The sequence below is a fragment of the Desulfoluna spongiiphila genome, assembly GCF_900101345.1.
Taxonomy (GTDB): Bacteria; Desulfobacterota; Desulfobacteria; order Desulfobacterales; family Desulfolunaceae; genus Desulfoluna; species Desulfoluna spongiiphila.
In genome coordinates, this window is the sequence record NZ_FMUX01000020.1 from 1 (window position 1) to 115,343 (window position 115,343).

Annotated in this window: 83 protein-coding genes and 7 tRNA genes (1 of these 90 running past the window's edge); 55 read left to right on the forward strand and 35 right to left on the reverse strand. The window is 57.9% G+C overall.

Translation table 11 applies throughout. The annotated features are described in order from the left end of the window. Positions 1-107 precede the first annotated feature (107 nt). The 13 genes from BLQ12_RS21025 to BLQ12_RS21090 all read left to right on the forward strand — a co-directional run bounded on the left by BLQ12_RS21025 (position 108) and on the right by BLQ12_RS21090 (position 9,108). A complete protein-coding gene (locus BLQ12_RS21025; RefSeq protein WP_092213823.1) occupies positions 108-392 on the forward strand; it encodes a GIY-YIG nuclease family protein in 285 nt (94 codons plus the stop codon). Positions 393-1,070: 678 nt separating this feature from the next. After that, on the forward strand, positions 1,071-2,285 hold the full coding sequence (locus BLQ12_RS21035) for an argininosuccinate synthase (RefSeq protein ID WP_367888796.1): 1,215 nt from the start codon (positions 1,071-1,073) through the stop codon (positions 2,283-2,285). A 5-nt stretch (positions 2,286-2,290) separates the two neighbouring features. Further along, entirely contained in the window at positions 2,291-3,679 is a 1,389-nt protein-coding gene (argH, locus tag BLQ12_RS21040) for an argininosuccinate lyase (RefSeq protein WP_092213827.1), read from the forward strand. 2 nt (positions 3,680-3,681) lie between these two features. Continuing rightward, positions 3,682-4,137, forward strand: coding sequence for a fibronectin type III domain-containing protein (locus tag BLQ12_RS21045; protein WP_092213829.1), 456 nt, complete (start codon positions 3,682-3,684; stop codon positions 4,135-4,137). Between the two features lie 101 nt (positions 4,138-4,238). Next, the gene (folK, locus tag BLQ12_RS21050) at positions 4,239-4,739 is read left to right on the forward strand and encodes a 2-amino-4-hydroxy-6-hydroxymethyldihydropteridine diphosphokinase (RefSeq protein ID WP_152004017.1); all 501 of its coding nucleotides are present in this window, start codon (positions 4,239-4,241) and stop codon (positions 4,737-4,739) included. A 3-nt stretch (positions 4,740-4,742) separates the two neighbouring features. After that, a complete protein-coding gene (locus BLQ12_RS21055; RefSeq protein WP_092213833.1) occupies positions 4,743-5,000 on the forward strand; it encodes a hypothetical protein in 258 nt (85 codons plus the stop codon). A gap of 43 nt (positions 5,001-5,043) precedes the next feature. After that, on the forward strand, positions 5,044-5,691 hold the full coding sequence (gene fsa / locus BLQ12_RS21060; protein WP_092213835.1) for a fructose-6-phosphate aldolase: 648 nt from the start codon (positions 5,044-5,046) through the stop codon (positions 5,689-5,691). Positions 5,692-5,905: 214 nt separating this feature from the next. Beyond that, a complete protein-coding gene (pgsA, locus tag BLQ12_RS21065; protein WP_092213837.1) occupies positions 5,906-6,457 on the forward strand; it encodes a CDP-diacylglycerol--glycerol-3-phosphate 3-phosphatidyltransferase in 552 nt (183 codons plus the stop codon). Between the two features lie 59 nt (positions 6,458-6,516). Next, positions 6,517-6,591: transfer RNA gene (locus BLQ12_RS21070), tRNA-Gly, on the forward strand. Between the two features lie 7 nt (positions 6,592-6,598). Continuing rightward, positions 6,599-6,673: transfer RNA gene (locus tag BLQ12_RS21075), tRNA-Cys, on the forward strand. 1,345 nt (positions 6,674-8,018) lie between these two features. Beyond that, on the forward strand, positions 8,019-8,681 hold the full coding sequence (locus tag BLQ12_RS21080; RefSeq protein WP_092213838.1) for a flavodoxin family protein: 663 nt from the start codon (positions 8,019-8,021) through the stop codon (positions 8,679-8,681). Between the two features lie 269 nt (positions 8,682-8,950). Further along, positions 8,951-9,025 (forward strand) — tRNA-Gly (locus tag BLQ12_RS21085). Between the two features lie 8 nt (positions 9,026-9,033). Further along, positions 9,034-9,108: transfer RNA gene (locus BLQ12_RS21090), tRNA-Cys, on the forward strand. A gap of 622 nt (positions 9,109-9,730) precedes the next feature. Here the strand turns inward: BLQ12_RS21090 and BLQ12_RS21095 are convergent. After that, positions 9,731-10,876, reverse strand: coding sequence for a TetR family transcriptional regulator (locus BLQ12_RS21095; protein WP_092213840.1), 1,146 nt, complete (start codon positions 10,874-10,876; stop codon positions 9,731-9,733). 428 nt (positions 10,877-11,304) lie between these two features. On the opposite strand from BLQ12_RS21095, the gene BLQ12_RS21100 reads away from it, so the two are divergent. Then, positions 11,305-13,005, forward strand: a complete 1,701-nt coding sequence (locus tag BLQ12_RS21100) for an acyl-CoA dehydrogenase family protein (RefSeq protein ID WP_092213842.1) — start codon at positions 11,305-11,307, stop codon at positions 13,003-13,005. A 427-nt stretch (positions 13,006-13,432) separates the two neighbouring features. Here BLQ12_RS21100 and BLQ12_RS21105 read toward each other — a convergent pair whose 3' ends face one another. Genes BLQ12_RS21105 through BLQ12_RS21115 form a run of 3 tightly spaced genes read right to left on the reverse strand, consistent with a single transcriptional unit; the run spans position 13,433 to position 16,066 of the window. After that, positions 13,433-14,380 carry a glycosyltransferase family 2 protein gene (locus tag BLQ12_RS21105; RefSeq protein WP_092213844.1) on the reverse strand — a complete coding sequence of 316 codons (948 nt, stop codon included), beginning with the start codon at positions 14,378-14,380 and terminating at the stop codon, positions 13,433-13,435. After that, entirely contained in the window at positions 14,377-14,730 is a 354-nt protein-coding gene (locus BLQ12_RS21110; protein ID WP_092213845.1) for a DMT family transporter, read from the reverse strand. The genes BLQ12_RS21105 and BLQ12_RS21110 overlap by 4 nt, the downstream gene beginning before the upstream one ends. Next, the gene (locus BLQ12_RS21115) at positions 14,708-16,066 is read right to left on the reverse strand and encodes an ArnT family glycosyltransferase (protein ID WP_092213846.1); all 1,359 of its coding nucleotides are present in this window, start codon (positions 16,064-16,066) and stop codon (positions 14,708-14,710) included. Before BLQ12_RS21115 ends, BLQ12_RS21110 begins: the two co-directional genes overlap by 23 nt. A 626-nt stretch (positions 16,067-16,692) precedes the next feature. Between BLQ12_RS21115 and BLQ12_RS21120 the strand changes: the two genes are divergently transcribed. Continuing rightward, the gene (locus BLQ12_RS21120) at positions 16,693-17,259 is read left to right on the forward strand and encodes a cysteine hydrolase family protein (RefSeq protein WP_092213847.1); all 567 of its coding nucleotides are present in this window, start codon (positions 16,693-16,695) and stop codon (positions 17,257-17,259) included. On the opposite strand, the gene BLQ12_RS21125 is transcribed toward BLQ12_RS21120, so the two are convergent. Next, positions 17,256-18,023 carry an HDIG domain-containing metalloprotein gene (locus BLQ12_RS21125; protein ID WP_092213848.1) on the reverse strand — a complete coding sequence of 256 codons (768 nt, stop codon included), beginning with the start codon at positions 18,021-18,023 and terminating at the stop codon, positions 17,256-17,258. The genes BLQ12_RS21120 and BLQ12_RS21125 overlap by 4 nt on opposite strands. Before the next feature lie 165 nt (positions 18,024-18,188). Between BLQ12_RS21125 and BLQ12_RS21130 the strand changes: the two genes are divergently transcribed. From BLQ12_RS21130 to ychF, 5 genes are all read left to right on the forward strand, one after another. Continuing rightward, a complete protein-coding gene (locus BLQ12_RS21130; RefSeq protein ID WP_175469984.1) occupies positions 18,189-18,437 on the forward strand; it encodes a rhodanese-like domain-containing protein in 249 nt (82 codons plus the stop codon). A gap of 154 nt (positions 18,438-18,591) precedes the next feature. Continuing rightward, a tRNA-Met gene (locus tag BLQ12_RS21135) sits at positions 18,592-18,668 on the forward strand. Between the two features lie 367 nt (positions 18,669-19,035). Further along, positions 19,036-19,112: transfer RNA gene (locus BLQ12_RS21140), tRNA-Met, on the forward strand. Positions 19,113-19,450: 338 nt separating this feature from the next. Then, positions 19,451-20,350, forward strand: coding sequence for a glutamate--tRNA ligase family protein (locus BLQ12_RS21145; RefSeq protein WP_302846797.1), 900 nt, complete (start codon positions 19,451-19,453; stop codon positions 20,348-20,350). A gap of 214 nt (positions 20,351-20,564) precedes the next feature. Then, positions 20,565-21,674, forward strand: a complete 1,110-nt coding sequence (gene ychF / locus BLQ12_RS21150; protein WP_092213851.1) for a redox-regulated ATPase YchF — start codon at positions 20,565-20,567, stop codon at positions 21,672-21,674. Here ychF and BLQ12_RS21155 read toward each other — a convergent pair. After that, entirely contained in the window at positions 21,664-22,158 is a 495-nt protein-coding gene (locus tag BLQ12_RS21155) for a hypothetical protein (protein WP_092213853.1), read from the reverse strand. The genes ychF and BLQ12_RS21155 overlap by 11 nt on opposite strands. 396 nt (positions 22,159-22,554) lie before the next feature. Between BLQ12_RS21155 and BLQ12_RS21160 the strand changes: the two genes are divergently transcribed. The 4 genes from BLQ12_RS21160 (at position 22,555) to BLQ12_RS21180 (ending at position 30,637) form a co-directional block, all read left to right on the forward strand. Continuing rightward, the gene (locus BLQ12_RS21160) at positions 22,555-24,084 is read left to right on the forward strand and encodes a hypothetical protein (RefSeq protein WP_092213854.1); all 1,530 of its coding nucleotides are present in this window, start codon (positions 22,555-22,557) and stop codon (positions 24,082-24,084) included. A gap of 312 nt (positions 24,085-24,396) precedes the next feature. Further along, positions 24,397-25,182, forward strand: a complete 786-nt coding sequence (locus tag BLQ12_RS21165) for a hypothetical protein (protein ID WP_139164062.1) — start codon at positions 24,397-24,399, stop codon at positions 25,180-25,182. Between the two features lies 1 nt (position 25,183). After that, on the forward strand, positions 25,184-29,557 hold the full coding sequence (locus BLQ12_RS21170; protein ID WP_092213858.1) for a coiled-coil domain-containing protein: 4,374 nt from the start codon (positions 25,184-25,186) through the stop codon (positions 29,555-29,557). An 831-nt stretch (positions 29,558-30,388) separates the two neighbouring features. Beyond that, complete coding sequence (locus tag BLQ12_RS21180) at positions 30,389-30,637, forward strand: hypothetical protein (RefSeq protein WP_092213862.1); 249 nt, start codon at positions 30,389-30,391, stop codon at positions 30,635-30,637. Positions 30,638-30,753: 116 nt separating this feature from the next. On the opposite strand, the gene BLQ12_RS21185 is transcribed toward BLQ12_RS21180, so the two are convergent. The 7 genes from BLQ12_RS21185 to BLQ12_RS21215 all read right to left on the reverse strand — a co-directional run bounded on the left by BLQ12_RS21185 (position 30,754) and on the right by BLQ12_RS21215 (position 37,046). Next, a complete protein-coding gene (locus tag BLQ12_RS21185) occupies positions 30,754-31,653 on the reverse strand; it encodes a hotdog family protein (RefSeq protein ID WP_092213864.1) in 900 nt (299 codons plus the stop codon). Positions 31,654-31,874: 221 nt separating this feature from the next. Further along, positions 31,875-32,309 (reverse strand): MarR family winged helix-turn-helix transcriptional regulator, encoded by a 435-nt coding sequence (locus tag BLQ12_RS21190; RefSeq protein ID WP_092213866.1) that lies wholly within the window; start codon positions 32,307-32,309, stop codon positions 31,875-31,877. A gap of 83 nt (positions 32,310-32,392) precedes the next feature. After that, positions 32,393-34,228: a DNA helicase RecQ gene (gene recQ / locus BLQ12_RS21195; protein WP_092213868.1), complete on the reverse strand. Its 1,836-nt coding sequence runs from the start codon at positions 34,226-34,228 to the stop codon at positions 32,393-32,395. Between the two features lie 329 nt (positions 34,229-34,557). After that, positions 34,558-34,634 (reverse strand) — tRNA-Met (locus BLQ12_RS21200). Between the two features lie 66 nt (positions 34,635-34,700). Further along, positions 34,701-35,015, reverse strand: coding sequence for a DUF167 domain-containing protein (locus BLQ12_RS21205; protein ID WP_092213870.1), 315 nt, complete (start codon positions 35,013-35,015; stop codon positions 34,701-34,703). Between the two features lie 2 nt (positions 35,016-35,017). Beyond that, positions 35,018-35,638, reverse strand: a complete 621-nt coding sequence (thrH, locus tag BLQ12_RS21210) for a bifunctional phosphoserine phosphatase/homoserine phosphotransferase ThrH (RefSeq protein ID WP_437438242.1) — start codon at positions 35,636-35,638, stop codon at positions 35,018-35,020. A gap of 103 nt (positions 35,639-35,741) precedes the next feature. After that, on the reverse strand, positions 35,742-37,046 hold the full coding sequence (locus BLQ12_RS21215) for a homoserine dehydrogenase (RefSeq protein WP_092213872.1): 1,305 nt from the start codon (positions 37,044-37,046) through the stop codon (positions 35,742-35,744). Positions 37,047-37,588: 542 nt separating this feature from the next. Here BLQ12_RS21215 and purM point away from each other — a divergent pair. The 3 genes from purM (at position 37,589) to BLQ12_RS21230 (ending at position 41,727) form a co-directional block, all read left to right on the forward strand. Continuing rightward, complete coding sequence (gene purM, locus BLQ12_RS21220) at positions 37,589-38,632, forward strand: phosphoribosylformylglycinamidine cyclo-ligase (RefSeq protein ID WP_092213874.1); 1,044 nt, start codon at positions 37,589-37,591, stop codon at positions 38,630-38,632. A gap of 140 nt (positions 38,633-38,772) precedes the next feature. Then, positions 38,773-39,792: a tRNA (adenosine(37)-N6)-threonylcarbamoyltransferase complex transferase subunit TsaD gene (gene tsaD / locus BLQ12_RS21225; protein ID WP_092213876.1), complete on the forward strand. Its 1,020-nt coding sequence runs from the start codon at positions 38,773-38,775 to the stop codon at positions 39,790-39,792. Positions 39,793-40,392: 600 nt separating this feature from the next. Next, positions 40,393-41,727 carry a sodium-dependent transporter gene (locus BLQ12_RS21230; protein WP_092213878.1) on the forward strand — a complete coding sequence of 445 codons (1,335 nt, stop codon included), beginning with the start codon at positions 40,393-40,395 and terminating at the stop codon, positions 41,725-41,727. A gap of 158 nt (positions 41,728-41,885) precedes the next feature. Here the strand turns inward: BLQ12_RS21230 and BLQ12_RS21235 are convergent, their stop codons facing one another. After that, a complete protein-coding gene (locus BLQ12_RS21235; protein ID WP_092213880.1) occupies positions 41,886-42,827 on the reverse strand; it encodes an AraC family transcriptional regulator in 942 nt (313 codons plus the stop codon). After that, positions 42,828-43,526: a TetR/AcrR family transcriptional regulator gene (locus BLQ12_RS21240; protein ID WP_092213882.1), complete on the reverse strand. Its 699-nt coding sequence runs from the start codon at positions 43,524-43,526 to the stop codon at positions 42,828-42,830. Between the two features lie 275 nt (positions 43,527-43,801). On the opposite strand from BLQ12_RS21240, the gene BLQ12_RS21245 reads away from it, so the two are divergent. The 5 genes from BLQ12_RS21245 to BLQ12_RS21265 all read left to right on the forward strand — a co-directional run bounded on the left by BLQ12_RS21245 (position 43,802) and on the right by BLQ12_RS21265 (position 49,020). Further along, positions 43,802-44,563 (forward strand): hypothetical protein, encoded by a 762-nt coding sequence (locus BLQ12_RS21245; RefSeq protein WP_092213884.1) that lies wholly within the window; start codon positions 43,802-43,804, stop codon positions 44,561-44,563. Between the two features lie 263 nt (positions 44,564-44,826). Next, positions 44,827-46,086: an aminotransferase class III-fold pyridoxal phosphate-dependent enzyme gene (locus BLQ12_RS21250; protein ID WP_092213886.1), complete on the forward strand. Its 1,260-nt coding sequence runs from the start codon at positions 44,827-44,829 to the stop codon at positions 46,084-46,086. A 285-nt stretch (positions 46,087-46,371) separates the two neighbouring features. Continuing rightward, positions 46,372-47,214 (forward strand): transketolase, encoded by an 843-nt coding sequence (locus tag BLQ12_RS21255; RefSeq protein WP_092213888.1) that lies wholly within the window; start codon positions 46,372-46,374, stop codon positions 47,212-47,214. Between the two features lie 11 nt (positions 47,215-47,225). Beyond that, a complete protein-coding gene (locus BLQ12_RS21260) occupies positions 47,226-48,242 on the forward strand; it encodes a transketolase family protein (RefSeq protein ID WP_092213890.1) in 1,017 nt (338 codons plus the stop codon). A 1-nt stretch (position 48,243) separates the two neighbouring features. Beyond that, on the forward strand, positions 48,244-49,020 hold the full coding sequence (locus BLQ12_RS21265; RefSeq protein ID WP_092213892.1) for a hypothetical protein: 777 nt from the start codon (positions 48,244-48,246) through the stop codon (positions 49,018-49,020). 874 nt (positions 49,021-49,894) lie between these two features. Here BLQ12_RS21265 and BLQ12_RS21275 read toward each other — a convergent pair. Beyond that, the gene (locus tag BLQ12_RS21275; RefSeq protein ID WP_092213896.1) at positions 49,895-50,929 is read right to left on the reverse strand and encodes a YeiH family protein; all 1,035 of its coding nucleotides are present in this window, start codon (positions 50,927-50,929) and stop codon (positions 49,895-49,897) included. Between the two features lie 526 nt (positions 50,930-51,455). Between BLQ12_RS21275 and BLQ12_RS21285 the strand changes: the two genes are divergently transcribed. The 12 genes from BLQ12_RS21285 (at position 51,456) to BLQ12_RS21340 (ending at position 67,023) form a co-directional block, all read left to right on the forward strand. Next, complete coding sequence (locus BLQ12_RS21285; protein WP_226859958.1) at positions 51,456-52,352, forward strand: LysR family transcriptional regulator; 897 nt, start codon at positions 51,456-51,458, stop codon at positions 52,350-52,352. A gap of 259 nt (positions 52,353-52,611) precedes the next feature. Beyond that, positions 52,612-54,276, forward strand: coding sequence for an acetolactate synthase large subunit (locus BLQ12_RS21290; protein ID WP_092213900.1), 1,665 nt, complete (start codon positions 52,612-52,614; stop codon positions 54,274-54,276). Positions 54,277-54,511: 235 nt separating this feature from the next. Then, complete coding sequence (locus tag BLQ12_RS21295) at positions 54,512-55,894, forward strand: aldehyde dehydrogenase family protein (RefSeq protein WP_092213902.1); 1,383 nt, start codon at positions 54,512-54,514, stop codon at positions 55,892-55,894. A 632-nt stretch (positions 55,895-56,526) separates the two neighbouring features. Then, the gene (locus tag BLQ12_RS21300) at positions 56,527-57,156 is read left to right on the forward strand and encodes a hypothetical protein (RefSeq protein WP_254782093.1); all 630 of its coding nucleotides are present in this window, start codon (positions 56,527-56,529) and stop codon (positions 57,154-57,156) included. Between the two features lie 618 nt (positions 57,157-57,774). After that, positions 57,775-58,272 carry a cytochrome P460 family protein gene (locus tag BLQ12_RS21305; protein WP_175469985.1) on the forward strand — a complete coding sequence of 166 codons (498 nt, stop codon included), beginning with the start codon at positions 57,775-57,777 and terminating at the stop codon, positions 58,270-58,272. Between the two features lie 466 nt (positions 58,273-58,738). Beyond that, positions 58,739-59,713 carry an AAA family ATPase gene (locus tag BLQ12_RS21310; RefSeq protein WP_092213908.1) on the forward strand — a complete coding sequence of 325 codons (975 nt, stop codon included), beginning with the start codon at positions 58,739-58,741 and terminating at the stop codon, positions 59,711-59,713. 1 nt (position 59,714) lies between these two features. Continuing rightward, positions 59,715-60,593 (forward strand): DUF58 domain-containing protein, encoded by an 879-nt coding sequence (locus tag BLQ12_RS21315; protein WP_092213910.1) that lies wholly within the window; start codon positions 59,715-59,717, stop codon positions 60,591-60,593. Next, a complete protein-coding gene (locus BLQ12_RS21320; protein WP_092213911.1) occupies positions 60,590-61,252 on the forward strand; it encodes a hypothetical protein in 663 nt (220 codons plus the stop codon). The genes BLQ12_RS21315 and BLQ12_RS21320 overlap by 4 nt, the downstream gene beginning before the upstream one ends. 460 nt (positions 61,253-61,712) lie before the next feature. Continuing rightward, on the forward strand, positions 61,713-62,708 hold the full coding sequence (locus BLQ12_RS21325; RefSeq protein ID WP_092213913.1) for a vWA domain-containing protein: 996 nt from the start codon (positions 61,713-61,715) through the stop codon (positions 62,706-62,708). Continuing rightward, entirely contained in the window at positions 62,705-64,549 is a 1,845-nt protein-coding gene (locus tag BLQ12_RS27550; protein ID WP_175469986.1) for a VWA domain-containing protein, read from the forward strand. The genes BLQ12_RS21325 and BLQ12_RS27550 overlap by 4 nt, the downstream gene beginning before the upstream one ends. Further along, positions 64,550-66,289 carry a BatD family protein gene (locus BLQ12_RS21335; protein WP_092213915.1) on the forward strand — a complete coding sequence of 580 codons (1,740 nt, stop codon included), beginning with the start codon at positions 64,550-64,552 and terminating at the stop codon, positions 66,287-66,289. It abuts the gene before it with no gap. Beyond that, the gene (locus BLQ12_RS21340; protein WP_092213917.1) at positions 66,286-67,023 is read left to right on the forward strand and encodes an SH3 domain-containing protein; all 738 of its coding nucleotides are present in this window, start codon (positions 66,286-66,288) and stop codon (positions 67,021-67,023) included. The genes BLQ12_RS21335 and BLQ12_RS21340 overlap by 4 nt, the downstream gene beginning before the upstream one ends. Positions 67,024-67,252: 229 nt before the next feature. On the opposite strand, the gene BLQ12_RS21345 is transcribed toward BLQ12_RS21340, so the two are convergent. The 7 genes from BLQ12_RS21345 to BLQ12_RS27130 all read right to left on the reverse strand — a co-directional run bounded on the left by BLQ12_RS21345 (position 67,253) and on the right by BLQ12_RS27130 (position 76,849). Then, entirely contained in the window at positions 67,253-68,092 is an 840-nt protein-coding gene (locus BLQ12_RS21345) for an MBL fold metallo-hydrolase (RefSeq protein ID WP_092213919.1), read from the reverse strand. Positions 68,093-68,709: 617 nt separating this feature from the next. Beyond that, on the reverse strand, positions 68,710-71,160 hold the full coding sequence (locus BLQ12_RS21350) for an ATP-binding protein (protein WP_092213921.1): 2,451 nt from the start codon (positions 71,158-71,160) through the stop codon (positions 68,710-68,712). 166 nt (positions 71,161-71,326) lie between these two features. Next, positions 71,327-72,751 carry an MFS transporter gene (locus BLQ12_RS21355; RefSeq protein WP_092213923.1) on the reverse strand — a complete coding sequence of 475 codons (1,425 nt, stop codon included), beginning with the start codon at positions 72,749-72,751 and terminating at the stop codon, positions 71,327-71,329. A 35-nt stretch (positions 72,752-72,786) separates the two neighbouring features. After that, positions 72,787-73,287 (reverse strand): MarR family winged helix-turn-helix transcriptional regulator, encoded by a 501-nt coding sequence (locus BLQ12_RS21360; RefSeq protein WP_092213925.1) that lies wholly within the window; start codon positions 73,285-73,287, stop codon positions 72,787-72,789. A gap of 151 nt (positions 73,288-73,438) precedes the next feature. After that, a complete protein-coding gene (locus BLQ12_RS21365) occupies positions 73,439-74,773 on the reverse strand; it encodes a diguanylate cyclase domain-containing protein (RefSeq protein ID WP_092213927.1) in 1,335 nt (444 codons plus the stop codon). A 443-nt stretch (positions 74,774-75,216) separates the two neighbouring features. After that, positions 75,217-76,209 (reverse strand): hypothetical protein, encoded by a 993-nt coding sequence (locus BLQ12_RS21370; protein ID WP_092213929.1) that lies wholly within the window; start codon positions 76,207-76,209, stop codon positions 75,217-75,219. Between the two features lie 373 nt (positions 76,210-76,582). After that, entirely contained in the window at positions 76,583-76,849 is a 267-nt protein-coding gene (locus BLQ12_RS27130; protein WP_175469987.1) for a hypothetical protein, read from the reverse strand. Between the two features lie 347 nt (positions 76,850-77,196). Here BLQ12_RS27130 and BLQ12_RS21380 point away from each other — a divergent pair, with 347 nt between their 5' ends. The 4 genes from BLQ12_RS21380 (at position 77,197) to BLQ12_RS21395 (ending at position 81,700) form a co-directional block, all read left to right on the forward strand. Then, positions 77,197-77,409 carry a hypothetical protein gene (locus BLQ12_RS21380; RefSeq protein WP_092213933.1) on the forward strand — a complete coding sequence of 71 codons (213 nt, stop codon included), beginning with the start codon at positions 77,197-77,199 and terminating at the stop codon, positions 77,407-77,409. A gap of 69 nt (positions 77,410-77,478) precedes the next feature. Next, complete coding sequence (locus BLQ12_RS21385; RefSeq protein WP_092213935.1) at positions 77,479-78,111, forward strand: DUF4405 domain-containing protein; 633 nt, start codon at positions 77,479-77,481, stop codon at positions 78,109-78,111. Positions 78,112-78,575: 464 nt separating this feature from the next. Beyond that, positions 78,576-78,848, forward strand: coding sequence for a metal-sensitive transcriptional regulator (locus BLQ12_RS21390; protein ID WP_092213937.1), 273 nt, complete (start codon positions 78,576-78,578; stop codon positions 78,846-78,848). Positions 78,849-78,979: 131 nt separating this feature from the next. After that, entirely contained in the window at positions 78,980-81,700 is a 2,721-nt protein-coding gene (locus tag BLQ12_RS21395) for a heavy metal translocating P-type ATPase (RefSeq protein WP_139164065.1), read from the forward strand. A gap of 46 nt (positions 81,701-81,746) precedes the next feature. Here the strand turns inward: BLQ12_RS21395 and BLQ12_RS21400 are convergent, their stop codons facing one another. From BLQ12_RS21400 to BLQ12_RS21415, 4 genes are all read right to left on the reverse strand, one after another. Then, positions 81,747-81,956 carry a dodecin family protein gene (locus BLQ12_RS21400; RefSeq protein ID WP_092213939.1) on the reverse strand — a complete coding sequence of 70 codons (210 nt, stop codon included), beginning with the start codon at positions 81,954-81,956 and terminating at the stop codon, positions 81,747-81,749. A gap of 267 nt (positions 81,957-82,223) precedes the next feature. Further along, entirely contained in the window at positions 82,224-83,444 is a 1,221-nt protein-coding gene (gene nhaA / locus BLQ12_RS21405) for a Na+/H+ antiporter NhaA (RefSeq protein WP_092213941.1), read from the reverse strand. A gap of 150 nt (positions 83,445-83,594) precedes the next feature. Beyond that, positions 83,595-85,583: a CHAT domain-containing protein gene (locus BLQ12_RS21410; protein ID WP_092213943.1), complete on the reverse strand. Its 1,989-nt coding sequence runs from the start codon at positions 85,581-85,583 to the stop codon at positions 83,595-83,597. Positions 85,584-85,915: 332 nt separating this feature from the next. Then, a complete protein-coding gene (locus BLQ12_RS21415) occupies positions 85,916-87,430 on the reverse strand; it encodes a metallophosphoesterase (RefSeq protein ID WP_175469988.1) in 1,515 nt (504 codons plus the stop codon). A gap of 595 nt (positions 87,431-88,025) precedes the next feature. Between BLQ12_RS21415 and BLQ12_RS21420 the strand changes: the two genes are divergently transcribed. The 3 genes from BLQ12_RS21420 (at position 88,026) to BLQ12_RS21430 (ending at position 90,950) form a co-directional block, all read left to right on the forward strand. Then, positions 88,026-88,781, forward strand: a complete 756-nt coding sequence (locus BLQ12_RS21420) for an ABC transporter ATP-binding protein (RefSeq protein WP_092213947.1) — start codon at positions 88,026-88,028, stop codon at positions 88,779-88,781. Next, on the forward strand, positions 88,778-89,980 hold the full coding sequence (locus BLQ12_RS21425; RefSeq protein WP_175469989.1) for an ABC transporter substrate-binding protein: 1,203 nt from the start codon (positions 88,778-88,780) through the stop codon (positions 89,978-89,980). Before BLQ12_RS21420 ends, BLQ12_RS21425 begins: the two co-directional genes overlap by 4 nt. Positions 89,981-90,140: 160 nt before the next feature. Continuing rightward, positions 90,141-90,950: an ABC transporter permease gene (locus BLQ12_RS21430; protein ID WP_226859960.1), complete on the forward strand. Its 810-nt coding sequence runs from the start codon at positions 90,141-90,143 to the stop codon at positions 90,948-90,950. Positions 90,951-91,335: 385 nt separating this feature from the next. Here BLQ12_RS21430 and BLQ12_RS21435 read toward each other — a convergent pair whose 3' ends face one another. From BLQ12_RS21435 to BLQ12_RS21460, 6 genes are all read right to left on the reverse strand, one after another. Next, positions 91,336-92,616: a TolC family protein gene (locus BLQ12_RS21435; RefSeq protein ID WP_092213953.1), complete on the reverse strand. Its 1,281-nt coding sequence runs from the start codon at positions 92,614-92,616 to the stop codon at positions 91,336-91,338. Positions 92,617-92,675: 59 nt separating this feature from the next. After that, positions 92,676-95,819: an efflux RND transporter permease subunit gene (locus tag BLQ12_RS21440; protein WP_092213955.1), complete on the reverse strand. Its 3,144-nt coding sequence runs from the start codon at positions 95,817-95,819 to the stop codon at positions 92,676-92,678. Between the two features lie 130 nt (positions 95,820-95,949). Beyond that, positions 95,950-97,014, reverse strand: coding sequence for an efflux RND transporter periplasmic adaptor subunit (locus tag BLQ12_RS21445; protein WP_092213957.1), 1,065 nt, complete (start codon positions 97,012-97,014; stop codon positions 95,950-95,952). Positions 97,015-97,294: 280 nt separating this feature from the next. Continuing rightward, positions 97,295-97,921 carry a TetR/AcrR family transcriptional regulator gene (locus tag BLQ12_RS21450; protein WP_092213959.1) on the reverse strand — a complete coding sequence of 209 codons (627 nt, stop codon included), beginning with the start codon at positions 97,919-97,921 and terminating at the stop codon, positions 97,295-97,297. Positions 97,922-98,087: 166 nt separating this feature from the next. Further along, complete coding sequence (bamA, locus tag BLQ12_RS21455; protein ID WP_092213961.1) at positions 98,088-100,961, reverse strand: outer membrane protein assembly factor BamA; 2,874 nt, start codon at positions 100,959-100,961, stop codon at positions 98,088-98,090. A gap of 2 nt (positions 100,962-100,963) precedes the next feature. Next, complete coding sequence (locus BLQ12_RS21460) at positions 100,964-105,220, reverse strand: translocation/assembly module TamB domain-containing protein (protein WP_175469990.1); 4,257 nt, start codon at positions 105,218-105,220, stop codon at positions 100,964-100,966. Between the two features lie 426 nt (positions 105,221-105,646). Here BLQ12_RS21460 and BLQ12_RS21470 point away from each other — a divergent pair, with 426 nt between their 5' ends. Then, positions 105,647-107,416 carry a sigma 54-interacting transcriptional regulator gene (locus BLQ12_RS21470; RefSeq protein ID WP_092213967.1) on the forward strand — a complete coding sequence of 590 codons (1,770 nt, stop codon included), beginning with the start codon at positions 105,647-105,649 and terminating at the stop codon, positions 107,414-107,416. 241 nt (positions 107,417-107,657) lie between these two features. Next, a complete protein-coding gene (locus BLQ12_RS21475; RefSeq protein ID WP_092213969.1) occupies positions 107,658-109,025 on the forward strand; it encodes an acetyl-CoA hydrolase/transferase family protein in 1,368 nt (455 codons plus the stop codon). A gap of 286 nt (positions 109,026-109,311) precedes the next feature. Here BLQ12_RS21475 and BLQ12_RS21480 read toward each other — a convergent pair whose 3' ends face one another. Beyond that, on the reverse strand, positions 109,312-111,558 hold the full coding sequence (locus BLQ12_RS21480) for a peptidase U32 family protein (RefSeq protein ID WP_092213971.1): 2,247 nt from the start codon (positions 111,556-111,558) through the stop codon (positions 109,312-109,314). A 492-nt stretch (positions 111,559-112,050) separates the two neighbouring features. On the opposite strand from BLQ12_RS21480, the gene BLQ12_RS21485 reads away from it, so the two are divergent. After that, complete coding sequence (locus BLQ12_RS21485) at positions 112,051-113,259, forward strand: AI-2E family transporter (RefSeq protein ID WP_092213973.1); 1,209 nt, start codon at positions 112,051-112,053, stop codon at positions 113,257-113,259. 35 nt (positions 113,260-113,294) lie between these two features. Continuing rightward, complete coding sequence (gene chrA / locus BLQ12_RS21490; protein ID WP_092213975.1) at positions 113,295-114,491, forward strand: chromate efflux transporter; 1,197 nt, start codon at positions 113,295-113,297, stop codon at positions 114,489-114,491. A 239-nt stretch (positions 114,492-114,730) separates the two neighbouring features. On the opposite strand, the gene BLQ12_RS21495 is transcribed toward chrA, so the two are convergent. Next, positions 114,731-115,343 carry the 3' portion of a hypothetical protein gene (locus tag BLQ12_RS21495; protein ID WP_092213977.1) on the reverse strand. It continues 56 nt past the right edge of the window, so only the last 613 of its 669 coding nucleotides appear in the window; its start codon lies off the right edge, out of view; it ends in the stop codon at positions 114,731-114,733.

Below are 115,343 nucleotides of genomic sequence, written 5' to 3' on the forward strand. Positions count from 1 at the left end.
GTCTTCCCCGCGAAGGCGGGGACCCATGTTGGTAGGGCGACAGTTGAAGCGTTTTGAACTGCTCTGTGATGTGACCCCGAGCATGGCGATGGGGTAGGGGGCTCGGCATGACGCCGTGTGTGTACATCCTTGCAAGTGGGAAGAATGGGACCCTGTACATTGGGGTAACCTCCGATCTGGTTCAGAGAATCTGGCAGCACAAAGAGGATTTTGTGGATGGTTTTACGTCCAGGCACAAAATTCATGCTCTTGTATGGTATGAAGTGCATGAAACCATGGAGAGTGCCATCACACGGGAAAAGAGGTTAAAGAAGTGGAATCGGGCGTGGAAAATTTCTCTTATTGAGGCGATGAATCCTCAGTGGCTTGATTTGTATGGAAGTATTCTTTGACGGTGTCGGTTGCTTTGCGACGCCCTTATCTTTTGTGTTTCCCACGCATGTTGGGACCATTGTTTGGGCGAGATTCGATTTGTATAGCGACGTGTTGGTGGAGTGATCCGATTATGGATCCCAGGTCATTTGGCTCTCTTTGCTTTGGAGCGGAACGTATGCCAGGGGGTTTCGGATTGTAAAACAGGCCGAAGAACCGGGGATGACGACTTGGAGGGCCAAAAAGGCCTTGTCTTCCGTCTTCCCCGCGCATGCGGGGATCCATGGTGGGGGGGCACAGTCTTTGGGCTGTGCTTCGCTACTTCTGGGGTCCAGTGGTTTTACCCCGGCAATCGCTTCACTATCCCTGGATTTGCCTGTTGCATCCTTTTATTGCGTGGTGTTAATAAGGGGCGGGGCTCTGTGGCAGGATGCGAGTTGTCACATCCGGGCGATTGCCGTTAACGTGATGGCCATTTTGTACAATGAGTTGAGTCCTTCTGTCTTGTTTCAGGGGAACTCTTTATACGTTATAGTTTAATAAATGTAAGTTGCGTTCGTAAGACCCGAAGATCAGACATGACCGTTCTTCCCTCTGCGCCATTGGGAGATGCGGGGACGTCGTGCACCGTTTGAACGTAGTAGACATCGGTGCCTGGATCTTTGTACGAAGCCAACAAAAATGCCCAGGGGGTTATTGTGTCTGATATCAAAAAAGTGGTCCTTGCCTACTCCGGCGGACTCGATACATCTGTTATTCTGAAGTGGCTCATCGAGACCTATGACTGTGAAGTGGTGACCTTCTCCGCTGACCTGGGTCAGGAAGAGGAGCTGGACGGCCTCGATGAAAAAGCAAAAAAAACCGGTGCCGTGAAAGCCTACATCGACGACCTTCGTGAAGAGTTCGTCCGTGATTACATTTTTCCCGCCTTCCGCGCCAACGCCATTTACGAAGGCCAGTACCTCCTCGGCACCTCCATCGCGCGGCCCCTCATCGCCAAGCGCCAGATGGAGATCGCCCGCATGGAAGGGGCCGACGCCGTCAGCCACGGTGCCACCGGCAAGGGCAACGACCAGGTGCGCTTTGAGCTGAGCTACCTTGCCATCGATCCCGGCATCAAGATCATCGCCCCCTGGCGCGACTGGGACCTGAACTCCCGCACCGTGCTCATGGAGTTTGCCAAAAAGCACGGCATCGAAGTGCCCCAGACGCCTAAAAAACCCTACAGCACCGACCGCAACATGCTGCACATCAGCTATGAAGGCGGCGTTCTGGAAGATCCCTGGGCTTCTGCCACCGATGAGATGTACACCATGAGTGTGCGTCCCGAAGACGCCCCGGACACCCCGGAAGAGATCGAGATCACCTTTCGCAAGGGCAACCCCGTGGCCATCAACGGGGTGGAGATGAGCCCTGCGGTTCTGTTCAAGGAGCTCAACACCCTGGGCGGGCGCCACGGCATCGGCCGCATCGACCTGGTTGAGAACCGTTTCGTGGGCATGAAATCCCGCGGTGTGTACGAGACCCCGGGAGGAACCCTCCTGCGTCATGCCCACATGACCATGGAGTCCATCACCCTGGACCGCGAGGTTGCTCACCTGCGCGACTCTCTCATCCCCAAATATGCCGAGCTGATCTACAACGGCTTCTGGTTCTCCCCTGAGATGCGCATGCTCCAGAACACCATCGACCAGAGCCAGGAGTTCGTCAACGGCGTGGTTCGCCTGAAGCTCTACAAGGGCAACTCTTACGTGCTGGGTCGCAAGTCCGACGACACCCTATACAGTGAGGCCTTTGCCACCTTCGAAGGGGACGAGGTCTACACCCAGAAGGACGCCGAAGGCTTTATCCGACTGAACGCCCTGAGGCTTCGTATTCAGAAAATGGCGGGCCGAAAGCTGGGGGGAGAATAAAACCGATGAGCGCAAAACTCTGGGCAGGCCGTTTCTCCATGGGGACCGACAAAGCGGTGGAGGCCTTTACCTCCTCCATCCTCGTGGACAAGCGCCTCTACGCCCATGACATTCAGGGGAGCATCGCCCACTCCAAGATGATGGCCAAGCAGGGCATCATCGAAGAGGAAGAGGCAGAGCTCATGGAAAAAGGGCTCCTTGAAGTGAAGGCGGATATTGAAAACGGCAGCTTCGTGTACGACGATGCCCTGGAAGATATCCACATGCACATCGAGTCCGCCTTAACCGAAAAGATCGGGGACACCGCCAGAAAGCTCCACACAGGCCGAAGCCGAAACGATCAGGTGGCGCTGGACACCCGGCTCTACCTTCGGGACGAGACCCGGGTGGTCATCGACGGCCTCAAGACCCTTCGGGGCGTCATCGTGGCCCTGGCGGAAAAGCAGTTCGGGGTGGTGATGCCGGGGTACACCCATCTCCAGCGCGCCCAGCCCGTTCTTTTTTCCCATCACATGATGGCCTACTACGAGATGTTTTCCCGGGATCAGGAGCGCTTCGAAGACGCCCTGACCCGCATCAACGTGATGCCTCTGGGGGCGGCGGCCCTGGCCGGGACCACTTATCCCATTGATCGCCACTATGTTGCCGAACTCCTTGATTTTCCCAAGGTCTCCGCCAACAGCATGGACACCGTGGCCGACCGCGACTTCATCATGGAGTTTCTCTCGGCGGCCTCCATTGCCATGGTGCATTTTTCAAGGTTCTCCGAAGAGCTGATCCTCTGGTCCGCCTCCGAGTACCATTTCATAGAAATCTCCGATGCCTTCACCACGGGCAGCAGCATCATGCCCCAGAAGAAGAACCCGGATATCCCCGAGCTGGTGCGCGGCAAGGCCGGGCGGGTCATCGGCAGCCTCATGGCCATCATCACCCAGGTGAAGGGGCTTCCCATGGCCTACAACAGGGACCTGCAGGAAGACAAGCCGCCCCTCTTCGACGGGGTGGACACCCTCAAGGCCGTCATTGACATCTATGTCCGCATGCTGCCCAACATCAAGGTGATGGCCGATGTCACCCGTCTTTCCACGGAAACGGGTTTCTTGAACGCCACCGACCTGGCCGATTACCTTGCCACCAAGGGCATGCCCTTCCGGGAAGCCCACAGCGTGGCCGGCAAGGCCGTGGCTTTCGCTCTGGACAAGGGCGTAGAGCTCGGAGACCTGTCGGCTGACGAGATGAAGGGGTTCTCTGAGCTCATCGAACCGGATATTTTTGACTTTCTCACCACCGATGCCATGGTGGAGAGGCGCACCTCCTTCGGCGGCACCGCGCCGTCGCGGGTGCGCAAAGCCATGGACCAGGCCATTGCCGATCTCGGCGGAAGGATTTCATAGCCATGATGCGGGGAGACAGGTGGACAGGTGGATGGGTGCGCAGGGTGTGTCTGCTGTGCGCGTTGATTCTGGTATGCGCGGCCTGCGGCCGCAAGGCCCCTCCGGTGCCTCCCCGGTTTGACGGGTTGACGCCTCCTGCGGGCGTCACCGCCCGGGTTCAGGGAGAGGCGATTATCGTGACCTGGTCCGATCCGCCCCTTTCCGAGGGGCGCCTGGTAACCGGGTACCGCATTTATTCCTCCACCCTGAACGAAGGGGAAGGGGTGTGCGAGGGCTGCCCCGTCCGGTTTGAAAAGATCGGGGATGCAGGTTCCGGAGAGCGTCGTTTCAGGCTGGATGTGTCGCCGGGCACGCGCTATCTCATTGAGGTGAGGGCCACGGCCGAAGGCGGCTACGTCAGTGAACCCTCCAGACGTGTTGAAGTGGATCTGAGAGGGGCGCTCTCGCCAACGAGCTGAATGCCCCGGTTTATCCAAGCATATGACCTCAGGTGGTGCCGCCTATGCGTACAGGCAAAGGCGGCGCTGCCGTTTGGTCACTTCAAACAGGAAATGGCGCGATGATGCACGACGTGTTTCTTTGTCTCGGGTCCAACATGGGGGATCGCAAGGCGTATTTTGACAGGGCGCTTCATGAAATCGAGTCGCGCGGCATTGCCCGCCTTGTCACGGTCTCTCCCCTGTACCGAACCTCTCCGGTGGACTACACGGATCAGGCGTGGTTCTTAAACGGCGCCGCCCGTGTGGAGACCTCCCTTTCACCCCGGGAGCTCCTTGCACAGCTCAAGCAGGTGGAGTCGGATCTGGGGCGTGATGCCGGGGGCGTACGCTTCGGGCCAAGGCCCATAGACATCGATATCCTGTTGTATGACGACCTTGTCACCAGCGACGATGTGTTGACCATTCCCCATCCGCGCATGGATAAAAGGGCTTTTGTCCTTACTCCCCTTTGTGATATAGATTCTGAGATTATTCACCCGGATACAAACAAAAAAATGCAAACACTCCTCTCTGAGATCGACGATGCATCCCAGGAGGTGATTCCATACTCAAAGGAGTAGCCCGTGTTAAAGGTTCTGATTATCCTGGCTATCATCTATTTCGGTTACCGGCACTTGAAGAACAAGATGCTCGGAGACATGGGAGCAGGTGGCGGTCAAAACGGGACGCGGCAGGGTCATGCCGACGATGTGATGGTCCAGGACCCGGAGTGCGGGGTCTATTTTCCTTTGCGTGAAGGGGTGCCCGGGATGGTGAACGGGGAAACCTTAAATTTCTGTTCGACAACGTGCCGTGACGCGTATCTGAAAAAGCACAGCTGATTTTCCACTTCTCACGTCCCATTGGGATTCGAAAGGAGGCAGCATGAAGTTCTTCATCGATACAGCGAATGTGGACGAAATTCGAGATGCAGTCAGTATGGGGATGGCAGACGGGGTGACCACCAACCCCTCCCTCATGGCCCGGGAAGGGGGAGAGCCCGTGGCTCTTCTCAAGGACATTACCTCCATTGTGGCAGGTCCCGTCAGTGCGGAGGTGATCAGTCTTGATGTCGACGGCATGGTTCAGGAGGCCAGGAGCCTTGCTGTGATTGCCGAGAACATCGTGGTGAAGATCCCCATGACCGTGGACGGCTTAAAGGCGGTTCGTACCCTGTCGGCGGAGGGCATCCGCACCAATGTCACCCTTGTTTTTTCCCCTCTTCAGGCGCTCATGGCTGCTAAGGCCGGGGCCAATTACGTGAGCCCATTTGTGGGTCGTCTTGATGATCTGGCCCAGGAGGGCATGCCCCTGGTGGAGCAGATCGGGCAGATATTTATCAATTACGAGTTTCCCGTCGAGATTATTGTGGCAAGTATCCGCAACCCCATGCATGTTCTGGATGCGGCCCTGGTGGGGGCACATATTGCCACGATTCCCCATGCCGTTCTTGCCAAGCTGGCGTCCCATCCATTGACGGACAAAGGCATTGAGATGTTTATGGCGGACTGGCAGCGGGTGCATGGAAATTGACCGGGGATGTCACACGCACCGTAATACAAGATCACTGTTTTTTTTGAATTGTTGTACTATTTGGGGGGAAGAGGGGAGCCATCGCTTCAGGCGATGGGTTCCCGGAAGATGAAAAGAGAAGCGCGGTGTTGCAAGCAGCAGGCCGCAGGATGAATGAACCGACAGGTGATCGCCTTACGCGCGACCTGTAGATTGGGATTTGGGCAGTATATTTATGAGAAACACAATCAAGCACCCCAACAACCTGACACTCCTACGCATGGCTTCCGTGCCGTTGATCGTTGTCCTTCTGTTGTTTTCCGGAAGCCGCATGGCGACAATTCTGGCGGCCCTGATATTTTCCGCCGCATCCATTACGGATTACCTGGATGGGTTTCTTGCCCGAAAGTGGGGCCTTGAGTCCACCTTCGGCAAGGTGATGGATCCTCTGGCCGATAAGCTCCTTGTGGGGTGCTCCCTGATCATGATGAGTTCCATCGGGTGGATTCCCGGGTGGGTGGTGTGCGTCATCATCGGTCGTGAGCTTGCCATTACCGGGCTTCGCAGCATTATCGTGGAGGGGGGCGAAGACGTCTCCGCCTCCAAACTGGGCAAGTACAAAACCGGATTTCAGATTGCCGCCATTATTCCGCTCCTGATCCATTTCAGCTACTTCGGAATCGATTTTCATGCCATCGGGATGTTTTTTCTCTGGTGCGCACTTCTCCTTACCGTCTGGTCCGGCGCGGACTACTTTTTCCGCTTTAGAAAACTTCTGACCATGTAAAGTTTTTCGTTGACACCAAGCGGCTCAACGGTTAAAACACACAGGTCTTCGGGCACTGAGCGGGAATAACTCAGTGGTAGAGTGCAACCTTGCCAAGGTTGACGTCGCGAGTTCAAATCTCGTTTCCCGCTCCACAATTTCGGCGGCTTGGCCAAGTGGTAAGGCGACGGCCTGCAAAGCCGTTATTCTCCGGTTCGAATCCGGAAGCCGCCTCCAAAAAGAAAAAAAGCGATTGGCCCACCGGGTTAATCGCTTTTTTGCTTTTTGGGCCGGACGAAGTCCGGCGCGGCTTGCGCAGCAAGATGCCAGCCGGCAGCCCCGGAGGGGCAACCCGCCCCCGATTAGCCGAATCCACACTATTCTAATTCCACTGGGTCATTGCTTTTTGGGCAAGGCTTGCCCCCACAAGCCTTCAGGCGGCACCAGGCGCAGCCCGGACCCCGCCTCCGCCTCCGCCTCCGCCTCCGCCTCCGCCTCCGCCTCCGCGTCACGGATCCCTATCTCTCTTGATTTTTCCAGCCGGTCCAAGGCTTTTTCCTCTTGGGCATGGTACAGTCATGCAAGGCTTACCCCGCAAGCCTTCAGGCGGCACCGGCGCAGCCGGAACCCGCTTTCGGGTTACCGAGGCTTTCTCTTCTTGACGTCACGCTGCTCCTAACCTCGTTGAGCGAATCAAGCGCAGCCTGCAACCGGAACCCGCCTCCGCGTCACGGCTCCCCATCTATCTTGATTTTTTCAGCCGGTCCAAGGCCTTTTGTTTTTGGGTATGCCGCACGAACCTGCCTCCAAATTGCCAACGCTTTCTCACCTTGACGTTACGCAGATCCTATCTCGTTGGGTGAATCAGGCCCGCAGCCGCAGCCACAGTCCGTTTTGAGATTACCGATACCCAATCATGAGCCTCCCTCTCGTCAATTTTAAGCGTTTTTTCCGTGCGCAAGCGCACCCCCTCCCCCGTTTAATCCCGTCACGCCCGCAGCCACGCATCACCCCCCCCCCCCCCGTGAGCTTGCGCACCATTGCCCTTGTAAAAACGGCCTTGATTATCATTTGGGCCACCAGTTTTTTTACACCATCGTCTGAACCTCCGTAATCGGACAGGAATTGATAACACCTTACAAAAGGCCGACAGCCCGTAGGGTGAACTCTGTGCACCGTTTTTATGCCATTCAACGCGACAACTATCCTGGCACAGGGGGAACGTTTTGATTTTACCGAAGCCTTCGGGGGATGACAGGCTTTCGTTTTGGTGCACAGAGTGCACCCTACGATCTGGGCCTTCACGGGGTGTGGGGTTGTCCTGCTGGGTCGTCACGCGGGCAATACGGGCTGGAATCGATGACACCGTAACAAAAGGCCGGATGTGAGGTCGGGTGTGCTTGCGCCCCGCCACATGCCGTGGGTCACGCGTGAGCCCGTAGGGTTCGCCGGGGAATCCGAACAGCTCTTGGTGTGCAAGGTCGATAATTCTTTACAGGGAGATAGAAACCCGTGTAACCAAAAGGGGAACGATTTTTGTCTGTTCGTGTGGCGCACGTCATCCCAACGAAGGAGGTTTTTCATGAAAGTGCTTGGTGTCTCCGGTTCTCCCATTAAAAACAGCAACACCGACCGCGCTGTGCATGCCTTGCTGGCGGCCACCGGTCTTGATACAGAGTTTGTAAAGCTTTCGGATTACACGGTCGAGCCGTGCCGGGCGTGTCTGGGCTGTGTGAAGACCAATGTCTGTGTGGTCAAGGACGACGGCGTGGCTCTGGCCCAGAAGGCCAGGGAATGCGATGCCATTGTCATTGCGGGATTCACCCCTTACAGCACCCTTGATTCAAGGACCAAGGCCTTTATTGAGCGCATGTACCCGCTCCGACACCGCAACAATCTCATGGCGGGGAAACTGGGCGCTGTGGTGATGACGTCTGCCGTGCCGCACGATGCTCCCGGGGCGCCCCCTGTGTGCGACATGGGCATTCAGGCCGTCACCAACTACATGCAGGAAGAGGGCATAGAGTTTGTGGGGGCCGTAAAGATCACGGGCAATGTGCCCTGCGTGCGCTGCGGGTTCGGCGATGAGTGCCGGAAATCCGGGATCACCATGATCTACGGGCCGGAGGCAACGGTGGACTCCGTGGGGATCAAGAGTTTCGAAAAACAGCCCCTCTCCTTTGAATCGGCCGAAGACCTGGGCAGGGAAATTGCCAGGCGGTTGACAAAAGGCGTTGAGTCTTAGGGCGGGCTGCCCTTTACTTTGCGCCTTTTCCGGCAATTCGTCCGGGGGTGAGTTCCTGGCCCTGGATTGCGCAGGACGGCCTTTCGGCAGGGCCTGCGCATATTTTATTTGAAATGCCCGAAACGAGTCGCTGGCGTCAACATGTCGTGCTCGTTACCCATTTTGACGCGGGCCTTTTATATATGGGGTGAGGCTTTCATATGGCTCCATCTTATCTGTTGACATCGGGCCTCTCTCCGGTTAAATACTTCCTCGCCTTCGGGCATTGAGCGGGAATAACTCAGTGGTAGAGTGCAACCTTGCCAAGGTTGACGTCGCGAGTTCAAATCTCGTTTCCCGCTCCACCGATTTCGGCGGCTTGGCCAAGTGGTAAGGCGACGGCCTGCAAAGCCGTTATTCTCCAGTTCGAATCTGGAAGCCGCCTCCAAAACACAAAAAAGCCATTGACCCACAGGGTCAATGGCTTTTTTGTGTTTTGGGCCGGACGAAGTCCGGCAAGGCTTGCCCCGCAAGCCTTCAGGCGGCACCGGCGCAGCCGGACCCCGCCTCCAGGCTACCGAATATTCCAACTCTAAGGTGCCCCGTATCCCCAGTCTCATGGGTTTGCCCAGGCCTCAGCCCGGAACCCGCCTCCAGGTTACCGACTTCTCCAATTCCAAAGTGCCGCGCGGCCCCCATGGCGTGGCTCACAGGTCCCAGGCTATAACCCGCACCCGCCCCACACAGTTGCCGAGGCCACCTCTCCTCAATCTATCCACAGGGTCAATGGTTTTTCGCATTGTGGGCCGAACAAAGTCCGGCAAGGCTTACGTAGCAAGTCTTCAGGCGGCACCGCCGCAGCCGGAACCCGCCTCCAGATTACCCGATTCTCCAATTCTACAGTGCCCCATTCGTAAGGGGTCCGTTTGCCTCGTACCCCGGTATCCCCGCATCCGTTATTGCATCCATACACATACCGCATACGCCCGATGGCCTGAAGGACGCTTCGTGGTGCCGTTCTCCCCCTTGGGCGTTTTGTTTGCCTGACCCCTGATTCTTTGAATAAGGTTTTACGCTTTTTTTATGCTGCGAACGTTCCTTATTTGAACGGTGTACGCCCCCAATTCGGTGGCTCCTGAGAGTTCATGGTCGGGATCCACGGAGAGGTTTCCGGTTTTTCCGGCATCCGTTCGGATATGGGCTGTGGTGCACTGTTTGTCGTGGGTGAGGGTGAGGGTGGAGAGGCTCTCAAAGGCCACTTCAAGGGTCCCTGCGCCGACGGAGCCCGTGAGGTGGGGCGCTCCGTTGCAAGAGAGGGATCGGATCACCATGGTTTCGCCGGAGCAAAGGGTCAGGGCAAACGGTTTCTGCTGAAGGGTGGGGGCCGATGACGATGCCAGGGCGTGCCGGAGGAACTCTTCGATGAAGTCAAAACCCTCTTCGATGGTGTAGCGATCATCCATGAGGAGGCGATGGCCGAAGATTTCGTTGATGCCAAGGAGAAGGTAGGCGGCAAGGTCCGTGTCCAGAGGGCGGACCTGGCCCTTGGCGATGGCCTGGTCCAGGTCTTTACGTAAGGGGGTGGCCACAGACTTCAGGCATTCCGACGCCTTTTCGGCAAGGTGGCTGTCGTCTCCGCCCAGGACCAGTTTGGTGTGATTCAGCATGCCGATGTAGCTGTGAAAGGAGCCGAGCATGGCGTTGCCCCGTTTCCTGAGCCGGGTGATGTAGTCGGTTTCCCGTTTCACTTCATTCCAGGTTTCCCGTGTGACCATGATCTTCGGGAGGCGTTCCAGGCAGTGGAGAAAGAGCTCCTCCTTGGAGGTGAAGTAGCGGTAAAAGGTGCCGTTTCCCATGTGCAGGGCGTCGGTGATGTCGCTGATTTTGGTTTTGTCGTAGTGCTTTCGGGAGAAGAGGGCAAGGGCCGTGTCGATGATCTGGTTTCGAATGCTGGACCCGTCTTCTTCGGTGCTGTCGGCTTCGCTGCGGAGTCTTGTTTTGATGTCTGCAAGGGAAAGCTTTTCTTTTTCCCGCAGGCCACGGATGGTTTTAAGGCGCGCAAGGTGGCTTTCATTGAAGATGGCCTTGGTGGGGCCTCTGCGAACCGGGGGATGAAGGATTCCGCTTCTCAGGTACTCGTAGAGGGTGGAGATGCTGAGTCCGCTTTGCTTGGCGAGCTGGGGAAGTTTCATTCCGGTTTGGGTGGCATCATTCATGAACGGCTCCGACCTGGGTCAGGTATGGGGGTCTCCTTGCAGCGGGCAGACCTTAGGGGGTGCTGCAAGACAATCTGTCTGCGAGGCGTTGTCTTGTGGCCTATGGCCTGTGCCTCCAAAGTTGTGACGGCATGAAAAACATGTGTCCCGATTTTGGCGACTATAGCACAGGATGGTGACGGGTCAAAACAATCCGTAGGAACTGATTGGGGAGTCCATTATTGTTGGTAGTAGCTAATGATATCCTTGAATGTGTATAAAGTTATCGGAGCTTGACATTGTTTAGTAGCGCAGGTATGAAATCATAATATATGATTCATGGTTCAGAAATTATGGAGAGAAGGGGCTGTTTCGGCAGGCATCTGACGGGCAGTTCCATAACCTGGTGTTTTTGCAGGCTTGGGTCTGTGATGTAAGGAGGAGAGACAATGTTGCTTCTGAATCCCCAGAAATTCGATCGGAAATACGCAGACGAGAAGACCCGGAATATGATGGCAAAGACCATCGAGTTCCTTGAAAACAAGGGCTTGAAGTCCTTGAAAAAAGATTGGCATGAAAAAGCCTGGAACTACGAGTTCGTCAAGTTTATGAAAGAAGAGAAGGTGCTGGCCACCCTCATGACCCCCACCGGATACGGGGCAGACGATTCCCGCTGGGATACCTTTCGAAACTCTGAATTCGCCGAAATTTCCGGTTTTTACGGTATTACCTACTGGTACACCTTTCAGGTGAGCATGCTCGGTCTGGGGCCCATTTTTCTTGGCGCCAATGAAGAGATAAAGCACAAGACGGCCAAGCTCCTGGAAGAGGGCGGTGTCTTTGCCTTCGGCCTTTCTGAAAAAGAGCATGGCGCAGATATCTACTCCTCCGACATGATGCTCACCCCCAACGGTGACGGAACGTATAAGGCCAACGGTGATAAGTACTACATCGGAAACGGCAACGAAGCTTCCATCGTCTCTACCTTTGCCAAGATGAGCGATACCGGTGAGTATGTCTGGTTTGGTGTGGACTCCAAGCACAAGAATTACGAACTGATAAAAAACACGGTCAACGAGCAGAATTACGTCTCTGAGTACGCCCTCCACGACTACCCCATCACCGAAGGGGATATCATGGAGAAGGGTGCCAAGGCCTGGGACAACATGCTCAATACCATCAATATCTGTAAGTTCAACCTTGGCTGGGGCTCCATCGGCATGTGTACCCATGCGATGTATGAGGCCATCGACCACGCAGCCAACCGGTATGTCTACGGTAAATACGTCACCGATTTTCCCCACGTCAAGCGCCTGTTCACCGACGCCTACGCCCGTCTCGTAGCCATGAAGCTCTTCGCCGAGCGTGCCCGGGATTACATGCGCAGTGCCTCCGAAACCGATCGTCGCTACCTGCTCTTCAACCCCATGGTGAAGATGAAGGTTACCTGCCAGGGTGAGGAGGTGACCAACCTCCTTTGGGATGTCATCGCCGCCAAAGGGTTTGAAAAAGAACCCTTCTTTGAAGTCGTCGCCCACGAAATCCGCATGCTTCCCAAGCTGGAAGGAACCGTTCACGTGAACATGGCCCTTATCGTCAAGTTCATGCAGAACTACTTCTTCAACCCCGGGGAGTTCCCCGAGGTGCCCATGCGGACCGACGCGGCAAACGATGACTTCCTCTTTGACCAGGGCCCCACCAAAGGCCTCGGCAAGGTTCAGTTCCACGACTATTCCATCGCCTACGACAGCGTGGATCTTCCCAACGTCAACGTTTTCAAGGAGCAGATCGCCACCTTCAAGGAATTCCTCATGAAGGCGACGCCGGACAAGGATCAGGCCCGCGACATTGACTATCTCCTTGCGGTGGGCGATATTTTCACCCTTGTTGCCTACGGCCAGCTCATCCTTGAAGCCAGCCCGTTCTTCGACGACGTGGAGGATGATCTCATTGAGGAGATTTTTGACTTCATGGTCCGTGACTTTGCCAAGTATGCCGTGACCCTTCACGGCAAGCCCAGCAACAGCGACGCCCAGAAGGACTACTGCCTGAAGATGGTGAAGAGCCCTGTTGCCAACCCCGAGAGATTCAACAAGGTCTGGACCGAGCAGGTGTATGCCATGAAGGATCAGTACAAGATGAACGACTAATGTTCGTTTCATCCGGCTTGTCCGGCTGACGATCAGAAATATAGAGAGCGGGCTGCGCACGAAGGTGGGCAGCCCGTTTTTTTGTTTGCCCGGCAAAACCGCATACCACCGCGCCCGGCCCAGCCACCCAGTCTATTTGAGAGAAAGCAGTGACACCCCATCCGAGAAAAACTTGGTCCGGATCGTAAGGCGTTTCAGCACAGGAGGGGCTGAAGAAAGCCATAGGAAGTAAACGGGGAATACCGAAATGGAAAACGAATCTGGTACAGTCGGGCAGCCCTGAATTTTGCCGTAAAGACGGGTATGAATGCCATAGGGCCCAAATATCTTAAAATAGCGAACTGAAAGACATGGCTGTAATAGCCAGGATACGGGTGGGCTTAGGGGCCATCCCGATGACACAGTAGAAAAATTCTGCCAAGTGACATCAGATCAATTTATGCAAAGGAATCTTTGGCTCGAAGTTGATATCCTGTTGCAAAGCCGCCAATAATAACTGAAAGCCGAGCAAAACAGGAAGAGCAGCAAGCATTACGGTTCCGCTGCTTGCATACATCCCTTGGCTCGATAAATACGCCCAATTGAATCCGCCATAAATAATTCCAAACCAGAAAAAGATCATTCCGATAATCATTTGGAGGCTAGCAACATTAAAATTTCGTACAAAGTAGTTGTAGACAACCCGTTTTATAGTGTTCCGTATATGTTTGAAAAAAAACTCCAAAATACTGTTAAGTGGGCTCAGGTTACTTGTTTCCCCTTCATAAACAGCATACATGGGAATATCGACACCCACTGCTCGAATCGTGTTCAACCGGAAAAGCAGGTCGGATTCGAAAAAATAACGAGATTCCAGTTTATCTAAGTCAAGTTTTTGAGCAACCGCAGCATGGATGGCAAAAAATCCGTTATTGGGGTCCATCAGACTCCAATAGCCCGTGGAGACCTTGCTGATAAACGAAAGGCCTGCATTGCCTATCAAGCGGGTCACCGGCATGCCCGCCAACGTTTCTGGGCTCCAGAAACGATTCCCCTTCGCAAAATCAGCCACCCCACAATTCAATGGGCTGAGAAACCGAGGGATCAATGCGGGGTCCATCTGCCCATCACTGTCGATTCGAACAATGCAATCCGCATCAAGCTCTATCGCCCTTCGAAAGCCACTGACAACAGCAGCTCCAACTCCCTTGTTTTTGTTGTGTTTGACAAGTATGAGGCGTGAATCGGATATGTGTGAGATAGCGTATTCCCCTGTCCCTTCGGGGCACGCATCGTCGACAAGGATTATCCAGTTAACTTCAGGCCCTACCTTCGCCAGAAGGTCCAAAATGTGAGCTCTCGTTTTATAGCACGGCAAAACAAGACATGTAATCATTGCACCCCCGACAGAGTAACCCCGAGAATAATCAATACAAACCCTGCAATCTGATTTAGCCCAATGGGTTCATCAAAAATAATAAAAGCCATCAGGGGGACTAGGCCAAAGGCCAAGGCCATCCAAGGATACGCAAAACTTAAAGCCGTGGTTCGCAATACGTGAACCCACAACAAGGTTGTGGCAGCATAAAGACCAAAGGCCAGCCACAGATAAGGCTGCAAAACAGCATCTATAAACGCTTGGAATCCGTTTCCCTTAATCCTGAGGGCTCCCGCTCTGAAAAGCAGCTGACCGCTGCTGATACCCACCACGCATAATATGCAATTAAGAATCTGCGATTTGCTCATCGCCCTGTCCTTTATGTTTTTTTCCCTTTTGCAGCCAAAAAATCCCTATCATTTGAGCTATCATTAAGGCCTGAATATACATAATGGGCCGCAAGGGCACCCCGTAGCGCGGGAATGGTGCTCCAACCACGTGCAGGGCGATAAAATAGAGCATGATAAGAGATAAAAGCCTGCATACAAATGCCTCGGTTTTCCCCCGGGCTAATGGCGCATGTGGTACCCACGCCACAACGGTAGCCAAAAGGGATAGGGTCAAAATTACTCCATGCAACGCTTTCATTACCCGATGGGTTCCCCGTATCCACCCAGGAGCAAGGTAAGGAGACTTGATGACCGGATAAACAAATACATCGCCCATACCGGCCAGTATATCCCAAGACAGGAGAGTGAGAGGCTTTTTTATCAAATACCAATACGCATGCCGATATGGCTCATTGGCAAATCGACGTTTAATCTCATTGATCACACTATCCATATCCTTTGCGATATTGTTGATATCGGGATCAAATCGATAGGGGAAGCCTTTTGTTTTTGGGTCATTATTATACGTAAAATCAGGGTAGATTCCGTGGTGCAGGGTCGACACCATCAAGCGGCTGTCGGACAGTTGTCCTGTGACTTGGTAATTTCGAACAAACCAGGGAGCCATGGTGGAGACAAAGAAAAGAAACACTATAAAAAAATGTTTCAGGGGAACCGATCGCCTTTTATTTACAAACGCCAGTGGGATAAGTGCAAAAATAAAATATTGCAGCGTAGGGCGAGTTAGAGACGCCAAGCCCAAAGTAATCCCGGCAAGGCACAGCAGCCAGTTTTTGTGGTGCTGGATGCCTTGCATAAAAATCCAAAGGAATAAAACCATCAAAAATGTAAAAAGCGTCTCGGTAAGAATATAAGTTGTACACGACACCAAGTGGGGCGAGATACCGGTGAGAAATGCGGCAAGCAATGCCATCCAACGCCCTATACAAGGCTGTGCAATTAAATAGGCGAGGATAACCGTTGCACATCCTAATAGGACCTGCATGCGCTGGATGTCCCACACCATTTTTATTGAGGGGGGAAAGGTCACAAAAGGCAATATGGACATCGGGAAGCCAGGAGAGCACAAGGCATCGGGTATTGGCTTTTTAGAGCTAAACTCTTGACGCGAATAAACGCCATATTGCTTAACGTTCATCGCGTAAAAATAATAGCCCTTTGCATCTGCACGAATTGGACGATTGATTACCGTTTCGTTGATAACTTTTATTCTTAAGTAAAAAGAGGTGAAAAGAACAAAAATTGCAAAGAGAATAAAAAAAAATTCGATTCGTTTACGAATCATATTAAGCATCACACCACCTGGATTTTACGGAAAATTAGCTTCCCCCAATAATTCCAAAAGTACCTTTAGGTCCTAATTTAAAACATACACACTGGCACTTGTACACCCTAAAGCCATAAAAAAAAGGTAGCTGGGGGTAACCAAGGAAGCTCTTTTATATCTGAAAAATTTATTTAGTCCCTTCGGGAACATAGGGGACATAATTGATCGAAAACACTTTTTTATTCATGTTTATATCTACTTTTGGGTTGTGTTGCTGGGGGAACAATGGTTTTTACTAAAAAATATCTTATTTTTAATCGTTAAGACCTGTTTTTCAAACCCAGCTTATAAAAATTGGGGGAAAAGATTTGGTGCCCGATTGTCCCGGCAACAAAAAGAGGGTCGCCGGAGGTTTTTATTCTGAAATAATCCACATGAGAGGGCAACCATATCGTCCAGACTATAACGGATCGGGATCATCGGAAGATGAAGGGAATCATGAAATGTGTTTCCTTGCAGGGGGAGGCGTTTTGTTGTTTGATATTAAAGTGCTTCAGATAGGCCATGAGTGGGCGAATCCCCTTTAGGAAGAACGAGGACCAGAAACGAAGTACGGATTTTGACTTTTTAAAGTCACCCGGGAAGGAATTAGTGTGTTAAAAAATGCAGCCTTGCTTGTCATCGACATGCAGAACGATTTTGTGCTCCCCGGGGCTCCGGTATGTGTGGAGGGGGCCCTTGAAACAGTGCCGAAGATCAGGAGGCTTTTGGATTGGTTCCGGCAGGCCAGGGCACCGGTGTTCCATGTGGTGCGGGAGTACCGGTCAGACGGCAGCGATGTGGAAGCCAATCGGCGGGGGTACTTTTTACAGGTGGGCGGGTTTGTGGTGCCCGGTACCAGGGGCTGTGAGATTGTTGAGGGGCTGGGGCCCGTTGACGGAGAGTACCGGTTGGTGAAGAACCGCTACAGCGGGTTCATGCAGACCGAGCTGGACATGATGCTGCGCCGGCTGGGTGTCACCAGGCTGGTGGTGTGCGGTACCCAGTACCCCAATTGCGTCAGGGCCACCATATTTGATGCCGTGGCCCTGGGCTACGGGGTGACCCTGGTCACCGACGCTGCCTCTGCCAGGACACCCGAGATTGCCGAGGCCAATATTCTCGACATCGGAAATATCGGGGTGGTGTGTGTGGATACGGAGACGTTTCTCCGTCCTTAGCCAATTTTTTCGCGAATATACCGGCTGATGTTGTCGTAGATCTCATCGATACGGGGGTCGTCAGGCAGGGCCCCTTTGATCATCTGCAGGTACCCCATGGCGTCCAGTCGCTGGATGGCAGGGGCAAAATTGAGGTCGAACACCCAGCCCACCTGCAGGAGTTTGAAGTCATTTAAATTCTGCATGTGCTCTTTCAGTACCACCGTGCGGTTCATGAGGCTTTCATGGATCTTGTCTGAGATGCCGGGGATGTCGGGCAGGCCGAGTTCTATGGTCGTGTTCCGTTTGTGCTTCATCTCCGCATAATACGAGGTCACCACAAACCAGATATCCAGTTTGTCGGCATCGCGCAGGAGGCGGGTCAGAAAAAGGCATTCCCCGGATTCGTTGTCCGGCAGGAAGGCCCGGTTGTGATAGAGGACCACCCGCTTGATGAGAGCCGCATCGTCCGGGGGCAGATTCTGGAGGCATTCTTGTTCGTTTAAGATGTCGTGGCCGAGCCGGGCATGGTCCGTGGAGTGATCGTCCGCAAAGGTGTGGAAGCGCCGGTACTGCTCAAAGCGACCGATGTCGTGGAAAAGGGCTGCGATGTCGGCAAGGCGTGCCAGCCGGCTGTCCAGCCCCAGTTCGTCTGCAAGGAAACGGCTTTCGGTGCGGACCCTCTGGGTATGGTCCCGTTTGAGGGTGATGTTTCGGTCGTTTTTCTCAACACCGGTGAGAAAGGTTGCGGTGTAGTCGTCAAACCACTGCGTGAGATGATTCATTGGTCTGTATGGGTCCTGTGATGATAAGTGTATTCCTTCCCGACAGGCATACCAGTATTGACGATGGAATGAAAGGGGCAGGGGATGAAAGGGTATCTTCAGATGAGGTGGTTGCGCTTTTTTTCAAAGGTGGCGTCCATTGGGCCGGAAAGGGCCAGGGCAATCATGGAAAGCAGCCAGGGGTGGATCCTTCTGGACGTGAGGCAGAAGGCTGAATACGACGGGGGCCACCTTGATGGCTCCATCCATATCCCGCTTTCCCAGATCATGAACCGGGCCGGAGAGCTGGACCGGGAGAAACGTCTCCTGGTGTATTGCCGGTGCGGAAACCGGAGCAGGCTGGCGTCTCGCATCCTTGCGGCCAAGGGGTTTGCTGAGGTTTGGAATGTCGAAGGGGGTATTTTGGCATGGTAAATCAAGCGTATAGGGCCATGGCTCCATAGGGGCTCCATACGCGTGGAGCCGGGGTATGTGTTCGGAGACCGTATCGGCTTTTGTCGTTGTGGCATCTTTTTTGCTAATATGCCTTGACATCCCTCGGGCTGCCATGTAGTGTGCGCTTCGTTGATGCGGGATGGAGCAGTCTGGTAGCTCGTCGGGCTCATAACCCGAAGGTCAGTGGTTCAAATCCGCTTCCCGCTACCAATAAAAAATACAAAGGCCCGGAAGACACGTCTTCCGGGCCTTTTTTGCGTTTGGGGAAAAATGGGCTCAGGAGCGTGTCGGTACAACTTGTCTTGGCCTGATCATGACCGCCGGGAGCCCCCAACTTGGTACCAGCCCTGGATGCTGACGGTGGCGTCTTGTTTGCCCTGTTTGAGGGAGGGGCTCTGTTGGCTCCATGGGTGTGTTTTTCCTTCGGGGCCTTTTGGGGGACGCTTTTGATTTGCGCCGGCTGAATTTTTAGATACATGAAATCCAGGGGTTGACACTGGCCTTCACGGATCTGGATATCTTTTTGCCAATATGCCTTGACATCCCCCGGCCCGGGAGGTAATGTGCCCCTCGTTGATGCGGGATGGAGCAGTCTGGTAGCTCGTCGGGCTCATAACCCGAAGGTCAGTGGTTCAAATCCGCTTCCCGCTACCAATAAAAAATACAAAGGCCCGGAAGAGTTCTCTTCCGGGCCTTTTTGCGTTTGGGGGAAAGGTGGGCTAACGGCCTTAAAGTCGTTGCGCTCCATCACCTGGAATAAAGAGCCGTACCGGCTGCGGTGCTCGGAAATACTGTGGACCAGGGTAAAAAGAAAAAGTCATGCCAGGGAAAAATCGTCAACATTTTATGGCCCCCACGTGCACCCTGCCGGTACCCGCTCCATCCGGCATTGGACATGGAATAAAAACAGTGATATGTAGGTGCGTTTTGAAAAGATGCGCTTTGACAGGTCCAATCAGGGGAGAAACTCTTTTTTCAGCCATATGGATGTGATGCCTTTGGATAAGACGGGGATACCAGAAAAACCGGTGTCGCGCATAGCGCCGACTCCCAGCGGATACCTGCATCTTGGCAATGCGGTGAATTTTCTCGTGACCTGGGCCCTGGTCCGGGCCAGGGGCGGTACCCTTCACCTGCGCATCGACGACATGGACGGGATCCGGTTCCGGGACGAGGTCCTGAATGACATTTTCAAGAGCCTGGAGTGGCTGGGACTGGACTGGGACACTGGGCCCACGGGGCCGGATGAGTTTCACCGCTCTTTTTCCCTTCAAAAGAGGCGCGATGTCTACCGCAGCGAGCTGGGCCGGTTGACCCAAGAGACCGGAAAGCTCTTTGCCTGCGAGTGTTCCCGCAGCGCCATTAAAAAGGTGGCGCCGAGCGGCCTCTATCCCGGGACCTGCAGGCAGTGCGGTCACGCCCTGGTGCCCCATAAAACCGCCATGCGGGTTGTGGTGGATCAGGGGACGGTGGTCCGTGTGAACGGCCATGGGCTGGATCTGTCGAACACATTCGGGGATTTTCTGCTCTGGCGAAAAGACGACCAGCCTGCGTATCAGTTTGCCAGCCTCCTGGAAGACGAGGCCGGGCAGATCAATTTTATCGTCCGGGGTGAAGACCTGCTGCCGTCAACGGCCGCGCAACTTTACCTGGCGGACCTTTTTCACGCCGACAACTTCAGGCGCTGCACCTTTTTGCATCACAGCCTGATTCAGGGCGCGGACGGGGAAAAGCTGTCCAAGTCCCGGGGAGCCTATGCCTTGAAGGACATGCGTGACGCCGGGATGAGTCCCGATGTGGCCTGGAAAACAGCGGCCCGGTATTTGGGGGGCAGCCCCGAGGACGTGGAAACGCCCCGGGACTTGATCGCGTGCCTGCGGCAGTCCCGGTAAGGGCTCAAACAAAAAATAAATAGACAAGGCACACATGAATGCCGCAGTGACTTATCCCTATGAACGAGGGAGAAAGCGCAGCGGCAACCAGCTTTCAAGGTGGCTCACCTTGCCGCCGGAGGCATTGCTTTGGCGCGGTACACACGATTGAACGCATGAGAGGGCCCGGATGGTCGGGCGTTCTCTTTTTATTTTATAAGGAGTTTTGTGACCCATGCAATTGAACTGCGGTATTGTTGGCCTGCCCAACGTCGGTAAATCCACCCTCTTTTCGGCCCTGACCTCTGCTCCTGCCGAGGCGGCCAACTACCCTTTTTGCACCATTGAGCCCAACGTGGGCGTCGTGGCGGTGCCTGATGAGCGCATGAACCGAATCACGGAGCTGATTCCCCCCCAGAAGGTGATTCCGGCGGTGGTGGAGTTTGTGGACATCGCAGGCCTGGTCCGTGGCGCGTCCAAAGGGGAGGGGCTCGGCAACCAGTTCCTCGGTCACATCCGTCAGGTGGGGGCCATTATCCATGTGGTGCGCTGTTTTGACGACGACGACGTGGTCCATGTGGATGGAAAAGTCAACCCGGTGAGCGATATTGAGACCATCAGCATCGAGCTGGCCTTTGCTGACCTCGAAACGGTCCAGAAGCGACTCACCGGCCTGCCCAAGCTCCTCAAGTCCCAGGACAAGAAGATCTCCGGCAAGGCCAAGGCCGTAGAGCCTGTGCTGACAAAGCTGGTGGCGGCCCTGGAAGAGGGCGAGCCTGCGCGGAGCCTGGAACTGGATGAGCGCGAAGTGGAGCTCGTCTCCGACCTTCACCTCATCACCCTGAAAAAGCAGCTCTACTGCTGCAACGTCGGGGAAGATGACCTTGGCAAAGAGAACGATTACGTGGCCAAGGTTCGGGAGTTTGCCGAAAAGGATGGCTCCGGTGTGGTGGTGATCTGCGGAAAATTCGAGTCAGAGATCTCCGAGATGGACGACGAAGAGGAGAGGAAGGCCTTTCTTGAAGACGCCGGTCTCAAGGAGTCCGGTCTCCATCGCCTTATTCAGGAAGGCTACAGCATGCTGGGGCTCCAGACCTACTTTACCGCGGGTGAAAAAGAGGTGAGGGCCTGGACCTTTCCCAAAGGGGCCAAGGCCCCCCAGGCCGCAGGGGTGATCCATTCCGATTTCGAGCGCGGTTTTATCCGCGCTGAAGTCTACCACTGCGAAGAGCTGTTCGAGTACAAAAGCGAGGCGACCCTTAAAGAGAAGGGCAAGCTCCGTGTGGAAGGCAAGGAGTACGAGGTGCAGGACGGAGAGGTCCTCCACTTTCGCTTCAACGTGTAAAGGACTCCTCGGCTCGAAAGGAGAGCTCGTCCACCACATCCGGGAGCTCATCGGCCAGGTCGAGGACCAGGTCCATGAGTTGCTCCCGGGAAAGCTGTCGGAGGTAGGTCTCAATCTCCGACGGCTCGGCGGTGAGCTCGTTGAGAAGGCTCAGCCGGTCGTCGTCCTCGGTGGCGATGGGCAGTTCCTCCTGGCCTGCCATCATGGCAAGGTATGCATACACGGCTGCGGCAGCGTGCTCGCAGTCGTTTACCCCGGCGCACGAACAGACCGAGGTGAGGGTCTGGTCCTCGAAAAAGATCATGACGGCGTGGCGAGCCGAATCTTCGACCCAGGCAAGGAGATCTCCGTCTTCGGTCAGGGCAATCCCTTCGACACATGCGGTTTCGTGAAGCTTTTTTCCTTTGTCTGCGGTGGGGCCTTCGATCCAGGCGTCGATATCATCGTGGGTCAGGCTGTGAAAGGGATTCAGGTGACGGGTCATGGGGTGGGGCCCTCCAAAAAAGATCGGTCAGTGAAGATAAAGTGTGGCGGTGTGAACGGACATTCATATGCCGGGCCCGGAGAAGGGCAAGCACTTGACCGAGGGGGCAATATGAAGGATTCGAAGAACAATACTATGGCCGATTGATTCCGGCAACAGCCGTGTTTCAGCTGGTGTGAAAAACCCTCTGCGCCTTTGTCGGCCCAGGGGGTTTTTGTGTCCTGGGACCCCTCGATTTCAGGGTGCCACTGACAAGAAAATGTGATACCTAAAAGAGGCCCCATCAAGGGGCTTTTTGTTTTTGGCGCGGGGTTGGCCGCAGCATGCATGTCGCATGGTGCCTGGGCAACGCCGAGTGCGTGAGGACCGGATCAGACAGACACAGGTGTGCAATAGTTGGATACGTTGACAACAGAGGAAAAGCGCCTTGAGGGCGAAGGTGAATCCAGGACGGTGCGAACCCGGGAGTCGGACGTCACGCGGGTGGTGCACTCGGGGCTTGTCATGCGTCCTATTTATGAGCTGGAGGCTCGAAGGTTCCGTTTCGGAGAGGCCGGTGGAAAGGCCTGGGAGGTGCTGGATCTCTGCTGGCTGGCCTTCGCCATTTTAGATACCATCTCCGAGGTGACCGAATACCAGGTAGGGGCGTCCCGAAGTGAGGTGATCAAGCGCATCCGGTCATCGGCCCGGGTGCAGGCCCAGGCCGCCGGGGTGGACATCAGCGACGAGGAACTCGATGAGGTGATCAGCCGCGTTTTTGACCACCTATCCAACCGGGAGCGACGCTACCTGCCCTTTGAGTACCCGTATTACGACGGCCAGGAAGGCCGGTTCGATACCCGCAAGTTCTGGCTCATCAAGGCCGTGTACACCGGTTACGGAGAGACCACCTCCTTTGCCCTCACCGACGAAGGGTACGCCGCCTACTTCGGCCTGCACGAGACCAGCGCCCTGGACGGAACGGCCATCGGCAACCTCCGGATCAAGCTGTTCATTGAGCGCGGCAACGTGGACGACGCCATTTTGGTGGCGGACCAGAACCAGAAGCAGTGCTTCCGCAAGGCCGGGGACATCCGGAACGTGCGCCGGGCCATCGCCCGGAACATCCACGCCGTGGAGTTTGCAAAGATCAACGCCATGGCCGATGAAGGCACGGGCCAGGCGATTCAGATTCAGGAGGAGAGCAGCAGGCTCCAGACCCTGGTCATGGCCTACCTCCAGGACGCCTCCGATGCGGAGCTTGAGGAGAAACTGCACCAGCTTGCAGGCCAGCTCAGGCACCTGAACTCCCGCCAGATGGATCTGGTGGGCGAACTCCAGCGCCTGCCCGACGACTACCACAAACACAGCCACAAGCTGTTCCGGCGGAACTCCTACGGCATCCTGCCCTCCCCCGATGAGGTGCTCAAGCGGGTGGCTAGGCTGGAGGAGCACGACGCCGCCAGGGTGGGGCGAGAATTCATCGCCCGCTTTGACCCGCCCACCCGGCCCTCCCTGTTCGATCCGGCCACCCTTATGGATGCCATGGATCGTTTTCTGGAGCGCATGAGCGGCCCCCAGGAGAAACAGCGGGCCGTCTGCGAAATCGACGGAGAAGATCTGGAGACCTACCACTCGGAACTCACCGACGACCTCATGGCTTCAGCCGGCGCCTTTATGCGCAACGCCGTCCACAAAGAGGGCTTTCTGGCCCTCTCCGATCTCATGGAGCGGTCCTGCGATAGCGGCACCCCCATGGCCGTTGCCGCCGCCATGACCGTCTTCCAGTGCTTCGTGGACCCCCGGACCGCAGAAAAGAACCGCGTCCAGGTCCGCCTGGCAGACACCGAAAGCCGCTTTTCCACCCGGCTCCCCGACGGGCGCCTCTACCGCGGCCACAACCTGGCCCTGGTGCCTCTTTCCATGGGCAGGGCAGAGGCAAATTAAAAAAGTACGCCTCCGGCGGCCCTGCCGGGGGCTAAACTTCTAAAAAGTTTAACAAATGGGTTTTAGAACGTAGATTCAAGTCAATTTAAATCAAAGACGAATGTGATTTTTCCCGAGGAACGAGGGGAAAAGCGCATTCGTAACCTGCTTTCGAGGTGGCACACCTCGCCGCCGGAGGCATGCTTTTTGAACCTACCTTGACCATATCATCCTTTTCGCAGCCGGTGAGCGTTAGCGAGCCGCATGCACTATGGGGTCAAGGGGTGGCCACTTAGGCGAAAAACCCCCTTGATGTCGGAGGCGACATATACATTGGAAACAAACGATATCTATCAGGTCAATCGGTTGATTTATCTCAGCCTGGCCCACAGCAACGGGCGCAAGCAGCTGGTGGGCCGCCACCAGGACGAGGCCAAGGAGCTGGTCCAGCGCTACCAGGCGGACGGGCAGTTCCAGGTGATGGTCCATGACGGCCTCGCCGGTCTGGAGCTTCAGATGCTGGACGTGGATGCCCTGGCGCTTCGGGTTTCAGCCATGCACGCCGGGAGTTTTTTTGCGGCGAACCTCACCGAATACGGCAAGATCCTGGCCCGAAACGAGCTGAAGGCGGCCGAGCTGCTCATGGTGCACTGCGCCGTGGCCACGGCGTTTTTTCCGTCCGAGGCGGATCTGGACGCGCCGGTGGAGGATCTGGGCATCGCCATGGTGGAAGACGTGGTGGAGGTGCTGCGGCGCTTTGCAGAGGCCGAGGCGCAGATGGATGAGGACGAGGATCTGGTCCACCCTGAGGTGAGGACCGCTGCCAAGAGGTTCCGTGAGCTTCCCGAGGAGAACCCCGACAGCAAGCGCGCCGGTGGCGGCCACAGCTGGGTGGAGCTGATCCAGCGTGTGTTTGAGCACATGGTGGAGACGGGCTACCTCCTGGCCTTTGAGGACCGTCCCGGGGAATTGGAGTACCGGCCCACGCCCTCGTACCAGGCGGCCCTTAAAAATGCCACGGTGTATGCGTTCCATGCCTTCCGCGATGTGGTGGAGGACCATGAGATGATGGCGGAGCAGGCCGACACGGCAGACCAGGCGGAAGGGGAGGCGCAGTAAGATGTATCGACTCAGCAGATTTTTTATAAGCGACGTGGCGGCAGGTGAGAACATCGTCCAGAACGGTTATTTTCCCATCTGCCGGGAGGGGGAGCAGGCCGACCACGGGGTGCTCTTTGCCCAGAACGGTTCCTGCAAGACCACCCTCCTCTCTTTCCTGCTCAGCGCCTTCTGCCCGGAGCAGCGCCGGTTTGTCCAGCACCTTCAGTCCGGCGGGGACAAGAGCCTGGACCAGTACCTGATTCCCGGGCGGCCTGCCGTGGTGCTCATCAACCTCACCGTGACGGCGGAGCCCACCCTCTTTGAGGCCGAGCCCGAAGAGCACCTTCTGGTGGGGCAGCTCATCTACCGGCACAAAGGGGCGGCGGGCAAGATCGACCGAATCTATTTCACCTCCCGGGAGGAGACCCTCTTTGACGATCTGCGGTCTGCCTGGCCGGACCTCTCCTCGGAGGAGAAACCCTTTACCGCGGCTCGGGAGTACATCGCCCCCAGGGTGACCTCCACCACCTCCCAGCGGGACTGGGAAGAGCACCTGGAAAAACTTGACCTCGACCCCTGGCTGGTAAACCGTCAGGTGGACTTTGCCCGCTCCGAAGGGGGGATCAAGGACGCCTTCAAGTTCCGCAACGAAGAGGAGTTCATGGGGTTTTTCCTGGGCTGCGTCACGGACCTGGATGTGGCGGCAAAGCTTCGGGAGACCGCGTTGCAGTCCATGGAGAAGATGCGCCACCGCCCAGAGAAGAAGGCGCGGCTCAAGGCCGCCTGGGGGCTTCGGGAAAAACTCTCTGAGTTTGAGGCCATCAGCGGCAAGTGGCGCGGCGCCGGAGAGGACACAGACGCCTTTCGCATGCGCCTGGGCGAGGCCCACCGCCTCCTGACAATGGCAAAGGCAGCTGCGGCCGACAGGGGAAAAGAGGTTGCCGGCCATATTACCGAAGCCACCGAGTCCCACGACGCCGTGACCCTGCGGCTCAACCGCACCCGGGCCAACGCGTTTTACCTGGAGTCGGTGAAATTCGCCCGGGAGGAAAAACGCCTCAAAGAGCAGGTGGACGCGGCCTCCGAGGCCTATGCCGCAGGTCGCAGGGAGCAGGCCTCCCTGCGCGGAGCGGGCCTTGTGGCAAAGATCCGCCGGATGTCCGCCCAGATCGACGACCGGGAGACGGCCCTCTCCGACAAGGATGACGCCCTGGCGCCGGTGCGCGAGCAGATTTCCGTGCGATCTTCCCAGTACCATCATCGCCTGGCCTCAGATCGCGACGAGGCCGCAAAGGAAAGGCTGCGGCTGAAGGAAGAGCAGCAGGCCGCCGGGTCGAAGCGGCGAACCATCGAAGCCGAGGCCGAGGCCCTTGCCTCCGAGGTGGAGACGGCGAGAAACACCCTCACCCGGTGCACCACCCTCATCGACGCTGCGGAGACCTCCCGAAACGCCTTGGGCCTTACGCCGGGCCAGGCCCCTGAAGAGGCCGTGGAGGGCTTGAAGGCCGATCAGGCCCAGCATGCCTCACGCCGGGAAGAGATCATCGCCTCCCTGGAGGACCTCTACCTGGAGATGGAGGAGAGCAAGCAGCTCTGGAAAGGCCGTCAGCGGGATCTTGCCGAGGGCGAATCCGCCGTCAGGCAGGCCGCAGAGACCCTGGACAAGGAAAAAACCGCCAGGGAAGCCCTCCAGACCAACCGGCACCTGGCCACCGTGGCCGGGTGCAGCGATCTGTCTCCCCATCAGCCGGACCTGGCGTCCCGGGTGGCCGAGATGCTCCAGCGCAAGCGAAACGCCGTGGCCGAGCAGAACCACCAGCGGTTTACCCTGGATGACGAGATCGAGCGGCTTTCCACCACTGAGACCCTGGCCGTGGACGCAGACACCCGGAAGCTGCTGGCGTGGCTCCAGGAGGAAGGGTTCTCCCCTGCCGATATCAAGGCGTTTCCCGATTACCTCGCCGCAGAGTACGGCGATCCCCAGGTGGTGGCACGGTTTCTCGAAAAAGACCCGGGGCGCTTTACCGGTATCATGGCCAAAGACGCCAATGTTCTGGAGAAGGTCAGGGCCCTTTCCACCCCTGCCTGGCTGACGCGGCCGGTGGTGATCTCCGTGCCGTCCTCCCTGGAGGAGGTTGCTCGCTGTGAGGGCCACGTGCTGGCCCCGGCGGACGCCTCGGTTTACAGTCCTTCATTTATTGAAACCCGCATCACCGAGTTGAAGGCCAGGCGCGCCGCCCTGGTGGAGGCCCTGGTCTCCGAGCAGGCCGTGCTGGCTGAGATGGAACATGCGGCCAGGCTTCTCTCCGCCTATCTGGAACAGTATCCCGATGAGTCCGGGGTACAGGCCCTGGAAGGGCGTCTTACCGAAGCTGCCCAGCGTGTGGAGGAGATCCGGGGGGAGATTGCCCGGGCCGAAGAGACCCAGAAAGTGCTCCTGGCCGAGGAGAACCGTTTTAACGGCGAGGTCAAGGGCATCACCGAAGCGGAGGCAGAACTCACCCGCCGGATGCAGCAGCTTGTCGGCTGGCAGACTCAGTACGGTGAGCTGGCCGCCTGGAAGCAGAGCCTCATCGATGAAAATCGGAACCTTTCGGCCTTTGCCGGTCGCAAGACGGACATCCGTGAGAGCCGGGAAGCCTTGGGCGACGAGATGACGCGCCTGGTGGAGCTTCTCGCCCGCAACGAGGCCTCGGTAAAGAGGCTGGACGAAAAGGCCGAGCTTGTGCCCCAAGGAGACGCCCTCCTGGATGAGGATCAGAAGCAGGAGGCCCGGGAGATGGACCTGTCCGCCCTGGCGTCTCTGTATGCCGATGCCCTGGAGCGGGAGCGCCGCGTGGCAGGGGAACTCGGTATCGAGACCCTGGCGGCTGAACTCACCGAGCTCAAGGCCAAGCGCCAGAAAGAGGCGGCGGAGCTGGAGCGATCCCGCCGCGAGTACGATTTGGATGAGGCGCTGGTGGAGGCCTGGGCCTCCCACACCGACGCGGAACGTGCTGAAAGGGTGGAGGCACTTGCCGCCATGCTGGAGGAGACCCTGGAGCAGAAAGGGGCCTTTGCAGGCAAGCAGGAGGGGATACTCCGCGAAAAGCAGCGCCTGGACCTTGAACTGGGGCGCTGGAAGGGCAGGGGCGTCACTCCGGATGTGTCCGCCGACACCCTCGAAACCGAAGCCCTTGACGCAGCCATTGAAGGGTGCGCCGTGGAAGGGTCCCAGCTCCGTGAGGAGCTCATGGACCTTGAGACCCGGCAGACCCAGCTTAAGAGCAAGGCCGATATGGTGAAGACCTGGGCCACGTCCCTTGCCCTGGGAACCGCCCGGATCAAGGATTACAGCCCGGTATGGGACGAAGACTCGCCGAGGCGTGAGTGGCCCGAGCTTGTGGCGTGCGCCAACCCCGTGGTGGCCGCCGAGGTCTTTCTGAAAGAGGTGGAGGAGGTGATCCGGCTGGAGGCAGACGCCGTGGCTGAGACCGTCCGGCAGCACAGGGTGATGTCCGCCGCCTTTGACCGTCTTCAGGTGAGCCTTTCCGATGAAAAACTCAAAGAGGCCCTGCCCGCCGTGGTGGACGAGCTCCGCCGCCATGACGCCGAAACACTGGGGGCCCAGAGCACTGCCATGGTGGCCACCTGCCGGGACCTGGCAGAAAACATCGAAAGCGACCTGGCCCGCTCGGAAAAATTCGTGGGCAGCCTCATCGGCATGATGCTTCAGCATGTGAAGGAGTGCCACCAGAAGCTTCTCACCGCCACCCGCATCACCATGCCCGACGATGTCTTTATCTACGGAGGGAAAGCCATCCTTCGCTGCAGCAGGCGTCTTGATTTTACGCGTCACGAGGAGGCCTTCCGGGAGACCATCGACAACTGGCTCCACGAACTCATCGAGGCCAACCGCATGCCCGAGGTCAACGCCCGCACCGGCAACATGCTGGGGGCTGAACTCATGTACCGCCTGCTCCACGCCGCCACCGGAAAGAGCGAGTTCGCCGTGCGGCTCCTCAAGTGCGACGACACGGGCAGGCGCTACGAACAGGTGGGCAAGGACCTGGGCTCCGGCGGCGAGGCCCTCACCACCGCCGTGCTTCTCTACGCCCTGCTCACATCCATGCGCCAGAAACGTCGCAACCGTAAAGAGGATCGCCTCCCGGCCTTTCTCATCGCCGACAACCCCCTGGGGGTCTGCAACCGGTCGGATTTTCTGGACGCCCAGCTCAAGGTGGCAAGAGCCATGGGCATTCAGTGCGTCTATTTTACCGGCATCAACGACACCGAATCCCTGGGGCTCTTCGAACACCGCGTGGCCGTGCGTAAAAGCGGCAAACGCGTGCAGATCGACGGGGTGGATTATAACCACCTCGAGGTGATCGAACAGAACCTGGAAAGGGCATAGGGAGTGAGCCTCCGGCGGCCCTGCCGGGGGCCACACTTTTTTTTAAAAAAAGTGTGATCAAAAAATTTAGGGCTCGTTTTCTTTGTGGAGAGAGAGTGTGTGTGGGGGGACTTACAGGCCGATGCTGCATTGATCATGGAGGCAGAGCCTCCGGAGGGGCATTCCCAGGCGGAGCCTGGGAACGATGAAGGTGAGGGGTGGGCCTGGATCCTTGGCTCGCTCCCGGGCTCTGCACGGGCATGTAGTGCGCAAGGTTCTTCCTTGCCGGTGTGAAGCGTAATAGTGGGAATATGGCCCATGCAGATTTCGATGGATGTTTTTTTCTGTATAGAGTGAACTCATGATGGTTGTTGGTCCGTAAATTCGGCTTGTTATATCTGTCTCTTAAACGATGCCACCCCACTGAGGAGGTCCCATGGGGCGAAGCAGATATCAAGTCGTTGACTGTGGGAACACATACTTTGTCACAAGCTCACTTATCCGTTGGATACCCCTCTTTTAACAACCCCATGAAACGAGGGTTCGTTGATGCACCGGAACACTGGCGGTATTCAAGCTGTCGAAATTACCTCGGGGGGGAAGGGCTGGTAGAGATCAGTGGTGCCATCTCATGACGAGATGCTATTAGATAGAAAGCGAATTTTATTCGAACACGCTCGAATAAGTTAAACTCGTTCTTAAAGCCTGTTTGCTCAACCTTTCAAAGGGTTGGCCCCCGGCAGGGTCGCCGGAGGTAAAGAGTGGCTGAATAGCTACCTTTCTTTTTATTAATGGGCTGTGAATAGCGTTTGGATTATCATTGGTCCTGTGTCAACGCAGGGGAGAGAACCCATGAAAATTCATGTCGACTGTTATGCCGGGCATCGGGGAGAGGAAACACCCCGAACCGTTACCCTGGGTGAGAACGTTATCCGGGTGACGGAAGTTCTGGATCAATGGCTGGCCCCGGACCATCGTTATTTCAAATGCCGGGGAGATGACGGGGGCGTGTATCTTATTCGTCATGATGTTGCCTCGGAACAGTGGCAACTGGTCTACTTCAGCCTGACGGAAGCCCTGCCACCCGGTACCCCCCATTGAGAAGCGTTTTGGAAGGCGTCTACCCACAGAGGGGGGCAGTAGACCTGGAGCGCCGCACTCCTGTGCGGCTTTTTTTTGTGCGTAACGGCCCAAGGCTTCGCGTTTTTGTGGCCGGTTTAACCTTCCGAATTTTTTGCTCTCACTGAGATGCATGGCTTTTTATTACCCTCACAGAAGAGGTGGATGTGTTTCCCCTCGGCCACTTCTTCATGCGACAGGGTGAGTTCCCGCCCGTAGTAGAGTTGGCCCTTGAGCCGGACTGTCGCCGAAAATTTTCTCTCCTTGTGGTTCCATCCCGCTTTATCCAGGCACTTATCCAGCACCAGCATGGGCTGGGCAAAGGCCCCTTCGAATCCCTGCATTTTCGCATACCAATGGCTGTAGTGGAGCCCGTTGCTGTCCCCGCAGGCCCTGGCGAAACGAAATCCGTTGCCATGGGGGAGAAACCAGGAAACGGTCTCGGGCACTTTGGCCGGTTTTTCAGAAGGGACTGGGGACGAGGGGAGATGACAGGGGGCTGACTCGGGAACCGCCTGTGGTTTTCCGGTTCCCGCGCCTTTGAAAAAGAAGGTGTTGATGCAGCACCAGATTTTTTTATTCTCATGGAACATGTCGGTGGTGAGGCAGAGATCGATCCCTTTGTTTGTTTCTCGCTGTGACGAGACCGCAGTGTGAATCCGAAGCGGTACCCCGGAGGGCACGGGGCCATAAGAGGAAACCGTCACCTCCCGGTTGAGCATTCGAAACATGGAAAACGGCAGGGCTTTCTGGCTCAGCAGGCGCAGGCATAGCGGATAGGCCAGAGTGAGGGGGTAAAAGAGGGGGACACCCTTGCTTTCGAGCCCGCAGAGGGCTTTGTATCGGGCCAGATGCTTTTCGGAGACGGCAAAGGCGGGAAGAGCAACCGACAGCGGCGGGTGTTCTACGGTGACGGTATACCGTGTGTTGCGATTGCGAAACCCCATCCAGAGGGTGCGGATTGACGATGGAAGCCGGGTGTAGGTCTGGCATGGCATGGTGAAACCTCCCGTGGTTTGGGTTATGATGCATGATACGGCAAAAGTACGATATCGAACTATATAGAGACAATACGTCGTAAACTTTGAACCTTAACCTCAGTGATGCCCTGTCGACAGGACTCACAGGTCATCACGACTTACCAAAGTCAAAAGGCCGCTCCGGGATGGAAGCAAACGGGCCGGATTATTTCGTATGGAGCCATGCCGTTTGGGGCGGTTTATGGCTCCCAGTGGGTGTTGATTCCGTTCAAGATCCGCGTCACCTCCCGGCGATCGGCCTCCGGCACCCCTCTATAGATCTTTTCCATGAGTTTTTCCGATATGTCAATGAGATCGCCCTGAAGGGCTTTGCCCGCAGGTGTCAGAAAGATGCGCCACGACCTGCCGTCCATTTCGTCCTGCCTTTTGGAGGCGTACCCCAGGGTGATCAGTTTATCCACCAGGGTGGTTACCGTGGATTTTTTACGGTCCAGGATGTCTGCGATCTCTTTCATGGTGAGCTCGCTGTGGATGAGGAGGGCCACGAGCAGGTCTCCGTGAACCGGTGCCAGGCCCTTGATGCCGTGTTGGGAGAGTTCCGCCGTGATGAATCGGTTCGCCTTGTCGCGAATGCGGGAGATCAGGGAGATGAGCATGGAGGGATCGTTTCTCATGTGGTTTTAGATAGTACGAGGACGGACTATCTGTCAACCGCTCTTTGAAAAAAACTGTTTAAGCTCTGAACCATTCGGTTTGTCTAAATAAAATCTTTCAGGTGCTCATCGATAATCGCCAAAATCTCATCGCCGTAGGATGAGAGTTTCTGCTGGCCGATGCCGGAGACAGCCAGGAGTTCAAGATCATCGGTGGGCATTTTGTCGATGAGGTCGGCCAGGGTGGCGTCGTTGAAGACGAGGTAGGGCGGGATCTCGGCCTCGGCGGCGGTCTCCTTGCGGTAGGTTTTGAGCTTGTCCCAGAGGGCCCGGGCCCCGGGGGCGACGCAGACCTCTTCCATGAGTCGTGAGGCTTTGTTGCGGCGGCTGGCCTGTTTTCCTTTGCGCGTGGGGGTAGGGTCTTTTCTGAAGCGGACCTGTTCCTGGCCCTTTAAGACGGGCATGGATTTTTCATTGAGGCAAAAGCCCCCGGTCTGGGCGTTGACGCTGATGAGGCCGCCTGCCACAAGTTGCCTGTAGACGGACCGCCACTCCGCCTCGGAGAGCTCTTTGCCGATGCCGAAGGTGGAGACGCAGTCGTGGCCGCAGAGTTCGATTTTATCGGTGCCTTTCCCCAGGAGCACGTCGATGAGGTGCCCGGCGCCGTATCGTTGGCCGGTGCGATAGATGCAGGAGAGGGCTTTCTGGGCTTCCGTGGTGCCTTCCCAGGTGGCAACGGGGGAGAGGCAGGTGTCGCAGTTGCCGCAAGGGGTCTCAAGGGTTTCGCCGAAGTAGGCGAGAAGGGCCTGTCTGCGGCATCCGGTGATCTCACAGAAGCCCAGCATGGCGTTTAGTTTCTGGTGCTGGATCCGTTTGAACTGCTCGCTGCCTTCGGAGGAGTCCAGCATCTGTCGCAGGAAGACCGCGTCCCCCAAGCTGTAGGCCATCCAGGCATCGGCGGGCAGGCCGTCGCGCCCGGCCCGGCCCGTTTCCTGGTAGTAGCTCTCCAGGTTTTTGGGAAGGTCCAGGTGGGCCACGAAGCGGACGTCCGGCTTATCAATGCCCATGCCGAAGGCGATGGTGGCCACGATGATCACCTGCTCGTCGGTGATGAAACGGCGCTGGTTCTCGGCCCGGGTCTGCTGGGGAAGTCCGGCGTGGTAGGGCAGGGCGGTAAAGCCTTTGTCCGAGAGCCAGGCAGCGGTGGATTCCACTTTTTTACGGCTCAGGCAGTAGACGATGCCCGAATCTTCGTTGTGTTCCTGTTCCAGAAAATCCAGGAGTTGTTTTTTGGGGGTGTTCTTTACCACGATGCGGTAGCGGATGTTGGGGCGGTCAAAGCTGGAGACAAAGCGCTTGGCCTGTGTGAGGTGGAGGCGTTCGGCCATCTCCTCCCGCACGATGGGGTCGGCCGTGGCGGTGAGGGCAATGCGGGGGACCTGGGGAAAGCGCTCAGCAAGGATGGCCAGCTGCATGTACTCGGGGCGGAAATCGTGGCCCCACTGGGAGACGCAGTGGGCCTCATCGATGGCGAAAAGGGCCAGGGGTGTCCGGCCGAGGAGTTCCTGGAACCGGGGCGTCATAAGCCGTTCCGGAGCCACGTAGACCAGGTCCATTTCCCCATGGACCATGGCCCGTTCCACCTGCAGAGCCTCTGCCTGGGAGAGGGAGGAGTTGAGGTAGCCCGCCCTGACCCCGTTTTGGCGCAGGGACTCCACCTGGTCTTGCATGAGGGCGATAAGGGGAGAGACCACCACGGCGGTTCCGGCTCTCAGGATGCCGGGAATCTGATAGCAGAGGGATTTTCCCCCGCCCGTGGGCATCAACACCAGGGCGTCCCCGCCTGAAAGGAGATTGTCGATGATCTCTTTCTGGTTGCCCCTGAAGGCTTCGTAACCAAAGATGTTTTTAAGGGTGGTTTCCGGGGTCTGGTGGTGCATGGGCGCTACGGGGGCTCCTGTTGCTTGTCGTCATCGAACAGCGTTATGCGTGTCTGTGTGGTTCATATCAGAAACATAAGGGGATGGCATCTTCTTTGTCATCCCGCAACCAATCCCTGCGGCTATGTCTGGGCCCTTACGCATAAAGGCAGGTGGTGTCGCTAGTTGTTGTGTGGTCTGATATGCCGGTTTGTTAGGTGATCCATGGTCTTGAGCGAAGATGATGTGGCGATATACTTTCCGGCGGGGACGGCCTGGGGCCAACATTGAGGTTTCGGGGCAAACAAAAAAAGCCTTGAAGGAAACCCTTCAAGGCTTTTTAAAAGCTGTGGTAGCGGGGAGCGGATTTGAACCACTGACCTTCGGGTTATGAGCCCGACGAGCTACCAGACTGCTCCACCCCGCAACAATGTGAGGGAATATACATGGGCCCCGGCCCCTTGTCAAGACAGGGGACACAAAAAAATCGCCGTTACGAATACGAGGTGAGTAATTTCACGATATTTCTGCGTTTTACCTCGTCGCCGGGGGTGTCGGACAAAACAACGCGGACCCGTTTGTTTCGACCGGTCTGTCCCGAGACAATCTCGATGGAGGATTTGGACACCTCTAGAAATTTGGAGAAGTATTTGATGCACATGGCGTTGGCCGCCCCGTCCACAGGGGGCGCTGTGATCTTAACCTTCAGGGCATCTCCGTGGATACCGGCCACCATGTTTTTCGACGACTTCGGCTGCACGAAGATACGGAAGAAAAGATCCCCCTTTTTTTCTTCAACGGCAAACATGGTCAGCGGGCGGCCCCTGTTTCAAGGGATGCGGCCACAAGGGGCTTGAGCTCATCGTAGGAGGTGGTCACGGGAAACTGGGGGAACTCCTCGATGACGTTGGCCGGGGGCCTGAAGAGAAAGCCCTGGTCGGCCTCCTTGAGCATGGAGACGTCGTTGTAGGAGTCGCCGAAGGCCGTGACGTGGTAGTTGAGGCCTTTCAGGGCCATGACGGCATTTTTCTTCTGGTCCTGCTGGCGAAGGCAGTAGTCCGTGACGCGCCCTTCGGTGTCGATCTTCAGCTGGTGGCAGAAGAGGGTGGGCATGCCGAGCTTGCGCATGAAAGGCCCTGCAAACTGCTCGAAGGTGTCGGAGAGGATGATAAGCTGTGCGTTTTCACGCATCCAGCCCACAAAGTCGGCGGCGCCGTCCATGGGGTCCATGGTATCGATGACCTCGGTGATGTCGGCGAGTTTCAGGCCGTGGGCATCCAGGATGCCCAGCCGCTTTTTCATCAGCACGTTGTAGTCGGGGATGTCCCGGGTGGTGAGTTTCAACTCTTCAATGCCGGTTTTTTCAGCCACGTTGATCCAGATTTCAGGGATGAAGACCCCTTCCAGGTCGGAGCAGATGATGTTCATCATGGTGTGCGGTTTCCGTTCATATTAAGGTGCGCCCGGCAGGGCGGGGTTATGAAAAGAGGAACAGGTCCGCCCCGGTTACGTTGGGGGGGCGGACCCGGATGCTTTACTCTTCGATGCGGATCAGGGCGGCCTTGCCCTGGATGATATCCAGGGACTCGATGTCGGCAAGGGCCTGCCTCATGTCCTTTTCCCGGGCCACGCTGGTGAGCATGACCAGGGGCACGGAGCTTTCGCCCTTGGCCCCCTCTTTCTGGTGCACGGAGCGGACGCTGATGTTGTACTCTCCCAGGATGCCGGAGATACGGGAGAGGACCCCGGGTTTGTCCATGGCCATGAAGCGGACATAATAGCGACAGGTCACTTCGTCCATGGGCAGGATGGGCAGATCGTTCATGCGCTCACTGGTAAAGGCCAGGTAGGGGACCCTCTGTCCGGCACCGGTGATGAGGTTCCGCGCGATGTCCACCAGGTCGCTCACCACAGCGCTTGCCGTGGGCAGCATGCCCGCGCCCTGGCCCACCAGGAACATGTCGCCGGTGGCGCTTCCGCAGACATTGACCGCGTTGACAGCGTGGTTGACGCTGGAAAAGAGGTTGTCCGTGGGGATCATGGTGGGGTGGACCCTCGCCTCCACGGCTCCGTTGGTGCGCTTGCCGATGGCCAGCAGCTTGATGCGGTAGCCGAATTCGTCGGCGAACCGGATGTCTTCCGCGGTGACCCGGGTGATGCCCTCGACATAGATGTCGTCCAGGTTGACCTTCATGCCATAGGCCAGGGAGTTCAGGATGGCCAGTTTGTGGGCCGTGTCGTACCCTTCGATGTCCAGGGTGGGATCGGCCTCGGCAAATCCGCTTTCCTGGGCCTGGGCCAGGGCGTCTTCAAAGCTGCTTCCCTCACAGGTGATCTTGGTCAGGATGTAGTTGCAGGTACCGTTCATGATACCTGCCAGGCTGTGGATGGTGTTGCCGGCCAGGGTTTCCCTCATGGTTTTGATGATGGGGATGCAGCCGGCCACGCTCGCCTCAAAGGCGATGTCGACTCCCTGTTCCGCGGCCCGGCGGAAGAGGTCGTTTCCGTGGGAGGCGATGAGGGCCTTGTTGGCGGTGACGATGTGTTTACCCTTGGCGATGGCTCGCTCGAAGCACTCTTTGGCAAAGGTCTCTCCGCCGATGAGTTCCACGATGATGTCGATCTCGGGGTCATCGATAACGGCAAAGGCATCGGTGGTGAGTCGGTCGCGGGAGATGGTGAGGCCTCGATCGGTGTCGATGTCGAGGTCGGCAATTCTGGCAATGACGAGTTCGGCGTCCAGCTTGGAGGAGATCAGGTCTTTCTCCTTTTCAAGCATGCGGGCCACACCCGTTCCCACGGTTCCAAGTCCAAGGATACCGATTTTGATCGTTTTCATAAGCGGGAGCTCCTTTGAGGCAGCGGCAAAACGTGATAGTCGGAAAAACAGGCCGATGAGAGCGAGTGGTAATTATTTGAAATTATACCACAATTCTTTTCTGGCGCGTTCGATGGCAAACCATGTAAAATACTGGCAAAGGTACAATACAAAGGCCCTTGATGTCAAAAAAAATTCTTTGGGCGGGGCGATGGGGGCCGTGTCCAAGGGCTGCGTGACGGTGCGGTAACTAAATAGGGTGGCTTAATTGGTTTAAACCACAGGATGTTGTGTGGTTATTGCCTTGGGTCATCCATGGGAAACACAGGCGCCGCATCACGGGGTGCGGCCCGTTGAAACCGGTGCCCGTGGCACCCTTTTGGTTTGACTTTTTAAAGGAATCTGTTTAGGTATGGGGTTTTAAAATGACAGCCGCGAGTACGGATTTTACAAGGGATCGTTATGTGTTGGGGGGCGCAGCAAAAACGATGGTTTGGCCCTTTTTCCGGCCGCTGGATCCGGCGGTTCAAGGTTGATCAATCTTTGGAAGGAATCCTCATACCATGAGTGAGTCGTTAACATATGCAGGTGCGGGGGTTGATGTCCACAAGGCCAATGCCCTTGTGGAGTCGATCAAAAAGATCGCCAAACAGACCAACCGGCCCGGTGTGATGGGAAGCATCGGCGGGTTCGGCGGGCTTTTTTCGCCCAATTTGTCCAGCATGGAAAAGCCCGTGCTGGTGAGCTCCACCGACGGTGTGGGAACCAAGCTCAACATCGCTTTTCAGATGGGCAAGCACGACACCGTAGGGATCGACCTGGTGGGCATGTGTGTTAACGACATCGCGGTTCAAGGTGCCGAGCCTCTCTTTTTCCTGGATTATATCTCCATGGGACACCTGGATACCGGTATCGCCAAGGCCATCATCGAAGGCGTTGCCGAAGGGTGCCGTCAGGCACGGTGTGCCCTCATCGGCGGAGAGACCGCCGAGATGCCCGGCATGTACGGCCCCGGAGAGTACGACCTTGCCGGTTTTGCCGTGGGAGCCGTGGACGACCACAAGATTGTGGACGGCTCCGAGATCCATGTGGGCCATAAGATCGTCGGCATCGCCTCCACCGGCCTTCACAGCAACGGATTTTCCTTGGTGCGCAAGATCTGCTTCGAAAAGATGAGGCTCACCGTTGAGAGCCACGTGCCCGAGTTCGGCAAGACCCTGGGCGAAGAACTTCTCACCCCCACACGGATCTATTCCGATCTTATGCAGGGGATGCTCAAAAGTATCAAGGTCGACGGGTTTGCCCACATCACCGGTGGCGGTCTGGACGAGAACATCATCCGGGTCATTCCCAATGCGTGCAAGGCCGTGTTGAAAAAGGACAGCTGGGAGATTCCGCCCGTCTTTTCCTGGCTCAAGGAGGCCGGTAACGTTGCCGACGCCGAGATGATGCGAACCTTCAACAACGGCATCGGCCTTGCGGTTGTGGTCCCCGAAGAGTATGCCCAGGCGTTGCTGGACATGCTGGAGGCCATGAACGTGAACGCCTGGCTCATCGGCGAGATCGACACGCGTGAAGACGGTGCTCCCCAGGTGGAGTGGGTATAGGGCGGCCGTCCATGCCCGTGGGGGCAGCGTAACGGCCTTTTCGGAATGCGTGAATACTAAGTGATGATGTGGCCATTTTCACCGGTTCTCTCCGATGAAAGTGGCCTTTTGTTTTTAGAAATTTTGGAGTGTAGTGATCCATGAAAATACTTGCCATCGAATCGTCCTGTGACGAAACCGCCGCTGCCGTGGTGGAAGACGGGACCCGAGTCCTTTCATCCGTGGTGGCCTCCCAGGTGGCTGTGCACCATGTCTACGGAGGCGTGGTGCCGGAACTGGCCTCGCGAAAGCATGTGGAGGCCATCGTGCCTGTGGTTCGGGAAGCCGTTGAGTCGGCTGGCATCCACCGATCCGAGCTGGATGCGGTGGCGGTGACCCAGGGGCCCGGGCTGGTGGGGGCGCTGCTGGTGGGATTCTCCTATGCCAAGGCCTATGCCTGGGGCCTGGGGATCCCGTGTGTGGGTGTCAATCACTTGGAAGGGCATATGTCCTCTATCTTTTTAGGAGACACCCCGCCTGAGTTCCCTTACGTGGCCCTTCTGGTCTCCGGTGGGCACACGAGCCTTTATTATGTGACCGGCCCCACCGAGTACGAGCTCATGGGCCAGACCCGGGACGATGCCGTGGGCGAGGCTTACGACAAGGTGAGCAAGATGCTGGGCCTCGGTTACCCCGGCGGTGTGGTCATCGACGGTCTGGCACGGAAAGGGGACCCCAAAGCCATTGCCTTTCCGCGGCCCTACCTTGACAAAAAGGCCTTTGATTTCAGCTTCAGCGGCCTCAAGAGCGCCGTGGGCCGTCATCTCAAGGATTATCCCGATCCCGACGAGGTGCGCCTTCACAACATCGCGGCCGGTTTTCAGGAATCGGTGGCCGAGGTGCTCTGCCACAAGCTGATATACGCCGCCAAGGTGAAGAGCTGTCGTCACATTGCCGTGGTGGGCGGGGTGGCTGCCAACTCCCGCGTACGGGCCATGGTGGGCGACGCGGCGGCTCGGCGCGGTCTTTCGTTTCATACCCCGGAACTCAAATACTGCGGCGACAACGCCGCCATGATCGGTGCCATCGGGTACCACCGCTTTGTCGAAGGCAGCGCCCTTGGATTGAACGATGATGCCTATTCCCGGGCCCGGCTGCCGTCCAACACCAAGCACAAATAGCGGGGCGTTTTTTGAAGAATCCATAGGCCCGGGGGATTGATTTTAATGAATCACCGGGTTCTTGGACGTTGCATTTTATTCTTGACCAACTCGGTGGCGTTCACGTAGAGATGTCTCGGTTTTGGTTGCGTGTGTTCGTTTTGTGATGCATCCCCTTGTGTGTTTTCTCGCGCTGTACTCTCACTCTTCAGAGTTGTTTCACGTCGTTCATACACTCATCTCAAGCGGATAAATATTTTGCAGGACCGGAGGCCGAAGCAGACAAGGGTGCACGCCCTGCGCGGTGGCGCGGGGGATCGCGCATCCCCAACCTGCTTTCAAGGTGGCACGCCTTGCCTTCGGAGGCTGCGTTTTGGAGCTGAACAGTTAGGGCTCGGCCGGACAATAATTATACATCCTGAACTATTGGCCGTTTGAGCGGTGGCGGGAGTTCACCGATCGGTAAGGTATTCATGGAATGCTATACACGCCAATACGTGTATCTTTTATTTTTGTCATAGCCCTTACTTCAGGTCTTCACATAAACTGCCCGTGGTGTAACGGGCGCAGGATTAAGGATGTCCTTATTTTACCACGGGTGAATAAGGCTGGGAGTCATTTGTGTCAGAGGTAGAAAACAGAGATCAGTTCGGAAGCCGTATCGGCTTTATCCTTGCATCGGCCGGATCGGCGGTGGGGCTTGGCAATATCTGGCGGTTTCCTTTTGTGGCCGGTGAAAACGGGGGGGCGGCCTTTGTGCTTATCTACCTGTTGCTGGTGTTTTGCATCGGCATGCCGGTGATGCTCGCGGAATTTGTCGTGGGCCGGAGAGGCCAGGGGGACCCGGTGGGCTCCCTTCGGCGCGTGGCGGGCAAGGTTTTTACTCCCCTGGGCGGAATGGGAATCTTTGCGGCCATTGTCATCTTGAGCTTTTACGGCGTGGTCGGCGGATGGACCATCAAGTACACCATTGATGCCCTTATGGGGGCCCTGGGCACCGATGTACCGTCGGCCGGGGCGGTGTTCGGTACCTTTGTGAAGGACCCGAAGGCTGTCATTTTTTACCAGGCCCTGTTTATGCTGGGGACCTATGGCGTGGTGGCCAGGGGCATCGGCAACGGCATTGAAAAGTTCTGCACCGTCTTTATGCCGGTCCTTTTTCTGCTGCTCATCGTGCTTGCCGTAAGGTCCGTGACCCTTCCCGGGGCGGCCGAAGGCCTGGCGTTTTATCTGAAACCCGACTTTTCCAAGGTGAACGGGGCCACAATCCTCGCTGCCCTGGGGCAGGCCTTTTTCTCTCTTTCCATCGGCATCGGGGTGATGCTGACCTACGGGTCCTACCTGAAGAAATCCGAGCCCATCGTCAGCCCGGCTTTTCAGATTTGCTTTCTGGACAGCTTTGTGGCGCTCATCGCCGGTCTCGTGATTTTTCCGGCCGTGTTTGCCTTTGGCCTCGAACCCGGCTCCGGTCCCGGCCTTACCTTTGTGACCCTTCCTGCGGTGTTCAGCAAGATGCCCGGTGGCGCTCTTTTTGCCGTGCTCTTCTTTTTTCTCCTGGTCATCGCCTCCCTCACCTCCTCCATGAGCCAGCTTGAGGTGATCTGCGCCTATTTTGTCGATGACCGGAAATGGAGCCGGGGCAAGGCGACCCTCACGGTGACGGCCCTTACCTTTTGCCTGGGAATCCCTTCTGCCATCAGCCTGGGAGGCGGCCTCAACATCGCCGGAAAATCCTTTCTCGACGCCATGGACTTCATGGCCTCCAACGTGATCATGCCCTTGGGCGGCATGGGCTTTGCCCTGCTGGCCGGATGGGTGCTCCACACCATGGCCAAAGAGGAATTTTCAGGCTCCGACGGGGAGCCCCTGGCCATCTATCCTGCATGGCGGGTGATCTGTTGCGTGGTGGCCCCTGCGGCCATCGGATGGATTTTCGTGACAGGGCTTAAGTGGTAGGGGGAATAGGCTAAAGGCCAAAAGGGGTCAGGCCAGAAAATTGGTCGGCCGCTTCCCATAAAGAATTGAAACAAAAAGAGCCGGTGGGGAAACCCACCGGCTCTTTTTGTTTCAGGCGATCCTTTGTTGTTGTTGACCTATGACCTGATGTTCCTGACCTACGCCGGCTTGACCGGGACGCAGAGGTCCACGGTGTGGCGGCCGTCGGGGTGTTCGTCCGGGGCGCTTCGGTAAATTTCAAGGCAGGGCCTGTCATCGGAACGGTACCCGGACTGGGGAAGCCAGTCGGCCATGACCGAGTCCCAGGCTGCGGCGTATTCCGGGGGGAGCAGCTCGAACCGGGCCACGGCATAGATGCCGCCGGAGAGGGTCATGCGACCGATGTCACCTTCGGCAGGGGTCCCTTCGGGCACGGTGATGCAGACGCTTAAGCGAAGCTTGTCATCATCGGTGAGGGGTTCGTTGTCGTGGTAGACGCTCATGGTCTGGGTCTCGGGAAAGTTCAGGAGCTGCCTCGGCCCTGCCCATGCAAAGAGCCTGTTGAAGAGCCGCGTAAAGAGCTCGCCGTCGCCCTGGTAGGGGCCGATGTGGCGCACGTAGGCAACTTCCATGTCTTCCAGGGTTTCTACTTTTACCGTCGTACTCAGGGTATCGTTCATGTCGATCCTCCATTGGTGTTGGTTTGAAGCATCATAAACAGCTTTGACGGCAGCGGCTTTCCTGATCTTGTGGTCTGTTTTGCATTTCTTGCTGTTTCGAAGGGTTCCTGTTTTTCGCCACTCCCCCGCGCTCATCCCGTAAAAGTCTTTGAAGGCCCTTGCAAAGGTTGCCGAGCTTGAGAACCCGCAGGCAAGGGCAATCTCGGTGACGGTCTCCCGGGACAAAAGGAGCATGCCCGCCGCCTTTTCAACCCTTAAGCGCTGGATGTACCGGTTGAGGGTCTCCCCCATGGTGGCTTTGAAGATCCGGTGGAAGTGGTAAGGAGAGTAGCAGGCCACGGCGGCCACATCGTCCAGGGAGAGGGGGGCGCCTAAGCAGGCGTCGATATGGTCCAGGGCGCGGTTGAGGCGAAGGGTGTGGTCGGTGTTTGGTGCGTGCATCTATGTCTCCGGGTTGGTCAGGGCTCTGCGGATGAATGTCATGATACCCTGGATCATTTTTTCGTCGTTTTCAAGGGCATCTTCTCCGACAAAGATTTTCATCCGCTGGGAATAGTACTCGGAGGAGTAGGCGTACTGGAGCATCACAAGGATGTTGTCCATGCAGAAGGCGGCGGTAAACTCGTCGGTATCCGGGGCGATGAGCCCCTCGTCCCGGGCTTCCCGTAAAAGATCGCGGTAATACCGGGCCGTAACCGTCTCCAATTTGCCGGAGAGCTGGCGGGAGAGGTGGGACAAGCCTTCGGAGGTGAGCTCCTGGTAGATCTGGTTGAACTCCGGGTAGAGCCGGGCGTAGACCTGCACCGATCGGAGCAACCGCTCAAACTTGTCGAAAAGGGAGCCCTCTTCCAAATCCGTGGCGGCCAGGATGGCATCGATGAGGTGGTAGCTCAAATCATTCAAGGTGAGAAAAAGAGCCTCCTTGGATTCGAAGTAGTTGTACATGGACCCGATGCTGATGCCCGCTTTTTTTGCGATGACGTTGATGTTGGCCGACGCGAAACCCTGGCCAGCGAACTCCCTGGCGGCGGCCCTCAGGATGCGTTCGCGTTTTTCAATGGGGATTTTTTCAAAGGCTGGTTTTGCGTGGGTATCTCTGAGCTGCTCAATGATATCGGATGCCGGAAAGGTGGGGGGCATGGTATGTGCTCCTGACGCCAGGTGCTGGCGAGTGATGGATTTGTAACCATTCAGGTTGGGTGTCGTTGAATGGGTGTTGACAACCCTTGAGATTTATTCAATGATTGGAAAGTGAGTGATTGCTCACTCGGTTCACAATAGCACGGCCCGGTGTCCACGTAAAGGCGGCCGCCTCACCGAAAGCCGCCCTGCCGAGACCATGGTGATATAAACGATGTGGTGTGTCCGGGTCCCGTACCTTTTTTTAGAAAAAAACGGAAAAGGAGGGGAGGTCCATGGAGTACCAGCGCGTAAAAGCCAATCTCAATCTCTATGCCGTCTTGCGTAACCTGGAGACCCTTGTGGCGTGCGACGGAAAAGCGGCCGCCATGATCAAGGGCTGGGAGGTCACCCTTGAGTTTTCCGTTTTCCGGGGCCCCACCCTTTACCTTGAGTTTGAAAACGGGCGATGCAGGGCAGGGGAAGGGGCGCACCCGGCACCGGATGTGCGTCTTTTTTTTCTCTCTGCCGGTCACCTCAACCGCATGATGGACGGCAAGGGGTCGCCCATTCCCCTCAAGGGCCTGACCCGGCTCTCTTTTCTCACCAAAGAGTTTCCCAAGCTCACCGATCGCCTCGAATACTTCCTCAAGCCCGACGATACCCTCCTCGCCGATACCGCCTACAAGGAGGTCAACACCCGTCTCAACCTGGGCGTGGCCGCGTATGCGGTGCGTGAGCTGGCCACCTCGGATCCCATGGGGGCCCTCAACGCCGCCTCCATGCCCGACGGGACCCTGGCCATCCGGGTGCTGCCCGATGGCCCCTCGGTCTCCATTGTCAAAGAGAAGGGCCGGTATGCCGTGGGCAGCCCGCATCCGGATAATCCCATGGCCGTCATGAGCTTTCGGGACATGGGGGTGGCATGCGACCTGATGAACGGCAAATGCGACGCCTTTGCCGCCCTGGCCAAAGGGGACGTCTCCATGAAGGGAAGCATCCCCATGATCGAGGCGACCAACCTCCTGATGGACCGTATCCCCCATTATTTGGGGTAATGCGAAAAAGTGGCCTTCTATGGTTAAAGTGGGAAGGAAAAGCCTGCCTCCGGAGGCCAGGGGATACTTAGCCGAAGTGGCTTGCCACCCCTGAACCCCAGGTTGCGGAAGCCCTCCCCTTCGCTTCTCAGGGTGAGGGCTTCCGCGAAGGTTTCTGTGAAATTGAGCAAAACCTGTTTGTCAAACTTTTTAAAAGTTTGGCCCCCGGCAGGGCCGCCGGAGGCAGGTTTTTATGAAAAATCACATCCAACTGTGAGGTGACCATGGACACATACAGTTATGCGCAATCGCAGGCTTTGTTTGATCGGGCCGTGAAGGTGATTCCCTGCGGTGTGCCCGGGCACATGAGCCCTGCCGTGAACATTCCGCCGTCTGCCTACCCCATCTATGCGGCGCGTTCGGAAGGGGCCCTCTTCTGGGACGTGGACGGCAATGAGTTCATCGACTACATGTGCGGATACGGTCCCATGATCCTGGGGTACCGGAACCCGGTGGTGGATGGGGCGGCCCGGCGGCAGGCCGATGAGGCGGATCTGACCATGTGTGCTTCCCCGAAGATGGTGGAGCTGGCCGAGACCCTGGTGGACATGGTGGACGCCATGGACTGGGCTTTTTTTGCCAAGAACGGCGGGGACGTGACCAACTATGCCGCCATGGTGGCCCGAAGCGCCACCGGCCGGAAAAAGATGGTGGCCATCAAGGGCGGGTACCACGGGGTGGCTCCCTGGATGCAGGCCCTGGGGCACCACGGCATCCTCGAGGAGGACCACACCCACACCCTGCGCATCCCCTGGAACGATGTGGCGGCCTTTGAGCAGGTGATTGCCGAACATCCCGGCAATGTAGCGGGCTTCATCGCCACCCCCTACCATGTCCCCACCTTTTACGACAACGAACTCCCCGACCCGGGGTACTGGAAACAGATTGAGGCCATCTGCAGAAAAGAGGGGATCGTATTGATCGTGGACGATATCCGCCACGGCTTTCGCCTCAACATGAAGGGCTCCCACGTGCACTACGGGTTCACCCCGGATCTGGTCTGCTACTGCAAGGCCCTGGCCAACGGGTATCCCATCTCCGCCCTCATGGGCACCGAGGCCATGAAAAATGAGGCGGCCAAGGTCTTCTACACCGGCAGCTACTGGTACCAGGCCGTGCCCATGGCAGCGGCCCTGGCCTGCCTTGAAGAGCTCAAAAGGCTCGATGCCCCAGCCTGGATGCTCAAGCAAGGGAGCGATCTTTTCGGGAAGATGGAAACCATGGCCGCCGGCTACGGTTTTCACCTCAAGGTGACCGGTGAGCCCTCCATGCCCAACGTGCGCCTAACCGACGACCCCAGCGGGATGCTCCACCAGGCGTGGTGTGCGGAATGCACGAAACGGGGCGCCTTTTTTGCCTCCCACCACAACTGGTTTATCTCCACGGCCCACGACGACGAGGTGTTGGCCCGGACCCTTGCCATCTGCGACGAAGCCTTTCAGGTCATCAAAGAGGCCGCAGAAAAGGGGCGGCTGGCGTCGTGAGTGCGGACTATCTACGGAAGAGGCACCGGGAAAAGTCCGATGAACCACAGGGTTAAAAGGGATAAAAAAAAACAAAAGCGATGCCTCCGGCGGCGAGGTGTGCCACCTCGAAAGCAAGTTGCGAATGCGCTTTCCCCTTCGTTCCTCAGGGAAAATCACATTCGCTATTGATTCAGATTAAATTGAATCTGTTTTCTAAAACTTGTTTATTAAACTTTTTAAAAGTTTAGCCCCCGGCAGGGCCGCCGGAGGCATTCTTTTTTACCAGAATAAAGGAGAGAAACGATGGCATTGACCGATGCGGAGATCAGGGAGCTGGAAGAGCAGGCCTGGCAGCTCAGGCACGACATCATCAACGTGACCGTGTGGGCGGGTGGGGCCCATATCGGCGGGGGGCTCAGCATGCTGGATATTCTGGTGCTCCTTTATTTCAAGTATCTGAACATCGACTCCAGTCATCCGGAGATGGCGGATCGGGACCGGGTGGTGGTGAGCAAGGGCCACGGGGGCGTGGGATTTGCCCCGGTCCTGGCCCGTCGCGGGTACTTTGATTTTGAGTCGCTGAAAACCTTCAACCAGTTCGGGTCTCCCTTCGGCATGCACCTCGATGCCGCCAAGGTGACCGGCGTGGATGCCTCCACCGGCTCCCTGGGGCACGGGTTGCCCATGGCCGTGGGGCTGGCCCTGGGGGCGCGGGCTCAGAAGAAGGCGTGGAAGACCTATTGCATCTTGGGGGACGGGGAGTGCAACGAGGGGGCGGTGTGGGAGGCGGCCATGTCGGCGTCCCATTTCGGGCTGACCAATCTGGTGACCATTGTGGACCGCAACGGGTACATGATCGACGGGGCCACGGAGGAGGTCATGGCCCTGGAGCCGTTCAGCGACAAGTGGCGGGCCTTCGGGTTCCATGTGCTGGAGGTGGACGGGCATGATTTTGCAGCCCTTGCAGGGGCCATCGACACCTCCCTTTCCGGTGACAAGGGACCGTGCGTGATCATGGCCCATACCAAAAAAGGGCGGGGAATCGATTACATGGAAGGAAATGTGAAGTGGCATTACGGCAGCATCGATTCCACCCTGGCCGAGAAGGCCCGGGCATCTGTGGACCGCATGTACGGCAAGGCCTAAAGGAGGGCACCATGAGTGAAGTGACCGGAACCACCTGGACTGTCTACGACGCCAACTCCATGACCCAGGCGGAAGTATACGGCCATGTGCTGTGTGATATCGGTGAGGAGCGAGACGATGTGGTGGGGCTCACGGCGGATCTGGCCAAATCCACCAAAATCGGGTTGTTCGGGGAAAAATTCCCGGAGCGGTTTTTCAACGTGGGCATTGCCGAGCAGAACCTCTTCGGCGTGGCCTCGGGCATGGCCCTCTCCGGTTTGACGCCCTTTGTCTCCACCATGGCGGCCTTTGCCTCCATGCGGGCCTGTGAGCAGGTGCGTACCGACATCTGTTACCAGAACCTCAATTGCAAGATCATCGCCACCCATGGCGGGATCTCCTTCGGGACGGCGGGCAGCACCCACAACGCCCAGGAAGATGTGGCCATTATGCGTTCCTTTCCCAACATGACGGTGATCATCCCGGCAGACGGCATCGAAACCGCCAACGCGGTGCGTGCCTGCGTGGACTGGGACGGGCCGGTGTACATCCGCGTGGGCAGGGGATTTGAACCCACCTGGTACGACAGCGAGGAGTACGGCTTTCAGATCGGCAAGGCCGTCACCGTCAGCGAGGGCACGGATATCACCCTGATCTGCTGCGGGGTGACGGTGCTTCAGGCAGCCGAAGCCGCCAAGGCCCTGAAGGCGGAGGACGGGTTGAGCGTCCGGGTGCTCAACCTTCATACCATCAAACCCCTGGATGAAGAGGCTGTGTTGCGGGCTGTCCAGGAGACCCGGCGCATCATCACCTTTGAAGAGCACACGGTCCACGGAGGGCTCGGCAGCGCCGTGGCCGATGTGATCGCGGCAAGCGGCAAAGGGTGCGCCTTTGAAAAGGTGGGGCTGCCCGATGCCTTTTCCCTGGTGGGGTACCCCGAGGATCTGTACGCCCATTACAAGCTGGACACCAACGGCATCATCGAAAAGGTGCGGGAGGTCATGGGGCGTGATTTTGAAGAGGACGAAGACTGGGAAGATGAGGTGTGACATGACAGAAAATCGAACACATCTTGCGACGCGCATTTTGCTGAAAGCACTTTTCCCCGTGATGAAGGTGGTGGTGGCCGACGACCCGAAGATGACCAATCGCTTTGAAGGCATTTCGACCCGGGTACGGTTTACTGTGGCCGGTGACGGGGGGCCCTGGGGCACCGATGTGGTGTTCGAGGACGGTGTGCTTTCCGTGGATGGTGCCATGGAAGGGGCCCCGGAAGTCTCTTTCCGTTTCAAGAGCCCCGAGGCCTTCAACGCCTTTATGGCCGGCAAACCCGTGATCCCCGGGATTCGGGGGTGGCGGCACCCTGTCCTGATCGGGAAGATGGTTTCGCTGCTTCTGGCCATGAAGATTCTCATGCCCGATGCCCGCCCAAAGCAGGAGGAGAAGCAGCGGATGAAGGTGAAGATGATCATCTACATGATCACCACCGCCTTGAGCCAGTACAACAAGGGGGGAGATCCGGAGATGAGCCGGTGGACGGGAAAGCAGCCCGATCGTATTTACCAGATGTCCGTGGACGGTGAAGAGATTGCCGCCTACGTGCGTGTGAAGGCAGGCAAGACCAAGGCGGGACGCGGGATGTATACCCGCAGGCGTCCCTTTGTCCATATCTGCTTCAACGGGGTCCAGGGGGCCCTTCCGGTTCTTATGGGGGATGTGGAGTTTGTGGAGGCCCTGGGGCGACAGCTGGTGACCGTGGAAGGATCCCCCGAGTACGCCGCGAACTTAAACGATTACATGCAGAGGATCCAGGCGCTGATTGTGTGAACCTGTGGGATGTACGCAAAGGAAAGAGCCGCGCCGCATGTGGGTGCGGCTTTTTTTGTGTGTATCAAACAGGGTTGAAATAGGGGACAGGCAAAAAAAGGCCTTCGGACTGGCTGATCGGTATGGGAAATAAAGGGGTCAGGCCAAAATCGGACTGCCGGAAAGAAACCGCGGAGGGCAGGCTGCGCTGAAGTAACCTGCCAGTGATAAAGAGGCGACGGAGCAGGGGGACCCCAGGGGTATTGCGATCTTTTAGCGGTGGATTTGACAACAGGAGAACCCGTGTATTACACTGCGAAGTTACTTCATGGGTAATACCCCCGAAGGGGTGGGCATTTTCATCCACACGTTTTTAAGCCTTTGCGTCCAGGGCTGTCTTCATGGGAGAAGTACCGCTCCGGCTGGTCGGGATTAAAAAAGGACAAAACAAGGGACGGTGTGTGGATGAAAAGTACCCCGAAAAAGAGGGGGAGGAAAGGCCCGTAAGGAGGAAGTTGGGAAGTTTGGGAAGTTGGATCCGGGCCTTTTTTTATCAGCTGATGATTTTCAGGGAGGTATAGCTTTTTTTGTCTCATCAGCCATTGACTTGTTCCCCTTCGAATCCCCAACGCGGATGGGAATTCGAGGTATTTCGCAGATGATACCCGGCTTGGAAGTGATGAAGAAGGGACGAACAACTTCATCAAGGACCGTGCAACATCTTGTATGCATAACTATAAGATATTTTAAATCAGGTCAAATTCAACGTATTTAAGAAGTTTATCAATATGATTGATCTGTCTCTGCAGGCGTGCCACGGGAAGGGGCATGAAACGGCAACGGGCCGTCCTCCCCGAAGAGACGACGGCCCGCTGTATAAAATTCCGGTTGTGTATCAGGCAAAGAGTGCGGACATGAGGCGGGTTACGCCGTAGCCGCCGATGGTCAGCCAGCCAAAGAGGATCAGTGCCAGCCATACGGGCTTCATGCCGACGCCTCTGATGCGGTTGAAGTTGGTCTCAATGCCCAGGGCGCACATGGCCATGGTGAGGATGAAAAGGTCCAGTCGGTTCCAGAAGGCCACCACCGGTGTGGGGATTACATTCATGGAGTTGATACCGGCCACGATGATGAAGAGTACGGCAAACCAGGGAATGGTTATTTTGCCGCGCTTGCCTTCCTCGGCTCCTTTGCGGCGTCCGAGCCAGATGCTGATGCCGATGAGAAAGGGGGCGATGAGCATGACGCGGAGCATCTTCACGATGATGGCGGAAGAGGCCGCCTCAGGGGAGATGGCGTTGCCTGCGGCCACGGCGTGGGCCACTTCGTGGATGGTGCCCCCGATATAGATTCCGAAGAGCTTTTCGCTGATGTCAAAGAATCCGGCTTTGTAAAGGGCCGGGTAGAGGAACATGGTCAGGGTGCCGAAGAGGACAACCGTTGAGACGGCCATGGCGCTCTTGTGGGCATCGGATTTCAATACCGGCTCTGTGGCAAGAACGGCTGCGGCACCGCAGATGGAGCTGCCGATGGAGGTGAGCATGGCCGTTTCGTAGTCCAGCTTGAAGAACTTGATGCCGAGGAAGCTCCCTAAGAGAAAGGTCGAGGTGGCCATGGTGACGCTCACGGCGAATCCGGCGGTCCCGACGGCGGCGATGTCCTGAAAGGTGATGCGGAAGCCGTAGAGGATCACCCCGAGTTTCAGCAGGGTGCGCGTGGCAAAGACGATGCCGGGCACCCATCGAGCAGGAAGGGCCATGCGCAGGGTGTTGCCGTAGATCATGCCGAGCATGATCCCTATGATCAGGGGGCTGACCCCCATTCTTTTGATGGGTGGAAATTCAGAACAGTAGATGGCTGTTGTGGCGAAAAGGGTGACGAAAAGGAGGCCGTTCATGGCATCTTTGCGATTTTCTGCTGGAAAAAACATCGGTTACCGCTCCTTGTGTCCTGCTTTGGGCAGCCCGCCTTGCGGGCCAAAATCGTATGCGATACGTCGCTTCAGTTCGTCCCCGAAGTGAAGAAACACCTCTCCTGTGCCTTGCATGGCCAAGGTTTGGGTGTTGGGTTTCAGCTTGTGGGAGACGAACGTGAGTCAGGGTGTTCTTTATGGCTGTTACCTTTAAGATAGCAGGCCATGTTGTTGAGTCCCTGGGGTGGAGTTTTTTCAGGGTGTATCGGGCAACGGGCGGTGCACATGTGGCGCCGCCCGGTGCCGTGGAGATACAGACTGCTTTTTTGTTGCTCCACTCCGTGAAGGAGATGCGCTTGTTTTATGAGTTGGGCTATGATAAGTCAAATTCATTGTATTTAAAAAGCTCATAAAAATATTTGATTTCTATGGGTGATTGGTTTAAAATTCAAGATGTTGTTTCAAACAGTGTCGGGGCAATATCGGGGGAAAAGCAGAAATACCGGGCTATTTACCGGTTTTATAGCAAGGAGATGACGTTACCATGCAAATGCGCATGACACTAAGGCAGCTGGAGTTGTTCCTGGCTCTGGCAAAAAGGCCTCACATCGGGGAAGTTGGCAAAGAGGTGGGGCTGACTCAGTCGGCCGTCTCCATGGCCATCAAGTCCCTGGAAGAGATTCTTGAGACCCGGCTTTTCGACCGGATCAATAAAAAGATTGTGCTAAACGAAAACGGCCGGCTTTTCCTCGGCCGGGTGGAGCACCTTGTGCTGGGCCTCAAGGAGGCGGAGTCCATTTTCCGGGATGAGCACCTTCACGGTGAGATCCGCGTGGGGGTGAGCTCGTCCATTGCCAACTACATTATCCCGAAGATCTTCTACAGCTTCATGCAGAGCCACGACGGGGTAAGCTTTAAAATGGAGACGGGCAACACCCATGAGGTGGCCTCGCTGATTGAAAATGGCCGGGTTGACATGGGGTTCATCGAGGGCGAGTACGACGGCCTGGATATTCAGCATGAGGTCCTCGGCAAGGATGAATTGTATATTGTCACCGGCGATGCGTCCCTGGTGAGGGAGGAGCCCTACCGCATGGAAGAGCTCCTCGGCAGGCGCTGGGTGCTTCGGGAAAAGGGTTCCGGAACCCGTGACACCTTCATGAGCCACCTGGGCGATCTGTCCAAGTCGCTGAACGTTTACATGGAGCTTGACCATACCGGTGCGGTGAAGTCCATCCTTTCCAACAGGGATACCGTCTCCTGTCTCTCCAGGTACAGCGTGCAAAAGGAGCTGAAGTACGGACTGCTGTTCAGGCTTCCGGTGGAGGGCTACTCCTTTACGCGGTCGTTTTACACCATCTGGCACAAGAACAAGTTCATGAGCTCGCTGATCACCGCCTTTATCGAGTTTACCCGAAGCTGGGACGGCATGTCACGTTAGCAGGCATCCTTAATCTGCCCCTTCCCCGCGGCGTGCCTTTTATACAGACATAACCATGGGTTTTCCTGCCGGGACATCGCTTGTCCCTGCAGGGGAACTATGGTAGTTTGATTCTGGAACGCATCTCAGCCTCCCCTTTCTTCCCTCGAATCTATCCATAGCCTCCTCGCGTTTCCTTTTCGCCTCCCTGTCCTTTCCTATCGGCTTTGTCGGTGGTGTGCCCACCGGAGCCCCAGACGCTTTTATGTGGAGAGACCCCATGTCCCCGTCCAGCAGTCCCGTAAAAACATCGGAGCTTTTGGTGAAAGCCCTTGAAGGAGAGGGCGTTCGGTACGTTTTTGGCGTGCCGGGTGAGGAGAATCTGGATTTTCTGGAGGCCCTTCGAACCTCCACCATTGAGTTCGTGTTGACGCGTCATGAACAGGCGGCTGCCTTCATGGCCGCCACCTACGGGCGTCTCACCGGTCGGGCCGGGGTGTGCCTTGCCACCCTGGGGCCCGGAGCGGCGAATCTTGTGACCGGTGCGGCTTATGCCCAGCTTGGTGCCATGCCCATGGTGATGATCACCGGCCAGAAGCCCATTACCCGGAGCAAGCAGGGACGCTTTCAGATTGTGGATGTGGTGAGCATGATGCGTCCCCTGACAAAGTTCACCCGCCAGATTGTCCACGGCAACACGGTGCCTGCCCTGGTTCGCGAGTGCTTTCGGCTCTCCGAAGAGGAGCGGCCCGGTCCGGTGCACCTGGAGTTGCCCGAAGACATTGCCGGTGAGGTGGTGGAGGACTGGCACCTGATTCCCCGGAGGGCTCCCTGCCTCAGCTGCGCGTCGAGGGCGTCGGTTGCCAAGGCGGCGGAGATGATCGAGGCGGCCTCCTCTCCGCTTCTGCTTATTGGGGCGGGGACCAATCGGAAGCAAGTGATCGAGCCCCTTCGGGCGTTTGTGGAGAAGACGGGCATCCCCTTTTTCAATACCCAGATGGGCAAGGGGGTCATTGGTGGGGCCCATCCTTTATACATAGGTACCGCTGCACTTTCGGATAACGATTACCTGCACTGTGCCATTGATCGGGCCGACCTGGTCATCAACGCCGGCCATGATGTGGTGGAGAAGCCCCCCTTTTTCATGCGGCCCGGGGGCAAGACGGTGATTCACGTCAACTACAGCCCGGCAGAGGTGGATACCGTCTATTTTCCCCAGCACGATGTGGTGGGGGATATCGGCAACAGCTTCAGCCGCCTTACAGAGAGACTTTCCAGAACCGATCACCATGATTTTTCCTATTTTATGAAAATCCGCCAGGAAGTGCTCGGGCACATGGCCATGGATGCCGACTCCAATCGGTTTCCCCTCCTGCCCCAGAGGGTGGTGGCCGATGTCAGGAAGGTGTTGCCGGCAGACGGTATCGTGGCCCTTGACAACGGCATCTTCAAAATCTGGTTTGCCAGGAATTACCGGACCAACAGGGACAACACCATCTTGCTTGACAACGCTCTGGCCACCATGGGGGCGGGGCTGCCCTCGGCCATGGTGGCGGCCATGCTTAAGCCTGACCGGCGGGTCATGGCAGTCTGCGGAGACGGCGGCTTCATGATGAACTCCCAGGAGATGGAGACAGCCGTTCGTCTGGGGCTTAATCTGGTGGTGCTGGTCCTGCGGGACAACTCCTACGGGATGATTCGCTGGAAGCAGGCCATGGACGGATATGCCGACTGGGGCCTTGAGTACGGAAACCCTGATTTTGTGCTTTACGGAAAGGCATACGGTGCGGGCGGGCATCGCGTTGAGAGTGCGGACAGCTTTCTACCGCTTATGGAGCGGTGCTTCGAGGAGGGTGGTGTCCATCTTATTGACGTGCCGGTGGACTATTCGGAAAATCAGCGGGTCCTGATCAATGAGCTGGCAGCCCGGGTGTGCCTGCTGTAAACAGCGAAATAGTTTTGTAACTATTCAGCTCAAAATGCCTCCGGCGGCCCTGCCGGGGGCCAAACTTTTAAAAAGTTTGACAAACAGGTCTTAAGCAAGCCTTTCCGGCTCCGCCGATATAATGTCGACTTTTTCGTGCATTAGGAGCGGTTTTTTTGAGCTTTTTTCAGAAAAACGACCCGCCGGAGATAACCTGAAAGAGGTACAAACTGACACACCCTTGAAGGAGGGCGATATGAACGTGGAGGTGCGATCCCCCTGGGACGGGCAAGTACTGAAGACTTTGCATATGGGCGGCAGGGACCGTGTGGAAGAGCTTCTGGTGAAGGCCACCGGGGCCCTTCAGAGTTGCAAGGCTTGGATTCCTGTGTGGGAGCGTCGGGAAATCCTGTTGAAGACGGCTGCAGATGTCAGGGCAAGGCACGAGGAATTTTCCCTGACCATTGCACAGGAGGGAGGAAAGCCCCTGATGGATGCCAGGGTGGAGGTGACCCGGGCCATCGGTGGCATCGAGTTGGCCGCAGAAGAGATGGGCCGCATGGCTGGCCGCGAGGTTCCCATGGGATTGAATCCGGCATCCGCCGGCCGTCTTGCCGTGACGACCCGGGAACCCATTGGCGTGGTGGTGGCCGTGAGCGCGTTCAACCACCCTTTGAACCTTGTTGTGCACCAGGTGATTCCCGCAGTTGCCACGGGGTGCCCGGTTATCGTGAAGCCCGCCACGCACACGCCTTTGTCCTGCATTGCCCTGGTGGAACTCCTGCACAAAAACGGGCTTCCCGAGGCCTGGTGTCAGGTGGCGCTCCTCGGCCGCTCCGAGGCCGAGGCCCTGGTGACAGACGCGCGAGTGAATTATCTCAGCTTTATCGGATCGGCGCAGGTGGGGTGGGGGTTGCGGAGCAAGCTGGCTCCGGGGACCCGCTGCGGGCTTGAACACGGGGGCGCGGCTCCGGTGATTGTGGGGGAGGATGTCGACCTGGATCTTCTGGTCCCCCCCCTTATGAAAGGGGGCTTTTACCATGCCGGGCAGGTGTGCGTGTCGGTTCAGCGTGTCTTCGCCATGAAAGGTATCGCAGGCGAGCTGGCTGCTAAAATGGCCCAGGCGGCATCGACGTTGATTGTGGGAGACCCCACCGACAGCACCACCGATGTGGGCCCATTGATCCGCTCAGGGGAAGCGGACCGGGTTGATGCGTGGGTAAAAGATGCCGTGAAGGCAGGAGGGCAGGTGCTGTGCGGCGGCATCAAGGTGTCTGAATCGGCCTATGCCCCTACGATCCTTATGAACCCTCCCGATACGGCCCGGGTTTCCACCGAAGAGCTTTTTGGCCCGGTGATTTGCGTGTACCCGTGCAAGAGCATGAATGAGGCGGTGCAACGGGCCAACAGCGTTCGGATGGCCTTCCAGGCGTCGGTGTTTACCCATGACATCGACACGGCCATGCGGGTGGCTCGGCACCTGGACGCCTCGGCTGTCATGATCAACGATCATACGGCGTTCAGGGTGGACTGGATGCCCTTCGGCGGCAGGCGCGAGAGCGGCCTGGGCGTGGGGGGCATCGGAGACACCATGCGGGAGATGACCCAGGAGAAACTGATCGTGTTCCACCACCGATAGAATTCCCTTCACTACAAACACACATACACTGAATGTGAGAAATAAATAAGGGTCAGGCAAATAAGCTTGACAGTTTTTCTTCTATGATGTCAAAATGTTGACGTGGCTGTTGATCCGCAACGCCCTGTGACCTTTATGTCCTTCCAACTCAAAACCAGGGGCTATGGCAAAAATAAAATATACACGTATTGGCGTGTATAGCATTCCATGAATGCCTTACCGACCGGTGAATTCCCGACACCGCTCAAACGGCCAATAGTTCAGGATGTATAATTATTTCCCGGCCGAGCCCCAGCATCCCGTGATTTCGATGCCAACATGATTCGATAAGGAGGTTTTGTATGCCTCGTAGCCTTCGAATGCTTGTGCCGGACCGGGCCTGTGCCTACCATATTATCTCTCGAACTGCCCTTGACGGGCTTCCCTTTGATCCCCGGGATAAAGATGAACTGGTGCGACTTATCAAATGGCTCAGTCGTGTCTATTTCGTTGATGTTCTGGGCTATTGCATTATGGGGAACCATTTTCACATTCTCGTTGTTGTGCACCCGGACCTTTCTGCTACGGATGCTGAAATCAGGCGTCGATTTGTTGTGCGATATGGCCCAAAGCGAGTTTTTCCGGAGTCGGAGATGGCTCGCCTGAAGTCAAAATGGTGCAACCTTTCAGAATATGTCAAAGAGGTGAAACAGTCTTTTTCAAGGGCGTTTAACGAAAGGCGGGATCGCAGAGGGACACTTTGGGGAGATCGATTCAAAAGTGTCATCGTTGAAAACGGCGGGGCGCTTCTGAACTGTCTGGCCTATATAGATTTAAACCCCGTCAGGGCCGGTATTGTCAAACGCCCGGAAGACTACCGGTGGTGTTCACTGGGGTACCATGCACAGACCGGGAACCGGGAAGATTTTCTTTCCGATGACTTCGGGCTTGTGGAGTTTGGAGTGACCTCTTCCGAAGAGCGGCTGACCAGGTACCGGGAATATGTTTACCATGCAGGGGCCGTTGAAAAAGAGGGGACCGCAAAAATCGAACGGGGCATTCTCGAAATGGAAGAAAAGGGAGGTTTCCGCATGGGCCAGGTAAGGCGCCTGGGGTACCGTGCGAAATGTTTTTCCGACTCCGGCGTCATTGGCTCCCAGGGCTTTGTCGCTGGGATGCTGCACTATTTTAAAGAACGTATACCGAACAAGCGCAAGAGGGTTCCCCTTGAGGTCTCAGGGTTTGAAGGGATTTACACCATGAAGCGATTGAGCCGTGCTTGACGAGGTTGGGGGAGGCTGTGGTGGTGTTCGTATAGAACGAATTTCCAAGGCAGGGGTGCGTCTTTGCGCTTTGTGGGGTGGTGAAGGTTGGGCGTTTGAATCGTGCAAACAGAAGAGTGATACGTAGTGAGGTATTAGGGTGGTGCCTCTAAGAAGCGAAACGGTTTTTATGCGGTTATATCGTTTTTGTTTATTAACTACTTGAAAATAAGGGGTATGTTTGTTCTGTGCCGCCTTCGCGAATGCTCGGCGTTACCTTAAGGACAGGATCGTTCCTGCCGATTACCAGCCGATAAAAATGGCCATGCTGTTTTTGAAATAAAAACTTGCCTGACCCCTGACAATACAAGAGGGCTGTTCAGGCAGGGGTGGATGATGTATAGTGTGAAGATTAAATTATAGCGAATACTCAATGGTTTGTGTGTGAATTATCCCTCCGTAGATCAGCCCTGATGACACTCCGCTCATATCCTATTCTCAATGACGCCGATACCGACCTGAAACGCTGAGTACGGAAGGCTCACCATGGCAACAGTGCCTCGCAGACACGGGTGTGCGGGGTATCATGCAACGCATACAGTAACGATACGGAAATCATACCAGAAGAGGGAGAGCGCCATGAAGAAACGATGGATGCTGGCCGCTGTGGCCGTGTGGGTGGTTATCGGAATCGGAGTGGTCAATGCCATGAAACCTGAACCCAACCCTGATAAGCTGTGGCGATACATCACCGAAGGGTCCCCCTATGACACCTGGGGGTTCTGGGGAGACCACATAGGGCTTCAACCCGGGGCAGCACCCCATGGCCCCTTTCACAAGGTTTATGTGAACAAGCGAGGCCTTGACTCCATGAGAGCTCCGGCGCATTACGGAACCCTCATCGTCAAAAATAACTATGGCGATGAAATGGGAACTGACCTGAAGGCTGTTACGGTGATGTACAAGGTGAAGGGATACAATCCCGAAGCCGGGGACTGGTTCTGGGTGAAGTACACCCCCGAAGGAAAGGCGGAAAAATTCGGAAGCCCCCAGGGGTGCATCGATTGCCATGCGTCCATGGTCGATAGTGACTATATTATGGTTCACAGTTTTGGTGGCGAAGACGAAGAAGAATAAGGTTCAAGGTACCACTCCGGCATTGACTCCTGTTCCGGTGAGATGTTTCTGGTAACCATTACGGTAACATTACAAAGAAGTCATTTGTTCTCAGGCGGTACAAGGGTGTAACGTGGCCGCATCTCCTCCTTTACGGAGGAGGTGCGGTTTTTTTGTGAGAGCCATTTAAAAAGCCGGTGACGTTTACTATCTGGGTGTGGCTTTGTTCCCCTTGAAACCTGACCCCAAAATGCTTATATATTTGCAGCAATTCTCTGAATCGATGGCCGCTTGTTAGAACCAGCCAGAGACTTTGGAGAAAAAGAAACGATTGCAACGTGTTGCACTGTCGCCTTACGTCACTGCGTGCCGCGTCTCATTTTTTTGCCGGATCGCAAGGGCCAGAACGCATTCAAACCCTTGAATGTTTCGAGCCCAGAAGTGTTCGGGTTGAACCTTATGTCTGTGCAGACCGGAGATACTACATATGGAAGAACTCAAAGCGAAAGTAGAAGAGTCCCACGGCCGGATCAACGCCGTTCGTCAGGAGATCGGCAAGGTGCTTGTGGGACAGACGAAACTGGTGGACGGGCTCCTCATGGGGCTCTTTACCCGGGGGCATATCCTCATCGAAGGGGTGCCCGGCCTTGCCAAGACCAGCGCGGTCAAGGCCGTTGCCGATGCCGTGGACGCTGCCTTCAAGCGGATTCAGTTTACCCCGGACCTGCTGCCCGCAGACCTCGTGGGCACCGAGATTTACCGACCCCAGTCCGCGGATTTCGTGACCCGCAAAGGCCCCCTGTTCCGCAACATCATTTTAGCCGATGAGATCAACCGGGCTCCCTCCAAAGTGCAGTCCGCTCTGCTGGAGGCCATGCAGGAGCGCCAGGTGACCATCGGGGACCAGACCTTTGCCCTTCCCGACCCGTTTCTGGTCCTGGCAACCCAGAACCCCATCGAGCAGGAGGGAACCTACCCGCTTCCCGAAGCCCAGGTGGACCGTTTCATGTTCAAGCTGCTCGTGGATTACCCCAGCAAATCCGAAGAAAAAGAGATCATGCGCCGGGTGGGCTTTGAAAACCCGGAGGAGGTTCGTCCCGTCATCACGCCCGCCGACCTGTCGGCGACCTTTGACCTTATCCATTCCATCTACATGGATGAGAAGCTCAGGGACTACATCGTGGACCTGGTCTGCGCCACCCGTCAGCCGGGTGAGGTGGACGGCGACCTGGCCGCATGGATCCGTTTCGGAGCCTCCCCCCGGGCCACCATTTTCCTGAGCCTTGCGGCACGGGCCTGGGCCTTTCTCCAGGGCCGCACCTACGTGACCCCCCAGGACGTCAAGCAGATTGCCCCGGATGTCCTTCGTCACCGCATCATCGCCTCCTACGAGGCCGAAGCCGAGGACATCACCACGGATACCATCATCGAGAGGCTTTTTGAGAGGGTGGAGGTGCCCTGATATGCTCCCGGCCGAGGTCTTGAAAAAAATCAAGCGGATCCATATCCGAAGCCGCCGTATGGCCGATACCATGATGGCGGGGCACTACCGCTCCGTCTTCAAGGGCGCGGGCATGGAGTTCGAAGAGGTGCGGGAGTACTCCCCGGGTGATGAGATCCGCAGCATCGACTGGAAGGTCTCCGCCCGTATGGGGCGTCCCTTTATCAAGCAGTTTCGCGAAGAGCGCGAGATGGTGGTGATGCTGCTCATCGACATGAGCCGCTCCGGGTTTTTCGGTACCGGCGAGAGCCTCAAGGTTGACAAAGCCGCGGAAGTGGCCTCTGTCCTGGCCTTCAATGCCATTAAGAACGGGGACAAGGTGGGGGCGATCTTTTTTACCGATCAGGTGGAGCAGTATATCCCGCCCAAGAACGGATCGGCCCATATCTGGCGCGTTATTCGGGAGATTTTTACCTTTACCCCGACATCCCGTGGCACCGATATCGACGAAGCCGTTGCTTTCCTTGCGCGGGTATGCCGTAAGCGCACGGTGAGTTTCGTGATCTCCGATTTTCTCGCCGAACCCTGCACCCGCACCTTGAGGCTTGTGGGACGAAAGCACGAACTCATCTCCATTCTTCTTTCCGATCCCGGGGATTTCCTGCTTCCCGGCACCGGGCTCCTGACGACGCGGGACTTTGAAACCGGCCGAGACGTGGTGCTGGACCTGTCCAACCGGCGGTGCCGCGAAAAGGTGCGCCAGGTCAAGCTGGCTGAAAAAGCCGAGATCATGGATGAGATGAAACGTGCCGGTGTGGACATCATCGATCTCTCCACCGAAGCCTCCACCACGGATGCCCTCACCCGGTATTTTACCTGGCGGGAAGGGAGACGGCGATGATGAAATCCCTTGCCCGTATGGGGCTTTCGGTTTGTTTTCTGCTCCTGTTCCTGATGGCCCCCTGCCTGTATGCCGAAGAACCCCCGCAGCCTCCCGCGTCACCTTCCGCAGTTTCTCAGGCCATCGAAAAAGCCCCCATGACCGATATCCACGACATCGCCCCCCCTCTTTTTACCGGTCTCTCGTCCGGTGCGAAAAAGGCCATGTTGTATGGGGGCATCGCCCTTGGCGTCGTGCTGTTGGTGCTCGTGGGGCTTTGGCTCTGGTTCCGGCGCAAGCAGGGGCCGAAAAAAGCACCCGAGATCTACCAGCCTCCCGATGTCCTGGCCCTCATGGCCCTGGACCGCATTGAAACGTTGATGAGCCAGGACGGGAAGGCGTTTTACTTTGAGCTCTCCGAAGCGGCCAAGCATTACCTCAAAGGGCGGTTTGGCCTAAACGCCCCGGAGATGACCGCCGAGGAGCTGCTGCCGAGGCTGACTGGCCTTCCGGTGACACCGGACCAGAAAAAAACGGTCTCCACTCTCTTTGCCCATGCCGAGCCCGTCAAGTTCGCCGGGTTGACCCCCGATGCCAACACCATGGCCGAGGATTTTTCAGCCATCCGCAGCTTTGTCACGGAAACGGCTCCGGTTGCGGAATCGGGAGAGGTCAAATAAGGGTTCAAATAAAAAATAAATATACAAGTCTCCCATGAATGCCGCTGTGATTTAACCCGAGGAACGAGGGGTAAAGCGCAGCGGTAACCAGCTTTCAAGGTGGTTCACCTTGCCGCCGGAGGCAGTCCGGTTACAGATGCCTCCGGCGGCCCTGCCGGGGGCCAAACTTTTGAAAAGTTTGATAAACAGGTTTTAAAGGCAGACTCAGTTTAATCTGAACCAATGGCGAATGTGATTTTCCCTGAAGAACGAAGGGGAAAGCGCATTCGCAACTTGCTTTCAAGGTGGCACACCTTGCCGCCGGAGGCATCTTTTGGGTTTTTACTCTGCCCCTGTCGTTCATCCGATTTTAACCATAGAAGGCATCGCTTTTGTATGTTTTATTATTGTACCGTCCCTAAAACGTAGCTAATGACAGTGGCCGGGCATTTTTTACAACGTTGACCATAGAAGGCATGACATGTTTGAGTTCGCAACGCCGTGGGCGTTTGTTTTGATGGGTGTGCTTCCCCTTCTCTGGTGGGGGATGCGGCGACGGGAGGTCCCGGCGCTCAGGGTCTCGGCTACCGCTCCCTTTTCCCTGGTGGAGCGGTCCTGGGCCGTGTCCGGCGCGAAGCTGGTGCCGCTTTGTGCGGTTTTGGCTCTTGTGTTGATGATCGTGGCCCTGGCGAGACCGCGCATGGGCGTCGAGCACAGCCTGGTGAAGACGGCCGGGGTCAATATCGTCATCGCCTTGGACACCTCGGGCAGCATGGCCGCCCTTGATTTTACCCACGAGGGCAAGACCGTGGATCGCCTGGTGGCCGTCAAACAGGTGGTGGACCGGTTTGTGGCCGGGCGAAGCGGGGACCGCATCGGCCTGGTGGTTTTCGGCACCGAGGCCTTCACCCAGATTCCCCTGACCCGGGATTACAACACCATCTCCTCGATCCTGGAAGAGGTGGAGATCGGCGCGGCAGGAGAGCAGACGGCCATCGGCGATGCCCTTGGGATTTCCCTGAAGCGTCTTGAGGACATTGAGAGCACCTCCAACGTTATTGTGCTCCTCACCGACGGGGAGAACACCGCAGGAGAGCTCGCCCCGCTTTTATCTGCGGAGCTTGCTGCCAAACGGGGCGTGAAGGTCTACACCATCGGTGTGGGGACGAAGGGCAAGGTGCCCTTTCTCGTGGACCATCCCCTGTTTGGCAAGCGCTATGTCTACCAGGAGGTCTCCATGGACGAGGGGACCCTGAAAAAGATAGCGGCAAAGACCGGCGGGCTCTACTTCCGCGCCGAGGACGCCGAGGCCCTGGAAAAAATATGGGCCACCATCGATCGCATGGAAAAAAGCGAGGTGGAGGTGACCTCGTGGACCGAGTACAGCGAGTACTACCGGATTCCCCTTCTCATGGCCCTGGTTTTTCTTTTGACCTCCGTCACCCTGGGCAACACACGATTTTTGAGGGTACCATGACCTTTGCAGACCTGCATATGCTTTACCTGATCTGGCTTGTGCCTGTCCTGGCGGCGATGTTCGCCTGGGGCGGCGTGCGGCGCAGGCGAATTCTTACCTCTTTTGCCTCCGGCAGGAGCCGTTCTTCGGTGCTTCCGGAAAAGACAACGGGCAGGCGCCGCGTAAAGGCGGGGCTTATGGTCCTTTCGGTGCTGTTTCTCATCCTCGCCCTGGCCGGGCCCCGGTACGGGTATGTCTGGCAGGAGGTGGAGAGAAAAGGGGTGGACATCATCGTGGCCCTGGACTGCTCCAAGAGCATGCTGGCCGGCGACGTCAAACCCTCTCGCCTGGAACGGGCCAAACGCGAGATCATCGACCTTCTGGCCATGCTGGAGGGGGATCGCATCGGCCTTGTGGCCTTTGCCGGTGAAGCCTTTCTCCAGTGTCCCCTGACCCTGGACTACAGCTCTTTCAATATGTTCCTTGAGGCCTTGTCCCCGGACTACCTGCCCGTGGGGGGCACCGACCTCCAAGGGGCCCTCACCGTGTCCATGGAGGCCTTTAAGTCCGAGGACGCAACGGACAAGGCCGTTATCCTCATCACCGACGGGGAGAGCACCGACGGCAACCCCGACGAGGTGGCAAAAAAGGCTGCAGAGCTGGGTATCAAGGTGTTTACCATCGGCGTGGGGAGCAAAGAGGGCGTGCCGGTGCCCGATGCCTCCGGCGGGTTCAAGAAGAACCGGGACGGCAGCATCTTGCTCTCCAAATTGGATGCGGCCACCCTCAAGCACATGGCGGCGTTGACCGGGGGCAGTTTCGTGCGCTCCGTGGCCGGAGACATGGACCTGGATGTCATCTACACTCAGGGCATCCGCAAGACCATGGAAGCCCGGTCCCTTGAGAGTTCCCGTAAAAAGGTGTGGGAGAACAGGTATCAATGGTTTCTGGGAGCCGCCATCCTTTGCCTGGTGGTGTATCTTGGTCTCGGAGACGCCAGGAAAAACGGGGCGGCCCTTATGATTGCCCTGTGCCTGGTGATGCCCAGGCCCGCAAGGGCCCTGGACCTTGCCTCTCCCCTTGAAAAGGGGGTCACGGCCTTTGATGCCGGAGACTACGAGTCCGCCTTGACCCATTTCATCGAAGGGCAGCTGAGCGACCCCGACAACCCGGACATTGATTTCAACATCGGCACCGCCTATTATCGCCTGGGCAAATTTGACGAGGCTGCCCAAAGTTTTGAGCGGGCCGCCCGCTCCGAGGCGTCATCCCTTAAAAACAAAGCCCTCTACAACCTCGGCAACAGCCGGTTTAAAAAAGGTGAGGTGGAAAAGGCCATCGACACCTGGGAGAATCTCCTCAAAGCGTCCCCGGAAGACCGGAAAACCACCGAGAACCTTGCCTTTGCCAAAAAGAAACTTGAAGAGATGAAGCAGCAGCAAAAGGACCAGAAAGGACAAAAGGACCAGAAAGGACAGGGGGACAACAAGGAAAAGAAGGACGGAGATTCCCAGGCATCCGATGAAAAGAATCCGGGCCAGCAGGGCCAGGACGGCAAGGACTCCCAGGGCAAGGATAAGGACCAGCAGACCCCTTCCGGCGAAAAAGATCCCGGGAAAGACCAGGCAGGTCAACAGCCGCCTCCCCCATCCCCCGAGGAGGGAGACCAACAGCCTGGGGGGGACGGGGCCGAAGGCGGTGAGGAAGATCAAGCCGAGGGCATGCAGGGTAAGACCGGGGAGCAGGCCCCCGGAGATGAGGAGATGCAGCAGGCTGCCTCTGCCCTCAACCGATTAAAAGACAAACCCGGCGGCGTCATGATGCGACGCGCCGAAAAACGACGTGTGGAAAAGGACTGGTAGATGAAACGCATGTTTCCCCTCTTGTTGACGATCCTGCTGTGCGGCTTGGGAGCCTCCGCCGTCCATGCCGAAGGGGCAAGGGCCGTGGTGGATACCAACCGGTTGAGGCTGGGCGAATCCCTGACCCTGCGCGTGGTCGCCGACTTTGACGACGCCCGGGTCCACATGCCCGAGCTGGCCGACTTTCGTGTGTCTCCCCGGGGCACCAGCTCCCGGATGCAGATGATCAACGGGAGGACCACCCGGGAGGTCGAGAGCCTCTATCTGCTGGTCCCCTTGCGGACAGGGTCGCTGACCATCCCGGCCATTCCCGTTAAGGGACGCGGGGTGGTGGTGCACACGCAGCCCGTAACGGTCCGGGTGGCAGAGCGGGGGGTAGCCTCTTCCACGGATCAGCCCTGGCGGGTCACGGCCGAGGTCTCCAACACCACCCCGTATGTGGGCGAACAGCTGGTGTGGACCTTCCGGTTCCAGACGGCGGCCCGGTTTCAGAATGCCCGGCTGGGAAAGCCTGATTTTGAAGGGTTTTCCTCGGACGAAATGGGCGAAGGGCGCGCCTTTGAACAGGTGATCAACGGGCGGCGATATGCGATCCATGAAGTGACCGAGCTGCTGATCCCCCAAAAATCGGGGGCCGTGGACATCAAACCGGCCAGCCTCTCTGTTTCCCTGGTCACGGGGCGCTCCCGACGGTCCCAGGACCCCTTCTTTGACGATTTTTTCTCCAGCCGTAGCGTGATGGAGCAGAAGCTGCTCACCACCGACGGGGTCTCCCTGACTGTCAGTCCCCTGCCTCCGTACTCCGGGGATGCTTCTTTTTCAGGGCTTGTGGGGGATTTCTCCTTTACGGCCTCCCTTGAAAAAGAGCAGGTCCAGGCAGGGGATCCCCTCACTCTGACCCTGACGATTTCAGGCACGGGCAATATTCGGGATGCCGCGGCCCCCCTTCTTTTTCTTCCCGGGGGGATGAAGCAGTATGGGGATACCCCCGTGGAGGAGATCGGCATGGGCCCCGGGGGCTGGCAGGGGCAAAAGACCTTTAAGACCGCCATCGTTCCCTTGACGGCCGGAACGGTGACCATCCCCCCCGTCACCCTGGTGTGGTTTGATCCGAAATCCGGAAGCTACCGTACCCAGCGCTCCGGCCCCTTAGTGTTCACCGTAACGGAAAACAAAGCCGCCGAAGAGGTGGAGGTGTTTCAAGCCGGTGGTTCTGCCCCTTCGATGACGGGGGTGAAAGATGAGGTTCGGCTCAAAGGCCGGGATATCCTTCCCCTGAAGGTGGACCCGGACGCGGTGACCCACCGGGCGCCCATGTCCATGACCGTTTTCCTGGCATGGCTGGCCGGTCCCCTGGGACTTTGTCTCCTTGTCGCTTTTGGGCTCAAGCGGTTCACCCGGGATCTCAGTGTGGCACAAGCCCTGTCGCGAAAAGCCGCACGGGCCGTAAAGGACGCGGAAAAGGCCGTGGGTGACAACGATCTCTTTTACGAAAAGCTCCATGTGGCCCTTGCCGCTGTGATGGGCGCCCTTGCCGGGCGGCCCGTGGAGGGTATGACCGGCGAAGACATCCGGGGGATCGTAACAGGGGCCGGGGGGCGTGCCGAGGCAGCCGAGGCGTGTGTGGCTATTCTTTCGTGTGTGGAAGCCGCCCGATACGGCGGCGGGTCCGAAGGGCAAGGGGGACGCAAGGAGAAGCTACGGGTCCTTGGGCAGCTCGTAAAGGAGGTGAAAGCATGAAACGCATCCTGTGTGTGTTGGTTTTGTTGATTCCCGCGGTTGCCTTCGGGAGCGAGGCGTCCAAGGTCTTTTACGACGGCATCGCTCACTATGAGAAAGGGCGCTATGACGACGCCCTTACGAGTTTCCTTTCCATTACCGAGCAGGGCATCGAAAACGGCAAATTGGCCTACAACCTGGGCAACACCTATATGCAGAAAGGGGACCTGGGACGTGCCGTCCTCTGGTACGGTCGCGCCAACCGCCTGATGCCCAAAGACCCGGACCTGGTCTTCAACCGGAACCTGGCCCTCTCCCAGGTAAAGGACCGCCAGGAAGAGACGGCAAACCCTGTGGTGTCCGTCCTCTTTTTCTGGAAACAGGGGCTCCCCCTTAAAACCCTCCAGGGGCTTGCCATAGGTGCAGGATGTCTTTTCTGGACCCTGCTGGCCCTTGCGGTGCTGCTGCGCCGAATGCCCCTTAAAACAGCCGCTGCCGCCACCGGCGTTTTCTTTGCCCTCCTTGCCGCCACCGCCCTCTGGGACACGGCCGCAGACGCCCGTATCCAAAAGGGCGTGGTCCTTCCCGAGGCCGTCTCCGTACGATCGGGCCTCGCCGATACCGCCACCGAACTCTTTACCCTCCATGCGGGAAGCCGAGTCACCGTCGAGCAGGAACGCAACGGATGGATCCGCATCGCCTTTGCCCAGGGCAAAATCGGCTGGGTGAAAAAAGAGAGTGTCGGGGTGATTTGAGGTGCCTTTGGAGCGCCGCACTCCTGTGCGGCATTCGCACGACAATGGTATCCCGGACCATGCTTTCGGATCAGATAGTCAATATGCCCACCTAACGACAAGAGGGCGCATGCCGTAGCCTAAAAAAGCCGCACGGAGTGCGGCGCTCCATAAACGACCCGAAGCCTTTGGAGCGCCGCACTCCTGTGCGGCATGCGTTTCGCAACGACGTTGACCCATACCGGTTTAACTAAAACGTCAGCACTGTTCCGGTGTGGACCGGACGATACACGTCTCCCATGCGGGATATGAGCCCTTTGAGGTGCTCCGGCCCGCCGCTGCAGTGGCAGATCATGACGTGGGGGATTTTTTGCTCCAGAAGGTAATCGGTGGTGCGCTCAATGCGAGCGGGGTCTGCTTCCACCAGGTGGGTGCCGCCGATGACCGCGTGGATGGGTTCATCAAACACGTGTTTTACCTTCTCCAGGATATTGACCACCCCGGGGTGTGAGCACCCCAGCACCACCACCAATCCCTTCATGGTTTTCATGACGAGGACCTGTTCCTCGGAAAAGTCATCGACCTCACGGCCTCCGTTTCGTTCCACCACAAATCGCTGGTTGATGTGCTCAAAGGGGCAGGTCCGTTCAAATCCCGTGACGGAGTAGACCCCCGGAAACACCTCTTTGGCATCCCCTTCGATTTCGTGGACCGCAACCCCCGCTCCGCTAATCTCCTCTTTGGAAAATGCATTGCCCAGAAAGGCTTCTCCCGTCACCCTGAAGCCGTATTTCCTGTTAAAGAACCCGGGCCGTACAAACAGGTTTGTGGCCCGTTTTCCGGCATGCTCGACAAAGGCCTTGTACCCGCCGGAGTGGTCATAATGGCCGTGGCTGATAAACACCGAGTCCACCGCCTCGGTTCGGATGCCAAGGCGTTTGGCGTTTCTCAAAAACATTTCTGTAGAGCCCGTATCAAAGAGAAAGGAGGCCTCTCCAGCCTCAATGTAAAAGGACAACCCGTGTTCGGCTTCCAGCTGGGTGTTCTCTCCGAGTGAATTTTCCACAAGTGTGGTGATTGATACCTTCATGATTGGTTTCCTTTGGGTTGACGACACAGCCCGGCCACAGGGAGGGGCTGTTTATAACTCTTGTGTGAAGAGTGCAGTATTGTCCCATGGCGGGATAGAAGTCAATGGCCCATGGGAGGGCTGGTCGGATCCCCGCGGCACATGTCACGGGGGCCTTTACAGGCTGTAAAGAAAAAGGACAATCCGGTTTGGAATAAATCTCGGAAGGAATGATGTGTGGTTTGGGTAACTTATTGATATCTCTGCAGATAGAGCTATGTGTTTTCTTCCTGCGCCGATTGGCACGGTCGTTGCCACCTTTTTGAAGGAGCCGGTACACAAGGCGTATATCGCAGAGACAAATAGGATGATGCGGAGTGCATATAATGGGTAGGGGTTGATTAAAAGCAAAACCCCGGGACATGTCCCGGGATTGGATGGGCCTGAGGCGCAGGGCCTTCATCGCGTATTTTTAAAAAATCCCATGGCAGAAACAGGCATGAGAGAAAGGAGGTTTTCCGCATCGCAACCGTCCGCGATGCAGGAGGTGAAAAAACCGTAGCGTCCCGGATCCCCTGACCGGGCGGTACGGTTTTTTTTGCCCTTGCAAGGCCGTCCCTTTCGGAGCCTGCCCGCATTTACTCCCCGTTTTGCAGCACCCCCAGAAGGATCTCCTGAAAATCTGAAAACCGGTAGGGTTTGACGGCAATGGCCTTGATGCCGAACTCTTCGTAGCGGGACATGATGGGATCGCTGGCGTAGCCGCTGGAGATGATGATCCGGGCCCCGGGGTCCATGGCGAGGATTTTCTCCGAGGCCTCCCGGCCCCCCATTCCCCCCGGGATGGTCAGGTCCAGGATCACCGCGTCAAAGGGCGTGCCGGCCTCCAGCCGTTGACGGTACGTGCGCACCGTCTCTTCGCCCTCCACGGTAAAGGTGGGTTCGATGCCCATCTTGAGCAAAATCGTCTCCAGGATTTTTCGGATCACGGCCTGGTCGTCCAGGATAAGGACATGTGCCCCTTTGGCGCACTCGTCGGTCCGGGGTTTGGGCCGGTCCTCGGGCGGTTCGGCAGGCAGGGCGTCGGCGGCGGGAAAATCCACGGTGAAGACGGTGCCGACGCCCTGTTCGGAGTCCACCTTGATGGTGCCGCCGTGTTTGGTGACGATGGCATGGGTGGTGGCAAGGCCCAGGCCGCTGCCTGTGGTTTTGGTGGTGAAGTAAGGATCGAAGATTTTATCGAGGTGTTCCGGGGGGATGCCGGTGCCGGTATCCTTGACGGTGATGCGGATAAATCGCCCCGATGGTTCCCGGGCGTTTTTTGCCGTCAAGGTAATGACCCCGCCGGTGGCCATGGCCTGATGGGCGTTGATGATGAGGTTACCCATGATTTGGTTCAGCTGGCCCTTGTCGGCGGCCACGGGCCACAGGTCCTCGTCGATGGCCGTCTCAAGCCGCGTGTTCAGCCCGTGGGTGGCAAAGGTGGCGGCGTCGGCAAGGGCCTTTCCCACGGGAATGATTTTTCTTACGGGGGCTTCATGTTTGGCAAAGGTCAAGAACTGGCCGGTAAGGGCAATGGCCGCCTCCATGGACTCCTCGGCAGAGGCAAGGCATGCAAAGGCTTCATGGTCTTCCGGCAGGGCCATCTTTGCCATGGAGAGGTTGCCGTAGAGCCCGGTAAGCAGGTTGTTGAAGTCATGGGCGATGCCCCCGGCAAGGATCCCCAGGGATTCGAGTTTCTTCATCCTGAGGACCTCTTCTTCGGCCTTTGATTTGTCCGTGATGTCGTTGAAAATGATCACGGCACCGGTGACATGGCCCTTTTCGTCGCGTATGGGGGCCATGTTGTAGCAGATCCTGCAGGGAGCCTCATTTCGTGACACCAGGGTTGCTTCGGTGGTGATGTTCAGGTGGCCCCGGAGCGCGGGGTCGGTGAAGTCGGGAAGGGACTGGGGGCGGTCCGTGTGGATGGTTCTGAGGGGGAAAACCTCGGCCATGGGCCTGCCCTCGGCCTCGGAAAGGGACCACCCGGTCAGGGCCTCGGCCGCCGGGTTGAGGCGGGTGACAACGCCGGTCGTGTCCGCGGTAATAACCCCGTCTCCCATGGAGTCCAGGGTGATGCGCAGGTTTTCCCTGCTGTCCCGGAGTTTTTTCGTCTGCCTTCCCACCTGTTGCCTCAGGCTGGAGGTCCATGCCCAGAGCAGGAAGATGACGGAAATCACGATGCCGACGATGACTTCAATGCTGATGAGGAGCGTGTCCGGCAGCCAGGCACCGCCGGGGCTGACCCAGCGGCGATAAAGTTCCTGGTGCCTGCGCAGGGAGATGCTGTCCACGGCTTTTTCAAGGATGCCGAAGAGCATCGGGTTGTCGCCGGAGGTGGCCAGGGCCAGGCGGTTTAAAAACCGGGTGCGGTCGGCAATGTGGAGGTTGGTGAGCCCAAGGTCCTCAATGAGGTAGGAGGCCTCCATGCTGTTGATCACCATGGCATCGCAGGTCCCCGAAGAGACCGCATAAAGGCCCCGGGTGGCGGTTTCCACGCCGGTGGGGATGACGTGGGGATGGAACCGGTCCAGGGCGGTCCGGAGGGCAAGCGGCTCTGTCGTGCAGAGGGTTTTGCCGGCAAACTCCGGGATACCTGTTGCCTGGCTTGTTTTCCGGGTAACGACGGCATAGGGCACCTTGACCACAGGGGCGGTGACGAGAAGGGAATCGCTGCGGCTTTTTGTGCGGCTGACGGTGAGGATGATGACGTGCCGGTTTTTTTCTGCATGGGCAAGGAGTTTATCCCACCGGTCGAAGGAGAGGATGGGCAGCTTCAGGCCCAGGTGTTTTTCCATGTCATGAAGGTAGTCCACAAACAGGCCGTCGACCTTTTTTTCTTCGTTGCGGAAGGTGAAGGGAGGCCGATTGTCCTGGAGGAGAACCGTGAGGAGTCCCTTGTTGGACGCAATCCATCCCTGCTCTTCCGGTGTGAGGGGAAGGGGGGCTTGCGTCCGGCACGCCGCAAGGGCAAGGAGGCCGATAAAAATTCCCGTCAGGCGGTGAAGGCTCCGTCGCCCGACAGCAGGGGCAGGGATGTCTGGCATGGTTTATCTGTCCGGTTGGGGTGCGAGTATGTACCAAGAATACCACAGAATATCCGCCTCGTGAAAGGCAGGGACCATCGCATCCCATGGCGGCCACTAAAAATCGACGGAGATGCCTGCTGTGTGACAGGTTTCAGAAGGCCCCCTTCGGGCCACCGCTGCGAAATCAGGCGTCAACTTCGGGGGTCATGCAGGGGCCGTCGGATTTTTTCTCCAGGCGCCCCATGGAGCAGAAGATACCGACGACGCTGACGCCGCTGAAGATGAGAAAACCGGTGCGCATGGCTTCGACAAAGGCGGCGGCGGTCTCATGGGTTACCGGGGCTTTGCCCATGAAAAGGGTGAGGATAAAGGTGATGACCGTCATTGCGGCAAGCATGCCCACGGTGCGCATGGTGGCGATGAGGCTGGAGGCGATGCCGTAGTCTTTGGGGGTGACACTGCCCATGACGCTGGTCATGTTGGGGGATGAAAAAAGGGCGAACCCGATGCCCAAAAGCGCGAGGATCCCCATGAGAAAGTGGATGGAGGTCTCCATCCCGATGGTGGCGCACAGGGCCAGGGCCACGGTGCAGAGCCCCATGCCGAAGGTGGCGATGCGGGCCGGCGGGAGGGTGTCTGAGAGCCGTCCCGAGACCGGTGAGAGAACGGCCTGGAGGATGGGCTGCGTCACGAGAATGAGGCCAGCGTTCTGGGGGGAGAGTCCCTTGACCTGCTGGAGGTAGAGGCTGAAGAAAAAGGTCACGCCGAAGGAGGCCGCGTAGTTGATCAGGGTGGCGATGTTGCTCATGGCAAAGACGCGGTTTTCCAGCAGGAGCCGCACGTTCAGGATGGGGGACTTGCTTTTGGCCTCCCAGGCGAGAAACCCCACCATGCCCCCAAGACCCAGGGCGAGAAGGGTCGCGTGGATCGTTCCTTCGTTCAGGTGGGTTGCCCCGAAGATCATGGCAAACAGGGAGCCCATGTATATGAGGCTTCCCGTCCAGTCAAAGGGCATGCCCTCGGCCCCTTTCCACTCCCCTTTGAGGCGGGTGACGGTAAGGGCAAGGGAGGCCAGCTCCAGGGGCAGGGCGGCAAAAAAGACCCATCGCCATCCGAGATGGGTGACCATGAAGCCCGCCAGGGTAGGGCCTGCAGAGAGACCCAGGTAGACTGCCGCCACAACGATCCCCATGGCCTTTCCCCGTTTTGACGGGGGGATCACCGAGGAGAGGATCGCCACGCTGGTGGCGGTGACCATGGACGCGCCAGCGCCCTGGAGAAACCGACAGAGGATAAAGGCACCGATGGTGGGGGCCATGGCCAGAAACAGGGTGGCCACGGTAAACAGAACCGATCCGGAGACAAAGATTTTTTTCCGTCCGTGGATGTCACCCATGCGTCCGGCTGGAAGCATGATCAGGGAGACGGCCAGGATGTAAATCATCTCCACCAGGCCGAGCTGAACCGCCCCGGCAGAGAATTCGTGGCCGATGGCGGGCAGGGCCACGCCCACGGCGGACATCATAAAAGGGGTAAGAAATTGAATCACCGATACCACGAAAATGGTGACGGCAGGGGAGAGTGGGGGCTCTGGGGTATATGACTGCATGGTACGTTTTGAATCCTTGTCTTTATTCTGTCTGCTTAAACGCCTCGGCCGGTTTGGCCTTTTTTCTGCCTTTCAGGGGCCTGGTTCTTTTCGTGTCGTGCCGTGATCCCATTTGCCATGATGCGGTCCAGCAGGCTGAGGGCCGCCTTTTTTTCCTGCCCAGAGAGACCGGTCACCAGGGCGTCGGAGGCGGTGTTGAGGACCTCGTAAAACCCGGGTTTCATCTCAAGGGCAAGGGGCGTGATGGAGACGAGCTTCTGGCGGCGGTTTTCCGGGTTGATCTCCCGGTTGACGAGCCCTTTTTTTTCAAGCTGGGCCAGGGCGCGAGCCGTGGCGGCCGGATCAATGCAGAGGGCCTTGGAGAGTTCGTCCTGGGTAACGGGACGCTGCTCGTGGAACAACTCGGCCAGAAAGGGGAACTGGGCTGTGGTGATCCCCAGGGTGAGCATTCCGTCCCGTAAAAGGGCGGTGTGGATCCTCTGAATCATGGCAAAACGGTAGCCGAAGGATGTTTTGCGAGAACTGTTGTTCTTCATGGCCTGTAACGGTACCTTCGCGGAGCAGGGTTATTGTTGATATGTCAACTGTTGACATGGCAACGATTAGCGGAGGCGGATGAATTTGTCAAGGGGCTTTTCTGCGGAGAAATGGGCGGCCAATGGGGACTTTTTCTTTTGAATGGTTACCTTAATGGCTTTTTTGTTCGTACATGGCAAGGTCTGCATGGCTGATGAGGGCCTCCCCGGAGGTGCCGTCATCCGGGTAGAGGCTGGTGCCGATGCTTGCGCCCACGGAGATTTTTTGCCCGCAGGAAAGGGCAACGGGGGCCTCGATGATACGGCCCACTTTGGAGGCCATGGCATCGGCGTCGCGTCTTGTGACCATGTCGTGGAAGAGGAGGATAAACTCATCCCCGCCCACCCGAGCGATGATGTCCGACTGGCGGAGGTTGTCTTTCAGGCGACGGGCCAGGGTGGTCAGCATGGCATCACCGGCCTCGTGTCCGAACCGGTCGTTGATGGGCTTGAAACGGTCCAGATCCACGTACAAAAGGGTAAAGGCCCGTTTTTTGCGGCGGGAGAGAAGGATCAGCTGGCTGAGGTGCTCTTCCAGGAGGCGTCGGTTGGAGAGGCCGGTGAGGGGGTCCTGAAGGGCGATAAGGTGAATGCGCCTGTAGGAGTGGAGCAGGGCGCAGACCAGGCTGGAAATGACGAGGGCAAGCAGGAGGCCGGACCATCGGATAAGGGTCAGGATGGAGGCATGCTCGATCCATCCGGAGCTGGGGACAGCGGCAAGGATCCATGTGCCCATGGGAAGCTTGACGGGCAATATCGCCGCACGGGGGTCACTGAAGAGCTGCGGATCCCCGTGGAACACCTCACCGGCCTCGCCGAGGCCGTCTTTTCCCTTGAGCGCATAACGCACCGTGGGGTCCGGGCCCAAAAGGCCGCTGAACCGGTAAAGGGACTCTTCATCGATGGACACGCTGGCCACACCCCAGTACACGTTGTCCCGGGGGTAGATGGGAATCCGGCTGACAAAGGCCCTGCCGCCCTGGATCAGGGTTATGGGGCCCGCGATGAGGGCATGCCGGTGTTCCATGGCCCGGGTGATGGCCGCCCATTGGGCGGGGACATCGGCGTAGTGGAGGCCCAGGGCCTTTTCATTGCCCTTGGTTGGAAAGATGTGGGTGATGACATTGTCCTTGGCCAGGGCGATGCTTCGGATGTGCGTTGCCTGGGCCATGATGCTCTCGGCCACGCTTTCAAAGGTATTTACCGGAAAGTCGGGCTCCGACTTGATGACGGCCACCAGTCCCAGGCAGAGGTTCAAGGTGGTGTTGAGTTCCACCTCCAGCTGGGTACGGACTGCCCCTGCGTGTTCATAGACCCGGCGATACTGGACATCATGCAGGTGCTGCTGTTCACGCAGGGCGATGTACTGGCTTGTGCCCAACAGCAGCGCAAAGAGAAGGAGGGGGATGGCAGGGGTGACCCAGGACCCGGTGGGGCGGTAGTTCATGACATACTCCAGGAGCCGATAAACGTGAACGGCTCCTGAATCAGCTCTGCTCTGGGCAGGGGGTGGATGAAGGGGCCAAACGGGTTGTGATGCGGCAGAAAACAGACGCCTTTTTGCCGTCGCAGTTTATGGGGTTCAGGAGTTATGGGACCGGGACATGCGGTTGGGGGGAACTCCAATCAGTAACCGTATCTCTGTTTACTATGGATAAAGCAGATGCATGTCAACAGGAAAGTGGTTTTTTAGATAGAAAAAAGAGTTAAATGGCGCCGCCCTTTTTTTGCGGTGGGATTCTCCCTGACCCGGATACGTCACCGTCCGAGAGCACCTGTATTCACGGCATCAGGGTTGCCGATGCAGTGGCTTGTTCCAACACGCTGATAACGCCGAAGGGTGAGTGAGTCGAGCAGGAAACCGTGGGCTGAATTTCTGATATATTCGGGCTAAAGGTTCCAGCCCCAATACCTTAAAAACGTGGGGAAGTCACGCATGTCGGATTTCTCACGGGCCCAGGGTTTGAGACTGGTGTAGAACAGAATGCCATCTAACCGGGACGTCCCGAGTTTTTTGTCTTCCCCCACCCGCCAGTCAAAGGCCCACCAGCTCATCAGCAGCCGCTCCCGGGATTTGTGACTTCCCTTGACGTACCCGTTGCGTGGTCCGGATGTCTCGTAAAAGGAGGTGGTCTCTCCCGTTTTTACGGGGAGGGTTTCAAGGGCGGCCAGGGGAGCCACCTCGGTTGGGATGCGGCGGTAGTTGACCAGGGCGTGCTTCGGCTCCACCCACATATTTCTGACCCTGTGGGTGGCATCCCGGAGGAGGACCATAAGGCGGTAAGCGTCAGGGGATCCCTTGATGTCGATGACCGCCGGAAGATTTTCCGAGTGAACCGTCTGGCGGTCTTTGGGCCAGCCATGGGGCCGGGCTGCGTCGGCCAGGAAGGTGGTGGGCACGAAGGCGAGGTAACAGCCGCAGGTGTGGACCGTGGTGTAGAGAACCGGCTGCCCGTTTCGGTCCAGTGTGACCACCACAATGAGGCCGACATTTTTCCCCTTTCCAAGGTAGTAGGGCAGGAGCCCGCCCGGGGTCTCCTGAAAGTGAACACGGTAGACGAGGTTTGTCCAGGTCCCGCCGTCTGTGTCAAACCGGCGTGTTTCGGTGTAGACGGTGGCCCTCCAGGGGTCCACCCGGATCTCCTCTTTGCCGTCTTCCCCGGCTTCGGCTGTGGGCGTACCCACAAGGTTGTAGCGTTTTTCCGGCTCCTCAACGACAAAGGCCGGTGCGTATCGGCTGAGCAGCGTGTCCTCCTCAGGTGGAATGAATGCCACAACCCCATGGGGCGTCGGGGGAACGGAGCGGGTGGCACAACTGCCGAACACAAGCAGCAGGAAAATAAGGAGTCCGGCCGGAATACGCCGGTGAGGTTTGTCGGGCATGGCGGTGATCCTCATGGGGGCTGGCGGGGTGGTCTCTGCCGCCCTCGGTGCGCGCAAGGGGTCCAAGGGAATATGGAGGGCGGGGGGCTGTATCTTTCAAATTATACAATGGATTCGGCTGTTGACAATCCCAAAGATGGCCGTTGGTATCGCGGGGTACCTGTGCTGAGGCTTTTTGGGGCGGCGAAAAGGAGGTTCCAGGGCTCTGTGCTATATCCGTTGAACCCGGTCGCACCTGACAGGGCCTGCCCCGGATGCTTCATGGGAAAAACGCATCCGCGACCTGCTTTCAAGGTAGAACACCTTGCTGCGGGAGGCAGCCAAGTTAAAGAAGCCTCCGGCGGCCCTGCCGGGAGCTAAACTTTCAAAAAGTTTAACAAACAGGTCTTAATGGCTCTTTTTGAATAAAGTTTTTAAAGGCGGATGTGATTTGACCCGAGGAACGAGGGGCAAAACGCATTCGCAACCTGTTTTCGAGGTGGCACACCTCGCCGCCGGAGGCATTGCTTTTGTTTTTTCCTGCGCCCTCTTGATCCTGTGATTCATCAGACTTTAACCATAGAAGGCTGCTTTTTAGGAGCTGCAGGGTTACTTTTTTAACACGTTTTGGCGGTGTTTTTTTTGAACTAGTACTATGCATAGCCGCCGGGTATTCCACCCAGGCAGAATGGCCCCGGAACGAGGGGGGTGGTCTTTTGCTGCCCGAGGCTACGTGGTTGTGGGGGGGGATTTCTATGGTCATGCGTGTATTTTCGGTGTGCTGTCGTTATGGGGCTTTATCCCCCGGGACTGGTCCTTTGGGTGCGGCTGGCTCCTGCTGGTTGTGTTTTTGGTAAGGCAAAAAATACTTGACACTTCATACTTGCCGTGGGTAATGAAGAAATTCAAGGCGGTCTACATGGGAATGGAGCAAGGGCGCACGGATGCGTGGTCATGCACCGGCCTCAGACGGGACACAAATCAATAACCTGGTAAGGACGGGGCAAGATGATACCTGAAGAACACGGGCACATACTCAAGAAGATTGAAGCGTTGTACGAAGACCTTTATCTGCATGACGGTTTCGGGCGCATGGAACTGGAAATGCGGTTCCTTAAAAAAGGGCAGAAGGAGATTATTGTCCGGTGCGGGAAAGATTACCGGTTTGTGGTGGATTTTGTTCCGCCGGCGGCTGATGGCTCCCATGCAGCCGGGTCCTGAGGTTCCTGTCTGTTCATTTTTGTGCCGGGACAGGCTCCCGGCTGATGGCCTCTTTGACGTGGAGAGAGTATGTCCTTGAAGAAAACCACCTCGTTGACCCTGCTGTTTTCCTTTGTTGTTCTGACGGTGTCGTCCATTGTGTTGTATGTCATGCCCCATGGCCGGGTGGCGTATTGGGCGGACTGGCACTTCTGGAGGCTTGCCAAAGGGGACTGGGACAACATCCATATCAACAGCGGCCTGTTGTTTCTTGCGGCGGCCTGCCTGCATTTGGCCCTGAACTGGCGCCTGATCCTTGCCTATGTCGGCAGGAAGGTGAAGGGGCTGCGGCATGTGTCCGTGGAGTGTGCCGGGGCCTTCGTCCTGACCCTTGCCGTGGTGCTGGGAACGGTGCTGATGCTCCCGCCCTTTACCTTTACCGTGGAACTGAGCGACACCCTGAAAGACCGTGGGGAACGCAGGTACGGAACGCCGCCATACGGCCATGCCGAGCTGTCGTCCATTGATGTCTTGTCCCGGAGAATGGGGCTGGACCCCGGGGTCAGCCTACGGAACCTTGCCGCAAGCGGGATGACCGTGGCGGGCGGGGACCGAAGCCTCCGTGAGGTCGCACAGGAGAACCGGACCACCCCCAAGGCGATCTATGACGTGATGCGCCGGGGACAGAGTGAACGGAAAAAGGGGCGCAGGACACAGCCCTGACGACCAAGGGCTTTTGACCCGATATGTCCCCTTTTCTATCGCCTCGCCGCCGGAGGTGTGCGGTTAAAGATGCCTCCGGCGGCCCTGCCGGGGGCCAAACTTTTGAAAAGTTTGATAAACAGGTTTTAAAAAACAGATTCAGTTTAATCTGAATCAAAGGCGAATGTGATTTTCCCTGAGGAACGAAGGGGGAAGCGCAGTCGCAACCTGCTTTCGAGGTGTTTTGCCTAAGTGGCTTCCATGAGGGGGCATTTGTTTTTGCATCGCTCTTTGGACGTTTTGTGGTTGTGCCGGGCCTTATGGGCAAATGCAGCGCATTGATCGCCGACTCTTCCCGGTGGAAGAGCAGGTGAACCGAATGTTGCTGTCGCTCACAATGTACGGCATGCCTAAAATATATTGACATTGGTTTCTCTGGAGGTATACCCTACGGGGGTAGGGTACACACATATCAGGAGGATCGAATGATCAACGAAGAGGTGAAAAAAGACGCCCTGCTCCGGCTGAAGAAAGTCGAAGGGCAGGTTCGTGGTATCGCGAAAATGGTAGAGAATGAAAAGTACTGTATTGACATCATAAATCAGGTGACTGCCGCTGAGAAGGCCCTGAACATGGTGGCCCGCATCGTGATGAAACGCCACGTGGAGAGCTGCGTGAAGGAGGCCATCCTCCAGGGCGAGGGGCAGGAGAAGATCAATGAATTGATCGATACGGTCTACCGGTATTCAAAAAAATAAGCGTAGCGAATCAGTTGGGCTCCTGCGGGCGTTTTTTGAGCCTGTTTGTCAAACGTGTGAAACGTTTGGCCCCCGGCAGGTCTGCCGGAGGCGTCATTGTACTGAAACGTTGCATATAAACGGAGGATTCCATGGTCTGTGTTGAGAAAATACCTGTTTACGGCATGAGCTGCCAGCGGTGTGTCGGCGCGGTCACCGAGGCCCTTGAAGGCACAGCGGGTGTCCAGCGTGCCGAGGTCTCCCTTGACGGGGCGTCTGCCACGGTGACCTTTGACGACGCCCTGGCCGACCTTGACGGGTTGAAGCGCGTCATCGTCGGCAAGGGGTTCAGCCTCAAGGCTCCGGAATCGGAAGAAACGGGAGTGGCTTCAGGGGGAGGGGGTATACCCCTTATGGCCGAGGTGCCTCGGGTGATCACCACACACTTTGACGTCGGGGGCATGTCCTGCGCCAATTGCGCGGCTGGCCTGGAAAAGGCCTTTACCGGGTACCCCGGTGTACACCGGGCTTCGGTGAATTTTGCCGTGGAGCGCCTGGCGGTGGAGCATGAGGCATCCGTGACCTCCAGGGAGATTGCGGACAAGGTGGCGGCAGCCGGGTTCGAGGCCCGGGTGCATGAGGACACCCCGGTGGGTGAGACTTCCTTCAGGATCGAGGGGATGTCCTGCGCCAACTGTGCCGGGGCCGTTGAAAAGGCATTGAAGAAGGCCCCGGGGGTCACCGGGGTCTCGGTGAACTTTTCCATGGAAAAGGGGTTTGTAACCTTTGACCGGACGCAGATCGATGAAGAGGGGGTGCTTCGGGTCATCGAGGCCGCGGGGTACCGGGGTATCCCGGAAACCGCCGAGGCGGAAGCCTCGCCCCTGGCCGCCAAAGAGAGGTTTCGCTTCTTTTTTGCCCTGGCCCTGACCGTGCCCCTGGTTGTTTTGATGTACACGATGCCCTTCGGGCACATCGGCACCAACTACGTCATGTTCGCCCTTGCCAGCCTTGTCTTTTTTGTCTCCGGGCGCACCTTTTTCGAAGGGGCGTGGCACTCCCTTAAAAATCGGTCCACCAACATGGATGTCCTGGTCTCTCTGGGGATCTCCGCAGCCTATTTTTACAGCGTGTTTTCCCTCTTTTTTCTCGATCCGGCCGCCCACACTTTTTTTGACAGCGCCGCCATGATCATCACCTTTATCCTCATCGGCAAAACCATCGAAGCCCGGGCCAAGGGCAAGACCGGCCAGGCTCTGGAGAAGCTGGTTTCCCTGCAGGCGGACAAGGCTCGGGTGGTGGAGGGCGACCGGGAGACCATGGTAAGCGCTGCCATGGTGAAGGTGGGAGATATCGTGCGGGTTCGTCCGGGTGAGGTGATTCCCGTGGACGGGGAGATCATCGAAGGGGAGACGAGCATCGATGAGTCCATGATCACCGGTGAGCCCATCCCGGCGGAAAAGGGCAGGGGAGACGCGGTGACCGGGGCCACCATCAACCTCACCGGCCTCATGACCTTCCGGGCGGAGCGGGTGGGGAGCGCCACCATGCTCTCCAGGATCGTAAAGATGGTGGAAGATGCCCAGGCCGACAAAGCGCCCATTCAGCGCCTGGCCGACACGGTTTCCAACTATTTCGTTCCCATGGTGGTGAGCGCCGCACTGGCGACCTTTTTTATCTGGTACGGGCTGGTGGACACGTCCCTTCCCGCCGGAACCACGCGGTTTCTCTTCTCCTTCCAGCTGATGATCGCCGTCCTTGTGGTGGCCTGTCCCTGCGCCCTTGGGCTTGCCACGCCCACGGCCATCATGGTGGGCAGCGGGGTGGGCCTCAGCCGGGGGATTCTCTTTAAGCGGGCCTCGGTCTTGGAGTCCATCTCCAAGCTTGATGTCATCCTTTTTGACAAGACGGGCACCATCACCCGGGGTATGCCCGAGGTCTCAGGGCTCTACCCTGTTGGGGGAGCCTCTGCAGAGGAGCTCCTGGCCGTTGCGGCCAGCGTGGAGGCCAACTCCTCCCATCCCCTGGCGCGGGCCATTGTGGACCGGGCTAAGGCCCAAGGGCTTGAGATTAAAAAAACCGCTTCTGCAAGGGAAGTCAGCGGGCAGGGTCTTTCAGCAGATCTCGACGGCAGGCAGGCGGGGGTGGGCAGGGCCATCTTTTTAAACGCCGATCTTAAAGAGAGCCCGGAGGCCACCGCCCTGGGCCGGAAGCTCTCCGAGGCCGGAGAGACCACCGTGTATGTCTGGTACGGCACCGAGGTCATGGGCATCATCGCCCTCTCCGACCAGGTGAAGGACGACTCCAAAGAGGCCATCCGAAAGCTCCACGCCCTGGGCGTGACCACAGCCATGATTTCCGGGGACAATGAGCGGGCAGCCCTTTCCGTGGCCGAGCAGGTGGGAATCTCTGAGGTGGAGGCCGAGGTGCTGCCGGAAGAGAAGAGCGAGATCGTGAAAAAGTGGCAGGCCAAAGGGCTCAAGGTGGGCATGGCAGGGGACGGCATCAACGATGCTCCGGCCCTTGCCCAGGCAGATATCGGCATCGCCGTGGGCTCGGGCACGGACATCGCCAAGGAGACCGGGGACGTGATTCTGGTCAACAACAGCCTGCTCGACGTGGAAGGGGCCATTCGCCTGGGGCGAAAGACCCTTGCCACCATCAAGCAGAATTTTTTCTGGGCGTTTTTTTACAACATGCTCATGATTCCTGTTGCGGCGGGCATCTTGTATGTCCCCTTCAACCTGACGCTGAAGCCCGAGATGGCCTGCATCGCCATGTGGTTTTCATCCCTGAGCGTGGTGCTCAACTCCCTTTTCCTCAGGCGCATGAAGTCGTCCCTGGGGGATGGCTCCGGGGAGCGGATTGTTTAATCACAGGGGGCGGAACCCGACTCGGTCAAAGGGAACACGGCGGGCCTTATTGGTCGAATTTGAACGACACCTTCAGCCGGGTCCGGTACGCAACGATGCGGTTGTCTTCAAGACGCATGTCCATGTTCACGACTTCAGCGACACGGATATCGCGCAAGGTCTTGTCGATGGTCTGAATGGCAACCTTGGCTGCATCTTCCCAGGATACTTCCGACAAGCCGACGACTTCAATGATTTTGTACGTGCTTGAATCCATGGTGTTCTCCTTTTTGGTGGGGCGGTGTGGGGATCAGGGATGCTGACACGTGAAACGGTTGGGACGTGGTGAGGGCCGGAGGATGCTTGCAAAGAGACGCCTGCGATGTGCTGCGTCGTCTCGCCATGGGAGCGCCGCAACGGGCGGTCCCATGGTGGTGCGGCATTGTGTTTCGGCCCTGTTTTATGGAAAATGTGTGATTTTATAAATAATACCAGATGGCGAGATCCGTCGCAATGGCGTAATGATACCTCAAGGGCAAGCCACTCAGACCGGGGCGGTCCCGGGTGCCTCTTCGGAGACGCTGCTCCCAGAGGGCAGGGTGGCGCGAAGGACCAGGTACCCGACACAGCCCGATGCCAGGGAGCCCAGGATGATGCCCAGGCGCTCGTCAAACAGGAGGTTGACGGAGGTCTGCTCAAAGGCCAGGGAGCCGATGAACAGGCTCATGGTGAAGCCCACGCCGCAGAGCGCCGCGGCCCCGTAAAGGGATCCCCACGACATTCCCCTTGGCAGGCCGGTGAGCCCAAGGGCGATGGCGGCCCAGCAGAACGCGAAGATCCCCACCTGCTTTCCGACAAACAGCCCCAGGGCAATGCCCATGGGCACCGGGTGGAGAACCTGCTCCATGCCCATACCGGCCAGGTTGATACCGGCGTTGGCAAAGGCGAACACGGGAAGCACCACAAAGGCCACGACAACATGCAGGTCGTGTTCCATGCTTTTAAGGGGCGAGTAGCCGGGGGTGGCCTTGGAGCCCATGGGGATGAACATGGCAAGGAGAACACCCGCCAGGGTGGCGTGGACTCCAGATTTCAGCATGGCCACCCACATGACGACCCCCACCGTTACGTACAGGCTCTTGGACTCAAAATGCTTCCAGTTGAACAGGGCCAGGACCGGAATGCAGAAGGCCACCACCGCAAGGGCCACGGGCGAGATGTTTTCCGTATAGAAAGCGGCGATGATGACGATGGCTCCGATGTCGTCAAAGATGGCCAGGGACGTGAGAAATACCTTGATGCTGATGGGGACCCGAGATCCCAGCAGGGACAGGACCCCCAGGGCAAAAGCGATGTCCGTGGCCGCCGGGATGGCCCACCCTTTCATGGCCGCGGGGTCGTTTACGTTGAAATAGACGTAGATCAGGGCGGGAACGGCCATGCCGCCGATGGCCCCCACCCCGGGCAGGATGATGTTGCGTTTGTCCGACAGCTCCCCTTCCAGAAGCTCCCGTTTTAGTTCCAGTCCCACAAGGAAAAAAAAGATTGCCATGAGCCCGTCGTTGATCCACAGCAACAGGGGCTTGGCAATGTGGATGGCCCCGACCCTGACCTCCACCGGTGTGTCGATGAGAAGGGCGTAATACGTTCGCAGCGGGGTGTTTGCAAGGACAACCGCAAGGGTTGCGGCCAGCATCAGGACAATGCCTCCGGCAGATTCCAGCTTGAAAAATTTCAAAAGAAACGATTCCTGGGTCGTCTTCATGGCGTTCTCCGTGTCTGGTGTGATGGTGTTTCCCGGCGTCCAGGGTCTGATCCCCTGGATCCCAGGCTCTCACATGCTCTGATTTTTTTTCCACCCGCCTGTTTGCCTGTCATCCCGCAGAACTCTACCCAGCAGCCCGGTTGCCGAGCTTCAACGCGACCTTGCGAGGGTGCCTGACTGGCTGGTTTGTTCGTCTGGGGCATCCCCTTGAGCCAGGGGGCCCGTCAGCATGGCGGTGAGTTTGGCGGCAAAGGCGGCCGAGGTGTCGTCAAAACGCAGAATATGGGTGTACCGGTGGAACTGCCATCGCAGGGCGATGGCCTGGACGGCGTTTGTGGGGGCCTGCTCCACGAGTTGGGTGACGAAGCGTTCGGGGGAGGGCTTCGGATCCCCGGCACGGAGGGGACCGGCCACCAGGGCCAGGAAGTGGAGCTCAGCCAGGTTGGCGCAGGCCCAGAGAGCGTAGGAGGGGTCGGGGTGGAGCAGGTCGTAGTGGGCCGAGGCTTCCACAAAGGCCCACAGGGGAGCCTCCAGCTCCATTTTCTTGGTTTTGTGGAACCTGAGGAACATGGAGAGGCTCAGGACCTGGGTGCCGGGCCAGTGGGCGTGGGCGTTGATGGTTGCGGCGCGCCGGTAAAAGGCCAGGGACCGCTCCAGGCTTTGGAGGGCGTCGTCGGGAAGGCGGGGCGCTCCCGAGATCTTGTCCTCATTGTGTTTCAGGTAAAGGGCCTGGGCTTGTCGTTTCTCCGCTGAGCCGAGGATGCAGAGCTTTGCGATGCGGTTCTCCTGGGCGGCAAGGAAGGAGGCGTCCGGTTCCGGGTTGCAGTCGGGCATCACCGAGATGGCATGCCGGATGTCGTCGATGACGTCATCAAAGTCCCCGTCAACCCCTTTGATCTGTTTTTCCGTCAGGTTGTGGGCGCGGTTCATGGAAGCGGTCAGGGCCCTGTGGGCCTGGATGGTCTTGAACTCCCCGAGCTGGGACTCCATGTCGTCCGGCAGGGACGCGTAGGCAATGAGGCTGCCCCAGTCATGGGTGGTGCGGTCCTGTCTCCTGAGCTGCTGGCGCAGTTCATAGAGACAGATGCGCGGGTCCTTTCCCCAGAGAAGGCCTGCGTAAAGGGTCCGGGCCATGGTGACGGAGCCGGTTTTGGTCAAGGGATACTGGGATCCGATAACCAGGGGCACCCCGGCGTTGTGCACGGCATGGACCAGGCTGGACCCGGGGAGCACCACCGATCCCTGCTGACCGCTGTCGCAGCTGGCGACGGTCACCACCAGGGGGGAGGAAAATCCGTCGCCGCAGGCCTTGACCCGCAGGGCCGCAGCGAGGCGTTCTCCATCCACCACATCCATGCCGGAGGGGTCGGCATCGTCGCACAGGGCCAGCCCGTAGCGGACTTCCGAGGTGTCCGGCTGCGGCACCCCGTGGGCCAGGATGTGCACATGGGTGTAGGTCCCTTCGGCACAGGCCGTCTGGATCTGCTCCAGGGTGGCGGAAGGCAGGATTGTCAGGAAGGGGGAGAGGCGCTCCGTGGGAGAGATGTGCGCGGACGCCCGGGGGAGCCATGGCCCCACAGCCTCCCGAAGGGCAAGGAGGTGGGCTTTAAAAGGGATCGTTCCCACCCCGGGAGGCGCTGCGGCGGCAAAAAGGATCCGGGGGCTGATGTTCCAGGGCAGGGCCTGGCCGTCGGCTCCCCTGATTTCCCGGGTGAGCACCACCGGCACCTCCTGCTGAAGGGCCAGAGGCGATCCCTCTCCGGGAAACCCCCGGGCGGCGTCGGCCATCTCAAAGGGGAGCAGGGCCAGCTCCGATGCGGAGAAGACAAGGCGAAGCTGGATAAACCGCTCCTCCCCGTCCAGGGAGAGGTCTGCGATGAGCCCGGGGACCTTCTCCATGAGCTGCCCCATGGCCGCCGAGATTTCCCGGATCTGAGTCCGTCGGGTCGGGGTGTCTTTTTCACCGTAGCGCAGGGCCCTGAGCAGGGTGAGGATACTTTGCTGCTCGTAGGGCAGGGTGACGGTGACGGGCTCGTGACGGCCGCTGAGCCCCATGTAGCGGGTCAGGGGCGAGATAAGCTGGTTGTGGGGCGGGCCATGGCGCAACAACTCCAGTTTCACCGATCGAATCTTTGGCATGGGGGCTCCTGTGTGGGGTCCATGGGTAACGTCAGGAATAAAGCGTCTCTATGGCCAACGTTGGGTGGACCATAGAGTCACAGAGGGTGAAGAGAAAAATCAAAAAGCTGCCTCCGGCGGCAAGGTGTGCCACCTTGAAAGCACGTTGCGAATGCGCTTTTCCCTTCGTTCCTCAGGGAAAATCACATTTGCCATTGGTTCAGATTGAACGGGATCTGTTTTAAACCTGTTTCTCAGACTTTTTAAAAGTTTGGCCCCCGGTAGGGCCGCCGGAGGCATCTTTAGCCGGACGGCCTCCAGCGGCAAGGTGGGGGCACCTTGATGACGGCCCTTCAGAAGGAAAGTTGCCCGTCGGGTACAGGGCAGAGAGCGTAGGCGCCGTCCTTTTCTTCCACGGTGGCAAGGGCCCCTGAAACGGCGCCGTCGTCCACGGTTTCGATGGAAACCACCGAACGGATGTGGCGGATCAGGGGCCTGCCGTTTACCACTGCGTTGTCCAGGCTGTCCATGTCGCCTTTTTCAAGGACGGCCCACACCTTTTTAAAGGGCTCCTTTTCAAGGAGGTCCGGGGTGAGCTGCATGAGGCGGATCCAGGAGCCGGAGTTGAAGTAGGCGGGGCCTGAGGCCGTGCTGATGGCTTTGTGGAGGTGGGTGTGACCCGCCACCACCACGTCCACCTCCGGGCCCACAAGGCCCAGGACACTCTGGCTGGTCTTGTCTTCGGTTTTCGGGTTGAAGGTGGGGTCGTCTTTGAGCCAGCCCCGGAGGGCTTCACGCATGTTCTCTTCCGGGGATCGCCCCCTGATTTTGTCCCAGATGGCCCCCCAGGTGCCCAGGAATTCGGGTTGGTCCGAGGCAAGGGCCAGGGAGGCAGGGGAGGTTCCCTTTGCCAGGTGGGTGTCCATTTCTCCAAGGAGGCTGTCCATGTCCGAGCCTCCGGCCGAGGGGGCGCTCACAAGGCTGGGGTAGCTGATGGCCATGACGTGCTGAAAGGTCCGATCCGCCGAGGCCTTCTCATCGGAAAATTCCCCTTCAAGGCCGAGGAAGCCGTCCGGGCCGCGGTGTTTGTCTCGGACGAAGTCCGCGGCGACCCCGAAAAGGCTCTTGAGTCGCGACCAGGTGACGGCATGGTCGTCCATGGCCATGAGCAGGGCGGGGATGGTCTCGGTTTCGGGTTTGAGCAGGTCGACCCATCGGTATTTTTTCTTGAGCCCGTTCATCACGTCGATGACCATTTTGGTGCCGGCGTTGGGTGTCCAGGGCGTCAGGGGGGCATACCGCTTCTTTTCTGCGCTGATGCGGGCCAGGGTACGGTAGTCCACGGGGTTCCAGGCATCGGTTTCGTTGCCGTGGAGGCACAACATGTTTTTGTCCCCGACCCGGCAGGCAAAGCCGGTGCCGTCCATGGCAAAGGTGAGGCGGCCCCGGGCCGCGTCGGAATCTCCGCAGAGCTGATGGGCCAGAAAGGCCCTCACCTCGGGCAGGGCCAGCTCCACGTCGTGGTTTCCCAGCACGATGATCAGGTTGCGGTTTTCAGACCGGGTGTAGTCGGACAGGGCCTGAAAGATCTCCGCGAACGCCGGGTCGCCCATGATGCGTTTAAGGTCCTCTACGGCATGGTGGGGGCGGAAGTAACACGATTTTTCATGGTTTGGTGCGGGCTCGGCGAGAAAATCGACGATATCCCCGTTGAGAACAAGGGCTGTCTTCTGTTCCTTCGGTTGCGACGCCAGGTGGCTGATGAGCCAGGCAAGGGCCTTCTGCTGGTTGAAGATCTGGAACCCGGGGGAGCCCCCCAAATGGATGTCGGAGATCACATGGACAGCATCGTACTGAGGAAAAGGCATGGTGCACCTCGTGCAGGGGTTAATAAGCGGATATTGTATCGTATTTCGCGGATTTTGCAAGGGGCGGCGGGGGCTGAGACAGGGCCAATGCATGTAACTGCAAGTTGCCTCCGGCGGGTCGCTTTTTGAAAAAAGCTCCGCAAAAACTTTTCGGTTGCCTGCGCTTTTATTGCTCAGCCCCAGGGGGCTGAGCAATAAAAGCGCAGGGATGCACACCAGGCGAAATCAATGTAAATACGAGCATATTTGAATGAACCAACATCGAATTCAATGCCTGTTTGTCAAACTTTTCAAAAGTTTGGCCCCCGGCAGGGCCGCCGGAGGCAAAATCTAAATGCGTTGGCCCTGGGAGCTGCGACGTGTTCTGATCGTGGGGCGGGCCCGGTGGGAACAGAGATCGCGGTCTGTGGACACGTGGAAATTCTGAACGCTGAAATAGACATGAAATAAGAGGTATGCCCGGGATGCGCCGATTGTCATTCACTTTTCTCTTTAACTCTTTGGGGGGAACAACCGAAAAACACAGTGTGGGGGGATCTCATTCCGGCGGAGGGCTTCGGGACCTCTGCGGTAACGGCGAAACCAGGCAGGTAAGATGACCGACAAGATTCGACTCAGCGACATTTCAAAAATATTCAAGCTCTCCGGGCGGAAACGAAAAGCAGCCCTGGGTGGGGTTCGCCTCTCCGTTGCCGAAGGAGACTTCGTGGTCGTCCTCGGCAGGTCGGGGTGCGGAAAGTCCACCCTGCTCAACATTGTGGCGGGCATGGTTCCCCCCACAGCCGGGGAGGTGACCGTGGACGGATCGGCGGTGGATCGCCCCGACCCCTCGCGCATCCTTCTGACCCAGCAGCCCATGCTCCTGCCCTGGCTCACCGTGCTGGAAAATGTCGCCTTCGGCTGCAAGCTCAGGGGAGAGACCGAGGATTTGCTCCTGAGGGCAAGGACCTGGCTGGAGAGGGTCCATATGACAGGCCACGAGAGCTATCTTCCAGGAGAACTCTCCCAGGGCATGCAGCAGCGGGTCTGCCTGGCCCGGGCCCTTATGGGGCAGCCCGACCTTCTGTTGATGGACGAGCCCTTCGGGGCCCTGGACACCTTTACCCGGTCACGGCTCCATGAAGAGATGATGCGGATTCGTCAGGAGACCGACATCACCGTGGTGTTTGTGACCCACGATCTGGATGAGGCCCTGGCCCTGGGAAGCCGCGTGGTGCTCCTGGGCGGAGAGCCCGGTCACATCATGGCGGAGTTCAAGCTGGATCGGTCCTACCCCCGGGACCCTGCCGATCCGGTCCTGCGGGGCGTGAAAGAAGAGATCATGGAACTATTTCAGGAGGTGAGCCTGTGAACAGGATCGTGACCCGCAGGGACTTTATCAAACAGGCCGGTGTGGTCGCCGCCGGCACCGCCCTGGGCATGGCCGGACTTCCCGGTCTGGCCCGCGCTGCAGGGGAACCCGAACTCCGGGTGGGGTACCTGCCCATCACGGATTCGGCCCCGCTTCTCATCGCCCATGCCCTGGGATACTTCCAGGAGGAGGGCCTGAACCTGAAAAAACCGGTGCGGGTGCGAAGCTGGTCCACCCTCATGGAGTCCTTTTTATCCGGAAAGTTCAACCTGACCCACATGCTGCTCCCCATGCCGGTGTGGATGCGGTTCAAAAATCGGGTGCCGGTGAAGGTCCTGGCCTGGAACCACACCAACGGCAGCGCCATCACCGTGCGGGGGGATTCGGATATCCGAAGCTTTGCGGACCTGGGCGGTCACCAGATCGCCGTGCCGTACTGGTACTCCATCCACAACGTGATTCTCCAGATGGGCCTTAGAAAATTCGGACTAAAGCCCGTGATCCAGCGCCAGACAGCGCCCCTGGCCCCCGACGAGGTGAATCTTTTTGTGCTCTCACCCCCGGAAATGCCCGCAGCCCTTGCCGGAAGGAAAATTGACGGGTACATTGTGGCCGATCCCATCAACGCCATCAGCGAGGTGAAGACCGGCGCGCGTATCATGCGCTTTACCGGAGACGTCTGGAAGAACCACCCCTGCTGCGTTGTGGTGATGAACGAAGGGCTGGTGGCCCGTCAGCCGGTGTTTGCCCAGAAGGTGATGAACGCCATTGTCCGTTCCCAGCTCTGGATCACGGAACATCGCAGCGATGCCGCCCGTATCCTGAGCCGTCAGGGCGGAAACTACCTTCCCGTGGACGAAGAGATTCTGCTTCGGGCCTTTACGGGGTACGACCCTGCCGTCTACGGTCAAATGGGCGGTACCGGCGCCATCCACCACCCGGAGTGGCAGCTGGAGCGCATCGGCTTTCAGCCCTGGCCCTATCCGGCGGCCACCCGGCTGCTCGTGGGCGAGCTGGGGCGAACGGTGGTTGAAGGGGATGCGGCCTTTTTGCGCACCCTGGACCCGGAGGTGGCGGCCGCAGAGCTCGTGGACGATCGCTTTGTCACCCGGGCCATCGAGGCGGTGGGCGGGCCGGGAAAATTTCTGTACGGCCGCCTGGACGACCCCTTCCACCGGGAGGAGATTATTTCTGTGTAACCGGATTGATGCGTGACAGGGCCTTGGAATGTAAAAATGGACCCCGCGCTTTATTGCCTGCAGCCGTGACCGGCCGTTTTGGATTCGCCGGGACGGCCCACACCTGCGCACGACGCCATGTTACCGAGACCCAAACCATATGAATGTGATTGAGAAGTATTTGAAAAAGCAATCTGTTTACGCGAAGCAGCCCTATGCGGAAAAAATGATGAACAGCGGGCTTTTTATGGGGCTTGCCGGGTTCCTTTTTTTTGTCGGTATCTGGGCGGCAGGGGGGTACCTGCTCTTCAGCAGGACGGACCTGGCCCAGTTCCAGGGCTTTTTGCCCCTGCCCACCTTAAAGGGGCTGGTGCGCCTGGGCGGCAGCGCCCATTTCTGGGCCTCGGCCGGGGCGAGCCTTTCCAGGGTCTGCCTGGGCATTCTCATCGCCTTTCTCGTGGGGTTTCCCGTGGGGCTTCTCCTTGGCTTTTACCGAACGGTCCGGGTCCTCACCTACCCGCCCATGCAGTTCCTCCGCATGGTGAGCCCCCTGTCCTGGATGCCCATTGCCCTTCTGATTTTTTCCAGCTTTGAGACGGCCATCTGTTTTATCATCACCATGGCCACAATCTGGCCCATTATCCTGAACACCTCCCTGGGTGTGGTGCGGGTCAACCCCGGCTGGATCATGATGGCCCGGAACCAGGGCGCCACAGACCGGCAGCTCCTTACCCGCATCATCATTCCCGCCTCCATTCCCTACATCCTCACCAGCCTGCGCCTGGCCCTGGGCGTGGCCTGGATCGTCCTGGTCCCCGCCGAATTTCTGGGGGTCTCAAGCGGTCTCGGCTACATCATCAACGATGCCCGGGACACCATGGAGTACGACCTGCTCATGGCCACGGTCCTTGCCATCGGCCTTCTGGGGTTCTGCCTGGACGGCGCCATTCAGCTGCTTCGACGGTATTTGAACTGGGGGAGTGAAAGGTAAATCAGGGGATAGGTCATGGGGGGGGGCGGAACGTTTCTGTGGGGATGTTTTTTCGTGTTTTCCTGTGGCGAAAACGGTGCGGGAGCCTCACCCTACGTGTGTCCCGAGGTGGTGAGGGGACCATGCTGCGCCGTGCGCATCGACAATAAACCGTTTCCCTCAATTTTAACGATTGACTTCGCTGAGTGATCTGCTTCGATCCTTCCTATCACCTATCACCTATCACCTATCACCTATCACCTATCACCTATCACCTGCTTTTTCCCCGCACACCGGCCGGATCGCAGTCGCGCGTGCGATCCAACCGGCGCAGGGGTCGCTGCACACGGAAAAAAGAGAGGATAGGTCATGGGAAAGAATGTCTTGTTGCCCTATGGCCTGTAGTTTACCTGTCCCCTGTTTCGAATCCCTCGGTGAGTCTCAGCAGGGTAAAGTGGGTGCCGAAGACGTCGGTCTGGGCGGAGATGTGGTTGAACCGGGCGCGGGAGAGGCTGAAGATGGCGTCCAATACCTCGGTGGAGGTGGCCACACCCTGTTCGAAGGCCAGGTCGGTGACCCGCAGGTTCTCCTCGGCCTCGGCAAGGCCCGATCGCGCCACGGCAAGGTTGTCGATGGCCACATCCCGTTCGAGGATGGCGTTGTCGAAGTTTGTGGTCAGGCTGTTCTCAAGCTCCCTTAACTGGTGGCGAAGGGCGGTCTCGGTGAGGGACGCCTGGCTTAATGTCGCCTCTTTTTTCAGGCCGTCAAAAAGGTTCATGGAGACCGAGGCGGTGAGGCGGACATCGTCACCGTTGACCTCCGAGGAGCCGAAGCTGTAATCGTCAAGATACCGGCTGGTGTACGTGGCCGAAAGGTCCAGGGTCGGCATGTAGGCGGCCCGGGCGGCCTTCTTTCTCATGGCGGCACCCGAGAGTGTCTCCTTGAGGGAGAGGAGTTCGCTGTTGCTTGAAAGGAGAGCTTCTTTGCCCTCAGCCGACTCGATGACGGCGGGAAGCTCCTTGAACAGGCTGAAGTCCAGGGCGTTGACCTCGTTTGCCGTTATGGGGCGCCCAACGGCCAGGCTCAGGGTGTTGAGGGCCGAGGTGATGTTGGCCTGGGTGCGGCGCTCGGTCTGCACCGCGTTGTCCATCTCCACCTTCACCGTGAGCAGGTCCCGCTTTTTAAGAACCCCCACGTTGTATTTCAACTCCATCTCCCGATACCGATCCCTGTAAAGACGCACCGCATCCTGTGCCACGGTGAGGTTCTGCCTGCTGCGGTAGACCCCCAGAAAGGCCAGGGCCACGTTCTGGCTGACGTCCTGACGCGTGGACCTGAGGTCGAGCTGGCCTGCTTCGGCCCCGAATCGGGCGGCTTTCAGGGAGTAGGCGTCCTTAAAGCCTGAGAAGACGTTTACGGCGATGCTGCCTGTGAAGCCGTCGTTTTTTTCCCGGACTTCGGTGATGGTGTCGTGGTTGTACCGGTTGGCTTCGTAGCCGACGTCCACGCTGGGGAGAAAGGGGCTTCTGGCTTCCTGGACCTTCTTTTCGGCGATGGCGGCTTCGGCCTCGCTGGCTTTCACGGTGTGGCGCCCGGACAGGGCCTCCTGCTGCAGCTCGGAGAGGGTCAGGGCGTGGAGAGGGGAGGCGATCAGGCAAAGGGTTGCCAGAACGAGAAGTCGTTTCATGGTATGTGTACCTCACTGCTCGTCATGGGGGCCGGAAGGACCGGCCCCCATGGTGTGTGTTAGGCTGAGTAACGCTCTAAAGACTCTTGAACCGGGGCGGCCTTCCGGCCTTTCTCCTCATACCCGATGAAAAAGGAGAGGAGCGCGGGGATGACAAAGAGGGTGAAGAGGGTGGACAGGGCCATCCCACCCAGCAGCACGCTGCCGATCCCTCGATAGAGTTCGGACCCGGAGTCGGTGGCCAGTACCAGGGGCAGAAAACCGGAGATACTGGTGCAGACGCTCATGAAGATGGGCCGGATACGGGTGCGAATGGCATCCTTGATGGCATCCATCCCCAGCATGTTCTCCAGTCGCACGTTGTTCAGGGACTGGTGGACGATGAGGATGGCGTTGTTCACCACCGTGCCCACGAGGATAATAAAGCCCAGCATGGTGAGCACGTCCAGGGGCTGTCTGGCCACGAGAAGGTCCACCAGCCTCAGCCCGATGAACCCGCCGGCAGCTGCCAGGGGCACGGAGAAGAGGATGATGAAGGGGTAGAGAAAGTTCTCGAAGAGCGAGGCCATCAACAGATAGGTGATAAGGATCGCCAGGGCCAGGTTCCACTTCAGGGCATGGAAGGTCTCCATGAGTTTGTTGGCGTTGCCGCCCAGTTTGACGTTTAACCCGGAGAGCTGTCCTGCCTCGGACAGGCCGTCCACGGTGGTGCGGATGGTCTCCATGGCCTCCTGGAGGGGCACGTCGATGGGGGGGGTGATCTCCAGGCGGATGTTTCGCCGCTTTTCAAGGCGGTCGATCTGGGTCATGCCGTGCTCGTAGGAGAGGGTGGCCACATCGCCCACGCGGACCAGCTTCCCGTGGTTGTTGACCATGGGGGCCGCCAGGATGGCCTCGGGGGTTTTAAAATCCGCCTCTTCGCTGCGAACCACAAGGTCGATGCGGTCCTTGCCGTCGGGGCTGTAGTCCGCCACCTTGCGGCCGTCCATCAACACATCCACGTAGATCCCCAGCTCCTGCTCGGTGAGTCCGCCGGCAGCCAGTTTTTTCTTGTCCGGGATGATGCGGCCTTCCGGGTACGCCATCTCAAGGGAGGGCACGGGGCGGATCTGGGAGTTGGGAACGGCCTGTCCCACGGCTCCCCAGAGGGTGAAGCCCGCCTGGACAATGGCTCCCATATCCTCTCCGGAGATGTTCAGGTCGATGGTGCGGCCCTTGCCCAGGCCGGTCTCAAAGATACCGGGCTGGAGGCTGATGCCGAACATGCCGGGCATGGAGTAGATGATCTGGTTGAGGGAGGGAATCAGCTCACCGGCCCGAGTCTCGTCCTCGTCCGTGCAGACCACTCCGAACATGCTGATCATGTCCGCGGAGACGTAAAAGACGTTCTTGATCTTGGGCAGGCCCTGGCCGGTGTCCTTGCGATAGGCGTCGGTCTGCTCGAAAACGTACTCGCCCACCTCGTGGCGTTTCTCCGCGGAGTACCCGGGGGGCGGCACCAGGATATTCATGATGAAGTTCTGGTTGCCCTGGGGCAGGTATTCGGCTTTGGGCATGAGGGCCCAGGCGATGAGCAGGGAAAAGGCGGTGAAGCTCACCACACAGCCCACCCGGGTAAGGGTGTTCTTCAGGAAGAAGTTGGACACGCCCATGATGCTGGAGATGAACATGTCCCCGACTTTTCCCAGGGCGCCCCCCTCTTTCTGGGCAGGGCCCTTTTTTTTGTAGATGAGGTGCATGAAGGAGGGGATCACCGTGATGGAGACAAAAAGGCTGAGCAGGATGGCCGTGGTGATGGCGATGGCGATGTCCCGGAAGAGCTGCCCTGCTTCCTGCTTCATGAAGATGACGGGAAGGAAAACCGCCACGGTGGTCAGGGTGGAGGCGATGACCGCGCCGTAGACCTCGGTGGCCCCTTCGTAGACCGCGTCAAAGGTCTTTTTTCCGAGTTTTAAGTGCCGGTCGATGTTCTCCAGCACCACGATGGAGTTGTCCACCAGCATCCCCACGGCAAAGGAGATGCCCGCCAGGCTCACCACGTTCAGGTTGCGGCCCATGAGCCACAAGGTGGTGAAGGTGCCGATGGCCGAGATGGGAATGGCCAGGCCGATGGTGCCCGTGGACCGGAAGCTCCTCAGGAAGGTGATCAGGACCAGGATGGCCAGGGCCGCCCCGATGAGGACGTTCTTTTTCATGATGGAGATGGCCCTCAGGATGTAGGGCGCTTCATCGTAGGACCAGTTGATGTACAGGCCCCGTTTGGCCAATACATCCTCGTTGAGTCGGTCCACTTCGGCATGGACCCGCTCCACGATCTCCAGGACGTTGCCCCCTTTCTGCTTTTTCACCCCGATGACGATGCCTTCGGCCCCGTTTTCCATGACCGAGACAAACTGAGGCTCGTAGCCGATGCGGCTGGTGGCGATATCCCTCAGGAGGATGCGGGTGATGCCGTCATCCACGATCACCACGTCCAGGGGGTCGGTGACATTCTGGAACTTGGCGGTGGTACGGATGCGGTAGTTCCGTCGGTCGATGCCGAGGACCCCTGCGGAGATGTCGTTGTTGGCCGCGGTGACCCGGGCGATCACCTGGTTGATGGTGATGCCCCGCCTTGCCATTTTTTCAGGGTCGAGGACGATCTCCAGCTGGTCCTTGGTTCCCCCGAAGACCATGAGGGAGGCCACGCCGTCGACACGCTCGATGTACTGCTTGACTTCGTTGTCGAAGAAGGTGCGCTGGGTCAGGATGTCGGTGTCGCTTCCTTCAAGGGCGCGCATCTGCATCCAGATGATGGGGCGCGTGGACCCACCGGAGCTTGAGATCACCGGCTCGTAGACGTTGTCCGGGTAGTCCGACACCTCGTTGAGCTTGTTGGAGACCCGGAGCAGGGCCGTGTCCACGTCGGTCTCCAGGGCGAAGGTGAGGGTGATGGTGGCGTAGTCGTTGTAGCTGGAGCTCTCCATCTTCTGGAGGTTCTGGAGGCTCTTGAGGTTGTCCTCCTGTCTTTCGATGACCTCGGTCTCCAGCTCACTGGGGCTGGCCCCCGGCCAGGAGGTCATCACCTCGATTTCAGGCAACTCGGTGTCGGGTGCCAGCTGCACGGGGAGCTTGGTGAGCCCGATCATACCGAACAATACGATCATGATCACCATCACCGCTGCGGTGACGGGTCGTTGGATGGAAAATTTAATCAAATCCATGGGTGGCTTGGTATCCCTGGTTTCATCATGTCAAAAAAGGCCCGACGGCCCCGGTCTTTGATTACGTGTCACCCGGCGACAAGGCGTCCGGTGCGGGGAGGACGGGGTGTGACTGTCCTTTAGATCCAATTTAATTCTTTGCTTCGATGACCGTGACGGGCTGGCCGGGCTGGAGCCGGTCGTTGCCGTCGATGATGACGTCCATGCCGGGGGTAACAGGCCCTTCGGCGATTCCGGCGGCCCCTTCGACGTAGGCGAGGATGGTCACCGGCAGGGGCGCTGCCGCCCCTTCGTTGATGGTGTAGACAAGGGTCTGGCCGTTAAAGGTCACCAGGGCGTCCCGGGGCACCAGGGTCATCTCCTGCTTGTCGCTGGCAGGCATGGCCACGGTGGCGCTCATGTTGAGGACCGCTGTCTCCAGCCTGGGAAGCATCACCTTGACAAAGATGTTCTTGGTGGCCGCGTCCGCAACAGGGATGTACCCGGTGATGGTGCCGCGGGTGGTAAGCCCCAGTGCGGTGATGGTGACGTCCAGCTCTTCACCGGTCCGTGCAAACACCAGAAGGTTTTCCGGCATGGGCACCTTGACGTAGAGATCGTCCATGGAGCCGATGAGGCACAAGGGGTTCCCGGGGGTCACCCAGTTGCCTTCGTCGGCATTTTTCTCCAGGACCACACCGGCAAAGGGAGCGCGGATGATGCTCTTCTCTTTTTTAAGGAGGGCCAGGGCCAGGTTTTCCTGGAGGGTTGCCTTCTGCATGGCAAGGTCCTCCATGGAGAGGCGCATCTTGTCATACTCCTGCTCACTGGCCGCCTGCTGCTTGAACAGGGTCTCGTAGCGGGTCAGGTCTTTTTTTGCCTGGACCAGCCGGATCTCCACCTGTGCGATTTTTTTCCTGACCGTGCCGATTTCGTTGTTCACAAAATCGAGGTTCAGGCGAAACAGGGGCGCACCCTGCTTGACCTGGTCCCCCTCTTTGACCAGAACCGCTTCCACCTGTCCGCTCACCTGGGGGGAGAGGGCCGAGATGCGATCAAACTGGAGGGTTCCCACCACATCCAGGGTCTTGGCGATGGTCTTTTGCTGAATCTGGCTGGTCACCACCCGCGCCGGAGGCTGGGCGGGACCCTCGGCGTAGGACAGTACCGGCAGGGCAAGCAGGGTGATGATGGTTATCCATTTGATTGCTTTCATTGATGTACCTCGCTACTCAAAAAAGGGTCGGTTAAAGCGGTGGATCCAAGGCTTGCGTACTGGCATGCGCAAGCTACCGGATGGTTGAGGAGATGGTCCTCTGTTCGGGGTGCATGAAAGAGGCACCCGCGGGAAGACGGTCAACGGTGGTTGTGTGTTTCCCGGGTACCCGCGGCGGGGATGTTCCCCGCATTGTGTATTCTTCTGAGCCTGTATTTAGATATAAACGCAACACCGCCTTTTTTCCTGCGGTGGGCATTTCTTTTTTTTAGAGCCTCGCTCAGGCTGGCACCGGATCGGCCCTGAGGCCTGCTGCGATGTAGTGAATCAACTCTTCCAGCATGGCTTTGGGGTCCCGGTCGATGCCCAGGACGGCGATGGATTCTTCCATCATGCACTCTCCCTGCATGATCCCGAAGGCCGAGATCCGGAAGAAGGCGATGCGGCGCAGCAGGGTCATTTCAGGAACGTTCGGCAGGGCCCTTGCCATGCAGTCGGCCAGGTAGATGAGTTTTTTCTCCAGAATATTTTTGAGGTTCTGTTTGAAAAAATCCTCGTTTTCGTAGGCCGCTGCAAACTGGTGAAAGACGTTCATCCAGTCCGGGTGCGTCACGGTGAACTCATGCAGGGGCGCAAGCTGGGTGCGCAGAAGGTCTTCCAGCACAGGGGCATTGGTGCCGGCTTTTTCCATCACCTCCTTGAGGCGCTGGGTCTGCTCCTCTTCCAGGGGGGTAAGGAACCGGGTGACAATGGCCGAGATGAGGTTGTCTTTGGAGCCGAAGTGGTAGTTGATGGCCGCCACATTGACCCCTGCTTCCTCAGTGATTTTCCGCATGGACGCCTTGTCGGCCCCCAGTTCGACGATGAGCCTTTCGGCGGCATCGAGTATTTTTGTTTTGGTATCCATTCAGGTTTCCGTTGGGTGAGGAACATGGGTTCAAACACTGTTTAAAATAACGATTCATGGGGGGTTTTAAACGATGTTTGAATTTGAGGCAAGGCTTTTGTTTGAATGAGCAAAAAAACAGTCAGGGGGGATAGGGTCAGGGTTTCTCTGGGTAATGCAGGCGGGGTTAAAATGTGTACCCGATCGAAAAGTGGAGCTCCCCGGAGCTCTCCCCGGGCTGTCGGTCCAGTTTCCAGCCGTAGAGAAAGCCCACGGGTCCGATGGGGGTGACGTAGCGCAGGCCGGCACCGGCGGAGGAGCGGAAGGATTCGGAGAGGTCGGGGTCGGATGCGCTCCGGATGCTGCCGGTGTCGAAGAAGGTGGTGAACTCGACGTTCAAGCCGAGATCAAATCGTGCCTCCAGGCTTCCCAGGATCGAGGTTCGCCCGCCCACGGGATCGCCTGCATCATCGACAAGGAATTTGTTTTCGCTGTAGCCCCGGATATCCGAGGTACCCCCCAGAAAGAGGAGCTGGTCTTCGGGGATGTTATCGTTGCTCCCGTAAGGGATGATGTGATGAACCCTTCCCCTCAGGGCGAAAGTGAGCCGACTGAAAGGGGTTTTGTAGAACCGCAGCTCATAGCGGTGCTTGAAAAAATCATCCAGATTGTTTTCGATGCCCTGGGAGATGTCCAGGGCCCCAAAGGCGATCATTCCTTTTCTGGGGCGGACAAAGGAGTCCGTGGAGTTGTAGGTGAGGGCCGGGGTGACCACCACGATGCTTCGCGGTTCGTATTGCTCGGCGTCCTCCGGCGGGATGGGCGTTGAGCCCACCCTGTACTGTTCTCTGTACTCGTAGCGGTTGTTGAGGGAGGCGTTGAAATCTTCCAGGAAGCGCCGGTTGAAGGTGAGGGAAGAGCCGTAGGTGCGCGTGCCGAAGTCCTGGTTGAACTCTTCGAGTTTTTCCCCGAACATGCTGAAGGTGGCTGAGACCCGGGTGCCCAGGAAACGGGGTTCGGTGATGCCCAGTTCGGTTCGGTAGCCGATTTCACTTGTCTCTGCGGAGATCCATCCGTCTTTGTTCTGGCCGAAGAGGTTGCGGTCGCCCAGGCGGGTGTGGGCGTATTTTTTCCGTCGGGTATCGTATCCGAGCCCGAGCTCAAAGTAGTAGGGTTTTCTCTCCTCCACCTCCACCAGGAGATTGACCTCAGGGGCCTCCTCCTTGAGGCCGATGGTTCGGAAGTGTGCCGCGGAAAGGGCCGCGATGTTTCGTATGTTGCGCTGGGTCTCAAGGGTTTTGGTGAGGGAGAAGGGCTCTTCCGGGGTGAGCTCCACCTCCCGCTTGAGGATGCGTTCCTTGGTTCGGAAGTTGCCTGTGTAGAAGACTTCGCCGGTTTTTACGTGGCGTCCTTCGGTGATGTCATAGGCCACCGTGGCCTGGCCCGAGCCGTCGTCCGCGGTCTCGACCTGTGCCGATCCCTTGACGGCGATATGGGGGTAGCCCTGCTCTGAGATCTCCTCGGAGAGTGTGTTTTCGTCGCTTTTGATCATGTACTCCCGAAAGGGCTCCCCTTCTTTCAAGGCAATGGCGGCCCGTGCCTCTTCGGGGGTGAGGGCATCAAGGCCGTTGAAGGCAACGGCCGTCACCCGGGTCTGCATGCCTTCGTTGATCACAAGGGCGATGTCGGTGAGCTTTTGCCCGGTTTCGGGGTCTTCCCGGAAGGTCACCGTGTGGTCCACGGCGGTGTCCAGGTATCCCTTGCTCAGGTAAAGGGATTGAATGGCGCTGATATCCTCTTCAAGAACCTCGGGGACGAACTCTCCGGCGCTGAATGTACCGGGAAGGCGGGTGAGCATCTGTTTATCGATGCGTTCCCTGTCAAACACCGTGTTGCCCTGAATGTCGATGGCGTGGGCAACATAACGCGGCCCCTCTTCGATGGTGAACAGGATGTCCCGCTCCTTGATGCCCTCAACGGTGGCCTCTGTCTCGCTCATGCGGACCCGGACATCCAGATAACCTGCTTTCTGGTAGCGGGTCCGGATGTTCCGGATGCTTTTTTTCAGGCCCAGGTCGCTTCGGTTGCCTTCCTTTGTGTAGGCCAGCTCTCGTTTCAATGTCCACCCCCAGAACTCTGTGTTCCCTTCAAAGGCGGGCACGTATTTTTTCCCTTCGGTTACCTTGAACCGGATGGTGATGTCGTGGGGGTCGGAGAGGTGCTCCACCTCCGGGGTGATCTCCACATCCGCATACCCCTTGGCCCGGTAAAATTTTTTCAGGTTTTCCACATCGTCATCTAATTTCTTCTGAATGAAACGGGGAATCTCTCCGTAGAAGAGGGAAACCTTCCAGGTATCGAGACGCAGCTTGAGGCGTGCGCTGGAAAACCCCTTGTTGCCCAGGATTTCAACATGCTGTATCCGGTTGAAAATCCCCTTTTCAATGGTGACGGTCACCTCAAAATGTCCGTCGTCCGGGTCCTCTTCTGACGTGACTCGGACCCTGGCGTCCGGGTACCCCTCGGTTTCGAAGGTCTTTTCTACGAGGGCCTCCTGCTTTTCAAGCTTCTCGGCCACGTAGGCATCCCCTGTGTAGATGGTCATGGCGTTGAGCACCTCCTTCTGGAGGAGAGGAAATGCCCCGTGGATGTGGATCTCTTTGATCCTCCGGAACGGGGTGAGTCGGAAGGCCAGGGCCATCCGGCCCTGTGCCTCTTCGGGGTCGGGCACGTCAATGGCCTGGAAGAGGCGGGAACTCTTGAGAAGGTCTATGCTTTTTGCAAGGGCCTCACCGGAGAAGGGCTCCCCTTCCCGTAGCAGGATGATCCCCCGGGCAAAGGCGGCGAGGCGGTCTTTGCCCTCTTCGGGGCCCAGGATCTCGACGGTGATCTTCGAGACCACGGGGGGCGGGGTGTCCGCCCCTGAGACGTCGGGGAAGAGGGCCCCTGAAAGGACCACGGCAAGGCAGATTATCCCCATTGCCCTGCAGGTGTTGTCCCATACCCGTGTCCATGGTCGGGGTGCCGGGGCGCTGTGGGTGTGCCGTTCCAAGGGGCGCATGGTTATCTCATCTCCAGGCGGAAGATGAGCTCGCCGCCGAAATCGCCGTCCGTGTCCCGAAAGGCATTCATCAGCACGTTTTCATAGAACTTGTATTCGGTGATGGCGCTCTGGACGGTGACCCCGTTTTTGGTGCCCACCCCGTACTTGAGGGTCATGCGTTTGGAAAGCTCTTTGCCCACGGTGATGTTGATATCTTCGGCGTCCTCCTGGTCCGTGCGCTCCGTGTACGTCATTTCGATGGTATCCAGGCCCGTGGCCTCCTTCAGGCTTCCTTCAAGGGTGCGGGTGACCAGGTCGGCAAGGATCTGTTTGGTGGACATGCTGGATCCCCCTTCGCCGCTGATCATCTCACTGCGCGTCTTGTTGAAGACGATGAGGGAGATGATGTCCGTGTCGGTCTCCTCCGGCACCGAGCTCATTTCGAACTTGAGGTTGTCTTCCACCCCGGAGACCTTCAGGGTGATGGTCCACTGCCTCACCTTGATTTCGCTGTCCACATCGATGGTTGCCTCAACCTTGTACGGGTTGATGAAGTCCACCACCCCTTTTTTGATCTCAAACTCTTTGCCCAGGTAGGAGATGGTGCCGGACTCCACTTCGGCTCGTCCGTTGACAAGGACCCGGCTCAAGGGGCCGTAGATGGTCATGGTGGGTTTCAAAGCCATGAGGGCGATGTTGTTGTCCACGACAAAGGGTGATCGGTGCCTGATGGAAATGTTGAGCTCCGTGTTGTCCAAAATGGGAGTGGAACGTCTTCGGGTGACGGGGGCCGCTTCTCGTCTGCGCTGGCCGAAGCTGTCGATGAGGCCCAGCCTCACATTTTTAAAGTAGCGGCCCTCCACCAGGACAATTTCTCCTGAGATGAGGGCGTGTTCCGGTTTGCCCGCATAGGTGAGCTCCCCGTTTACAAGGAGTTCCATGGTGTCGGGCAGGATCAGGGGGAGTGCGTGGGCTCTGAGCGTTGCCTTGACGGATACCGGTGTCACATGGTCCAGGCCCAGGGTGCCTGAGAAATCAAATCGTCCTTTGTCGAGGTTGCCGGTGAGGGTGTCGACGGTCAGGGCTTTCGGCGTGACCGTCATGCGGCCGTTGAGGCTGTGAAGCTGCTGGCCGAGGACCGGTACGGTGAAGCCGATCTGGTCCAGGGTGAGCTCTCCGTTAAAGTCGGGCTCCTTGAGGGTACCGCTCAGGCGGGCGGAAAGGGTCATATCTCCGGTGATATCGCCCAACTCCTCAATGAAGAGGTGGATGACCTCCAAGGGGACGGCTCCGTCCACCGAAAAGTTTAAAGGGCCCTCCGGTGAGCCCTCACCGCTGATGTCAAGGTGCCCCTGATCGAAAAGGGAGAGGTTCAGGGTTTCAACGTGCAGGATGCCGTTATCAAAGGAGGCGTTGCAGGCCCCTTTGTCGATGAGTTCCGTCTCTTCGTGGGAGATGGTTAACTCTGTAACGGCAACTTCTGCGGTGAGGGTTTTCGGGGCGGTGACATCTCCCCGGGCCTCGATGAGGCCGGAGACGTTTCCTGTAAGGGTCGTGCGGCCCGCCATCTTGAAAAAGGGCTCCAGTCGGGTCTTCTCCATCCGGGCTGTGGCTGAGAACATGTGCGTGGAGAGGTTGTAGCTTCCGGACAGGTCCGTTACAAGATCCCCCCGGACCCTTGCTTCATGATCCTGGAGGGAGACCTCCAGGGTGCCGTCATTAAAGGCCTCGTTGTTCAGGCGCAGGCGGGTGATGGCTATTTTTCCGGTGAGGCTGGGGTTGTCAAGGGTTCCTTCTCCGGAGACGTCAAGGTCGATCCGGCCCTGGGCGGCGTTGTGGGCCCCTATGAGTTCAATGTCCTCAATGCTTATATCCCGGGCTTTAACCCGCAGGGCGTAGGTTTTATCCGTGGGTGAGATCCAGCCGTCGGCCTTGAGTTCCTCTCCCGGTGTGAGGGCAATGACAAGATCATCCACGGTTATCCGGTTGTTCTCCATGCGGGAGTCCAGGGTGACCTCATGGATCGTCTGGACCCCAAGGTCAAGCTCTCGAGCCGTAAGGGAGACGGAGCCCCGGAGATCGGCCGTGTCCCCTGCAAGGCGGGCATTGATGGAGAGCCTGCCTGCCATCTGGGGGGTGACGTCTTCCAGGTAGAGTGAGTCTCCTTTAAGGACCGCATCAAAGGCGGGGTGGGCCAGGGGGTCGCCGGTGTCTGCATCGAGAACCCTGGCGGTGCCGGAGAGCGCCAGCTCGGATTGCCCGTTTGTCATCCGGACCTCGTCCATTTTGAGCACACCGCCTTTGAGGTGCAGCACGGCGGCAAGGTCCCCCAGCCGGTAGTCTTCCACGGCAAGGTCGCTTCCGGTGAGGGCCAGGCGCGCCGCGGGGTTTCTCAAGGGGCCCTTGCAGGTGAAGGTTCCGTTCAGCTGCCCGGAGACACCGGCGGATTCCAGAAAGGTTGCCGTGTCGATGTTTTCAAAATTCAGGGCAAGGTCCACGGGAAGTGTGGGGGAGAGAGCCGGAGAGCCGGACGGCGAGCGGCTGTCCAGCAGGTTGATTGAGCCCATTGCCCGGATACGTGCATCACTTTCCTCAAGGGTCAGTTCGTGGAGGGTGAGTTCTCCGGAACGATCCAGGCCGGCGGCCAGCCGAAGGGTGCCCAGGGCATGGCCTCCGGCCCCCAGGTCGTCACCCAGGATCCGCACTTCTGCCACCGGGTGTGTGGTGGAGCCGCTCACCCCGATGTCCAGGGTGAGTCGGCCCCTCAGCCCCGCCTCTTTTGGCACCAGGCGCAGGCTGGCCAGGTCTTGGACCCCTAAGGAGAGGTCTGCCTTGACCTCCGCGGTGGAGAGGTCCAGGCTCCCGGTTCCCTCAAGGGTGGCTTCCCCTGCCTCCGCGTTCAGGTGGCGAAGGGCCAGACGGTTGTTTTCCATGGTAAGGCGGGTGCCAAGGGTCAGGTCCATGGGGTCGGGAACCCGGGCCAGGGCAAGACCCCGGACCGAGGCGCTCAAAAGGGCCTCCGCCGACAGGGTGGCAGGGGACATTCCGGTCCCGTCGAGGGTAAGGTCCGACTGCAGCACGCCGGTCACCCCGGTGGCGTTGCCGGAAAGGGTCGCAAGGTCGGTGCCGGTCTGGCTGAGTTTGACATGCCAGGCCATGGCATCCAAGTCTCTGGTCTCCGCCGTGAAACCCTCTGGAAATGCATGGTTCAGGTCGAGGTCTCCGGTGGCCGCCACCCGGCCCAGGGGGGTGTCGATGCTCAGCTTTTCAAGGTCCAGCTCTTTTTCTTTGAGGGTGCAGGCAAGCTCTGCTCCGTGGACCTGGGTGCCTGCGATCTCTCCTCCCGAATAGGACAGGGTGAGGCGTGCCCGGGGGTTGTCGGCCGTTCCCCGGGCCGTCAGCTGGAGGGTCACCGGCCCCGAGAGCACCGGAGTGAGCTGAAAGGCCTCCCGAAGGGTGGTGAGGGCAGCGGTGGCGGTGATGTCCATATCAAAGAGCGGGTTGTCAAACAGGTCGTCGGCGCTCCCTTTTCCCTCCAGGGCCACGAAATCGGACTCCAGGGCAAGGGCCACGGATTTGAGGCGGTCACCTTCAAGGTGGCCGTCGAGCCTGAGGGCATCAACCCCTGTGACGATGCCCGGCATGTCGATCTCTCCGCCCGTGAGGCGAAGGGAGACCCGGCCCGTTTGTTTTAAGAGGTCTCCGTCTTCCGCGGTGAACCCGATGGTGCGGACGGTGATTCGACCTGGGGTCTCGCTGGAGGTTAGGTGATCGTACTGGAAAAATCCGTCGGTGAGGGAGAGCTCGTCAATCCTGACGTTGAAAGGGCGTTTTTCAGGGGGCGCTTCAGGGGTGGTGTCGTTGGGGGAAGGGGCGGGAAAGGCCTTCAGGATATTGAGCTCTCCGGCAGGAGAGGTGGCCAGCCGGACTTCGGGCTTTTCCAGGACCACGTTTTCAAGGGCCAGGGTCTTGTGGAGGAGGGGCGCCCAGGAAAGATTCACAAAAATCCGGTCCAGGGAGACAAGGGGGGCCCCTTCAGGACCGTCCAGTCGAAGGCCAGTGACCTCAATGCGTCCGGCAAAAAGCGAGAGGCTGAGGTCGTCCCAGACGATCGAGCCGGGAATGGCCTCGTTGATGCGCCCCTGGATGAGCTGGCGCGCATGGTCCGAGGTGACCCAGAGGCGTCCGGCAACCGCGGCAAGGAGCACCAGGGCGACCACCACGTAGGTACCGATGGTTGCCACCGTTCCCTTCATTTGTCTGTGAGCATTTCCCATGGACATGGCTTTCCGAACACAATCTGGTGGATGTAAGAAAAGCGCCGCCTGCGACGCAGGAGCCGGGGTTGGTGAGTTTTCATCCCGCATGTGGGGGCATTGGGTGCATCTTTTCGTGTTGCGGACCCGCCCGAGCGGAAAGAAGAGCTGCTGCGAGATATATACATCCTACGACCGCTGCCCGCAATACGGTGGGGACCAAAAAATACAGGTCGGGTCCGGGAGCCGTAGAGCGGGGAAGAAAATAAAACATGCAAACGCGATGTCTTTCATGGAACGGATCATGAGGAAATAAACCTTGTTTTACCTCTCCCGGTATGCTGTGGATAGAAGGAGAATGGATTTTCGTGATGGCGGGGAAGGGGCCGGGCAACATGGCGATGTCCCAATGGATCAACGGGGTTTGATGCAGACGGGGGGCGGGCGGTGAAGGCATTGGAGGAGGAAAGGGAGGATCGCAGGGTGAGGCTGTTTCGTCGGATTTTTGAAAAGTCCACGGCACCGTCTCTTATTATCGAAGAGGATAAAACGATCTCCATGATGAATGAAAAACTCGAGGAGCTTGTCGGGTACTCACGGGCGGAGGTCGAAGGGAAGATGACGTGGCCGGAGTTTGTCGTTTCAGAGGACAAGGAGCGCATGGCCATGTTTCATCGCGATCGGCGCAGGGATCCGTCCGGGGCCCCCGAGGAGTATGAGTGCCGCCTGATGAACCGGGAGGGGGACGTCCATGATATCCTGATCAAGCTGAACATGGTACAGGGCACCACCAGCGTGGCGACCCTTGTGAACGTGACCTCCAGAAAAGAGGCGGAGAACAACCTGAAGCTCAAGGACGATGAGTTGCGGGGCATCGTTGAGAATTTTCCCGGCCACCTCTACACCTGCTACAGGGATTTTACCATAGAGTTCATGAACGGGCATTTAAGGGCCCACGTGGGCCGGGACGGGGTGGGGAAACCCTGTTATGCGGTGATTTACAATCAGCAGGAGCCCTGCCCGTGGTGTGGGGCGGCCGATGTCTTTAAAGGGAAAACCGTGCGCGTTGAGTTTATGAGCCCCTTGGACAACCGGTGGTATGCGGCGGTGTCCACCCCGATCCGGGCAACGGACGGCAGCGTGAGAAAGCAGCAGACCCTGATCACCGATGTCACCGACCAGAAACTCGAAGAGAAGCGCCTGCGGGACAGGGCCGACAGCCTGCGCAAAGAGAACAGGCGCCTGAAATCCACCATGACCGAGCGGTACCGGTTCGGAGACCTCATTGGAAAGAGCCGGGACATGCAGGCGGTCTACGAGGTGATATTAAATGCCGCCGCCTCAAATGCCAACATCATCGTCTACGGGGAGTCCGGGACGGGCAAGGAGCTTGTGGCAAGGGAGATCCATCGGCTGAGCGATCGCGTGGGGAAGGGGTTTATCCCGGTGAACTGCGGGGCCATTCCCGAACCGCTCATGGAGAGCGAGTTTTTCGGGTACAGAAAAGGGGCGTTCACCGGGGCGGTGCAAAACAAAAAAGGGTTTTTGGACTTGGCCGACGGCGGCACCCTGTTTTTGGACGAACTCGGGGAGATTGTCCTGGGCATGCAGGCCAAGCTGCTGCGGGCCATCGAGGGCAACGGGTTCATGGCCCTGGGGGGCAAGACCACCCGAAAACCGGACTTAAGGATTATCGCCGCCACAAACAGGGACCTTGGCAGCCTGATTACCCAGGGCCTCATGCGCGAGGATTTTTTCTACCGTATCCATATCATTCCCATCCGCTTGCCGCCGCTTCGGAAGCGCCCCTCGGACATCCCCCTTCTCATCGACCATTTTTTAAAGCAGTACCCCAGCTCAGCCGAGGTTCCCCCCATCACCCCGGCCATTCTGGATGCCTTCCAGAGGTACCGGTGGCCGGGGAACGTGCGGGAGCTTCAAAATGTGCTGCATCGCTATGTCACTTTGAAAAACCTGGACGTTCTGGAGACCTTTTCGGCTGAAGGGACCCTGCCCGAGGTGGCGGAGAGGTACCGCCGCGTGGCGGGGTACGGCAGGGACTTGAAGTCGGTGCTGGCCGAGACCGAGCGGGCACACATCCTGAAAACCCTGGAGGAGATGCAGTGGCATCGGGGGAAGACCGCGCACCGCCTGGGCATCAACCGACGGACCCTGGAGAGAAAGATGGCATTGCACCGCCTGCGGCCATGCGAATGATTTGTCGCAGAATGCGGCAGCCATGCCGCATGGCAATAAAACAGCGGGGACTATGGCTGCCGGGGTGACGGGGGCGTGGGGATGCGACAAACCTGTCGCATGGGCAGGGAAGATGGTGATATGTGTTTTTGGATAAAATGCTTTTGAATCAGTGGGTTGTGGATAGGGGGCGTACCCGTGGCACGTCCCTTGCTCGTTTATCTCCCGGAAAACCAACCTTAAACTGAATCGGGAGGTGGGCATGTACAGAGGTGAGTACAGGCGGAAATGTGTGGATGCGGCGACGGCGGTAAAGCAGATCAAGTCCGGTGACTGGGTGGATTACGGACATTTTCTGTGCAGCCCGGTGACCCTGGACGACGCCCTTGCCAATCGTGCGGGGGAGCTCGAGGGGGTAAACGTGCGCGGGGTGGGCTACGCCGGGCTGCCAAAGGTGGCCGTGGCCGACCCCTCCGGCAGGAGTTTTAACTACAACAGCTTTCATTTCAGCGGCGGAGAAAGGTATCTCCACGACAGGGGCGGTTGCAGCTACATTCCGGTGCTCTACCATGAAGCCAACCGGGTCTACGATGAAGGGGACATGACCGCCGATGTGTTCATGGCCCAGGCGGCGCCCATGGATGAATCCGGCTTCTTCAATTTAGGCATTGCCAACTCCTTTCAGTACAGTCAGATTCGAAACGCATCGACGGTGATTTTGGAAGTGAACAAAAAGATGCCGGTCTGCTACGGCGGGTACGGGGAAGCCGTGCACATCTCGGAGGTGGATTATGTGGTCCAGGGGGCCAACCCGGGGCTGGTGTCTTTGCCCCGCACCGAATCGTCCGACGTGGACCGGGCCATTGCCCGGCATGTGGTGGACCGGATTGAAGACGGCTCCTGCCTCCAGCTCGGTATCGGGAGCCTGCCCAACGCCATCGGCAGGATGATCGCCGACTCGGAGCTGAAGGACCTCGGGGTTCATACGGAGATGCTGGTGGACGCCTATGTGGATATGTACCGGGCGGGCAGGATCTCCAATCGGGAGAAGGCCAACAACCCGGGAAAGATGGTCTACACCTTTGCCCTGGGCAGTGAAAAACTCTACGAATTTATCCACCGGAACCCGGCGTGCGCCAGCTACCCCGTGGGGTACGTCAACGACCTCCACCGCATTGCGGCAAATGACCGGGTCGTCTCCATCAACAACGCCGTGGAGGTGGACCTCTACGGGCAGGTCTGCTCCGAATCCTCAGGCTTCAGGCACATCTCCGGCACCGGAGGACAGTTTGACTTTGCCTACGGAAGCTATCACTCCAGGGGAGGGAAGGCCTTTATCTGCCTGGCCTCCACCAAGACCGACAGGACAGGCACCGTCACCTCCAGGATCCGCCCCTTTGTGGACCACGGCACCATCGTCACCCTTCCCAGGGCCGCCGTGCAGTACGTGGTAACAGAATACGGCGTCGCAAGCCTTAAGGGGAAGAGCACCTGGCAGCGGGCCGAAGCCCTCATAGGCATCGCCCATCCCGAGTTTCGTGAGGGGCTCATGCAGGAGGCGGAAAAGATGAACATCTGGAGGGGGAAGAGGAGATCCGGTGCAGGCGTGGCGCTGAGCCTTGCCGGGTGACCCACAGAGGGTTCAACAAAAAACCAGAAGCATGCCTCCGGCGGGTCGCTTTTTGAAAAAAGCTCCGTAAAAACTTTTCGACCATATCCCCTTTTACCACTAAGCCCCAACGGGGCTGAGCGGTAAAAGGGGATGCTTTTTTTGTTAAGCCTAAGGCAGCCGGTAAGCCAAGGCTCCCGAATAAATCGAAATAGCGTTTAAAACCTGTTTGTCAAACTTTTCAAATGTTTGGCCCCCGGCAGGGCCGCCGGAGGCAGCTTGAAAGCCTGTTGCCGTTGCGATTGAACTAAATCCCTTTGATGTACTGGACGTTGGTGGTGGGGCGGATCTTGCGGTGGAGTGTGGGCCCTGCGTCGGGTTTGCCCTTGAGGAGGTTGTCAAAGAGGGTGATGAGCCCTGCTTTGTCCTCCTCGGTTTTTGTGTGGGTGCCGATGTCCCTCAGGTCGATGAAAAAGCGGGAAAAGGTATGGGGCAGGTCCGTGACCACCTCAGTGTTCAGGCAGTGGGTTTCATGGTAGAGGCGGTGGTGGTTGCCTTTGGTTTTGTGGATGTGAAGGGTGGTACCGTTCTCCCTGGTGATGGAGGAGGAGGTCGCGCATCCCTGGACACACGCCCTGTCAAAACGATTTTTGTCGCACCCGGTTACCTGGTGGTGCAGGCACTGCCGACTGGTCATGAGGGAGATGGGGTGAAAGATACTGGTGCACAGCTCCATGCCTTCGGGGCGGACAATGCGCTTGAGCTGATCTTTTTTGATCTCCTGGGACAAGAACGCCCCGGAACATGCGAATTGCTCTGCCAGGCAAAGAAGGCTGAAGGAGTTGGCGATATTGAAACAGGGCCCTGCGATCCAGGCAATCCCTTTTCGGCAGGCTTCATGGGCGATGCCCGTGTTGTCCGTCACGATGCGGGCAGGGCGCACCGCATCCAGAAAGGCAAGGGCTGCGGTGTAGTCCGTTCCGATGAGTACGGGGGGGAACCAGGGCGTCAGCCCGGGGTATTCGCGGAACAACCGGGCGAGCTCATCGCATTGGCCCTCCATGGCTTCGGGGAGACGGAAAAAGATCTCTGCCGGGGTGGTCCCGCACAGGTGGGCATCCTCAGGCGATGAGATCACCACGGAAAGGGCGGGCGGGGTGAGAATCGGCCTTGGCTTGCCCGGGGAGGGCACAGCAACAGGGGCGACGGGTTCCCGGGACCCGTTCAGGAGAAAGGCAATCCGTTTGCTCAAGACCGTAAGTTCCTTAAAGGAGAGGTACAGGTCGGGCTGGAGGGCCTCTGTGTTGATCTGTTCGATGCGGTATTCGGCGTTGTCAAAGCGTTTGAACTTTTCGCGGAGCACAGCGAGGCTGAGGCCCCCCGGGGCGCTTTTGTTTGCCTTCGGGGCGAGGGGCCGGGCGGAGTCCACATGAAACGAGGTCTCCGGGGTGGTGATCGAGACGCGCAGCGGCGTATCGGCCTTTCCTTCAATGCAAAAGGTCAGGGGTACCTTTTCGATGCGCAACCGGCTGATGGCATGGCGGGCCCTGGCCGATAGCTCGGCTTTGTCCTCATAAAACCGGTTCCGCTCTTTGTCCCTCTCATCAGAGGGGCTTGCCTGCGACAACTGCCGGATGGAATGGTCCCGGGGGTTGTCGATGAACATATCACCGGTGATATTCCCCTTTAAAAACCCGTTTGAAAAGTCCCGGTTGAAGACCTTGTACAGGTCGCCGGTGTCGGAGAGCAGCCGATCGTCCTCAGTGAGGCTTCGGATCTGGTTTCTCCAGCAGTTGACCACCGTGTAGACGTAATCGAATTTTTTGATCCGCCCTTCGATTTTAAGGGAGTACACCCCGGCTTCTGCCAGCTCCCTCAAATCGCCGTAAGCCGAGTTGTCTTTGAGGTTCAACGGGTAGTCGTTTCCTGTCGCCGTGGTCCCGTAGCCGTCCCTGCAGGGCTGGCTGCATCTGCCCCGGTTTCCTGATTTTCCCGCGAGGACCGAGCTTACATAGCAGAGCCCTGAAAAGGAGATGCAGTAGGAGCCGTGGACAAACACCTCGGTTTCCACGCCATGGGTGCGGCCGACGGCGGTCAGGGCCGTGATCTCCGTAAGGCTCAGCTCCCGCGACAGGTTGGCCCGGGTGGCCTTGAGGGCGCTGAGGAACCGCATCTGGCCCTCGTTGTGGGTGGTGAGTTGGGTGGAGGCGTGAATGACCAGGCTCGGGAAGTGTTTGTTTAAAAGATAAAAAACACCGAAATCCTGGACAATGACCGCATCGATGCGCGTATTGACCAGGGTGTTCAACAGGCGGATCAGGGCAGGGATTTCGCTTTCGACGACGATGATGTTAAGGGTCAGGAACACGCTGCACCCGTGCTTGTGGGCAAGGGTGAGGATGCCCGGCAGGTCGTCGGCGGAGAGGTTGGTGGCCCGATCCCGGGCATTGAATTTGTTCAGCCCGCAGTACACCGCATCCGCCCCTGCGGCAATGGCGGCTTTGATGGCGTCGATATCTCCGCCGGGTGCCAGTATTTCAAGATCTGTTTTCATAAGGAAGCGTCGCAACGTCGTTGAAATGGGTAACAGGAAAAATGCCTGGGATGAGAGGGCTTTTTAGCACTGTGGGGGCCTGGTGTCAACGAAGGGCCATGCCCTGTCGAGGCGTGTTTTTTTCCTTGAGACACCCCGGCCGACGCACCGGTTCTTCGTGACCTGCGAATCCTGGTTGAAAATCGGTTCGGGGGATGTCCCCTGCCACGTATCCATGGTTTATCAGGTGCTCTACGCTGTCCCTGAAGCCTATCGCCAAGGCGTTAAAGCCGGAAGCCTTTATTCCGGCAAGGGCCTGTCCATGGTCCCCAGTAACGAACCGGTACGCATCGCCGAAACGACATTTTAGGGTTCTCTAATCGCCGAGGGCCATGTATATAGAGTCAAAGGCCATGTGTTGCCGGAGCAGAGTCCCCTTCCGGCGCGGGCCAATGTCCCCGAACCCTCCCAGGAAAACAACCCAGCAGGCAAAACGACAGATAAGGGTCCCCCATGGCAAAAAAGCGAAAAGCCGCAAAGGCGAAATCCACCGCCAAAGAACAGAAGAAAAAGAGCCCGGAAGTCCCAGCCCCCGAGACGAAAAAAACGTCGGCGTCGGAGCCGGGCCGGGCGTTTATGAATGCGCACTATTTTCTGTTTCTCCTGATCATCGTCGTGTTGGTGGGGTGCTACAACATCATCAGGCCTTACCTGCACACCATCATCCTGGCCATGATCCTGGCCGTGATCTTTACCCCGGTGAACAAAAAACTGGAGCACCTGCTGAAGGGCAGGAAAAACACCGCCGCCGCATTTTCGTGCATCCTGCTGACCCTGGTGGTGGTCCTGCCGGTGCTCTTCATGCTCCTGGCCATCATCCAGCAGGGCATCGACTCCTTTGACGCCATCTACACCTGGGTGGAGAGCGGCAAATACCAGGCCCTGTCGAGCCATCCCCTGGTGACGCGGCTGGTGTCCTGGGGGCAGGGCGTACTCCCGGACATCGAACGGTTTTTTCCGGATTTTAACGTACAGGCACTTCGCTTTGATGAGGCCATCCTGAACGTGACCCGCACCATCGGCAAGGCTTTGTTGAACCAGGGGGGCAACCTGGCCGGGGGCCTGACCTCCTTTGTGGGCAAGTTCTTCCTGATGCTCTTTGCCTTTTTCTTTTTTGTGCGGGACGAAGAGGTGATCTTCGACAGCCTCCTTCATCTCATCCCCTTGAGCTCCAGCCAGGAGTCCCGCATCATCGACAAGATAAAGACCGTTTCCAAATCCGCCCTTCTCGGCACCTTTGTCACCGCCCTGGCCCAGGGGCTGGCAGGCGGCATCGCCTTCTGGATCACGGGGCTTCCGGCCTTGTTCTGGGGTATCGCCATGGCCTTTGCTTCCCTTGTTCCCCTGGTGGGTACGGCCCTGATCTGGATTCCAGCGGCCATCTTCCTGCTGATATCCGGGCACTGGGGCTACGCCATCTTCATGACGGTCTGGTCCGTGGTGGTGGTGGGCATGATCGATAACATCGTGCGCCCTTTGTTCATGCAAGGGGCCGCCGACATGAGTACCCTCCTGATCTTTTTTGCCATTTTAGGGGGCATCAACTACTTCGGCCTCATTGGCCTTTTGTACGGTCCCATTATCTTCGGGCTGGCCATGGTGCTGCTCTACATCTACAGCATTGAATTCGACGAGTTTTTGAATCAGCAGGACAACAGGTAAGCGGACAACGCAGTGATAGAACCGGAGAATCAGAGATGACCGAGGAGACGACGTACCACACGGCAACAACGCCCCGGGCCTCCTTTCTGAAGGACGTACTGGTTTGCTCCCTGGGGGCTTACGGCGGCCCCGAAGCCCATATGGGGGTGTTTATGGATCAGCTGGTGGCCAGGCGCAATCACGTGACGGAAGAGGAGCTTGTGGAACTGCTGGCCTTGTGCAGCATTCTCCCTGGTCCCACGAGCACCCAGACCATTGTGGCCGTCGGATACAAGAAAGGCGGCCCCTTGCTTGCCTTTCTGACCATGCTGGTCTGGGCGGCACCCGTTCTTCTCATCATGACGGCCCTCTCGTTTTTGTATACGATTCTGTCCAAGGCCCATGTGTCTGCGGATATCCTTCGGTTTATCGGTCCCATGGCCGTGGGATTCATCCTTCTGGCGGCCTGGCGCATCGGCAGAAAAGTGGTTACCGACAAGATGACATGCCTTTTGATGGTATTCGGCGCGGTGAGCACATACCTTGTTCGGTCTCCCTGGATTTTTCCCCTTGTGCTTGTGGCGGGGGGAGCGACCAGTATCCTTGCCTCCCGGGAAAAGGGGATCTGGAACAAAGCCCGCATTGATCCCCCCTGGAGTTACCTTGCCTTGTTTGTCCTTTTTACGGCTGGTTCCCTCGTGCTTTCCATGGCAACGGACATACGATTTTTTAAACTGTTCGAGAGTTTTTACCGATACGGGTATCTGGTATTCGGAGGGGGGCAGGTCGTTGTGCCTGTCATGCACAGCGAGCTGGTGGAGGTGAACCGGTACATGACCAACGGCGAATTTCTCACAGGCTACGGGCTCGTGCAGGGATTGCCCGGCCCCATGTTCAGCTTTGCCGCCTACGCGGGGGGCATGGCCTCACGCCACGGTACCGCTCTCCAGCAAGTCATGGGCGCCCTTGCCGGTGGGATCGGGATCTTTCTGCCGGGGCTTCTGCTTATCTATTTTATCTGTCCGGTATGGGAGCGCATCAAAGAGGTGAAAGCCATCAAGATCTCCCTTAAAGGGGTCAACGCCGTGGCCGGTGGAATGATCACTGCTGCGGCGCTCATCCTGATACAGGCAAACGGCATCGGGGTTTCCAGCCTGTCCATGACCGCCGCCACCGTGGCAATGCTTGCCACAAAGAAGGTGCCGGCACCCCTCATGGTGGTGATGGCTCTGGCGGCAGGCGTTGCTTTTTAGAGTGGCATAACCGGCTAAACTTTTATCCTGAAAACGATTCGATACAGCGCATGTCTACTTGATGGCAACAGGCCAAGTGCAAAACGAGTATTGTGGATATCCCGTTAGCGACATGCGATGTAGATAATGCGTTTTTATACCGTGTTGTTTAATTCTTATCCCCGTTGGATTTTTTTTATTTTCTGATTTCGATATACTGAGGATATGAATAGCTTTTCCTACCCCGCCTTGGGTTATGGCTACTCGGCTCCCGCGTTATCTGAAAATGAAATCGAGAAAGTTGATTCAGCTCTTCTCTTAAAGGCCTCCACCCAGTCATTATCGCTTTTATGCCATGATGGGGCCGGGCCCTTTCCGGGGCTCATGAGGGAGAATGGCTCCATATACAGGAGAATCCACGAGTGGCCATAAGGCGGCCCATCACTCCTGCTGATCCCGTAAACCATGAAGGTTTGTCTGCCGAGACTTTTTTCTTCATGCCTGTAAAAAGCAAGGTCTTCCGGGGTCAGGAAAAAGACAGCATTCGCACATTTTTTTCCGGCTATATCCAAAATTTCGTAGTCAAGTTTGTCCTTCACTGTCGAAAATGCATTGTTAATGAACAACAGCTCTCTTGACTGGGGAAAGCATAGGAGAAGAATGCGCTTTATTTGATCATTCTCTTCTTCTGCAAAGATGGTGAATTCAACCTTTCCCGGTACAGGTTGTTCACCGTTTAGGTCATGGAACGGGTATACTTGTGTGTCATGGTAAATGAATTTGAGGTCAGGTGCATTGTTGGACAAGGTAATCTGCGGATTTTTTGTAGAGATGACGCCCGTGTCTCCATACTCCACATGGCGCATGGCACAC

Bases quoted from the DNA above. Each gene is read 5' to 3' on its own strand.
- BLQ12_RS21370 (WP_092213929.1), bottom strand. From the start codon at position 76,209: ATGCCCGACAAACCTCACCGGCGTATTCCGGCCGGACTCCTTATTTTC.
- recQ (WP_092213868.1), bottom strand. From the start codon at position 34,228: ATGCACCACCAGACCCCGGAAACCACCCTTAAAAACATCTTTGGTTAC.
- BLQ12_RS21275 (WP_092213896.1), bottom strand. From the start codon at position 50,929: ATGTTTTTTCCAGCAGAAAATCGCAAAGATGCCATGAACGGCCTCCTT.
- argH (WP_092213827.1), top strand. From the start codon at position 2,291: ATGAGCGCAAAACTCTGGGCAGGCCGTTTCTCCATGGGGACCGACAAA.
- BLQ12_RS21305 (WP_175469985.1), top strand. From the start codon at position 57,775: ATGAAGAAACGATGGATGCTGGCCGCTGTGGCCGTGTGGGTGGTTATC.
- BLQ12_RS21155 (WP_092213853.1), bottom strand. From the start codon at position 22,158: ATGACCCGTCACCTGAATCCCTTTCACAGCCTGACCCACGATGATATC.
- BLQ12_RS27550 (WP_175469986.1), top strand. From the start codon at position 62,705: ATGACCTTTGCAGACCTGCATATGCTTTACCTGATCTGGCTTGTGCCT.
- BLQ12_RS21185 (WP_092213864.1), bottom strand. From the start codon at position 31,653: ATGCCATGCCAGACCTACACCCGGCTTCCATCGTCAATCCGCACCCTC.
- BLQ12_RS21240 (WP_092213882.1), bottom strand. From the start codon at position 43,526: ATGCCCCCCACCTTTCCGGCATCCGATATCATTGAGCAGCTCAGAGAT.
- BLQ12_RS21380 (WP_092213933.1), top strand. From the start codon at position 77,197: ATGATACCTGAAGAACACGGGCACATACTCAAGAAGATTGAAGCGTTG.
- BLQ12_RS21125 (WP_092213848.1), bottom strand. From the start codon at position 18,023: ATGAATCATCTCACGCAGTGGTTTGACGACTACACCGCAACCTTTCTC.
- BLQ12_RS21260 (WP_092213890.1), top strand. From the start codon at position 47,226: ATGAGTGAAGTGACCGGAACCACCTGGACTGTCTACGACGCCAACTCC.
- BLQ12_RS21215 (WP_092213872.1), bottom strand. From the start codon at position 37,046: ATGAAAACGATCAAAATCGGTATCCTTGGACTTGGAACCGTGGGAACG.
- BLQ12_RS21475 (WP_092213969.1), top strand. From the start codon at position 107,658: ATGTACAGAGGTGAGTACAGGCGGAAATGTGTGGATGCGGCGACGGCG.
- BLQ12_RS21295 (WP_092213902.1), top strand. From the start codon at position 54,512: ATGAACGTGGAGGTGCGATCCCCCTGGGACGGGCAAGTACTGAAGACT.
- BLQ12_RS21245 (WP_092213884.1), top strand. From the start codon at position 43,802: ATGGAGTACCAGCGCGTAAAAGCCAATCTCAATCTCTATGCCGTCTTG.
- BLQ12_RS21180 (WP_092213862.1), top strand. From the start codon at position 30,389: ATGAAAATTCATGTCGACTGTTATGCCGGGCATCGGGGAGAGGAAACA.
- BLQ12_RS21315 (WP_092213910.1), top strand. From the start codon at position 59,715: ATGCTCCCGGCCGAGGTCTTGAAAAAAATCAAGCGGATCCATATCCGA.
- BLQ12_RS27130 (WP_175469987.1), bottom strand. From the start codon at position 76,849: ATGCATAGTACTAGTTCAAAAAAAACACCGCCAAAACGTGTTAAAAAA.
- BLQ12_RS21390 (WP_092213937.1), top strand. From the start codon at position 78,576: ATGATCAACGAAGAGGTGAAAAAAGACGCCCTGCTCCGGCTGAAGAAA.
- tsaD (WP_092213876.1), top strand. From the start codon at position 38,773: ATGAAAATACTTGCCATCGAATCGTCCTGTGACGAAACCGCCGCTGCC.
- BLQ12_RS21485 (WP_092213973.1), top strand. From the start codon at position 112,051: ATGGCAAAAAAGCGAAAAGCCGCAAAGGCGAAATCCACCGCCAAAGAA.
- BLQ12_RS21285 (WP_226859958.1), top strand. From the start codon at position 51,456: ATGCAAATGCGCATGACACTAAGGCAGCTGGAGTTGTTCCTGGCTCTG.
- BLQ12_RS21190 (WP_092213866.1), bottom strand. From the start codon at position 32,309: ATGAGAAACGATCCCTCCATGCTCATCTCCCTGATCTCCCGCATTCGC.
- fsa (WP_092213835.1), top strand. From the start codon at position 5,044: ATGAAGTTCTTCATCGATACAGCGAATGTGGACGAAATTCGAGATGCA.
- BLQ12_RS21170 (WP_092213858.1), top strand. From the start codon at position 25,184: ATGTATCGACTCAGCAGATTTTTTATAAGCGACGTGGCGGCAGGTGAG.
- pgsA (WP_092213837.1), top strand. From the start codon at position 5,906: ATGAGAAACACAATCAAGCACCCCAACAACCTGACACTCCTACGCATG.
- BLQ12_RS21450 (WP_092213959.1), bottom strand. From the start codon at position 97,921: ATGGATACCAAAACAAAAATACTCGATGCCGCCGAAAGGCTCATCGTC.
- folK (WP_152004017.1), top strand. From the start codon at position 4,239: ATGATGCACGACGTGTTTCTTTGTCTCGGGTCCAACATGGGGGATCGC.
- BLQ12_RS21420 (WP_092213947.1), top strand. From the start codon at position 88,026: ATGACCGACAAGATTCGACTCAGCGACATTTCAAAAATATTCAAGCTC.
- BLQ12_RS21395 (WP_139164065.1), top strand. From the start codon at position 78,980: ATGGTCTGTGTTGAGAAAATACCTGTTTACGGCATGAGCTGCCAGCGG.
- BLQ12_RS21025 (WP_092213823.1), top strand. From the start codon at position 108: ATGACGCCGTGTGTGTACATCCTTGCAAGTGGGAAGAATGGGACCCTG.
- BLQ12_RS21335 (WP_092213915.1), top strand. From the start codon at position 64,550: ATGAAACGCATGTTTCCCCTCTTGTTGACGATCCTGCTGTGCGGCTTG.
- BLQ12_RS21435 (WP_092213953.1), bottom strand. From the start codon at position 92,616: ATGAAACGACTTCTCGTTCTGGCAACCCTTTGCCTGATCGCCTCCCCT.
- BLQ12_RS21235 (WP_092213880.1), bottom strand. From the start codon at position 42,827: ATGCACGCACCAAACACCGACCACACCCTTCGCCTCAACCGCGCCCTG.
- BLQ12_RS21445 (WP_092213957.1), bottom strand. From the start codon at position 97,014: ATGAAAGCAATCAAATGGATAACCATCATCACCCTGCTTGCCCTGCCG.
- BLQ12_RS21205 (WP_092213870.1), bottom strand. From the start codon at position 35,015: ATGTTTGCCGTTGAAGAAAAAAAGGGGGATCTTTTCTTCCGTATCTTC.
- BLQ12_RS21385 (WP_092213935.1), top strand. From the start codon at position 77,479: ATGTCCTTGAAGAAAACCACCTCGTTGACCCTGCTGTTTTCCTTTGTT.
- BLQ12_RS21480 (WP_092213971.1), bottom strand. From the start codon at position 111,558: ATGAAAACAGATCTTGAAATACTGGCACCCGGCGGAGATATCGACGCC.
- BLQ12_RS21145 (WP_302846797.1), top strand. From the start codon at position 19,451: ATGCCTTTGGATAAGACGGGGATACCAGAAAAACCGGTGTCGCGCATA.
- BLQ12_RS21100 (WP_092213842.1), top strand. From the start codon at position 11,305: ATGTTGCTTCTGAATCCCCAGAAATTCGATCGGAAATACGCAGACGAG.
- BLQ12_RS21115 (WP_092213846.1), bottom strand. From the start codon at position 16,066: ATGCTTAATATGATTCGTAAACGAATCGAATTTTTTTTTATTCTCTTT.
- BLQ12_RS21415 (WP_175469988.1), bottom strand. From the start codon at position 87,430: ATGCCTTTTCCTCAGTACGATGCTGTCCATGTGATCTCCGACATCCAT.
- BLQ12_RS21460 (WP_175469990.1), bottom strand. From the start codon at position 105,220: ATGGGAAATGCTCACAGACAAATGAAGGGAACGGTGGCAACCATCGGT.
- BLQ12_RS21110 (WP_092213845.1), bottom strand. From the start codon at position 14,730: ATGAGCAAATCGCAGATTCTTAATTGCATATTATGCGTGGTGGGTATC.
- BLQ12_RS21250 (WP_092213886.1), top strand. From the start codon at position 44,827: ATGGACACATACAGTTATGCGCAATCGCAGGCTTTGTTTGATCGGGCC.
- BLQ12_RS21290 (WP_092213900.1), top strand. From the start codon at position 52,612: ATGTCCCCGTCCAGCAGTCCCGTAAAAACATCGGAGCTTTTGGTGAAA.
- BLQ12_RS21365 (WP_092213927.1), bottom strand. From the start codon at position 74,773: ATGAACTACCGCCCCACCGGGTCCTGGGTCACCCCTGCCATCCCCCTC.
- BLQ12_RS21355 (WP_092213923.1), bottom strand. From the start codon at position 72,751: ATGCAGTCATATACCCCAGAGCCCCCACTCTCCCCTGCCGTCACCATT.
- thrH (WP_437438242.1), bottom strand. From the start codon at position 35,638: ATGATGAACATCATCTGCTCCGACCTGGAAGGGGTCTTCATCCCTGAA.
- BLQ12_RS21340 (WP_092213917.1), top strand. From the start codon at position 66,286: ATGAAACGCATCCTGTGTGTGTTGGTTTTGTTGATTCCCGCGGTTGCC.
- BLQ12_RS21400 (WP_092213939.1), bottom strand. From the start codon at position 81,956: ATGGATTCAAGCACGTACAAAATCATTGAAGTCGTCGGCTTGTCGGAA.
- BLQ12_RS21440 (WP_092213955.1), bottom strand. From the start codon at position 95,819: ATGGATTTGATTAAATTTTCCATCCAACGACCCGTCACCGCAGCGGTG.
- BLQ12_RS21105 (WP_092213844.1), bottom strand. From the start codon at position 14,380: ATGATTACATGTCTTGTTTTGCCGTGCTATAAAACGAGAGCTCACATT.
- BLQ12_RS21255 (WP_092213888.1), top strand. From the start codon at position 46,372: ATGGCATTGACCGATGCGGAGATCAGGGAGCTGGAAGAGCAGGCCTGG.
- BLQ12_RS21080 (WP_092213838.1), top strand. From the start codon at position 8,019: ATGAAAGTGCTTGGTGTCTCCGGTTCTCCCATTAAAAACAGCAACACC.
- bamA (WP_092213961.1), bottom strand. From the start codon at position 100,961: ATGCGCCCCTTGGAACGGCACACCCACAGCGCCCCGGCACCCCGACCA.
- purM (WP_092213874.1), top strand. From the start codon at position 37,589: ATGAGTGAGTCGTTAACATATGCAGGTGCGGGGGTTGATGTCCACAAG.
- BLQ12_RS21345 (WP_092213919.1), bottom strand. From the start codon at position 68,092: ATGAAGGTATCAATCACCACACTTGTGGAAAATTCACTCGGAGAGAAC.
- BLQ12_RS21360 (WP_092213925.1), bottom strand. From the start codon at position 73,287: ATGAAGAACAACAGTTCTCGCAAAACATCCTTCGGCTACCGTTTTGCC.
- BLQ12_RS21300 (WP_254782093.1), top strand. From the start codon at position 56,527: ATGGCTCGCCTGAAGTCAAAATGGTGCAACCTTTCAGAATATGTCAAA.
- BLQ12_RS21265 (WP_092213892.1), top strand. From the start codon at position 48,244: ATGACAGAAAATCGAACACATCTTGCGACGCGCATTTTGCTGAAAGCA.
- BLQ12_RS21130 (WP_175469984.1), top strand. From the start codon at position 18,189: ATGGAAAGCAGCCAGGGGTGGATCCTTCTGGACGTGAGGCAGAAGGCT.
- BLQ12_RS21045 (WP_092213829.1), top strand. From the start codon at position 3,682: ATGATGCGGGGAGACAGGTGGACAGGTGGATGGGTGCGCAGGGTGTGT.
- BLQ12_RS21310 (WP_092213908.1), top strand. From the start codon at position 58,739: ATGGAAGAACTCAAAGCGAAAGTAGAAGAGTCCCACGGCCGGATCAAC.
- BLQ12_RS21325 (WP_092213913.1), top strand. From the start codon at position 61,713: ATGTTTGAGTTCGCAACGCCGTGGGCGTTTGTTTTGATGGGTGTGCTT.
- BLQ12_RS21320 (WP_092213911.1), top strand. From the start codon at position 60,590: ATGATGAAATCCCTTGCCCGTATGGGGCTTTCGGTTTGTTTTCTGCTC.
- BLQ12_RS21350 (WP_092213921.1), bottom strand. From the start codon at position 71,160: ATGCCAGACATCCCTGCCCCTGCTGTCGGGCGACGGAGCCTTCACCGC.
- BLQ12_RS21410 (WP_092213943.1), bottom strand. From the start codon at position 85,583: ATGCCAAAGATTCGATCGGTGAAACTGGAGTTGTTGCGCCATGGCCCG.
- ychF (WP_092213851.1), top strand. From the start codon at position 20,565: ATGCAATTGAACTGCGGTATTGTTGGCCTGCCCAACGTCGGTAAATCC.
- BLQ12_RS21095 (WP_092213840.1), bottom strand. From the start codon at position 10,876: ATGAATGATGCCACCCAAACCGGAATGAAACTTCCCCAGCTCGCCAAG.
- chrA (WP_092213975.1), top strand. From the start codon at position 113,295: ATGACCGAGGAGACGACGTACCACACGGCAACAACGCCCCGGGCCTCC.
- nhaA (WP_092213941.1), bottom strand. From the start codon at position 83,444: ATGAAGACGACCCAGGAATCGTTTCTTTTGAAATTTTTCAAGCTGGAA.